The 86,268-nt window shown below is 69.7% G+C and carries 76 protein-coding genes, 1 tRNA gene and 1 pseudogene (1 of these 78 running past the window's edge); 33 read left to right on the forward strand and 45 right to left on the reverse strand.

Features of this window, described 5'->3' with window-relative positions; all coding sequences use genetic code 11:
• Nucleotides 1-464: the 3' portion of a sensor histidine kinase gene (locus tag O5O46_RS12855; protein WP_269855486.1), read on the forward strand. Its footprint begins 877 nt before the window's first position; the window shows 464 of its 1,341 coding nt (coding positions 878-1,341); its start codon lies beyond the left edge, outside the window; its stop codon occupies nucleotides 462-464.
• Between the two features lie 38 nt (nucleotides 465-502).
• Here the strand turns inward: O5O46_RS12855 and O5O46_RS12860 are convergent, their stop codons facing one another.
• Entirely contained in the window at nucleotides 503-1,195 is a 693-nt protein-coding gene (locus tag O5O46_RS12860) for a response regulator transcription factor (RefSeq protein WP_269855487.1), read from the reverse strand.
• A gap of 224 nt (nucleotides 1,196-1,419) precedes the next feature.
• On the opposite strand from O5O46_RS12860, the gene O5O46_RS12865 reads away from it, so the two are divergent.
• Complete coding sequence (locus O5O46_RS12865) at nucleotides 1,420-2,253, forward strand: isocitrate lyase/PEP mutase family protein (RefSeq protein WP_269855488.1); 834 nt, start codon at nucleotides 1,420-1,422, stop codon at nucleotides 2,251-2,253.
• Between the two features lie 49 nt (nucleotides 2,254-2,302).
• On the opposite strand, the gene O5O46_RS12870 is transcribed toward O5O46_RS12865, so the two are convergent.
• Entirely contained in the window at nucleotides 2,303-3,712 is a 1,410-nt protein-coding gene (locus tag O5O46_RS12870) for an MFS transporter (RefSeq protein ID WP_269855489.1), read from the reverse strand.
• 162 nt (nucleotides 3,713-3,874) lie between these two features.
• Between O5O46_RS12870 and O5O46_RS12875 the strand changes: the two genes are divergently transcribed.
• The gene (locus tag O5O46_RS12875) at nucleotides 3,875-4,750 is read left to right on the forward strand and encodes a helix-turn-helix transcriptional regulator (protein ID WP_269855490.1); all 876 of its coding nucleotides are present in this window, start codon (nucleotides 3,875-3,877) and stop codon (nucleotides 4,748-4,750) included.
• On the opposite strand, the gene O5O46_RS12880 is transcribed toward O5O46_RS12875, so the two are convergent.
• Nucleotides 4,747-5,298, reverse strand: a complete 552-nt coding sequence (locus O5O46_RS12880; protein ID WP_269855491.1) for a sugar O-acetyltransferase — start codon at nucleotides 5,296-5,298, stop codon at nucleotides 4,747-4,749. The genes O5O46_RS12875 and O5O46_RS12880 overlap by 4 nt on opposite strands.
• Nucleotides 5,299-5,750: 452 nt before the next feature.
• Between O5O46_RS12880 and O5O46_RS12885 the strand changes: the two genes are divergently transcribed.
• A complete protein-coding gene (locus O5O46_RS12885) occupies nucleotides 5,751-6,341 on the forward strand; it encodes a hypothetical protein (protein ID WP_269855492.1) in 591 nt (196 codons plus the stop codon).
• 115 nt (nucleotides 6,342-6,456) lie between these two features.
• On the opposite strand, the gene O5O46_RS12890 is transcribed toward O5O46_RS12885, so the two are convergent.
• Nucleotides 6,457-7,125 (reverse strand): transglycosylase SLT domain-containing protein, encoded by a 669-nt coding sequence (locus tag O5O46_RS12890; RefSeq protein WP_269855493.1) that lies wholly within the window; start codon nucleotides 7,123-7,125, stop codon nucleotides 6,457-6,459.
• 72 nt (nucleotides 7,126-7,197) lie between these two features.
• Nucleotides 7,198-8,061: an SDR family NAD(P)-dependent oxidoreductase gene (locus O5O46_RS12895; protein WP_269855494.1), complete on the reverse strand. Its 864-nt coding sequence runs from the start codon at nucleotides 8,059-8,061 to the stop codon at nucleotides 7,198-7,200.
• A 92-nt stretch (nucleotides 8,062-8,153) separates the two neighbouring features.
• Between O5O46_RS12895 and O5O46_RS12900 the strand changes: the two genes are divergently transcribed.
• The 4 genes from O5O46_RS12900 to O5O46_RS12915 all read left to right on the forward strand — a co-directional run bounded on the left by O5O46_RS12900 (nucleotide 8,154) and on the right by O5O46_RS12915 (nucleotide 12,287).
• Nucleotides 8,154-8,615, forward strand: a complete 462-nt coding sequence (locus O5O46_RS12900) for a MarR family winged helix-turn-helix transcriptional regulator (protein ID WP_269855495.1) — start codon at nucleotides 8,154-8,156, stop codon at nucleotides 8,613-8,615.
• 104 nt (nucleotides 8,616-8,719) lie between these two features.
• Nucleotides 8,720-9,730, forward strand: a complete 1,011-nt coding sequence (locus O5O46_RS12905) for a hypothetical protein (protein WP_269855496.1) — start codon at nucleotides 8,720-8,722, stop codon at nucleotides 9,728-9,730.
• A 197-nt stretch (nucleotides 9,731-9,927) separates the two neighbouring features.
• The gene (locus O5O46_RS12910; RefSeq protein ID WP_269855497.1) at nucleotides 9,928-10,782 is read left to right on the forward strand and encodes a hypothetical protein; all 855 of its coding nucleotides are present in this window, start codon (nucleotides 9,928-9,930) and stop codon (nucleotides 10,780-10,782) included.
• Nucleotides 10,779-12,287: an NADH-quinone oxidoreductase subunit NuoF family protein gene (locus O5O46_RS12915; RefSeq protein ID WP_269855498.1), complete on the forward strand. Its 1,509-nt coding sequence runs from the start codon at nucleotides 10,779-10,781 to the stop codon at nucleotides 12,285-12,287. The genes O5O46_RS12910 and O5O46_RS12915 overlap by 4 nt, the downstream gene beginning before the upstream one ends.
• 94 nt (nucleotides 12,288-12,381) lie before the next feature.
• Here the strand turns inward: O5O46_RS12915 and O5O46_RS12920 are convergent, their stop codons facing one another.
• From O5O46_RS12920 to O5O46_RS12940, 5 genes are all read right to left on the reverse strand, one after another.
• Nucleotides 12,382-12,954, reverse strand: a complete 573-nt coding sequence (locus O5O46_RS12920; RefSeq protein ID WP_269855499.1) for a YbhB/YbcL family Raf kinase inhibitor-like protein — start codon at nucleotides 12,952-12,954, stop codon at nucleotides 12,382-12,384.
• Between the two features lie 30 nt (nucleotides 12,955-12,984).
• Nucleotides 12,985-13,407 (reverse strand): DUF7144 family membrane protein, encoded by a 423-nt coding sequence (locus O5O46_RS12925; RefSeq protein WP_269855500.1) that lies wholly within the window; start codon nucleotides 13,405-13,407, stop codon nucleotides 12,985-12,987.
• Between the two features lie 238 nt (nucleotides 13,408-13,645).
• Nucleotides 13,646-14,161, reverse strand: coding sequence for a hypothetical protein (locus tag O5O46_RS12930; protein ID WP_269855501.1), 516 nt, complete (start codon nucleotides 14,159-14,161; stop codon nucleotides 13,646-13,648).
• Nucleotides 14,162-14,232: 71 nt separating this feature from the next.
• Nucleotides 14,233-15,216, reverse strand: a complete 984-nt coding sequence (locus O5O46_RS12935; protein WP_269855502.1) for a L,D-transpeptidase — start codon at nucleotides 15,214-15,216, stop codon at nucleotides 14,233-14,235.
• 192 nt (nucleotides 15,217-15,408) lie between these two features.
• Nucleotides 15,409-16,410 carry a L,D-transpeptidase gene (locus tag O5O46_RS12940; RefSeq protein WP_269855503.1) on the reverse strand — a complete coding sequence of 334 codons (1,002 nt, stop codon included), beginning with the start codon at nucleotides 16,408-16,410 and terminating at the stop codon, nucleotides 15,409-15,411.
• Between the two features lie 174 nt (nucleotides 16,411-16,584).
• Here O5O46_RS12940 and O5O46_RS12945 point away from each other — a divergent pair, with 174 nt between their 5' ends.
• Both O5O46_RS12945 and O5O46_RS12950 read left to right on the forward strand, forming a co-directional pair.
• Nucleotides 16,585-17,004 carry a hypothetical protein gene (locus O5O46_RS12945; RefSeq protein WP_269855504.1) on the forward strand — a complete coding sequence of 140 codons (420 nt, stop codon included), beginning with the start codon at nucleotides 16,585-16,587 and terminating at the stop codon, nucleotides 17,002-17,004.
• Nucleotides 17,001-17,327, forward strand: a complete 327-nt coding sequence (locus O5O46_RS12950) for a transcriptional regulator (RefSeq protein ID WP_269855505.1) — start codon at nucleotides 17,001-17,003, stop codon at nucleotides 17,325-17,327. Before O5O46_RS12945 ends, O5O46_RS12950 begins: the two co-directional genes overlap by 4 nt.
• 103 nt (nucleotides 17,328-17,430) lie before the next feature.
• On the opposite strand, the gene O5O46_RS12955 is transcribed toward O5O46_RS12950, so the two are convergent.
• Nucleotides 17,431-18,183 carry a CAP domain-containing protein gene (locus tag O5O46_RS12955; RefSeq protein ID WP_269855506.1) on the reverse strand — a complete coding sequence of 251 codons (753 nt, stop codon included), beginning with the start codon at nucleotides 18,181-18,183 and terminating at the stop codon, nucleotides 17,431-17,433.
• Between the two features lie 402 nt (nucleotides 18,184-18,585).
• On the opposite strand from O5O46_RS12955, the gene O5O46_RS12960 reads away from it, so the two are divergent.
• Nucleotides 18,586-21,216, forward strand: coding sequence for a SpoIIE family protein phosphatase (locus O5O46_RS12960; protein WP_269855507.1), 2,631 nt, complete (start codon nucleotides 18,586-18,588; stop codon nucleotides 21,214-21,216).
• A gap of 31 nt (nucleotides 21,217-21,247) precedes the next feature.
• On the opposite strand, the gene O5O46_RS12965 is transcribed toward O5O46_RS12960, so the two are convergent.
• From O5O46_RS12965 to O5O46_RS12980, 4 genes are all read right to left on the reverse strand, one after another.
• Nucleotides 21,248-21,844: an NADPH-dependent F420 reductase gene (locus O5O46_RS12965; protein WP_269855508.1), complete on the reverse strand. Its 597-nt coding sequence runs from the start codon at nucleotides 21,842-21,844 to the stop codon at nucleotides 21,248-21,250.
• A 14-nt stretch (nucleotides 21,845-21,858) separates the two neighbouring features.
• Nucleotides 21,859-22,674: an inositol monophosphatase family protein gene (locus O5O46_RS12970; RefSeq protein ID WP_269855509.1), complete on the reverse strand. Its 816-nt coding sequence runs from the start codon at nucleotides 22,672-22,674 to the stop codon at nucleotides 21,859-21,861.
• Between the two features lie 141 nt (nucleotides 22,675-22,815).
• Nucleotides 22,816-23,829, reverse strand: a complete 1,014-nt coding sequence (locus O5O46_RS12975) for a zinc-dependent alcohol dehydrogenase family protein (protein ID WP_269855510.1) — start codon at nucleotides 23,827-23,829, stop codon at nucleotides 22,816-22,818.
• 7 nt (nucleotides 23,830-23,836) lie between these two features.
• Nucleotides 23,837-24,688 (reverse strand): PhzF family phenazine biosynthesis isomerase, encoded by an 852-nt coding sequence (locus O5O46_RS12980; RefSeq protein ID WP_269855511.1) that lies wholly within the window; start codon nucleotides 24,686-24,688, stop codon nucleotides 23,837-23,839.
• 85 nt (nucleotides 24,689-24,773) lie between these two features.
• Between O5O46_RS12980 and O5O46_RS12985 the strand changes: the two genes are divergently transcribed.
• The gene (locus tag O5O46_RS12985) at nucleotides 24,774-25,664 is read left to right on the forward strand and encodes a LysR family transcriptional regulator (RefSeq protein WP_269855512.1); all 891 of its coding nucleotides are present in this window, start codon (nucleotides 24,774-24,776) and stop codon (nucleotides 25,662-25,664) included.
• Nucleotides 25,665-25,769: 105 nt separating this feature from the next.
• On the opposite strand, the gene O5O46_RS12990 is transcribed toward O5O46_RS12985, so the two are convergent.
• Entirely contained in the window at nucleotides 25,770-27,020 is a 1,251-nt protein-coding gene (locus O5O46_RS12990) for a DUF3089 domain-containing protein (protein ID WP_269855513.1), read from the reverse strand.
• A 273-nt stretch (nucleotides 27,021-27,293) separates the two neighbouring features.
• Nucleotides 27,294-27,851: a DinB family protein gene (locus O5O46_RS12995; protein WP_269855514.1), complete on the reverse strand. Its 558-nt coding sequence runs from the start codon at nucleotides 27,849-27,851 to the stop codon at nucleotides 27,294-27,296.
• Nucleotides 27,852-27,946: 95 nt separating this feature from the next.
• Between O5O46_RS12995 and O5O46_RS13000 the strand changes: the two genes are divergently transcribed.
• Both O5O46_RS13000 and O5O46_RS13005 read left to right on the forward strand, forming a co-directional pair.
• Nucleotides 27,947-28,927, forward strand: a complete 981-nt coding sequence (locus tag O5O46_RS13000; protein WP_269855515.1) for a helix-turn-helix transcriptional regulator — start codon at nucleotides 27,947-27,949, stop codon at nucleotides 28,925-28,927.
• Nucleotides 28,928-29,143: 216 nt separating this feature from the next.
• Entirely contained in the window at nucleotides 29,144-30,361 is a 1,218-nt protein-coding gene (locus tag O5O46_RS13005) for an acyl-CoA dehydrogenase family protein (RefSeq protein ID WP_269855516.1), read from the forward strand.
• Between the two features lie 59 nt (nucleotides 30,362-30,420).
• Here O5O46_RS13005 and O5O46_RS13010 read toward each other — a convergent pair whose 3' ends face one another.
• Entirely contained in the window at nucleotides 30,421-32,082 is a 1,662-nt protein-coding gene (locus tag O5O46_RS13010; protein ID WP_269855517.1) for a sigma-70 family RNA polymerase sigma factor, read from the reverse strand.
• Between the two features lie 540 nt (nucleotides 32,083-32,622).
• Here O5O46_RS13010 and O5O46_RS13015 point away from each other — a divergent pair.
• Both O5O46_RS13015 and O5O46_RS13020 read left to right on the forward strand, forming a co-directional pair.
• Nucleotides 32,623-33,606, forward strand: coding sequence for a C1 family peptidase (locus tag O5O46_RS13015; RefSeq protein ID WP_269855518.1), 984 nt, complete (start codon nucleotides 32,623-32,625; stop codon nucleotides 33,604-33,606).
• Between the two features lie 735 nt (nucleotides 33,607-34,341).
• Nucleotides 34,342-36,249 (forward strand): hypothetical protein, encoded by a 1,908-nt coding sequence (locus O5O46_RS13020; protein WP_443072498.1) that lies wholly within the window; start codon nucleotides 34,342-34,344, stop codon nucleotides 36,247-36,249.
• 327 nt (nucleotides 36,250-36,576) lie between these two features.
• Here the strand turns inward: O5O46_RS13020 and O5O46_RS13025 are convergent, their stop codons facing one another.
• The 3 genes from O5O46_RS13025 to O5O46_RS13035 form a co-directional block, all read right to left on the reverse strand.
• Nucleotides 36,577-36,879 (reverse strand): hypothetical protein, encoded by a 303-nt coding sequence (locus O5O46_RS13025; protein WP_269855519.1) that lies wholly within the window; start codon nucleotides 36,877-36,879, stop codon nucleotides 36,577-36,579.
• 127 nt (nucleotides 36,880-37,006) lie between these two features.
• The gene (locus O5O46_RS13030) at nucleotides 37,007-37,537 is read right to left on the reverse strand and encodes a DUF6083 domain-containing protein (protein WP_269855520.1); all 531 of its coding nucleotides are present in this window, start codon (nucleotides 37,535-37,537) and stop codon (nucleotides 37,007-37,009) included.
• A 275-nt stretch (nucleotides 37,538-37,812) separates the two neighbouring features.
• The gene (locus O5O46_RS13035; RefSeq protein ID WP_269855581.1) at nucleotides 37,813-38,256 is read right to left on the reverse strand and encodes a MarR family winged helix-turn-helix transcriptional regulator; all 444 of its coding nucleotides are present in this window, start codon (nucleotides 38,254-38,256) and stop codon (nucleotides 37,813-37,815) included.
• 238 nt (nucleotides 38,257-38,494) lie between these two features.
• On the opposite strand from O5O46_RS13035, the gene O5O46_RS13040 reads away from it, so the two are divergent.
• Nucleotides 38,495-40,504: an MFS transporter gene (locus O5O46_RS13040; RefSeq protein ID WP_269855521.1), complete on the forward strand. Its 2,010-nt coding sequence runs from the start codon at nucleotides 38,495-38,497 to the stop codon at nucleotides 40,502-40,504.
• A gap of 129 nt (nucleotides 40,505-40,633) precedes the next feature.
• The gene (locus tag O5O46_RS13045; RefSeq protein ID WP_269855522.1) at nucleotides 40,634-41,761 is read left to right on the forward strand and encodes an NADH:flavin oxidoreductase; all 1,128 of its coding nucleotides are present in this window, start codon (nucleotides 40,634-40,636) and stop codon (nucleotides 41,759-41,761) included.
• Between the two features lie 234 nt (nucleotides 41,762-41,995).
• Here the strand turns inward: O5O46_RS13045 and O5O46_RS13050 are convergent, their stop codons facing one another.
• The 5 genes from O5O46_RS13050 to O5O46_RS13070 form a co-directional block, all read right to left on the reverse strand.
• Nucleotides 41,996-42,697, reverse strand: coding sequence for a DUF5134 domain-containing protein (locus O5O46_RS13050; RefSeq protein WP_269855523.1), 702 nt, complete (start codon nucleotides 42,695-42,697; stop codon nucleotides 41,996-41,998).
• Complete coding sequence (locus tag O5O46_RS13055) at nucleotides 42,694-44,151, reverse strand: PepSY-associated TM helix domain-containing protein (protein ID WP_269855524.1); 1,458 nt, start codon at nucleotides 44,149-44,151, stop codon at nucleotides 42,694-42,696. The genes O5O46_RS13050 and O5O46_RS13055 overlap by 4 nt, the downstream gene beginning before the upstream one ends.
• Before the next feature lie 510 nt (nucleotides 44,152-44,661).
• Complete coding sequence (locus tag O5O46_RS13060; protein ID WP_269855525.1) at nucleotides 44,662-44,877, reverse strand: hypothetical protein; 216 nt, start codon at nucleotides 44,875-44,877, stop codon at nucleotides 44,662-44,664.
• A 270-nt stretch (nucleotides 44,878-45,147) separates the two neighbouring features.
• Nucleotides 45,148-45,819: a sigma-70 family RNA polymerase sigma factor gene (locus O5O46_RS13065; RefSeq protein ID WP_269855526.1), complete on the reverse strand. Its 672-nt coding sequence runs from the start codon at nucleotides 45,817-45,819 to the stop codon at nucleotides 45,148-45,150.
• Nucleotides 45,820-46,012: 193 nt separating this feature from the next.
• The gene (locus tag O5O46_RS13070; RefSeq protein WP_269855527.1) at nucleotides 46,013-46,816 is read right to left on the reverse strand and encodes a hypothetical protein; all 804 of its coding nucleotides are present in this window, start codon (nucleotides 46,814-46,816) and stop codon (nucleotides 46,013-46,015) included.
• Nucleotides 46,817-47,236: 420 nt separating this feature from the next.
• Between O5O46_RS13070 and O5O46_RS13075 the strand changes: the two genes are divergently transcribed.
• The 6 genes and pseudogenes from O5O46_RS13075 (at nucleotide 47,237) to O5O46_RS13095 (ending at nucleotide 60,122) form a co-directional block, all read left to right on the forward strand.
• Nucleotides 47,237-48,901, forward strand: coding sequence for an NAD-dependent malic enzyme (locus O5O46_RS13075; protein WP_269855528.1), 1,665 nt, complete (start codon nucleotides 47,237-47,239; stop codon nucleotides 48,899-48,901).
• A gap of 98 nt (nucleotides 48,902-48,999) precedes the next feature.
• Nucleotides 49,000-49,704: pseudogene (locus O5O46_RS35315) on the forward strand (lyase family protein); the annotation flags it as partial.
• An 85-nt stretch (nucleotides 49,705-49,789) separates the two neighbouring features.
• Nucleotides 49,790-50,365, forward strand: a complete 576-nt coding sequence (locus O5O46_RS35320; protein ID WP_333482365.1) for a lyase family protein — start codon at nucleotides 49,790-49,792, stop codon at nucleotides 50,363-50,365.
• Nucleotides 50,366-52,981: 2,616 nt separating this feature from the next.
• Nucleotides 52,982-53,233 carry a hypothetical protein gene (locus tag O5O46_RS13085; RefSeq protein ID WP_269855529.1) on the forward strand — a complete coding sequence of 84 codons (252 nt, stop codon included), beginning with the start codon at nucleotides 52,982-52,984 and terminating at the stop codon, nucleotides 53,231-53,233.
• Between the two features lie 182 nt (nucleotides 53,234-53,415).
• Entirely contained in the window at nucleotides 53,416-56,325 is a 2,910-nt protein-coding gene (locus O5O46_RS13090; protein ID WP_269855530.1) for a hypothetical protein, read from the forward strand.
• A gap of 1,181 nt (nucleotides 56,326-57,506) precedes the next feature.
• Nucleotides 57,507-60,122: an ATP-binding protein gene (locus O5O46_RS13095; RefSeq protein WP_269855582.1), complete on the forward strand. Its 2,616-nt coding sequence runs from the start codon at nucleotides 57,507-57,509 to the stop codon at nucleotides 60,120-60,122.
• Between the two features lie 133 nt (nucleotides 60,123-60,255).
• Here the strand turns inward: O5O46_RS13095 and O5O46_RS13100 are convergent, their stop codons facing one another.
• The 14 genes from O5O46_RS13100 to O5O46_RS13165 all read right to left on the reverse strand — a co-directional run bounded on the left by O5O46_RS13100 (nucleotide 60,256) and on the right by O5O46_RS13165 (nucleotide 73,545).
• Entirely contained in the window at nucleotides 60,256-60,687 is a 432-nt protein-coding gene (locus O5O46_RS13100) for an NUDIX domain-containing protein (RefSeq protein ID WP_269855531.1), read from the reverse strand.
• 113 nt (nucleotides 60,688-60,800) lie between these two features.
• Nucleotides 60,801-61,127, reverse strand: a complete 327-nt coding sequence (locus O5O46_RS13105; RefSeq protein WP_269855532.1) for a MazG-like family protein — start codon at nucleotides 61,125-61,127, stop codon at nucleotides 60,801-60,803.
• 24 nt (nucleotides 61,128-61,151) lie between these two features.
• On the reverse strand, nucleotides 61,152-62,474 hold the full coding sequence (locus tag O5O46_RS13110; protein ID WP_269855533.1) for a UDP-glucose dehydrogenase family protein: 1,323 nt from the start codon (nucleotides 62,472-62,474) through the stop codon (nucleotides 61,152-61,154).
• Nucleotides 62,475-62,580: 106 nt separating this feature from the next.
• Complete coding sequence (locus O5O46_RS13115; protein ID WP_269855534.1) at nucleotides 62,581-63,810, reverse strand: hypothetical protein; 1,230 nt, start codon at nucleotides 63,808-63,810, stop codon at nucleotides 62,581-62,583.
• A gap of 245 nt (nucleotides 63,811-64,055) precedes the next feature.
• Nucleotides 64,056-64,262, reverse strand: a complete 207-nt coding sequence (locus tag O5O46_RS13120; protein ID WP_269855535.1) for a hypothetical protein — start codon at nucleotides 64,260-64,262, stop codon at nucleotides 64,056-64,058.
• On the reverse strand, nucleotides 64,259-64,699 hold the full coding sequence (locus O5O46_RS13125; protein WP_269855536.1) for a hypothetical protein: 441 nt from the start codon (nucleotides 64,697-64,699) through the stop codon (nucleotides 64,259-64,261). The genes O5O46_RS13120 and O5O46_RS13125 overlap by 4 nt, the downstream gene beginning before the upstream one ends.
• A 56-nt stretch (nucleotides 64,700-64,755) precedes the next feature.
• Nucleotides 64,756-65,985: a helix-turn-helix domain-containing protein gene (locus tag O5O46_RS13130; protein WP_269855537.1), complete on the reverse strand. Its 1,230-nt coding sequence runs from the start codon at nucleotides 65,983-65,985 to the stop codon at nucleotides 64,756-64,758.
• Between the two features lie 321 nt (nucleotides 65,986-66,306).
• A complete protein-coding gene (locus O5O46_RS13135; protein ID WP_269855538.1) occupies nucleotides 66,307-67,110 on the reverse strand; it encodes a hypothetical protein in 804 nt (267 codons plus the stop codon).
• The gene (locus O5O46_RS13140; protein ID WP_269855539.1) at nucleotides 67,107-67,652 is read right to left on the reverse strand and encodes a hypothetical protein; all 546 of its coding nucleotides are present in this window, start codon (nucleotides 67,650-67,652) and stop codon (nucleotides 67,107-67,109) included. The genes O5O46_RS13135 and O5O46_RS13140 overlap by 4 nt, the downstream gene beginning before the upstream one ends.
• A 30-nt stretch (nucleotides 67,653-67,682) precedes the next feature.
• Nucleotides 67,683-67,892, reverse strand: a complete 210-nt coding sequence (locus O5O46_RS13145; RefSeq protein WP_269855540.1) for a hypothetical protein — start codon at nucleotides 67,890-67,892, stop codon at nucleotides 67,683-67,685.
• Nucleotides 67,893-68,340: 448 nt separating this feature from the next.
• Complete coding sequence (locus O5O46_RS13150) at nucleotides 68,341-70,050, reverse strand: relaxase/mobilization nuclease domain-containing protein (RefSeq protein ID WP_269855541.1); 1,710 nt, start codon at nucleotides 70,048-70,050, stop codon at nucleotides 68,341-68,343.
• Nucleotides 70,051-70,572 (reverse strand): MobC family plasmid mobilization relaxosome protein, encoded by a 522-nt coding sequence (locus O5O46_RS13155; RefSeq protein WP_333482366.1) that lies wholly within the window; start codon nucleotides 70,570-70,572, stop codon nucleotides 70,051-70,053.
• Between the two features lie 313 nt (nucleotides 70,573-70,885).
• Nucleotides 70,886-71,746: a DUF2637 domain-containing protein gene (locus O5O46_RS13160; RefSeq protein WP_269855543.1), complete on the reverse strand. Its 861-nt coding sequence runs from the start codon at nucleotides 71,744-71,746 to the stop codon at nucleotides 70,886-70,888.
• Nucleotides 71,747-72,009: 263 nt separating this feature from the next.
• A complete protein-coding gene (locus O5O46_RS13165) occupies nucleotides 72,010-73,545 on the reverse strand; it encodes a DnaB-like helicase N-terminal domain-containing protein (protein ID WP_269855544.1) in 1,536 nt (511 codons plus the stop codon).
• Nucleotides 73,546-73,879: 334 nt separating this feature from the next.
• Here O5O46_RS13165 and O5O46_RS13170 point away from each other — a divergent pair, with 334 nt between their 5' ends.
• The 3 genes from O5O46_RS13170 to O5O46_RS13180 all read left to right on the forward strand — a co-directional run bounded on the left by O5O46_RS13170 (nucleotide 73,880) and on the right by O5O46_RS13180 (nucleotide 76,014).
• Nucleotides 73,880-74,404: a helix-turn-helix domain-containing protein gene (locus O5O46_RS13170; RefSeq protein WP_269855545.1), complete on the forward strand. Its 525-nt coding sequence runs from the start codon at nucleotides 73,880-73,882 to the stop codon at nucleotides 74,402-74,404.
• Between the two features lie 183 nt (nucleotides 74,405-74,587).
• Nucleotides 74,588-74,806, forward strand: coding sequence for a helix-turn-helix domain-containing protein (locus tag O5O46_RS13175; protein ID WP_269855546.1), 219 nt, complete (start codon nucleotides 74,588-74,590; stop codon nucleotides 74,804-74,806).
• Entirely contained in the window at nucleotides 74,806-76,014 is a 1,209-nt protein-coding gene (locus tag O5O46_RS13180; RefSeq protein WP_269855547.1) for a tyrosine-type recombinase/integrase, read from the forward strand. The genes O5O46_RS13175 and O5O46_RS13180 overlap by 1 nt, the downstream gene beginning before the upstream one ends.
• A 115-nt stretch (nucleotides 76,015-76,129) precedes the next feature.
• Here the strand turns inward: O5O46_RS13180 and O5O46_RS13185 are convergent, their stop codons facing one another.
• Together O5O46_RS13185 and arsM are read right to left on the reverse strand one after the other, a co-directional pair.
• Nucleotides 76,130-77,407 (reverse strand): hypothetical protein, encoded by a 1,278-nt coding sequence (locus tag O5O46_RS13185; RefSeq protein ID WP_269855548.1) that lies wholly within the window; start codon nucleotides 77,405-77,407, stop codon nucleotides 76,130-76,132.
• A gap of 63 nt (nucleotides 77,408-77,470) precedes the next feature.
• On the reverse strand, nucleotides 77,471-78,373 hold the full coding sequence (gene arsM, locus O5O46_RS13190; RefSeq protein ID WP_269855549.1) for an arsenite methyltransferase: 903 nt from the start codon (nucleotides 78,371-78,373) through the stop codon (nucleotides 77,471-77,473).
• Between the two features lie 94 nt (nucleotides 78,374-78,467).
• Here arsM and O5O46_RS13195 point away from each other — a divergent pair, with 94 nt between their 5' ends.
• The 3 genes from O5O46_RS13195 to O5O46_RS13205 are packed head-to-tail and all read left to right on the forward strand — an operon-like array spanning nucleotide 78,468 to nucleotide 80,018.
• Complete coding sequence (locus O5O46_RS13195) at nucleotides 78,468-78,839, forward strand: ArsR/SmtB family transcription factor (RefSeq protein WP_269855550.1); 372 nt, start codon at nucleotides 78,468-78,470, stop codon at nucleotides 78,837-78,839.
• Nucleotides 78,836-79,582: an aquaporin gene (locus O5O46_RS13200; protein ID WP_269855551.1), complete on the forward strand. Its 747-nt coding sequence runs from the start codon at nucleotides 78,836-78,838 to the stop codon at nucleotides 79,580-79,582. Before O5O46_RS13195 ends, O5O46_RS13200 begins: the two co-directional genes overlap by 4 nt.
• Before the next feature lie 25 nt (nucleotides 79,583-79,607).
• Nucleotides 79,608-80,018, forward strand: coding sequence for an arsenate reductase ArsC (locus O5O46_RS13205; RefSeq protein ID WP_269855552.1), 411 nt, complete (start codon nucleotides 79,608-79,610; stop codon nucleotides 80,016-80,018).
• Between the two features lie 241 nt (nucleotides 80,019-80,259).
• Here O5O46_RS13205 and O5O46_RS13210 read toward each other — a convergent pair.
• Nucleotides 80,260-80,333: transfer RNA gene (locus O5O46_RS13210), tRNA-Gly, on the reverse strand.
• A 464-nt stretch (nucleotides 80,334-80,797) separates the two neighbouring features.
• Between O5O46_RS13210 and dcd the strand changes: the two genes are divergently transcribed.
• Nucleotides 80,798-81,373 carry a dCTP deaminase gene (dcd, locus tag O5O46_RS13215; protein WP_269855553.1) on the forward strand — a complete coding sequence of 192 codons (576 nt, stop codon included), beginning with the start codon at nucleotides 80,798-80,800 and terminating at the stop codon, nucleotides 81,371-81,373.
• Between the two features lie 5 nt (nucleotides 81,374-81,378).
• Nucleotides 81,379-81,876, forward strand: coding sequence for a phosphoribosyltransferase (locus O5O46_RS13220; protein WP_269855583.1), 498 nt, complete (start codon nucleotides 81,379-81,381; stop codon nucleotides 81,874-81,876).
• Between the two features lie 66 nt (nucleotides 81,877-81,942).
• Here O5O46_RS13220 and O5O46_RS13225 read toward each other — a convergent pair whose 3' ends face one another.
• Together O5O46_RS13225 and O5O46_RS13230 are read right to left on the reverse strand one after the other, a co-directional pair.
• Nucleotides 81,943-82,851: a Yip1 family protein gene (locus O5O46_RS13225; protein ID WP_333482367.1), complete on the reverse strand. Its 909-nt coding sequence runs from the start codon at nucleotides 82,849-82,851 to the stop codon at nucleotides 81,943-81,945.
• A gap of 166 nt (nucleotides 82,852-83,017) precedes the next feature.
• Complete coding sequence (locus O5O46_RS13230; RefSeq protein ID WP_269855555.1) at nucleotides 83,018-85,288, reverse strand: (Fe-S)-binding protein; 2,271 nt, start codon at nucleotides 85,286-85,288, stop codon at nucleotides 83,018-83,020.
• Nucleotides 85,289-85,555: 267 nt separating this feature from the next.
• Here O5O46_RS13230 and O5O46_RS13235 point away from each other — a divergent pair.
• Nucleotides 85,556-86,268: Hsp70 family protein (locus O5O46_RS13235; protein ID WP_269855556.1), on the forward strand; the 713-nt coding region annotated here is incomplete at its 3' end.

Consider the following 86,268-nt stretch of genomic DNA (forward strand, 5'->3'; position numbering starts at 1 on the left):
TGCTCCACCTGTCCCGGGACACCCACCGCTCCGCCGGGTCGGTCGACGTCGCCCAGACCCTGGAGCAGGCGGCCGCACGCCACCGGGAGGCGATCAACGACGCCGGGCGCTCGCTGGTCACACGGTGCGAACCCGACCTGCCGCCGGTACAAGCGTCCGCCGTGGCCATCCTGCAGATCGTGGACGTGTTGCTGGACAACGCGCTGGCGCACGGCCGCGGCGAGATCAGCCTGGTGGCGGCGGACGTCGGGGCCGGGGTGGCGCTGGAGGTCGGCGACGAGGGGCCGGGACCGGCGGGCGGCGGCGACGCGGCCTTCGCGGTGCCGCGGCAGCGCGGCCACGGCATCGGCCTGGCGCTGGCCCGCTCCCTCGCGGAGGCGGAGGGCGGGCGCCTGGTCCTCAGACGGCCGGGGCCAGGTCCGGTGTTCACCTTGCTGCTGCCCGCACACGAGGACCGGGGCTAGGCGCGGGGACCGCTCGTGGCTCGCCCCAGGAAAGGCACCTACAGCTCCTGCTCCAGCCGGTAACCCGTGCCGCGCAGCGTCGTGATGCGTTCCGGCGCCTCCCCGGCGTCGATCAGCTTGCGCCGCAGGGCGGAGATGTGCACGTCCAACGTCTTGGTGGAACCGAACCAGTTGTCGTCCCACACCTCCGCCATCAGGTGTTCGCGCCGCACCACGGTGCCCGCCGACGCGGCCAGCGTCGCCAGGAGGTCGAACTCCTTTGGCCGCAGCGGCACCTCACGCGGCCCCACGTAAACCCGCCGGGCGTGCCGGTCGATGCGGGTGGCACCGACCTGCAGCACCTGCGGCCCGGCGCCGACCGCACGCCGCCGTAGATGAGCGCGCAACCGGGCCAGCAACTCGGTGATGCGGAACGGCTTTGTGAGGTAGTCGTCCGCACCGGCGTCCAGCGTGACGATGACCTCGAACTCCTGGGTACGGGCGGTGAGCACGACGATGACCGTCTCCACCGGCAGACACGAGCGCAGCCGGCGGCACAGCGTCACCCCGTCGATGTCCGGCAGCCCGAGGTCGAGCAGTACCAGGTCCCAGCTGCCGCGCAGCGCCGCCTCCGCGGCCTGCGCGCCACTGTGTGCGTGCTGCACGTTGTAGCCGTGCCCGGTGAGCGCCTGGCCTAGTTCGGACGCGATCTCGGGGTCGTCCTCCACCACCAGGAGTTCCGCGAGCGCCATGCCGCCCATTAGATCAGCGGGAAGTTTCCGGAACCGTCTCGATCGCGAGTTCCGGCCACCTTCGTGTGTTAACCGCTGGCGCATTATCGGCTTAACGTAAGCAGGTTGGTAAACGGATTGTTTGCACTCCTCGGAGGAGGATCTCACCCCCAGGCGCATACGTTCGTCGAGCGCGGTTCCGAAACCGTACGGGACCGGCTATCCGAGCGTGAGGAGAATCCGGCATGACGCAGTACGGAACTCTTTTGCGGCAGGCAGTGAACGAGCCAGGAACCACGCCGTTGATCGGTGTGCACGACATGCACTCCGCCGCGGTGGCGACCCAGTTCTACGACGGCCTGTTCCTGTCGGGCTTCGGACTGGCCGCCTCGCACTACGGACTTCCCGACATCGGATACATCGCCTGGCCGGACGTCATCTCCTTCGCCCAGCGCATCAGGGGCGCCTTCCCCGGCGTGCACCTGCTGGTCGACATCGACGACGGCTACGTCGACACCCATGTGGCGACCCACGTGGTACGGCAGTTGGAGGCGGCGGGCACCTCCGGGGTGATCCTGGAGGACCAGGCGCGGCCGCGGCGCTGCGGGCACGTGGACGGCAAGAAGGTGCTGCCGCTTGAGGAGTACCTGGACAAACTCCAGGCGGTGCTGGAGGCCCGGCGCGATCTGGTGGTGGTCGCCAGGACCGACGCCACGGACGAGCAGGAGATCCTGCGCCGCGCCAAGGCGCTGGCCGCCACCGACGCCGATGTGGTGCTCGTCGACGGCGTGCGCAGCGTCGAGGCGATCCGCGCCATCCGGGAGACCATCGGCGACAAGCCGCTGCTGTTCAACCAGATCGGCGGCGGCAAGTCGCCGCGGCTCTCCCTCGGCGAGCTGGGCGAGCTGGGCGTCAACGTGGCGATCTACAGCACCCCGTGCCTGTTCGCGGCGCAGGACGCCATGCAGCGCGCGATGTCCGAGCTGCGGGCGGCCGACGGCAGGCTTCCCGAGCCGAGGCCGGACGCCACCACCGTGGCGAGCTGCCTGGCCCTGCTGGAACGCACCACCGCCGCGTGACCACCCGCGGCCCTGGCCCTTCCCCCCTTGGGCGCCAGGGCCGCGGCTGTCACCGGACCCCCGAGGCTCCCCGGCCCGGTAGGGCCAACGCCCCCGCCGTGGTGGCGAGTAGCAGGAGGGCGGCGATCAACAGGCTGACGTGCATGCCGGAGACGAACCGCTCCCGGTGCGCTACGAGTGCTCCGAAGACCGCCACGGCCAGCGCGCCGCCGGTCTGGCGGCCCGCGTTGAGCACGCCGCCGGCCATTCCCGCCCGGTCAGCCGGGATGTCACTCAGCATCGCGGCGGTGAGCGACGGGACGGCGAACCCCAGCCCGATGCCGACCGGAACCAGCAGCAGCGCGGTCAGCGGCCGATCGGTGTGCGCGTCCACCGTCAGCAGGCCGAACAGGCCAAGTGCGCAGACCAGTTGGTCGACGGCGATCGGCACCCGCGGCCCGAATCGGGCCGCGGCCCTCGCCGAGCCGACGTTCGCCCCGGCGACCAGCGCGGTCATCGGCAGGAACATCAGCCCCGCGGCCACCGCGGACAGTCCGAGGACCTCCTGGAAGAACAGCCCGAGCACGAACACCGTGCCGTAGAACGCCGCGTTGACCGCGAACCCGATCGCCAGGCTGAGCGTCGCCGTGCGGGACCGGAACAGACCCAGCGGCACCATCGGCTCGCCGGCCCGTGCCTCGGCCACCACGAACGCGATCATCGCCACCACGGCGACCAGCAGGCTGACCACAGCCGTCGGCGTACCGAAGCCCGACGCGCCGCCCTCGATCACCCCGAAGGTCAGCGCGCCCAGCGCGATCACCGCGGTCAACTGCCCCAGCGGGTCGAGGGCCGCGGCCCGGCGCGGCGACCGCGGCACCCCGAGCAGTACCGCCAGCGTGAGGAGGCCGACCGGCAGGTTGAGGAAGAAGATCGACCGCCAGCCCAGCGAACTGGTCAGTGCCCCGCCCACCACCGGCCCCGCCGCCGTGGACACCGCGCCGCCGACCGTCCACAGGGCGATCGCCCTGGCCCGCTCGACGGCGCTGGGGAACGCCTGGCGTACCAGCGCCAGCGACGACGGCAGCATGACCGCCGCCGCACTGCCCTGCAGCACCCGCGCACCGATCAGCGCGCCCAGCGCGGGTGCCAGCCCGCACAGCACCGACGCCGCGGTGAACACCGCGAGTCCCGCGCCGAACACCCGGTTCGCCCCGAGCCGGTCCGACAGCGCACCGGCCGAGAGCAGCAGCGCCGCGAACATCAGCGTGTAGGCGTCAACGATCCACTGGAGACCGGCCGTTGTACCGCCCAGCGTACGGCCGATGGCGGGGAGTGCCACGTTCACCGCCGAGGCGTCCAACCCGATGACGAAGAAGCCCAGCAGGGCCGCGCCGAGCACCAGGGTGGGGGACACCCGACGCGGTGCGGTGGCCGGTGGTGCTTCGGTGCGTATGGGTTCCTGCACGGTCGTGTGCATCGGTTCTTCCTCCCCGTGGTGGTGTTCGCCGTCGCGCTCCACACTGGTCCGGTTCTCCGGCGGGTGGCAGACCGCGATGTTCAGGGGAGTTGCCAGCCAGGGAGTGACACGGCCCCCCAACTGCGTTGCGCCGCGGCGATGACGCGCTGGCAGACTGTGGCCATGACCGAGCAGACCGAGCTGGGACGGTTCCTGCGGGCCCGTCGAGGTGGCGTGCGGCCCGCCGACGTGGGGTTGCCGACCGGCGCCGGAGTGCGCCGCACTCCCGGGCTGCGCCGTGAGGAACTGGCCACGCTGGCGGGCGTGAGCATCGACTACTACACCCGCCTTGAGCGCGGCAAGGAGACCCGGCCCAGCCCGGCGGTGGTCGAGTCGCTCGCCAACGCGCTACGGCTGAACGACGAGGAGCGGCAGTACCTGCGCGACCTCGCGGTCCAGGCGGCCCGCCGCGCCCCCGAACCCCGGCCGCGGGCGAGCCGCACGGTGCGGCCCAGTGTGAAGCAGCTGCTGGAGACGGTCCGGCCCAACCCGGCGTACGTCGTCAGCCGGACCAACGACCTGCTGGCCGCCAACCCCGGCGGCGTACGGCTGCTGCACGGCATTGCGGACTGGCCCGCCCGGCAGCGCAACACCATCCGCTACACCTTCCTGCACCCGGCCGCCCGCGACCTGTGGCCGGACTGGGAGCAGAAGGCCAAGGGCTGCGTCGCCCAACTGCGCGCGGTCGCCGGAAGCGATCCCGACGCACCGGACCTGGCCGCACTCGTCGGCGAGCTGATCGTCAAGAGCCCGGAGTTCAACCGGCTTTGGGAGCGCTACGAGATACGGGCGATCGGCGACGGTTCGAAGACCTTCCGGCATCCGCTGGTCGGCACGATGACCCTGGTGCACGAGGTGGTGAACCTCAACCGCACCGACGGCCAGCGGATGGTCGTCTACATGGCCACGTCCGGCACCCCGGACCATGACGCGATGACGCTGCTGGACCTGGGCGTTCCGGAAACCGCCCCGGCTGAGCGTGCGCCGCTGAACCACTAGGCCAGCCGGCGGACCACCCGGGCCGGACCGCCGACCGCCAGCACTCCGGGCGGCAGGTCAGTGGTGACCACCGCCCCCGCGCCGACCACCGTGTTCTCGCCGATGGTCACCCCGGGGCAGACGATGACCCCGCCGCCCAGCCAGACGTTGTCGCCGATCACCACCGGAAGCGCCTTCTCCCACCCGGCCCGCCGACGCTCCGCGTCCAGCTCATGGGTCGGCGTGAGCAACTGCACGTTCGGCCCGATCTGCACATGGGCGCCGATGGTGATGGGCGCCGGGTCGAGGAAGACCGCCCCGAAGTTGACGAACGTACCGGTGCCGATGCGGATGTGGTAGCCGTAGTCGCAGTAGAACGGCGCCCGGATCCGCACCTGCTCGCCCACTGATCCGAGCAGGTCCTCAAGGATCGCCTGCCGCTCCCCGGCATCCCCTGCCGCGTTGTACGCCGAGCACAGCCTGTCCCGGCGCGCCGTGTCCGCGGCCAGCTCGGGGTCGTCGGGCAGGTACCAGTCGCCGTTCAGCATGCGTTGCTTGTTCTCGCCCATGGTGGCCCTTCCTGCCGACCGGTGCCGTCAACGAAGGCTAGCCGCAGTCGAGTTGGGCGGTCGCCCGCCGATCGGGGCTGGGTCGTGTCCGATGGGTCGGGTGCCACGGCCCACGGTCGGGTGGTTTGGACCCGACTTGGTGCCGCGGTGCCGGCGGTCGCTCACGTGGCGGCACGTCAGCGGTCTTCCACGCGGAACGTCCTGGCACCATCACCGTCAGCGCAGGACGAAACTGCCGCCCCGACCGGGGCCGCCTCTGCCCTCCGGTCGTCACCCCCTGGTAGGCCGCAGTGACCGTGAAATGACCTCAAGGCGGGGGCCACCCACCGGACACGTCCTAGTCGCACCAGAAGAGGAAGCACGTCGGTGGCTGGGTCGGCCGTGGCCGCGGGGTCGGCGTCGGTTGCGTCGGCGCGGGCGGGGGCGTGCTGTTCTGAGTCCGGCTCGGTGCCATGGGGGCCGAGACCGGGACCGCCGTATGCGCGGCGGTTCCGCTCGGCACCGCGGGAAGCGAGGGCTGGGCGGAGTGCGAAGGACGGTGCGGCACCGGTTTCCTGATGGATGCCGACGCCCGGGGCGCAGCCGTCGCCGCGCTGGCCGTCGCCGTCGGCTCCGCCATGGTGGAGGACGTAGTCGACTGCGCGTTGTCCACCCGCGACGGTCCGGTCGGCAGCAGCTCCCCGGGCAGTACGGTCGCGGCGACCCCCACCAGGACGAGTCCTCCCGCAACGCCCAAAACCAGCTTGGCCGTTCCACCCCTGCGACGCGCCGCCCTACGGGAGCGGGAGCGGGTGGCGCCGCGGCGACGGCCCGGGGCGGGCGGTTCCTCGTCGGCCTCGGCCGCCTCCTCGTCCGGTGGCTCCAGGACCTCGTACGGCTGCGGCTGCGGCATCGGAGGGATGAGGCTCTGGTACAGGGGGTGCGGACCGGTTCGCGGTGCGCCAACCGACGGCACCTGCCACGTCGGCGGCGCGCTGTGGGGCGTGCCGCACACCGGGCAGGCGTACGCCTCGCCGAGGTGGCTCCCGCACCGTTCGCAGTAGTGCATGCGCTGGTCCGTTCCTTTGGATCAGCCCCCCGGCTCCCCCTTGGCGCGCCACACCATACTGACGTGCCCATGCGAACGCCATGCCGAGGCTCACAGGGTCCGCGGCTTGCTCAACCGGCGCCGTGTAGTGCCCTCGCCGCCACGGACCAGTTGCTGTGGAGCTGGTCCAGGTAGGACTGTGCCGCTGCGCCCGGTTTGGCGCCCCGCGCGAACGCCGCCATGTTGCCGGGGCCGGTGTTGTATCCGAGGGCCAGCAAATCGTCCTCGGTGTAGCGGCTGGAGCGCTCGGCGGGGAGCTGCCGGGCCAGGTCGTGCAGGTACCAGGCGGCGGCCTCGACCGCGAGGGCCGGATCGTCGGGCAGCTGCTGCCAGTCCCGGTCGGCGAAGTCCCGGCCCTGTTTGGTCTCGTCGAACGCGGCCTTGTGCATGTTGGCGATGCCGAACGCGGCATCCGGCTTGATGCGCTGCCAGGCCCTTTCCCAGGCGGGGTCATGCGGCTTGTACGACTCGTTGTACAGGATCGCCATCAGCAACTGCGGGTTGATTTCCGCCTGTTTGGCGTACTTGATGACCTGCGGGGCGTAGCGGGACGGGTCCTGGTTGTTCGGTGTCGGTCGCTCGCCCGGCGTGCTGGTGGCGGTGGGCGCCGCCGACTCCCCGGGCTCGCGGGGCGCGGTCGACTCCGTCCCGTGCCCGCCGCGGGCGGCGGCCCACCCCGCCACGACCAGTACGGCGACCGCGAGGCCGACACCCCACCGAGACCTGCGTGGCTCCGCCACGTCGTGCCCTCCCTGTGCCGCCCGGACCCCCGTGTACCGAAAGATACGCCGCGCGGCGGGGTCCGGTCCGCCTCAGGCGACCCAGCCGTTGGTGACGGCGAGCGTGGCGGAGCCGTCCAGGTCCTTGAGCTTGGTGGCGACGAAGCCGCGCGCCGCCTCGGATGTCTGCATGCGCAGCGCGGGGCGGTCCGCCTCCAGTGCCGCGATGATCGTCGCGGCGGCGTCCGCGGGGCTCTGCGCGGCGGCGAACGCGTTGGCCGTACGGTCGAGGTAGTTGCGCAGCGCCGGGGCGTAGGGGCCCGCCGCCTCCAGTGCGGCCGGGATGTCGACGTTGACGTTGGCCACGAACTCGCTCGCCACGGCGCCCGGTTCGACCAGGGTGACGGTGACGCCGGTGGTCGCCGCGACCGGGGCGAGCGACTCCATGAAGCCCTCGACGGCGAACTTGGCTGCGCAGTAAGCCTCGTTGAACGGCTGGCCGACGACACCGCCGACGCTGGTGACGGTGATCAGACGGCCACGGGAGGCGCGAAGGTGCGGCAGGGCGGCGCGGGCCACCTCCACCACGCCGAAGAAGTTGACCTCCATCACGGCCCGTACGTCGGCCACGGTCTCCTGCTCGATGGTGCCGACGTGGCCCGCGCCCGCGTTGTTGACCACCGCGTCCAGCCGTCCGTGCTCGGCCAGTACGGCATCCACGCAGGCGGCCACCGAGGCCGGGTCGGTGACGTCCAGGCGGCGCACCTCGATCCGGTCGGCGACCCCGGCGTCGGCCGCGGCCTGGCGCAGGGCGTCGGCGCGGGAGGTGTCGCGCATGGTGGCGACGGTGTGCCAGCCGGCCTGTGCGGCGGCGACGGCGGCGGCCAGGCCGATTCCGGACGAGGTGCCGGTGATCAGAGCGGTCTTGGGCTGGGCGTTCGGGCTGGTGGAGGGCATGGGAGGCCTTGTCTTGAAGGGCGCGTGATTTATGTGTGCGCACACACACTAAACAATGCGTGTGTGTACACGCAAGCCGTACGATGGCTGGCATGAGCCGTCGCCCCGAGCTGACCATCGGAACCCTTTCCGAGGAGGACCACGCCTTCTACGGTCTGGTGTGGGCGGGCACCACGCTCGCCGCACGGGTGGACCGCGAGCTGTCCCGGGCCCATGGACTGTCGCTGTCCTGGTTCGAGGTGCTGCTGTGGCTCAACGGTCAGAGCGAGCCGGTGGCCTCCTCCGACCTGGGCGCCAGGACGATGCTCAGCCGCAGCCAGGTCTCCCGCGTTCTGGACGCGATGGTGGCCCGGGGGCTGGTGGCGCGCACACCGTCGCCGACGGACGCCCGGTCGGTGCAGGTCGAACTCACCGCGGAGGGCCGCGCGGCCTTCCGCGAGGCGGATGCCACGCGCCGGGCGGTACTGGGTCCGGTCTTCACCGAACTGCTCGGCCCGGAGGACATCCGGGCGTTGGAAACGGTCTGGCGCAAGCTCAAGGGACAAGCCGCCTGACCCCCCGCATGACAGATGTCATGCGCCAACGTGGACACTCGGCACTGCCGGGCAGCGCTTCGCTGGTGGGACGCTGAAGTCCCTTACACCGCAGGAGCGTTGACATGCGCCGTCACGGAATCAACTACGACACCGGGTTCGACCCGTTCGGAGACGAGAGCAGCCGTCCGCACTTCGACGCCGACGCTGTGCGCCGCGACATGGCGGTCATCGTCAACGAACTCCACTGCGACGCGGTACGCGTCTCCGGCGCCGACCCCGAGCGGCTCTCCGTCGCCGCGCAGGCGGCCGCGGAGGCCGGGCTCGAGGTGTGGTTCGCGCCGTTCCCCTGCAACATGGCCCGCGAGCAGCTGATCGAGTACTTCGCCGAGTGCGCCCGGCGCGCGCAGCGGATACGCGCCACCGGCGCCGAGGTCGTCTACGTCACGGGCTGCGAGGTGAGCCTCTTCAACCCGGGCTTCATCCCCGGCGACGATCTCGACGCCCGGCTGAACGCCATGATGCACTCGCCGAGCCAGTGGTACACCACCGAACTCCCGGCGGTCATTGCCCGGTTGAACACCCTCCTCGCCGATGTCGCGGACGAGGCCCACAAGCACTTCGGCGGGCCGATCAGTTACGCGTCCGGACCGTGGGAGCACATCGACTGGACGCCGTTCGACATCGTCGGCGTGGACGCCTACCGTGCCCACTACAACGAGGCCACGTTCCCTGACGAGGTACGCGGACACCTTCGGCACGGCAAGCCGGTGGTCGCCACCGAGTTCGGCTGCTGTACGTACCGGGGCGCGGCCGCTCGCGGCGGCGCGGGATGGATGGTGCTGGAGAAGGGCGCCGACGGCGAACGCCGCCTCAAGGAGCGGTTGGAGCGCGACGAGCGGGAGCAGTCCCGGTACTTCTCCGAACTCCTCGCCGTGTTCGAGGAGGAGGGCCTGGACGCCGCCTTCTGGTTCACCTACGCCTCCTGGCACCTCATACACCACTCCTCCGACCCCGCCCGCGACACCGACATGGCCGCTTACGGCGTACAGGCCGTCCTCCCGGACGGCACGCTCCGCCCGAAGCACGTCTTCCGCACGATCGCCGCCGCCTACGCCAAGGCGAAGGGCGACTGAGGCCGCGTCAGGCCCCGATGCCCACATACGCGACCCGGAGCAGTGGGGCGCGGGGGTACCGGGACCGCATCCGGCATGCCCTGGTGTGCAGCGTGAACTGACCGACCGGACACGTGAGTTCCCGATTGAACCGCCAACGTCTCGATTCCGTAACCAAGGCCAAACGGATCGGCATCGGCAGGGGAGATCGGAGCGTGATGAGGCGAGCGGTGGATTCGGGGCGCGGCCAAGCACGTGGGCGCTTCAACGATTCGGCGGACGCCTTGGGCGGCCCGCCGACGATCGCCGTCGAACTCAGCCCGTCCACGAGGATGTTGCTGGGCACCGTGCTGGCCGTGGTGGCCAGCGCCGTGGGGCTCGGCCTGGTACTGAGCGCCGGTGCGGGGGTGCGCGGCTTCCTGGACTACTTCGCCGGTGTCATCTCGCTGGTGGCGCTCACCGGCGCGGTGCTGTGGGGGGTCATCAGCACCGACACCGCCTTCCTCGGCCCACGTGGTCGGCTGTGGGCGCAGGGCGTGCACCGGGGGCTTGGCGTCATATCGCTGGGTTTCCTGGTGCTGCACGTCGGCATCAAGGTCTCCGAGCAGCACGCCTCGCTCGTAGCGGCGTTCGTGCCGATCGGGTTCTCCGCCCGCGGCGTGCTGATCGCGGTCGGTGTGGTCGCGGGCTACCTGCTGGTGCTCGCGGTGGGCACCGGGGTGGCCCGCAGGGCGTTCGCCGCCCGGCGGCACCCGGTGCGCTGGCGGATCCTGCACGCGGCCTCGTATGTCTCCTGGCTGGCGGCGCTGGTGCACGGGCTGAAGGCGGGGCGGCCCGCCGCGTGGTGGGTCACCGCGTCGTACATCGCCTGCATGATCGCCGTCACGGCCGTGGTGGCGGTGCGCATGCGCGGACCGGCCCGCCAGGAACGCGCCCCGTCGATACGTCGTCCCCCCATCGCGCCGACCGGCCGCCGCCGGGCGGGCGGTCGGCGCAGACGGACGGACCGCAGGAACCCGCCGTACCCGTACGCCCCGGAGACGACCCGGTCACGGATCGAGGGCCGCCGATGAACAACCTGCCGGTACGCAGCCTGGCCAGCGACCTGCCCGAGGTGCGCCCGTTCGGACTGCCGCGACTGACCGCCGGAATGGACATGGCGGCGCGACTGGACTGGACCACACACCTGTCCGTACACGGCCCGCTGCCCGACCTCACGCTGCCCCAACTCACCGAGCTGGCAACGGACATCGACCTGCGCGGCCGGGGCGGCGCGGGCTTCCCCTTCGCCCGGAAACTGCGCGCCGTGGCCGACTCGGCCCGCAAGCGGCGCACCCGTACCGCCGTGGTGGTCAACGGCTGCGAGGGCGAACCGGCCTGCCGCAAGGACACCGTGCTGCTGGCCCGCGCCCCTCATCTGGTGCTGGACGGCGCGTTGTTGGCCGCCGAGGCGCTGGGCGCTGAGCAACTGGTGGTGGGCGTCACCCAGGGGCCGCTGGAGGAGTCGGTGCGCGCGGCGCTGGCCGAGCGCGGGCTGTCCGACCGGCGCGGACGGCGGCTGCGGGCCCGGGTGTTCCGGATGCCGGAGCGTTTCGTATCCGGCGAGGCAACGGCGTTGCTGAGGGCGGCGGACGGCGGCCCCGCGCTGCCGCCCGGCCGCCGGGTGCGGTCCGCCGAGCGCGGGCTGTCCGGGCTGCCCACGCTGGTGTCCAACACCGAGACGTTCGCGCAGATCGCGGTGGCCGCCCGGATGGGCGCGGAGTACTACGCCGCGACGGGTGCGCCCGAGGAGCCGGGCACGGTGCTGCTCACCCTCGGCGGCTCGGTGCCGCGACGGGTGGTGGTGGAGACCCCGACCGGGGTGCCGCTGGCGCACGTACTGGAGAGCTGCGGCACCGGCATCGGCCAGGGTGTGCTGGTCGGCGGCTACCACGGCGCCTGGCTGGATCCCAGCGCCGCCTCGATGGCCTCGATCTCCCGTACCAGCATGGCCGCGCACCGGGCGACGCTCGGCGCGGGGGCGGTGCTGCCGCTGTCGTACGACGTGTGCCCGCTGGGTGAGACGCTGCTGGTCGCGCGGTGGCTGGCGGCCGAGACCGCGGGCCAGTGCGGGCCGTGCCGCCTGGGCCTGCCCGCGCTCGCCGGTGCGCTGGCCGACGTGCTGGCCGGCGGCGGGCAACCCGCCTTGGAGACGCTACGGCAGTACGCGGGGTCGGTGCGCGGCCGGGGCGCGTGCAAACACCCGGACGGTTCGGCCCGGTTCGTACTGTCGGCGGTGAACACGTTCACCGATGACCTGGCCGCCCATGTGCTGGGCGGCGGCTGCGGGCGACCGGTGGCCGGGCTGCTCCCACTGCCGACGGACGACGGGCCGGGTGTCGGCGAACGGCTCGCCGTGGACTGGACGTTGTGCGTGGGGCACGGGCTGTGCGCCGACCTCCTCCCGGAGGCGATGCGCCTGGACCGTGACGGCTACCCGGTCTTCGACGACGCCCCGCTCCCGGACTACCTGCTGCCGCGCGCCCGCAGGGCGGTGGCCCGCTGCCCGGCGCTGGCGCTGCGCCTGGAAAGGCGGTGAGGCGGCCCGCGGGGCGCGGGCCTGTCCCGTACAAGGTCCGGTCGCTCAAGAGGGGCCGGGGCCCGGCGGTAGGAGGGAACGCGGGACGCCCGGGTCAGCGGCGGGTGTAGGGGGCCACCAGCGTCGCGGAGGCGACCGCCCGGTGCTGCAGTTCGCGCAGGGTCTGGGCGGGCGGGGTCTTGGCGTTCAGGGACGCGGGGGTCCGCTCGCGCAGTGCGTACAGGGTGAGTTGGTAGTGGTGCGTGGTGCCGTGTGGTGGACACGGGCCGTCGTAGGTGGCCTCGCCGAAGTCGTTGAGCGCCTCGCGGGCGCCCGGCGTGAGGTGGTGGGCGGTCAGGCCGTGGGCGTCGGCGGGGATGCCGAGCTGCAGCCAGTGGATCTTGTGTGCGTCCAAGTCGACCATGGACACGGCGAGTTCGGCGGTCCCCGCGGGCACATGCGCGAAGTTCAGGCCCGGTGAGTAGTCCCGTGGGTCGTCACAGGTCATCAGCCGGACGAAGGCACCGGACCGGTCGAAGCCCTGGCCCCGGGTGAGCGTGAGGCCGGTGGCCGTCGTGCCGGTCGGCGGGCCGCCGGGCGCGGTCTTCGGTCCGCCACCGGAGCAGGCGGCGCACACCAGCAGTGCCGCCACGGTCGCCATGAACGCCTGGGCGCGGTGTCCTCGCATGGCGCCTACTGTAGGCACGCGAACATGTTCCTACGGTGACCGAGCCGACTGGACGCGCCCGCCGTAGACGCTCAGCCCGTAGATGGCGGCGACGTCCAAGGCGATGATCAGTACGGACCACACGGGGTAGGCCGGGATGAAGAACATGTGCGCGAACGCGTTCAGGCCCAGCACCACGACGCCGAACCAGCGCGCCCACTCGGCCCCCGTCGACAGTACGCCGACGCAGGCGAACGCCTGGAGGATCGCCAGCGCGAGCAGCAGCCAGCCGAAGGTCCGCAGGTCGCCGAGGACGAAGTGGGCGTTGCCGAGGAAGACGTGCGAGTTGACGATGGCCGCGATGCCGTCGAGTCCGTTGAAGAGTGCCAGCAGTCCCAGCATGACCCCTGCGAACACCGCCAGACCGCGGCCTTCCTGCTCTGCCACGCCGGCCCGGTAGGCATGTGAAGTCATAGAAACCTCCATGTGTGGCCCCTTCTGACCTCTTCCCGTTTTGGGAGAGGACCTACCGGTGCCACCGTCCGGAGCCGTGCCGTCTCCCCCCGTTACCAGCGCCGGCGCTGATGGGGGTGGCCGCCAGGATGATCTTCGGCGCCGTGGATGCCGGGCCGCGCGGGCAGGAGCGCGGCGCCCGGGACCGCGGGGCCGGTGACCGCGAGGGCCGGTGACCGCGAGGGCCGGTGACCGCGGATCAGCCCGCGGTCTCGGTGCCCTCGAAGTAGGACTCCAGTACCGCGTCCAGTTCCGCCGCCCACTGCTTGGGCAGGCTCCGGTTGGGAGCCTCGATGTCGGCGTCGTAGCTGCGGCGGCCGGTGGTGTACACGGTGACGGTGAGGCGGCGGCCGAACCGGGGGGTGTCCATCTCCACCGCGCCGATCTCCGACCAGCCGAACTCGGCCGTCTCGTCGTCCAGCCGGAGGGTGACGCCGGTGCTGTCGACGGTGATCGAACCGCGTCGGTCGGACACCTCGAAGGCCGGGCCGTCGGCCACCGGTCGCGGCTCCTCCTCGGCGGCGGCTGCCTCCGGTTCGGGTTCCGTCTCCGGTTCGGTGCGGGCGTCCTGTGCGGCGTCGGGCAGCACGGCGTCCGGTACCGGCGGCTGCTCCTCCGCCTCGGCAGGGCGCGGCGGGGTCAGGCCGGGGACGTACGCCGGATCGGTTCCGGCGGCGTGCACGGACGGGCTGTTCTGACCTATGCGGTGCTCCACGGCGGGCAGTATGGCCGATGGAGCTGTGCGGGCGGTAGCCGGGCCGGGCCCGCTTACCGCCCGCTTGACGCCTAGGCGCCGGTGGTCTGCTGGCCGGTGGCGCTGTCCGCCAGCCACTGGGTCCAGGAGACGTTGAAGTCCGCGTAGCCGTTGTCCCCGGCGGCGTCGCCGCGCGGCGAGCCGGAGATGGTCACCGGGTCGCCCTGCTCGACGTTGTTGTAGAACCACTTCGCGTCGTCCAGCGACAGGTGGACGCAGCCGTGCGAGCCGTAGCTGTGGCCCGGGTACGGGTCGCCGGTGGAGTAGTGGACGTACGTGCCGGACGTGGTGAGCTGTACGTCCCAGGGCAGCGTCAGGTCGTAGAAGTTCGGGTTGCTCTTGTCGCAGGTGATGCCCACGCTGCACGAGGTCATCCGCACCTTGGCCTGCTTGTCCATCACGGCCATGGTGCCGTCCCAGGACGGGAAGTCCGGGCTGCCCGCGTCGATGGCCATGGTGCGCACCACCGAGCCGTTGCGGGTGACCTTCATGGTGTGTCCGGTCACCGAGACGCTGGCTTCGAAGTCGGCGCCGATGGTGAAGCTGTGCTGGTAGCTACGGGTGCCGTAGCGGCCGTTTCCGTCGCTGACCCCGTTCAGGTCGGCGTTGAGGGTGACCTTGGTGCCGGACGGCCAGTAGTCCTTGGGCCGGAAGTCGACCCGGGTGTCGCTGAACCAGTGCCACGCGCCGGTGACCGGTGTCGAGGTGGTCACCTTCAGGTGCCGCTCGACGGCGGCCCGGGCCGAGTGCGCCACCGGGTTGGAGAACTGGACCGATATCGGCATGGCCACGCCCACGGTGCTGCCGTTCTCCGGTGCGATGGTGTCCAGCAGCATCGGCGGCCCGGCGGGCCGGGTCGGCGACGGGTGCGCGCTCGGCTTGGCCTTCGTGCCGGGCTGCGCGGACGCCTTCGCGTCGGTGGTCGAGGCCATCGCGTGCCCACCGCACGCGGTGGCGCTTGTCAGCACCGCACCAGCCAGTAGTGCCATCCCGATGCTGCGCTTGATCCGCCCCACGCCTTGCTCCACTCACGTCACTTCATCGGATTTCAACATCCCCAGAGACATCGACTGTAAGCAACGGGTTCCAGGGAGGTTGCAAAGCAAAGGCCAAAATTCGGACTCGGCGGCATGTTTCGCAGATACGGTGCCGCGAAAAACGCCCAGGCCCAGGTCGCTGACCTGGGCCTGGGCGGTGCGGTACGGGAGTCAGGCGGTGGTGGCGCCGGTGGCGCTCCCCGCCAGCCACTGCGACCAGCTCAGGTCGTAGTCCGCGTAGCCGTTGTCCCCGGCGGCCTTGCCGCGCGGTGAACCCGTGATGGTGACCGGGTCGCCTTGCTTGGCGTAGTTGTAGAACCACTCGGAGTCGGCCAGCGACAGGTGGACGCAGCCGTGCGAGCCGTTGGCGTGGCCCGGGTGCGGGTCGGCCGTGGAGTAGTGGACGTACGTGCCCGAGAAGGTCAGGTGGACGTCCCAAGGCAGCGTGATGTCGTAGTAGTTGGGGTTGTGCGGGTCGCAGGTGATGCCCACGCTGCACGACGTCATCCGCACCTTGGCCTGCTTGTCGATCACCGCCATGGTGCCGTCCCAGGACGGGAACTGCGGGCTGCCCGCGTCGATCGGCATGGTGCGTACCAGCTTGCCGTTCCGGTACACCCTCATGGTGTGGCCCGGCACGGAGATGGTGGCCTCGACGTCGGCGCCGATTGTGAAGGTGTGCTGGTAGCCGTGGACGCCGTAGCGGCCGTAACCGTCGCCTACTCCGGTCAGGTTGGCGTTGAGCGTGACCCTGGTGCCGGACGGCCAGAACTTCTGCGGGCGGAAGTCGACCCGCCGGTCGCCGAACCAGTGCCACGCGCCGGTGACCGGTACCGAGGTGGTCACCTTCAGGTGCCGCTCGATGTTGGCCCGGGCCGAGGGCGCCACGGGGTTGGAGAACACCACCGATATCGGCATGGCCACGCCCACGGTGCTACCGCTGCTGGGCGTGATCGAGTCCAGCAGCATCGCCGCGCGCGACGAGTGGGCCGCTGCCGGGCGCGCACCCGCCTTGTCCTTGGCGGCCTGCGGCGCGCTCGCCTTCACCGGCGCCTTGGTCGCCGCCTTGCCGTCCGGCGTCGCCGCCATCGCGTTGCCGCCGAACACACCCGTACCGGCCAGTACCGCACCGGCCAGTAGTGCTACCCCAGCGCTGCGCTTTCTCCGCCCCACGCTCCTGCTCCGTTCATGTCAGGTCAGATGTCACCGCCGTCTGAGACACGGGACCCGTGCGAACGGTTGCGGGCGGGGGGCAAAGCATCGGCCAAGAAAGCCGGTTGGGTGCCCGGCCGTTCTGCGCCCCCACCTACTTGACGTTGATTCAAGTACTTTCCTAGCATTCAAGTCATGGATGTGAGCGAAGCACTCGACACGATCGGCCACGCTCGGCAGCTCTCCCGCAAGGACGAGTCGGCCTGGTCCTTCGTCGTTCCCGGGAGCCTCTTCAGCGTCGCGGCGTTCAGTTTCGGCGGATCGCTGCTGCTGCGCGGGACCAGCTGGATGGAACCGCTGATCGCCATCGGGTTCGTGGCGGCCGTCGGCGTACTGGTCGGCACGGTGCTGTTCGTGCGGCGTGGCGGCATCACCCCGCTGCCGGGAGCCGGGCTGACGATGGGGCAGCGTTGGCGGTTCATGTGGCTTGAACTCGCCGTGGTCAGCGTCGAGGTCGTGGTCTGGCTCGCGGACGGGCTCGGCTGGGCCTTGCTGCTCGCGGGGGTGCTCGGCTGGGTCCCCACGGGGATGCGCGAAAGGGCGCGCAGGAAGTGACCGGGGAACGGGCGGAGTTGGTGGAGGGGTTCCTCCAGCCCACCCGGCTGAAGATCGTCGCACTGCTGTCGGGCTGCGCGTCGGCCCAGTTCCGGGTGGTTCGCGATCGGTTGGAGTTGTCCGATTCGCTGCTGTCGAAGCATGTGTCCGGTCTGAAGAAGGAAGGCTTCGTCACGGTGCGCAAGAGCATCGTGGGCAGCATGCCGCAGACCTGGCTGTCGCTGACCTGGCGGGGGCGCAGGGCGTTCGTCGGCCATGTGGCGGCGCTTCAGAAGATGGCGGACGACGTGGTCTGGCCGGCGGAGTCAGACGCCCCCGACTGACCGCGGGGCAAGGGGTGTCAGCCGCCTTCGGCGGGTGGCACCCCTGTTCGCCCTCCGGCCCAACTGGGTTACGGCTCAAGGGAGTTACCGCTGGCGCGCGCCGCTACTGGGAGAAGTCCTGGGTGAGCCAGACCGTGCCCGCTGGGTCGCGGTAGGTGGCGATGCCTATGTGGGCGTAGGTGGAGCTCAGAATGTTCCGGCGGTGGCCGTCGTTCGGTGGCTTCTCGTCCAGCATGCCCTGCGTCAGTTGGATGGCCATCGATGCCACCGCCCGCCGCGTGTCGCTCAACGGGCCGCCCTCGCCTATGTTCTCGCCGCCCGCCGAGGCCGGTACGCCCTGCGCCTGGTCGCGTTCGTAGAACGGCGGCTCGTTGGGGCACTGGTGGGACAGGCCGCAGCCGTCGGCCATCACCTGGTTGTGCGCGGCGGCGGCTCGGGTGAGCCCGTTCAGCAGGGTGTACCCGGGTAGGCCATGGGCGGCCCGCGCCTTGTTGATCACCGCTAGCACCTGCTGGAGCGGGTCATCGGCGTTGGCGGTGCCCTGGGGGGCGGGTGGCCGCGGGCGCCGGGTGCGGTGGGCGGCCGGTATGCGCGGCGCCGGGGTACGGGCGGTGGCTGGGGTCGGGCCGGGGGTCCAGGTGGTGTCGGACGCCGGTTCCTGGCCGGTCGCCCGTTGTGCGGACTGCCGTGCGGCGGCTGTGGTGGGTGGCTGGCCGGGGGCGCCCAGGCAGGCGAAGGCGGTGCCACCGCCCAGGACGGCGATCGCCGCGCCTCCTGCCAGTGCCAGCCGTAGGCGCGGCCTGCGTGAGAGGCGGTGCCTCCGCTTTCCCGCGTCGGTGCGACGGTGCGCGCTCATGTGCCGTTACCTCTGGTTTTCGGGGGTGGGTGGTGCCCGGGCGGCAATGAACTTAGGCGGTTTCGGGGGCGCGGAGTGCGACTTTGGGGTCCGTTAAGGCCGGGATGAGGCGGGGCTTGGGATCACGGAGTGGGCGCACGTGAACTACGCGGTCGCACAAGGGCGTTGAGGTAGCTGACGCTACGTCAGGGAGCCTGCGGATGTGGTCACTGGGGGCGGCGGGTGGGCGGGGACACGCGTGATCGTTGCGGTGCGTGTGGCGGGGTGCGGGGCGCGGTGGGGTGTGCGTCCCGGTTCGTTCGGGACCGGCCATCTGACGGCGCGGCCCCCAGATGGCCGTCCGTGCCGCCCGCCATCCCGGCCCGGCGTTGCGGGCCGGGAAGCGCGGAGTTGGAATCAGGTGTGAAGCTCTTTGGTGGTGCCACCGACGCCGCCCGGCTCGCGCCAGACGCCGGTGCGGGGCGAAAGGGGCTCAAGAGCGGCACCCTGGGGCTGTTCTCCTCGGTCGTCATCGGCCTGGCGTCCACCGCACCGGCGTACAGCCTCGCCGCCGCGCTCGGCCTCATCGTGGCGGGCGTCGGCCTCCAGGCGCCCATCATCACGATGCTGGCCTTCGTCCCGATGCTGCTGATCGCATACGCGTACCGGGAGCTGAACGCGGGCAACGCCGACTGCGGTACCACCTTCACCTGGGCGACCCGGGCCTTCGGCCCGCGCATCGGCTGGATGGGCGGCTGGGGCATCATCGTCGCCGACATCATCGTGATGGCGAACCTCGCCGAGATCGCCGGTATCTACGGCTTCCGGCTGCTGGGCTACGACGCGCTCGCGGGCAACCGGCTGTGGACGACCGTCGCGGGAGTCGGCTGGATCATCGTGATGACCGCGATCTGCTACGTGGGCATCGAGCTGTCTGCCACCGTGCAGCGCTGGCTGCTGTGCATCGAGGTGGCGGTGCTGCTCCTGTTCGCGGTGACCGCCCTGGTCAGGGTGTACACCGGCAACCCGCCGACCGCGATGCGTGTGTCCGCCTCGTGGTTCGACCCCTTCCAGGTGGCCTCCCCCAGGGCGCTCACCGAGGGCATCCTGGCCGCGGTCTTCATCTACTGGGGCTGGGACACCGCCGTCACGGTCAACGAGGAGACCGCCGACAGCACGCACATCCCCGGCCGCGCCGCGGTCGTCTCCACCCTGCTGCTGCTGGGCCTCTACGGCCTGGTCGCCACCTCCGCGCAGGCCTTCGCCGGGATCGGCCGCACCGGGATGGGCCTCGGCAACGCCGCCCACTCGGGTGATGTGCTCTCCGGCCTGGGCAACGCCGTCTTCGGCAGCCACGGCACCGGACTGTTCCTGTCCCGGCTGCTGGTCCTCATGGTGCTGACGTCGGCGGTGTCGTCGGCCCAGACCACCATCCTGCCGATGGCCAGGACCGTCTTCTCCATGGCCGCGCACAAGGCCGTGCCGTCCCGCTTCGCCCGGGTGCACCGCAGGTTCCTCACCCCGACCTGGTCGACGGTCGGCATGGGCCTGGCCTCGATCGGCTTCCTGGTGCTGCTGACCGCGTTCAGCCGTGACGTACTGGCCGACTCGATCCAGTCGGTGGGCCTGGCGATCGCTTTCTACTACGGCCTCACCGGCTTCGCCTGCGTCTGGTACTACCGCGGGGTGCTCACCCGTAGCGTCAGGGACCTGCTGTTCAAGGGCCTGCTGCCGGGGCTCGGCGGGCTGATGATGCTGTTCCTGTTCTGCTACGCCGCCTTCGACGTGTACGCGAACCCGAAGTACGGCGTGACCTCGGTCCACGTACCGCTGGTGGGACAGGTCGGCGGGGTGACCGTGGTGGGCCTGGGCGCGCTGCTGCTCGGCGTCGTGCTGATGCTGGTCATCACCCGTGAGCACACCTCGGCGCTCAGGCTCCAGCGCAACCTGCTGCCGCAGCGGCTGCCGCCGCAGACAGCCGTGGAGCTGGCCAGCCGGTATGTGCCCGCCGACAGCGGGTCCGGGGTGGGCGGCGACTGGTTCGACGTCATCCCGCTGTCCGGTACGCGGGTCGGCTTGGTCGTCGGCGACGTGCTCGGCCACGGTCTGCGCGCCGCCGCCACCATGGGCCGGCTGCGTACCGGGGTACGGGTGCTGGCCCGGCTGGACCTCGCCCCGGACGAGGTGCTGTCCAGGCTGGACGACCTGGTGGCGCTGAAGGACTCCGAAGACGGCGTCGCCGACGCCCGGCAGGGAGACGACGAGGCACGCGGGGTGACCTGCCTGTACGCGGTGTACGACCCGGTGTCCGGGCGGTGCAGCATGGCCCGGGCCGGACACACGCTGCCGGCGGTGGTCACCCCGCACAGCGGCGTCGCCAGCTATCCCGAGCTGCCGCCCGGGCCGCCGCTGGGCGTCGGCGGTCTGCCGTACCAGAGCACGGAACTCCAGCTTCCGCCGGGCAGTCTCATCGCCCTGTTCACCGACGGGCTGGTCCAGGCCGCCGGCCGCACCGACACCGGGCTCGCCCAGTTGGCCGAAACCCTCGCCCAGCACCGGCGCCCACTGGAGGAGCTGTGCGACCGGGCGGTCGCGACCCTGCTGCCCGGGCCGGTGGACGACGACGCGGCGCTGCTCCTGGCACGCACCCGGGTGCTCGGCGAGCATCAGGTGGCGGTGTGGGAACTCCCCGCAGACCCCGAGAAGGTCGGCCGTGTGCGCTCCGCGGTCGCCGCCCAGCTCGCCCAATGGGGCCTGGAGGAGCTGGCGTTCACCACCGAACTCATCGTCAGTGAGCTGACCACCAACGCCATCCGGTACGCCGACGGCCCGATCCACGTCCGGCTGATCCGGGACCGGACCCTGATCTGCGAGGTCTCCGACACCGGCCACACCTCCCCCCACCTGCGCCGTGCCGCCACCGACGACGAGGGCGGCCGCGGGCTGTTCATCATCGCCCAGATGGCCCAGCACTGGGGCACGCGTTACACACCCACCGGCAAGACCATCTGGGCCGAGCAGGGGTTGCCGGTGGGCGAGGCCGACGGCACCTGAAGCAGTACGCGGTGGGGAGCCGCCCCCGAGTTCAGTCCGCCACCGTGATCGCGAACGGCCGCGGCCCCCGATTGCGCAGCAGAGCGGGTACGAGCAGCATCACCGCCTCGGTGCCGCGGGCCGTGGTGATGTCGCCCAGGTCCTCGATCCAGTCGGGAGGCCAGCCCAGGTCGGCGAGGAGTGCGGCGACGGCCGACTTGGCGGCCGGATCGTCGCCCGAGACGAAGGCCCTGGGTGCGGAGTTCAGGGCGTGGGGATCGGCCATGACGGCGAAGTGCATGGTGTTGAGCGTCTTGACCACGCGGGTTCCCGGCAGGGCCAGTTGGAGGGGTTCGGCGACGCCGCGGCCGGGCGCGTTGGAGACGTCGACGAGGATCCTGCTGTGCAGCGCCTCGCGTAGCGCGCTCAGGTGGTCCAGTGAACTGCCGCCCGGGGTGGCGTTGATGACGATCGGGGCGCGGCGTACGGCTTCCTCGGGGAGGGCGAAGGCGACGGGGCGGCCGGTCCAGGTGGCCGGTGCGGTGGTGGGGTTTCGGGTGCCGATGACGATGCGGTGGCCGGCGGCGGACAGCTTGTCCGCCAGCGTGGCCGCGACGCGGCCCGATCCCAGGATGGCGAGGGTGTTCACGGTGCTCCCGGTGGTCAGTTGACGGAGGACAGGACGCGGACGACGGCGGTGTGCAGAGCGGGCGCCGCCGCCAGGAAGTCCTGGCTGGCCGAGGTCCAGGGGTCGCCGTGGGTGTCGGTGACCGTCCCGCCGGACTCGGCCACCAGCAGCGCGCCCGCCAGCAGCCCGGAGCGCACGTCGCTGTACTGCCAGAAGGCGTCCATGCGCCCCGCCGCGACGTGGACGAGTTGCAGCGTGGCGGGCACCGACACCCGCGTGACCAGGGCGGATTCGAGCATCGCGGTCAGCGACCGGCCGATGCGCCGGAACGTCCGCGCGTCCTCGCCGGGCTTGGCCTGGCCGGTGCCCACGTAACCGTCGGCCAGTCGTTCCTTCGCCGAGGCGCGCAGCCGCACCCCGTTGCGGAAGGCACCGCCGCCGCGCACCGCGGTGTAGGTGTCGTCGGTCAGCGGCAGGTGCACCGCGGTGACCACGGGCTGGTTGTCGCGCACCAACGTGGCGGTCACGGACCACTCCGGCATGCCGTGGACGTGGTTGATGTTGCCCTCGGCCGGATCGGTCACCCACCACTCGCCGTCCGGCAGCGCCCCGCCCTCCAGTTCGTCCACCACCCAACCGGCGTTCGGCCGGGCGGCGTGCAGCGGTGCCCGCAACTCGCCCAGTGACGCTTGGTCGTTGGTGAGCAGCGCGGCGATGAGTTCCTCGTGGCCGCCGGGGCGCGCGTCGGGGGTGAAGCGCTCGCGCAGCTTCGCGCCCGCGGCGCGGACCGCGGCGACGGCCTCGGGCAGCAGCGCCCGGTCGGTCGCGAGGGTTACGGCATGCGTGGACATGGGTGTCCCGTCCTTCGGAGTCGGGGAGTCACCGCGGGACGGTTCTCATCGCGGCACGTGCCACGCTGGGAAGGGCGACACATATCGGCAAATGCATGTTCGTAAGCTCTGGTATTACTCGCGTGCAACTGGACCGTCCGGTCATTCGTCCGTGATGACGACCTTGCCGAAGTGGCCTCTGCGTTGGAAGTGGCGGTAGGCGGCGAGGGTGTCCGAGAACGGGAAGGCGCTGTCGATGACCGGGCGGAGCCGGTGCTGCTCGATGGCGCGGTTCATCTGCTCGAACATCTCGCGGCTGCCCACGAACATCCCTTGCAGGGTGAGGCCCTTGCGCAGTACCGGGGCGGGATCGATCCCGCTGCCTTCGGCGAGTACGCCGATGAGGCTGATGCGGCCACCCGTGCGTACCGCCGTGATCGACTGCGGCAACGTGCCGGCGCCGCCGACCTCGACGACGTGGTCGACGCCGCCCCCGGTCAACTCGTTCACCACTGCGCCCCATTGGGGGGTGCGGGAGTAGTTCACCCCGTCCGCGGCGCCGAGTTGGCGCAGCCGCTCCAGCTTGGCGTCGCTGCTGGAGGTGGCGATAACGCGGGCGCCGGCCAGCGCGGCGAACCGCAGCGCGAACAGCGAGACGCCGCCGCTGCCCATGGTCAGGACGGTCTGTCCCGGGGCGGATCGGCCGCGGACCGCCACCGCGTGCCATGCGGTCACCGCGGCGCACGGCAGTGTCGCGGCCTCGGCGAAGTCCAGATGCGAGGGCGCGGCGACGATGGCGTCCTGGTCGAAGACCACGTACTGCGAGAGGACGCCGTCCGTGGTGGCGCCCAGCGCGCCCGAGGTCTTCTCCGCGGTGGGCGGGCCGGAGAGCCAGCCGGGCATGAAGACGCTCACGACCCGGTCTCCCGGCCGCCACCGTGTGGCCTCGGCCCCGGTCTCGACCACTTCCCCCGCGCCGTCGGACAGGGGGACCACTCCGGGCTTCAGAGTGCGTCCGTAGACGTCTTCGGCGATCATCAGGTCGCGGTAGTTCAGCGACCACGCCCGCATCCGGACCAGCACCTCACGCGGCCCGGGAGCCCGCAGGTCGCGTTCGTCCAGCCGTAGTGAGTCGACTCCCGCGAAGTGCGGCAGGTGGTAGTAGCTCGTCCTCATCGTGGTCTCACTCCTGCGGGATCCGGACGGCCTGGCCGGTGACGCGGACGCGGGGGTCGTCAGCGGACACTTCCACCAGGAGGTCGCTGGGACGGCCCATGTCCTCACCCTGACGGATACGGACCCGCGTCGGCCCGGTGACCAGGCCCAGGGACCGCAGGTAACCGCCGAAGGCGGCGGCCGCGGCGCCGGTGGCCGGGTCCTCCACGACACCGCCGACCGGGAACGGGTCACGTGCGTGGAAGTCGAAGGCGCCCTCCCGCCACACAAGATGCACGGTGGTCCAGCCGTGCCGCCGCATGACCGCCTCCAGTGCCGCGAAGTCGTAGTCGAGGGCGGCGAGCCGCTCCCGTGTGCGAGTGGCGAGGACGAGGTGGTCGTTGCCCGCGAAGGCGACGTGCGCGGGGAGGGCCGGATCCAGGTCACCCTCGGCCCAGCGCAGGGCGTCGAGCGTCTGCTCGATCTGCGTGCGGTCCGCCGGGCGGGAGCGGGCGGGGACGCTGGTGAGCGTCGCGCCGCCGCTGCCGGTTGCCACCGGGACGGCGCCTGCCCGGGTGTCGAAGACCAACTCGCCGTCACCGGCGCGTTCGGCGAGGGCGACGGCCGTGGCGACGGTGGCGTGCCCGCAGAAGGCGACTTCGGCGCGGGGACTGAAGTAGCGCAGTCGGTAGCGGCGCGCCGCGTCGTCCCGTGCCGTGACGAACGCGGTCTCGGAGTAGCCGATCCGGGCGGCGATGGACAGCATCTCGTCGTCCCCGAGCGTTTCGGCGTCGAGGACGACACCGGCGGGGTTGCCGCCCGAGGGGTCGGTGGTGAAGGCGGAGTAGCGCAGTACTCCGACGGTGTTCAGTGCGGTCATGGACCAACCGTCGCAGCCGACGCGATATCGCGTCCAACGATTCTTTTCGCTTGGTGCGATCGGATATCCCGATACCATCGGGCGGGTGGACACCCGACTCCTGAGAACGTTCGAGGCCCTGGCGAAGACCGGGAGCTTCACGGCCGCGGCGGCCGAACTGCATCTCGCCCAGTCCACCGTCACCGTGCAGATCCGGTCCCTGGAACGGGAGTTGGGCACCCGGCTGTTCGACAGGCTGCCCACCGGCGCACTGCTGACCAGCACCGGACGGCGGCTGCTCGAAGAGGCCGAGGCGATGCTCGACGCCGAGGCCAGACTGCGCGCCGCGGCGGCGGCCGGGAACGGCGGCGGAACGGTGGAGGGGCAGGTCACCGTCGGCGCGGGCGAGTCGCTGTGTTCGTCACGACTGCCCGGGGTGATCGCCTCGCTGCGGCGCACCCACCCCGGAATCGACGTCCATCTGCGCGCCGTTGGCAGCGCCGCGGCCGTGGAGGGGCTGCGGGAGGGGCGGTTCGACATGGTGCTGCTCCTGGAGCCCGAGGTGAACCTCGCTGACCTGGCCGCTCGGCCCATCGGCCGCGAACCGTTGGTGTACCTGGCGTCCCCCGACCATCCGCTCGCCGGGCGCGAGGCCGGTTGGGACGAACTGGCCGGGGAGAGCTTCTTCGTGCACGAGGAGGGCTGCTCGTACAGCGATCACCTTGTGCGCACCCTGCTGGCGCTGCCCGGGGCCCGGCCCCGGCTCACCCGCTTCGGCAGCATCGAGGCCGCCCGCTCCTGCGTGGCCGCGGGACTCGGGCTCACCCTGCTGCCTCGGACGACGGTCGACCGGCAACTGCGCGACGGGGTCCTGGCGGTGGTCCATGGGCCGCAAGTCCCCCCGGTACCGGTGCAGTTGACCCGGCACCGGCGGCGCTGGGTGGCCCCGGCGGCGCGGGTCGTAGCCGACGAGATCGCGCGGCTGGTCGGCGGTTGAGGCCGCGCCAAGAGCGAGGGGGCGTACCGCGGACGCGGACGGCGGGCCCCGGCGGAAACGTGGAGCCGCCCGGGGCGCGGTACCCCGGGCGGCGGCGGGCGTCGGTCAGTGGTGGTGGGCCGTCCACGTCCGGGACTGCTCGGCCGCCAGCCGTACCAGGTCGCCTTGGGCGACGTTGAAGTCGATCACATGCAGGCCGCTGAGCAAGCTCCTGGTGCCGGGTTCGGTGAACGACGCCGTGTCGCCGGAGACCTGTAGCCAGCTCGTGGTGCCGTGGGCGTTCCTCCGCAGTTCGCACCGGCCGTTCAGCGCGTGCGGGTAGTGGACGTATCCGGCGGCGGCATCCGGGATCCTGAAGCCGGTCAGTACGATGCCGAGGCTGCCCTTGGGGCTCAACGGGTTTCCGTCGAGGCTGCGCCCGGTGGGCATGTAGGCGTCGAGCGGGTGCCGCCGGCCGTTCGGCCTGCCGTCGAGCAGCGCGGCGGGATCGACGCACAGCACATGGTCGTCCGGCGAGCCGGTGTGGCCGAACATGTCCTTGGCGGCGGGAGGTTGGGCGTAGCTGGAGTAGGCCACGACGCAGCCGGTCGGCATCGGTGCGCTGCTGCCCGTCCGCTCGCAGGCGGGGATGTGGCGGAACGTCGTGGTCGTCACGTCGCCGCCCAGCAGGAACGCGGAGACCAGGTGGGCGCGCGCGGTGGGGTTCGGGTCGATCTCGCGGCGCATCATCGCCTTCAGGGCGGTGGCGCCCTGCGAGTGGCCGAGGATGACCACGCCGCGGTGGCGATGGGTGACGGGGTCGATGTTGTCGTGGTTCCAGTAGTCCCGCCAGGCGTTTTCGACGTCCGTCTCGCCCCGGGCGAGCGCGGCCGACTTGCCGGAGGACAGGATCTCGGCGAAGGTCGCCTGCCGGTAGACCGGAGCGAACATGCGGCAGCCCCCGGAGAACCGCGCCACCTGGGCCAGGAGCACGGCCATGACCTGCTCCTCGGGCGCGCGCCACGCGTTCGCCCCGAGCATGTCCACCGTCGGGTACGCGTAGAAGCAGTCCACCGCGGGCCTGTCGGGGTTCCGGAACGCTTCCTCACGGCCTGACGGAGCCTGCCGCGCGTCCAACGGGACGGTCCGGCCGGTCCCGTAGCGCATGGTGAACGAGCCTGCGGCGGACGGCCGTTGCGGGTTTCCCCGGACGTCCTGGTCACACGGGTTGTCGGCCAGCCCGGGCCTGCACAGCCAACTGGTCGATGACGGGGACCGGTTGGGCGCTGCGGCGGGCGCCGCTGCGGCGGTCGCGGACGTACCCGAAAGCAGCGCGAGGGACAGCAGGGTGAGGGACAGCCGGGAGTGCCGCCGCATGGGGCTCCTCTAGTGGTGACTCGTACGACGTACGGATGATGGGGTAACCGTTCGTTACGCCGCCCCCAACGAGAGCCGATGCCGCCAGGTGGCGGTTCGCACCATTCCGTCACCCGTGCCGGTGGCCCGGGTGCCCTCGCGGAGTCGCGTTCGTTGACCCCCGCTCCGTGACACGTGAACGGTTGGACCGCGAGGGCCGGTGGCATCCCCAAGGCCGTCAGGTGTGGGACGCAGTACCACGGCGGGAGTGGCAGCGGTGCGTCGTGCCGGCGGTCAGCCCATGCTCTTGGCGCCGTCCAGGGACTCGCGGATGATGTCGGCGTGGCCTGCGTGCTGGGCGGTCTCGGCGATGATGTGCATCAGCACCCGGCGGGCCGACCACCGCGCGCCCGGCTCGAACCACGGGGCCTTCGGCAGCGGGTGCGACGCGTCCAGGTCGGGCAGGGTGGCGACCAACTCGTCGGTGCGGCGGGCCACTTCGGCGTAGTCGGCCAGCACACCGGCCAGCGTCTCACCGGGCAGCATCCGGAACTGGTCGGCCCGCCGGGCCCAGTCGGCCTCGGTCATGGCGGTGTAGTCGGGCATCGCCGACGCGCCCTCCACGATGAAGTTCGCCCAGTTCCGCTCCGCCGCGGTGACGTGTTTGATCAGGCCGCCCAGGCACAGCTCGCTGGCGGTGGTCCGCTGCCCGGCCTGCTCGTCGGTGAGGTCGCGGGTGGTGAAGCGCAGGAAGTGCCGGTGCTTGGCCAGGACCGCCAGCAGGTCGGCGCGCTCGCCGGTGGCGGCCGGGGCGCCAGCCGGGTCCTGGTTGGTCAGCTCGTTGACGGTCATGTTTCGCCTTCCGTTGTTCCTCTTCCTCGGGCAGGCACCACGCTAGGGGCCATAGCGGCCAGTTTCTGACCTGAATTCGAGGAAGAATCGCAGGTATGGCGAACACCAGTAACCGGACGCTGCGGCTGCTGTCCCTGCTCCAGACCCACCGGTACTGGCCGGGCACCGAACTGGCCGAGCGGCTGGGGGTCTCGGTCCGCACCCTGCGCCGGGACGTCGACCGGCTGCGCGAGCTGGGCTATCCGGTCGAGGCGCAACGAGGTGTGGACGGCGGCTACCAGCTCGCCGCGGGCGCGGCGCTGCCGCCGCTGGTGATCGACGACGAGGAGGCGGTCGCCCTGGCGGTGGGCCTACAGGCCGCCGCCCAGGGCGCGGTGGAGGGCATCGCCGAGTCCTCGGTCCGGGTGCTGGCCAAGGTGGCGCAGGTGATGCCCGCCCGGCTACGGCACCGGGTCGAGGCGCTGCGCGCGATGACCGTGCCCGCCGACTGGGGCGGCCCGCCCAGGGCGGCCATCGACCCGGGGGCGCTCACCGCGGTCGCGCTGGCCTGCCGGGACGGCGAACAACTCCGCTTCTCCTACACCGCGGCCGACGGCCAGTACACCGACCGGCACGTCGAACCCCATCGGTTGGTCTGCCTCGGCCGCCGCTGGTACCTGGTCGCCTACGACCTCACCCGGCACGACTGGCGCAACTTCAGGGTCGACCGGCTCACCGCCCCGCACGGCACCGGGTCCCGGTTCCGCCCCCGCGACCTGCCTGCCGCCGACGCGGCCGAATTCGTCCGCGCCAGCCTGGAGAACCTACCGCGCCCGTACCAGGTGGAGGCCCTGGTGGACGCCCCGGCCGCCACCGTGCGCGAACGGATCGGCCGATGGAGCACGGTCGAGGAGGTCGACGCCGAACACTGCCGGGTACGCATGACCACCGACTCCCTGGACTGGCCGACCATGGCCCTGGGCGTACTCAACGCCGACTTCCGGGTCCTCTCCCCACCCGAACTCCTCGCCCAGGTCCACGACTGGGGCGCCCGCTTCAACAGGGCGCGGGGTGAGGGAGCGATGCCGGGCAGGTAACCGTCGTGTGCGGCTGCCTTTCCCCCACATCTTGCGCTCCTTCGAATCTTCCCCGTGATCGTGGAGGTGGGCTAGTCTCGGCCGTTTCGCATGGGGACGGGTAGCCGTTGGCATCAACGTCGGGCTGCCTGGCCGCTTCGGTGACGGGAACCTGGTTGTAGAAGGCCAGGCGGCCAAATCCGTAGGGCGCGGCTGGGCGTGGAGGAGGGCACCCTCATGACGGTGGGCGAGCAGGGCCGGGCCGCTGAGCCTGGGGCGGGCGAGGCGGCGGTCTCCCTGCCGGAACGGGCCGCCGCGCTGGTCGAGTTGCTTCGGAGCAATGCCGACCGTACCGAGCAGTGCCGACGGGTTGCCGAGGAGAACATCGCGGCACTCGACGAGGCCGGGCTGTTCGCGATCACGGTTCCCCAGCGGTTCGGCGGCCGTCAGGCGAGCATCCGCACCTTGGTCGAGGTGGGTGCGGAGCTCGGCCGCGGCTGTGGATCCACCGCGTGGATCACCAGTTTGACCAACGTCTCCGGCTGGCTCATCGGGCTGTATCCGCAGCGCGCGCAGCGTGAGGTGTACGGGGCGAACCCACGTGCCCGCGCCTGTGCCACCCTTCCTCCCCTCGGGACGAGCAGGGCAGCGGAAGGCGGGCAGGTCATCACCGGACGGTGGGGCTTCGCGTCCGGCTGCCTGCACGCGGACTGGGCGCTGGTCGGTGTGCCGGTCTCCGGCGGGTCCGGCGAGCGGCTGGACCAGGGTCTGGCGCTGGTTCCGATGGGCCAGTTGAGGATCGAGGACACCTGGCATGTGGCCGGGATGCGCGGCACCGGAAGCAACACGCTCATCGCCGACGACGTCTTCGTGCCCTGGCACCGGATCCTGTCGGTGTCCAAGGCGATGCGAGGCGAGTATCCGACGGAGTTCAAGGACGAGGCCCTGTACCGCGCGGCGTTCGTCCCGACGCTCGGGCTCTCGCTCGCCGGTCCACAACTGGGCCTGGCCCGCGGCGGGATGGAACTGGTGCTGGCCTCACTCGCGAAGGGGCGCGGGATTTCGCACACCTTCTACGAGCGGGCACGCCAGGCGCCCGCCACCCAGACGCAACTCGCCGAGGCCGCCCAACTGATCGATACCGCGACCCTGCACCTGATGCGCGCGGCGGACGACGTCGACAACTGGGCGGCGAGCGGCCGGTGCATGCCCGTGCTCAACCGGACCCGGGTACGCATGGACATCGCCACAGTCGCCCGCCGCTCACGAGAGGCGCTCGACATCCTCCTCAGCGTCGAAGGCGCCAGGAGCTTCGCCGACGAGAACCCGCTGCAGCGCATCTGGCGGGATCAGGAGACCGCCAGCCGACACGCAATGATCAACCCGGCCATCGCGACCGAGATGTACGGCCGGGCCCTGCTCGGCATCGAGGACCAGATCACCCCGATGGTCTGAGAGTGCTTTCCCCGGACGCCGCTTCGCCGCGGCGCCCGGCAATCCCCCGAAGTGCGGGGTCAGTTGGAGAAGTCCTGGGTGAGCCAGACGGTGCCGTTGGGGTCGCGGTAGACGGCGATGCCGACGTGGGTGAACGTGCTGCTGAGGATGTTCTGGCGGTGGCCGTCGTTGGGTGGTTGCTCGTCCAGCATGGACTGCGTGAGGCTGACGGCGGCCGTGGCGATCTGCTGGGCGTCCGTTCCCGCGGAGGCCTGCCCGATGTTCTCTCCCGCCGCGCCCCACTGGACGCCCGCGGCCGTCTCCCTGTCTCCCAGTTGGGCTTCGCCCGGGCACTGGTGGGACAGGCCGCATCCGTTGTCCATGGCGGCGTTGTGCCCGGTCGCGCTGTGGGTGAGGCCGGTGGTGATGGTGTACGCCGGCAGCCCGTGGGCGGCCCGTGCCTGGTTGATCAGGGCGAGGACCTGCGCGACGGCCCCGGATTCGGCGGGCGGTCGCGGGGCTGACGTGTTCGAGGGGGTGGGAGTCGGTGTGGTGGGGGAGGGCTCGGCTGTGCGCGGCGCGGGGATCGGGGTCCGGCGCGGGGAGGCCGTGGGCGGGTGGCTGGCCGGGTGCGAAGGGGTGTGTGGTGGCGGGCTGGCTATCGGCACCGTCTTCACCAGCACCGGCTGGGCGACGGTGCTGGAGGAGTCGGCCTGGCGGGTGTCGGCCGGTGAGCCGAGGGCCACGGATATCACCGTGGCCGCCGCGGCCGTCGCCACGGCTCCGCCGGCGAGCAAGTGCGCGCCTCGGGGCCGGATCCGTGGACGCCGGTGGCCGCCGAAGTGCCTGCCGCCCCGGCCGTTCGGACGGTGGGCCGCATGCCGCGCCGCCGTGGGGAGCTTGGTGGTCGAACCGCTCAACTGGACCGCCGGGCCGAAGGACGGCGCGCCGTGGCCCGCCTGGGCCGCGGACCAGGCCAAAGCGGCGGTCGGCGGTACCAGGGCGATGCCGACGAGAAGGCTTTGCGCCGGTATCAGGCCGCTGCGCCGACCTGAGCACGCCCTGCAGTCGCGGACGTGGCGGGATATGCGCTTGCGCCACAGAGCGGAGGGAACACCGTCCCACCGTGCCACGACGGGCTCCAGCCGCGGACAGCGCGATGTCGCCGACAGCGCGCGCACCACCAACCGGGCGGTCTCCAACTGCGCCTTCATCCGCTGCACCCGGACCGCGACGAACCGCGACGGCGACTTCAGGGCGGCGGCCACTTCCGAGCGGGTCAGCTCACCCGCGGCCTCCAGCCACCACAACGACAGCAGTGCCCGATCGTCCGGGTCGAGCCACCGGGTCGCCTCGGCGACCTCCCGGCGCTGGCCGGAAAGCCCCAGGCGGATGATGGTCAGGTCCACGAAGTCCGCGCCGGGATCGGCCAGTTCGACCACCTCGTCGACCCTGGTATCGCCGGCCGACACCTGTTTGCTGTGCCAGTGCCGACGTATCTCGTTCATCGTCACGGCCACCAGCCAGGCCCGGAAGCGGTGGGGTTTGCGCAGGCCGGCCAGTCCGTCCAGTGCGCGCAGCATGGTCTCCTGCACCACGTCGTCGACATCCGCGTGGCCGCGCAGCGCACGGCCGACGATGTTGTAGACCAGCGGCAGGTATTCGGCGACCAACTCGTCCTGCGCCCGCTGGTCCCCTGCCTGCGCGGTCGCGATGACCGTGGCCTCACGCTCTGGTGTCATGTCCGTCCTCGCTCCCTGCCGCAACGTTTCCGCATGCCTTCGATGCCTGGGAGACCCTGCCAGGGCGGCTCGGATAACAGAAACCCAGAAAATTCTTCGTCGGGCTTCTCCAGGACCCGTCGACCGGTCACCTGACAAGGCGGCCAGCAAGCCCTCGTGAGCTGCGGCGTTGCCGGAAGCGTGGTGCGCCCCGTGGGCCGTGTTCCGGCCAACCGCGGTGTGAGGAAGGCCACTTGGGGCTTGATCGCGGCGGCTTACCCGGCTAGCTTCCTCTGCCCATTGGACATGCCTTCGAAAGCGTCCAGTTCACAGAGCTTCGGCAGCCCTGAACTCCTCTGAGTTCGCTGCCGACTTCCCCCCACCCTCCGGGACCGCGTGCGAAGCGTTCGCCGTTGTCGAGCGGGTGGATCGTGCCCCCGAGGGCGCAGCTGTCTTCACCGGCCGACCGGCTCTGGGACAACCGTCCCGGTCGGCTCGCAAGGGCGCTGTGGAGGCGCCCCCAACCAGAACTGTCAGGCTCATGCCATCAGGAGAACGCCAATGTCTCGTGCTGCCCACAAGTGGAAGACCCTCAGTGGTAAGTCACGCGCTGCCGTCGCGCTTGCCTCGGCCGGAGCGATCGCGGCCGTGACCGTCGGGGTCTCCTCGGCGAGCACCGTCGCGCCCGGTCACGACCACGCTCCCGTCCGGGCACCGCAGTCCGCGAGCGGAAAGAGGCACCCGTACGGTCTCGGTGCCGTGCCGTCCAAGTCGTCGTGGCGCCAGTCCATGCTGCGCCAGTCCGTCGAGCCGCGGCTGGAGGCCACCGCTCCGAGTCCGATGGGAGAGGCCGCCAAGCCGAGGAAGAAGAAGCGCCAAGCCCTTCCCGCCAGCGTCGATCTGGCCAAGTACGCCGCAGCACCAGGCGATCAGGGCCAGGTGGGCTCCTGCGTCGCGTGGTCCATCGACTACTCCGCCTACAGCATCCTGGAGCGCGAGCAGGGGATCTCCGGCGGACCCCAGGCCCCCATGTACACCTACTCCCAGATCGTCCAGGGGCAGAACGTGGGCACCTCGCCGGAGCAGCACTTCCAGATCGCCACCACGCAAGGTGTCGACGTCAAGTCCGACTACCAGCAGGGCGACTTCGACTACACCACCCAACCGACCACGAGCGAGATCGCCAACGCGGCGAAGTGGAAGCTTTCCGGATTCACTCCGCTGCACACGGGCAAGCAGATCAGGAACGATGTGGAATCGGCCCTCAGCCAGGGCGAGCCGGTGACCATCGCGATTCCGGTGTACGACAGCTTCTTCTACCTCACCCCGCGGCAGGCCGCCTCCTACACGTACTACCCCGCCTCCGGCGAACAGTACGCGGGCGGCCACGAGATCACCATCGTCGGCTACAACAGCAAGGGCGTGCGGGTCGAGAACTCCTGGGGGAAGGGCTGGGGCGACCGCGGATACGTCAACCTCTCCTGGAACTACCTGGCCAACCAGGTATGGGAAGCCAACGCCGTCGGCAAGCTCGTCAAGCGGTGAGGGCCCGGTAGGACTGACCCGGCTGAACGGGGCCGCCCTCGTCGGGCCTGCCGCATCGCCGCGGGCTGCCCCGACCGGCCGCGGCCCAACCGCGCCAGCCACGGCGAGACCAACGTCTCCGGCCGGGGACTGGCGTTGCGTGCCGGTGCACGGCACGGCGACGGTCCGAAGCGCCGGTGGCCGGCGGGCATCCAGCGACAGTCGATCCCACGCCGTCTGACCTGGGATTCCCCTCTGGGCTGGGGAGGGGACAGCCGTGCCTCCTTCGCATCTTCCGCCGCGGACGGACATGCGTTAACCTCCAGCCCATCGCACGGGGGGTGGGGTGGTCGGGGGCTTCACACTTGACTGACCGGACGGCGGCAACCGTCGTCCCAGCCGTGTCCACGCATGTCTCCATCGCTCCGCACGGGAGGAACCGGGTGCCTCAACGCGCCCTCGGCCGCGGCTGTTTCGCCTTAGCCGCAACGCCTCGTCCTCGTCCGCGAGCCGGAGCGGAACGCCACCGCCTTCGCACCGCGCTCATCACCGAGCGCTGACCGGCAGCACCTTCCCCGTTCATCCCGCACCCACCGCTGCCCTGTCATGGGCAGGGCGAGCATGGGCCGCGTCACCAGCACACAGAAGGGCGGTTCCTTGCGCGCAAGGACTGAACACCGCAAGGCAGGGCCGTACAACAGACACAGACGACGGGCGGGCACCGCCGCGACCGCGGTGCTGTCCACCGCGGCGCTGGTGTCCGGCGGACTGCTCACGGCGGCCCCGTCCGTGGCGTCCGTTCTCCCGGCCGCCGCCTCCACGACACACGTCAAGCACCTGTGTGACCAAGCCAGCGAGCCCGGCCAGATGGCCTGCTTCGCCGAAGCCCGTACCGACATCGTCCAGCACTTGAGCGTCAGCCCGAACGCCACACCGTCCGGCTATGGCCCCTCGGACCTGCAGAGCGCCTACAACCTGCCGTCCACCACCGCCGGTTCCGGCCAGACCGTGGCCATCGTCGACGCCCAGGACGACCCCAGCGCCGAGTCGGACCTCACCACCTACCGCTCGCAGTACGGCCTGCCCGCCTGCACCACGGCGAACGGCTGCTTCCGCAAGGTCGACCAGACCGGAGGCACCAACTACCCGTCCGCTGACGCCGGTTGGGCGGGCGAGATCTCCCTCGACCTCGACATGGTCAGCGCCGTCTGCCCGCAGTGCCGCATTCTGCTGGTCGAGGCTGCTTCGCCGAGCCTGTCCAACCTCGGTACGGCCGAGAACGAGGCCGTCTCGCTCGGCGCGAAGTACGTCTCCAACTCCTTCGGTGGCACGGAGAACCCGGCGGAAGCCACCGTGGACAACCAGTACTTCAACCACCCCGGCGTCGCCATCACCGTCAGCGCGGGTGACGGCGGCTACGGTGCCGCGTACCCGGCCGCCTCCCAGTACGTCACCTCCGTCGGAGGTACCTCGCTCAGCCGCGCGGGCAACACCCGTGGCTGGACGGAGTCGGTGTGGAGCACCAGCAGCACCCACGGCACCGGGTCCGGCTGCTCCGCGGACGAACCCAAGCCCTCCTGGCAGACCACCGACACCGGCTGTTCGCACCGCACCATCGCCGACGTCTCGGCCGTCGCCGACCCGGCCACCGGCGTCGCGGTCTACGACAGCTACGCGGCCTCCGGCTGGAACGTCTTCGGCGGCACCAGCGCCTCGTCCCCGATCGTCGCGGCCACCTACGCCCTGGCGGGCACCCCGGCCGCGGGCACCTACCCGGCCTCGTACCCGTACAGCCGGACATCGGCGCTGAACGACGTCACGACCGGCGCCAACGGCACCTGCTCACCGGGCTATCTGTGCACCGCGGGTACCGGCTACGACGGCCCGACCGGACTGGGCACCCCTGACGGCACCGCCGCCTTCACCAGCGGGCCGACCACCGGCACCACGCTGCGGCCGGGCCAGCGGCTCATACCCGGGCACAGCCTGACCAGCGCCAGCACGACGGTGGTGATGCAGTCCGACGGCAACCTGGTGGCCTACCTCAAGACCGGCGGCAGCGGCACCGGTCCGGCGGTGTGGGCCAGCGGCACCTCCGGGCACTCCGGCGCCTACGCGTACATGCAGAGCGACGGGAACCTGGTGGTCTACGCGAGCGGTGGCGGTCCGGGCAGCGGCGGTGCGCTGTGGGCGAGTGGCACCTCAGGCAACTCCGGTGCCTACACCGTCCTGCAGGACGACGGGAACCTGGTGGTCTACAAGAGCACCGGCGGCACCGGCAAGGGCGGTGGGCTGTGGGCCGACGGCACCTACGCGCGGTCCCGGACCATCGGCTCAGGCCAGAAGCTGCCGGGCGGTTGGTGGACCCAGGCCCAGTACACCCGGCTGGTGATGCAGTTGGACGGCAACCTCGTGATGTACCGCCAGAGCGACGGCAAGGCCATCTGGTCCAGCCGCACTTCGGGCCACTCCCGCGCCTACGCGTACATGCAGAGCGACGGGAACCTGGTGGTCTATCCGACCTCCGGCAGCGCGCTGTGGGCCACCGGTACCTCCGGGCACTCGGGCGCCCACGCGTCCATGCAGGACGACGGCAACCTGGTCGTCCTCACGAGCACCGGCACCGCGCTGTGGTCCAGCAACACGGGGCAGTACGTGCCCTGACCCCGCCGAACCACCGATCCGCCCCGCCCGGACCCGTGCGCCGAGCGGGGCGGGTCGGCAGGCTTCCGGGGCCCGGCCGGCGCGAAGGCCGCGACAGGCCCGTACGACAATCGACCCCAGGCCCACCTGGCCTGGGGTTTCGCGCCTCGCCGAGCTGAACCGCCGCTGGGTGGCCACGCCACGGGTCCGACGGACGCTGACCACCACGACCGTCGTGCCCGGCATCGGCCCGCTGGCCGTCGCTACCGCCTGATCCGGCGAGGCTCCGGCTTGGGCGTTTGGCACGACGGCTCAGCTGGTGACTCCCGGCGCGGGTCGCGGCCTGCGTCAGCGTGCGCCGGTGGTGCTTCCCCCGCCGCTGGTACCACCTCCGCCGGTGGTCCCGTTCGTGCCGGTGGTGCCTCCCGTGCTGCTCGTGCTGGGGGTGCCGGTGGTGCCGGCCGCGCCGCTCGAACCATTGCACTGCATCGCCACCGAGCCGCCCTGCCCGAGGATCCCGGCCGCAAGGCTGATGGGCGCAACCGGACAGTTGGTGTCGCCGTCCGTCGCGGGAGCGGCTACCGCTGGAAGGGCGGGGAGCAGAAGGGCTGTTGCGGCAGTGACGAGGACGCACGCGGTGCGCTTGATCATGGAATCTCCTTTTTGGTGCGGACCGTCGGGTAGTCGCTATCCATAGCGCTCCTCAGGACCTTGACCTGCGCATTAGCCCATTCAGGGGCGGCGTTGCGGCGCACCGGCCGATGCCGGGAGCCAACGGTCAGGGGCCCTCGCACCCAGGGCTGTACTGCTCCCGCATGAGATCGGTCAGTCGTTCCCGCTCGGTCTCCCGCACGGCATCCGGCGTCGGGCACAGGGCCCGGTGCGCGGGAGTGATCAGTTCCGCTGGCATGGGTTCGATCGCGCTGACCTTGACCGCGATGACATCGACAACCGTCCCTGAGTACCTGGTGCGAAGCGGTTGCAGTCGCCAGCGGTAACGGCGTGGGACGTCCTTGGCCGGCCTGTCCACCGGGCTCAGGCACACCCAACGGTCGTAGTTCGTGGGCATGATCCGCACGAGGCCCCCGCACTCAGGGCAGGTGGGCGGTTCGGTCCACCTCACGTCATCCGAGTCCGGCTTCGGCCACGGCGGCGCCGTCGCTCCCTCCAACTCGGCGATCTCGTTCGCGTACTGCTCCCAGCACTCGTCACAGAGCACCGCCAGCTGGATTCGGCCGCGTTCGCGTGCGGGTCGCCAGACGTCCTGGCAGCGCTGACAGGCGACGTGGCGGTTCCCTATGGCCCCCATATGTCCGATAGTGAGCGAGTACATGTGCCGCTCAATAGGGCGAGATTTCGCCTTTATTGCCTGGTGAACAGTTTCACCTTGAGAGTCTTCGTCTTCCTCTCCCGCAGCAACTCGCTTGTTTCGCCGCACCCTTGACGGCCCCATCCGCGCCACTGGCCGATGGCCGGGCAGGGGCGGTGTCCCTGTGCGCGGTGTCGTCCGTCCCGGCTGCGGACCAGCTCGGCGTTCGTTCCGGTCCACCGGCGGAAGTCAGCGGCCCCAGGTCCCGGACCCCGCTACCGGCCCTCGTGCTCGCGTGCGGTGTCCTCCGAGCGCGGCCAGTGCCGCCCCTCCAGCGCTTCGGCGCTGCGGTTGAGCCGGACCAGTACGTCCTCCAGCTCCCGCACCTCGTCCGCCGACCAGTCCGCGACCACCCGGGCCAGGCACGAGCGGTTGACCTCGCGGTCGGCGGCGAGCCTGCGGCCGCCCTCGTCGGTGATCCGCAGCTTGCGGGCCATGCCGCCCTCCGGGTCCGCGACGCGCTCGGCCAGACCGCAGCGCAGCAGCGCCGCCGTCTGCCGGTTCACCGTCGAGGTGTCGAGCCCGAAGGCCTCCGCCAACTGCCCGATGGACATGGGGCCTTGGGTGTCGATCCGGCTGAGGAGCAGGTAGGCCGAACGTTCCAGGCGCTGAGCGTCCCGCTCGCGACGAGCCATCACCTGGTGCCGCGAGAGCAGCATCAGCTCCCGCTCCAGTCTCTCCAGCACCGCGCCTCCCGCTCCTTCCCGGCTGCGTTGTCCGGACCCGACCGCGGCGGTGGGGTCTCCCGCTCCCGCCCAGTGATGTGTACGATACACATCATCGTGCGATGTGCATGATGCACAACTTGTGCATCGTGCACTTCTCTCTGTCGGCCCCAGGCCGTTCTCTCGGCCCCGGCCTGAAGCGAGCCCGAGCCTGAACCTCTAGGCGGTAAGCGTGTCATCCCCCATAACCGAGCCCTCCACCGCGCGCTCGCGCACCGGAGGCCCGATCGTCGCGGTGCTCGCGTTCGCGGGCATCGTCGTCGCCGTGATGCAGACCCTTGTGGTGCCGCTCATCGCCGAGCTGCCGCGGTTGCTGCACACCACGACCTCCAACGCCTCCTGGGTGATCACCGCCACCCTGCTCGCCGGAGCCGTCGCCACCCCTGTCATGGGCCGGCTCGGCGACATGTTCGGCAAGCGGCGGATCCTGTTCTGCAGCCTTGGGCTGCTCGTCGTCGGCTCGCTGGTCTGCGCGTTCACCTCGGACCTGCTGCCGATGGTGGTCGGCCGCGTCCTACAGGGCGGCGCGATGGGCGTGATCCCGCTCGGCATCAGCATCATGCGGGACGAGGTGCCCGCCGAGCGGATGGGCTCGGCCATGGCGCTGATGAGCTCCTCGCTGGGCGTCGGCAGCGCACTCGGCATGCCGGCCGCCGCCTTCGTGGCCGAACACGCCGACTGGCACGTGCTGTTCATGGGGTCGGCCGGGTTGGCCGCGGTCGCGCTGCTGCTCGCCGCACTGTTCGTACCGGAGTCGCCGGTCCGCACTCCCGGGCGCTTCGACGTCATCGGGGCGGTCGGGCTCTCCGCGGGCCTGGTCTGTCTGCTGCTGGGGATCTCCAAGGGCAGTGACTGGGGTTGGGGGAGCGGCACCACACTCGGACTGTTCGCCGCCGCGGTGGTGATCCTGCTCGCCTGGGGCGCCGTAGAACTGCGCGTGCCGCAGCCGCTGGTCGACCTGCGGACCACCGCGCGCCGCCAGGTGCTGCTGACCAACCTGGCCGCGATCGCCGTCGGTTTCGCGATGTACGCCATGTCGCTGGTGCTCCCGCAGTTGCTCCAGCTACCGAAGGCCACCGGGTACGGACTGGGGCAGTCCATGGTCGTCGCGGGGCTGTGCGTCGCCCCCGGCGGAGTGGTGATGATCCTCCTCAGCCCGGTGTCCGCCAAGATCTCGGCGGCCCGCGGACCCAAGGTCTCCCTGATGCTGGGCAGCGTCGTCATCGCCATCGGCTACGCGTCGGCGCTCGGCCTGACGCACGCGGTATGGCAGACGCTGATCGTCTCCGCCATCATCGGCGGCGGCATCGCCCTGGCCTACGCGGCCATGCCCGCCCTGATCATGGGTGCGGTGCCGTCCTCGGAGACGGCCGCGGCCAACGGACTCAACACCCTGATGCGGTCCATCGGCACCTCGACCGCCAGCGCCGTCCTCGGAGTTGTGCTCTCCCACATGACCCAGCCGCTGGGCGGTGTGCCGCTGCCGTCCATGAACGGCTTCCGCACCTCGTTCGTCATCGCGTGCGCGGCGTGTGCGTTGGCGCTGCTGATCGCCGCGTTCCTGCCGGGGCGGGGCACGCGTTCACGCACCCCGTCAACTCCGGTCGGCGAGACGGCCGTTGGTGAGCCGGGCGCGGAGCCCGCCGCCCCGGCCGGGGCCGGTTTCCACGGCCTGGTACGCGACGCCGACGGCGAACCGCTGGGCGGTGCCGCCCTCACCCTTGTCTCGCCCGACGGACGGCAGGTGGGCCGCGCGGTCTCCCGAGCCGACGGCCGCTACGGGCTGGACGCCCCAGCCGGTGGCCCGTACGTCCTGATCGCTGCCGCCGACGGCCACCAGCCGCAGGCCGACACGGTCATGGCGGCGGCCACCCCGGTCACCCACGGCATCAGGTTCCCCCGCGCCACGGAACCGGCGGGCCTGCGGGTGCGGGGCACCGTACGCGCCGCGGAGGGCGGCCGTCCGCTGCCGGATGCCCGGCTGACGCTGGTGGACGCCGCCGGGAACGTGGTGCGCACCACCATCACGGCCGCCGACGGCGCGTACACCTTCACCGACCTGGCCCCGGGCGAGTACTCGCTCATCGCCAGCGGTTACCCGCCCGTGGCGTCGGCGCTGGCCGTCGAGGGCCGCGGTACGGACGGGTTCGACCTGGAGCTGGCTCACCCCGCGGCGCGGTAGGCGACGGTGTCCGGGATCACGGGACGGTTCGCCGTACAGGCGGAATGCCGCGCTCGCCCGGGCGGTTGCCCGCTACGACGAATTCATTGCCGTTTCACATACCGACTGGTACCTACAAGGAGAATCCCCGTGACCGTCACCGATTCCTCCGCCTCCCGCGCGGCCGAGATCCTTTCCCGGCCCGTCGCGCTGAACGGCCTGACCGTCCCGAACCGCATCGTGATGGCGCCGATGACGCGCATGTTCTCCCCGGGCGGCGTCCCCGGCGAGGACGTGCGGTCGTACTACGCCCGTCGCGCCGCCGCGGGTGTGGGCCTGATAGTCACCGAGGGGACCTACGTCGGCCACGAGTCGGCCGGGCAGAGCGACCGAGTGCCACGGTTCCACGGTGAGGAGCAGTTGGCGGGGTGGGCGAAGGTCGCCGAGGACGTACACGCGGCGGGCGGCACGATCGTGCCCCAGTTGTGGCACATCGGCATGGTGCGCAAGCAGGGCGAGCCGCCCTACTCCGACGCCCCCGCCGTCGGCCCCTCCGGCATCCGCGTCGACGGCACCGAGGGCACCGGCAAGGCGATGACCCAGCGCGACCTGGACGACGTCGTCGGCGCCTTCGCCGAGGCCGCCGCGGCCGCCGAGCGCATCGGCTTCGACGGCGTCGAACTGCACGGCGCCCACGGCTACCTCCTCGACCAGTTCCTGTGGTCGAGGACGAACCGCCGTACCGACGCCTACGGCGGCGACCCCGTGGCCCGTACGAAGTTCGCGGCCGAGATCGTGGCCGCGGTCCGCGAGGCCGTCTCGCCGGACTTCCCGGTGATCTTCCGCTACTCGCAGTGGAAGCAGGAGGCCTACGAAGCCAGGCTCGCCGAGACCCCGGAAGAACTGGAGGCGATCCTGGCCCCGCTCACCGCGGCCGGAGTCGACGCCTTCCACGCCTCCACCCGCCGCTACTGGCTCCCGGAGTTCGAGGGTTCGGACCTGAACCTGGCGGGCTGGACCAAGAAGCTCACCGGTCGCCCCACCATCACCGTCGGCTCGGTCGGCCTCGACGGCGACTTCATCCGCGCGTTCGCTGGCGAGGGCGCCGCGGTCGGCAGCCTCGACAACCTCCTCGACCGCCTGGAGCGCGACGAGTTCGACCTGGTCGCCGTCGGCCGCGCACTGCTCCAGGACCCGCAGTGGGCGGCGAAGGTCCTGGGCGACCGGTTCGAGGAGCTCCAGCCGTACGACGCGGCGGCGCTCAAGTCGCTGAGCTAGGCGTACCGTTTCGAATCCGTGTGACGTCCGTCCACCGACCACGCCTCGGCGGCAGACACAGCGGCCCCGCACGACGGAGGGCACCGGTTCTCACCGGTGCCCTCCCGCCGTTCCAGGGCCGCAGCTTGTGCGGGGCCGTACCGCCAGGGGCGAACAGCGCTTGTCCGGGCCGGTGTTGACCGCTGTCGCTGCTCCGAACGGCACCCGGTGGCAGGGGTGCGGGGGCGCGAAGCGTCACGCCATGACGAGGAGCATCACCGCCATCCCCAGCGCCATCGCACCGTGGCACCCCGCGTCCAAGGCGGCGCGCGGTACTTGGGCACCGTCCGGGACAGCGCCCGGTGCGGCGGCGGCCGACTCGGGCGCGCTAGCCGTGTCGAAGGCCCGGGAGAGCCACCACAAGGCCATCACGACGAAGACGACGAGCAGGGCGACGGCGATCGGGCGTGCGACGCCGTGCAGGGACATGGGCATCGCGTTGCCGCCGGAGCCGGGCATGTCCATTCCCGGCATGTCCGCCATGGAGCCCGACGATCCCCCGGAGCCGTGGGAACGATGCGTCGCGCCCGGCATGACGGCCAGCATCCAGGCCATCGCGCCCATCATGACGGCGTGCGGGACACCGTGGAGCCTCGGGTGTCCGTCCCCGTCGGATCCCCACACCCACCGCCCGTGCAGCAGAGCTGACGCCACGAACCAGGCGGATGCCAGGGAGAAGACGACCACCTGCGGGGTCGTCGGCAGCCGCATGCCCCACGGCCACACCATGGCGATCATGGCCAGGCCCATCAGTGCGTGCACGCTGTGCGTCACCCGTTCCGCGACGGTCGAACCGCCGTGGGCGCGGCCTGGGCGCAGCGTCCGTGCCGCGCTGTAAGCGGTCACGGCCGCGAACAGCAGGGTGAGTGTCCAGCGAAGGCCGTGCGCCGCGATCACCGCGCCACCCCGGCCGCCGCCGCGCGCCGCCGGACCACCGCGCCGACGGCGAGGTCGGTGGCGAGGAAGACCAGCAGCGGGATACCCAGCAGCGGCAGGTAGTACCCGAGGACGGCGACGGCCAGGACGGCCGGAGCCAGTACGCGGCCCGGCAGCCGCCGCCAGGCGCCGCGGGCCGGTGCCCTGCCGAAGGCCGCACAGGTGGAACGGGTCGGCCTGCGCAGCCACCACATCCGGTACCCCCACAGGACCATGGCGATGAGAGTGGCGGCGAGCAGCGCCAGCGCGATCTGGTTGGGGAGGCCGAACAGCAGTCCCATGTGGGCGTCGATGCCCCAGCGGGTGAGCTTGGCCAGCAGGGGGTAGTCGGCGAACCGCAGCTTCGCGGTGACCTTGCCGGTCGCCGGGTCGACCGCGACCGAGTCCTGGCGTTCAGGCCAGTGGCGGGTGTTCTCCTTGACGACCCACGCCCTGCCGGGGGCAGCCGGCGGGGTGACGACCAGCACTCCGCTCAGCCCGGCCCGGTGCGCCGAGCGCACCACGGCGTCGATGCCGACGTCCGAGCCCCGGGTGTGCGCGGTGGCTTGGTGCGCGGGTAGCGCTGTTGGGACCGACGGCGTGCCGCCCTTCAACTGGGCGCGGATCTGGCCGACGTTGGCGCCCGCGTGGTCGGACCAGGTCAGGCCGGTCGCCGACAGCCCCAGCAGGCCGAGCGAGACCCACAGGCCCACCACCGCGTGCCAGGACAGCACCCGGCGGTGGCCCGGGCCGCGCAGCCGCGGTAGCAGCGTGCGGCGTATCCGGTCGCGTCGACGGCGTACCCCGAGCCACAGCGCCAGGCCGCCGAGGACCTCGACCCACAGCCAACTGGCCGCCAGCTCACTGTAGTTGCGGCCGAACGCACCGAGGTGGAGCGTTCGGTGCAGGGTGTCGAGCCAGGCGCGTAGCGGCAGCCACTGGCCGTCGGTGGTCAGGACGCCGAGCACCTTGCCGGTGTAGGGGTCGACGAAGGCCGTCCGGCTCCAGCCCTGCGGCACGCCCTTCGCGTCGAACAGGACGCGGGTGGTGTCCGTGGGCCCGGCGGCCGGGCTGACCGACTGGAGGGTGCCGTCGGGCACTGCCGCCCTGCCCGCGGCGACCTGCGCGGCCAACGGCACGGCGTGCGAAGCGCTCTGCGCGGTCACGTGCAACTCGTGCCGGTAGACGAACTGTTCGAGCTGCGGCGAGGTGGTGTAGAGCAGGCCGGTGGTCGCCGCTACCAGCAGGAACGGACCTATGAGCACGCCGACATAGAAGTGGAGACGCATGAGCAGCGGCCGGGTGGCCGCCCACAGGCCCGGTGGTCGTGCCACAGTCCCGCCGGGTACCCGGCCTTCCGGGCGGGGGGCCGCTGCGGACGTGGCGGCCTCGTCCTCGCGCCGTGCCGTCTCCAGGGTGGTGTCACCCAGCGCCATGTCGTTCTCCTGCCGTACGAGCGCGTGGGCGGCGAATCCGTGCCCGCGCCCCTCATTCGTCGGGGCGCCGACGGCTTGGGTTCCCCGAGGAGTTCGTGACGCCCGCCACGATGTGAAGCGGAACGGCGGATCGCCGCGCCGGTGCGGTCGGGACGTGCGGCGGGAAACGACGTCCGCCGGGAACCGGACGCGTCCGCGGCCCGGCACAACGGCGGTTGGACCGTAGCCACGGCGCTCGGGAATCGGATGCCCCCTGCTGGCCGCCCGGCCCGTGCTCCGCGCGTCGGTCGGGCAGCCAGCGGATCGCGCGATGGGCAGGGAAGCTCGCTCCACGCCATCGGACGCGTCGGCATGGGTGGTTGGGACGGTTCGGCACCCGGCCAGGGGGGGCCTCGCGAATCATGTCCACGTCCCGCGGATCGGCAGGCGGAACAGCGCTTCGTCCAGGCTCGCGGCGGTGGCCCTGCCGCCGGAGCGGCAGGGCGCCCGTGACCGCGGCCCGGTACCGCCTCAGGCCGTGATGACGCCGTCCAGCCTTCCGGCCTTGGCGTCCTCGATAAGGGAGGAGAACTGGTCGGCGCTCATCTGGACGCGCTGGCCGAAGTCGTCGGTGAGTACGACCCGGCGGTCGGCCGTGGCCGAGGGGTCGACGAAAAGCTGGGGGCAGCCGCAGTTGCACTTGCCGCAGAACGTCGCGACCTGCTCCAGACCTTCTGTGCCCGACATCTCAACCTCCCGATGGGTATTCGGCCTTGGGCTATGCCGACTGTCCTGGTCATACCCGGCGGGTCGGTCGAGAAGCAAGGTCGCGGGATGCGGGAGCACACCGGCGTTGCGCTGTGCTTCCGGTGCTCCTCCCGATGCTTCGACAGTGCCGCGCCTGCCGGGAACCAGCGGGCCCTGTAACCCGACTACTTGGGGAGGGCCCCCTCCCGTGCGGTCGCCCGCCCGGGGTGGGCCGACACAGGAGCGACGGCCCACCCTCGGAACTGCGGGTCAGACGGCGGCCTTGAGGGTTGCGGTCCCACGCCAGCCGTTCTCCCGTTCGGATGCCTCGATCGCGTCGATCAGGGACGTCCGGGCCCGCGCGACGCGGGAGCGAACGGTGCCGACGGGACAACCGGTCGCCGCGGCGGCTTCCGCGTACGGCAGGCCGAGTAGGCCCGTGAGGACGAACGCCTCCCGGCGCTCGTCGGGCAGCTCGTCGAGTAGTTCGGCCAGCGCTATGCCTTCCTCGAACCCGGGAAGTCCGCGCGGTTGGGCCAGCTCGGCGGCCAGTTGCCAGTCGGCCGTGTCCGAGAGGCGGGGCCTTGCCGCGGCGAAACGGAAGCGGTCTATGACCGTGCGTCGGGCGATCGACAGCAACCAGGTGCGGGCCGAGGAGCGGCCTTCGAAACGGGGCAGGCTGCGCAGCACCCGAAGGTACGTCTCCTGTGTCAGGTCGTCGGCGGCCTGCGGATCGGCGCTCAGGTGCGCGACGTAACGCAGTACGTCCTGGCGGGTGGCGCGGACGAAGCGTTCGACGGCGTCGGGGTCGCCGTCCCGGGCGGCAAGCGCCAGCGCCGTCGTTGACTCGTCGTCACGCGCCGGAGCCGTTCGTTTCGATGCGGGCGTGCCCGTTGGGAGTGATCGCCGATCGGGTAGGACGGGCGTCAGGGCAGGGGTCATCACCTGGGGTCCTTCGCTGAATCCGGGCAGCACTCGGGCAGCCCGGTGACATGGTGGGACGGCCGCGGTGGGCGTACACGTACCTACGGAGTACGCCTCGCGGCGGTCGCGGGGATTGACGCGGGCGCACGACAGCGTCGGCGCGCCCGTGCGGGGGCGCCGCTGCACGGCATGGCGTCAGTGGCTTCGGCTGTCAGGCGACAGCGATCCCGCGAGGTGGACCCCGGGTGGTGATGGCGTGGACGAGAAGCAGTGACCGCAGGCGTGGGGCCGGTTGACGGCGGTCGGTACGGATTCGCGGCCGGTGTGGCGGCTCGGCGATCCGGAGAAGCAGCAGGAGCGGTGTGAACAGCCGGGCGGCCAGGGCGCGGCCGATCCGGAAGGCGGCGCGTTCGCCGTGTGCGAGCCACAGGCCGCACAGCAGCGCGGCCAGCAGGTGGGCCGCCAGCATTCCGTAGGCGCTGCCGTAACCGGCCATGTGTGGCATGCCCATTGAGGTCATATGGCTCATCGAGCCCATTCCCTGCATCGAGCCCATCGAGCCCATCGAGCCCATCGAGCCCATGGAACTCATGGAGTCCACGCCGGGTGGAGGACCGCCCAACTGGTCGCCGAGTCCGGCGGCCCGGACGATACGTTCGGCATCGGCGGATGACAGCTTGGTCGCCGGGTCCATGCCGCACAGCAGCACTCTCGCCCACTGCTGGGCCAGGGACTCGCCGCCGCGCGAGGTCCCCCCAGCCGCGACCTGGCTCACCGCGAAGAGGGAGTGCAGGCCCAACTGGGTCGCCACCGTGACCGCCGTGACGAAGGCGGGGCCGCGCTCCCGGCCCGCGAAGCACCAGCCCACCGCCCCCGCGGCAGTGAACGCGCCGGTCAGGGCCCACCACGGGACGCCGACGCCGGACATCATCACGTGACCGAGGGCGGCGAGCAGCACACAGACGGCTGCGAACATCGCAGCCCGTGCCGCCCGAGAGTCCAGCCCCGCATCCATGACGGCCTCATCGTTGCATCAGTGTCTCGCGCCTCGACACCGGGGCGACGCGAGAACGGCAGGAACTCGTCGCCTGCGGCGTTCGAGTTGCGGTGCGACGCTGAGTCCAGGGAGCACCAGCGCAACCTCGCCGACATCGACATCGACGTACGCCGCCAGCAGGCGAAGCCACAGAAGTACGGTGAGGGCGCGACCCTCCATCCCCTCCTGCCACGTCCACGCGATGCGGAAGCACCGGCAAGGCGGGAGATGCGATCGCGGGAGATGCGGTCTGCCGCCGGTGGCCTGTTGACGGTCGTCTCGGGCCTGATGTCGCAGGTCGGCGGACCAGCGTCCCCCGAGTGGCCTACGTCACCCTTCTGGCCGACAATGGAGGCGGGCCGGCAAACGCATGATGTCGAGAGCGACGGAGAAGTCGTCATGCCCATGCACACGCCCCCCGTCCTCCTGAACCCGCTCACCAATCGCGGCACCGCGTTCACGGCAGAGGAACGCGAGCGTCTCGGGGTGGTGGGCCGCTTGCCCGACGCGGTGCTGACGCTGGACCAGCAGGTTGAGCGCGCCTACGAGCAGTTGCGGGAGGAGCCGACCGACCTGGCGAAGTTCGTCAATCTTGAGCAACTGCACGACCGTAACGAGGTGCTGTACTACCGGGTCCTTCGGGACCATCTGGCGGAGTTGCTCCCGGTTGTCTACGACCCGACGGTGGGCGAGGCGATCAAGCGGTTCAGCCACGAGTACCGGCAACCCCGCGGGGTCTTCCTGTCCATCGACCGACCACAGGATGTGCGTCGCTCGTTCGAGACACTCCAGCTCCACCCCGACGAGGTCGACTTGGTCGTGGTCACCGACGCCGAGGAGATCCTGGGCATCGGCGACTGGGGAGTGCAGGGCATCCAGATCTCGGTGGGCAAGCTCGCCGTCTACACCGCCGCAGCCGGCCTGCACCCCGGCCGCTGCGTACCAGTGGTCATGGACGTCGGAACCGACAACGAGATCCTCCTCAACGACCCCCTCTACCTGGGCATACGCCACAGCAGGGCACGCGGTAAGCAGTACGACGCGTTCATCGAGACCTATCTGGAGACGGTATCCGAGCTGTACCCCAACGCACTGCTGCACTTCGAGGACTTCGGGCCGGGGAACGCCCGCCGAATCCTGGAGGCGTACCGCGACCGCTACCGGATCTTCAACGATGACATGCAGGGCACCGGCGCCATCACCCTGGCCGCCGCGGTGTCGGCGCTGAAGGTCACCGGCGTGCCGTTCCGCGAGCAGCGCGTCATCGTCTTCGGTGCGGGCACCGCCGGGGTGGGCATCGCCGACCAGTTGCGCGACGCCATGGTCCGTGACGGTCTTGACGCGCAGGAGGCCACGCGGCGGGTGTGGCTGATCGACAAGCAGGGGCTGCTGCTGGAGGGCATGCCGGACCTGCGCGATTACCAGGTCCCCTACGCGCGGCCCGCCGCCGAGGTCCGAGGCTGGGCGGAGGGCGGGATCGACCTGCTCACCACCGTCCAGCATGTCCACCCGACCATCCTGATCGGTACTTCGACATCGCCGGGCGCCTTCGACCGGCAGGTGGTCACCGCCATGGCCAAGGGCGTCGAACGGCCGATCATCTTCCCGCTGTCCAACCCCACGGAGAAGATCGAGGCCATGCCGGCAGACCTGCTGGCCTGGACCGACGGCAAGGCCCTGACCGCGACCGGCATCCCTGTGGACCCCGTCGAGTACGGCGGCGTGCGCCACTCCATCGGCCAGGCCAACAACGCGCTGCTCTACCCGGGCCTCGGCCTGGGCACCGTCGTCGCGGGCGCCGACCGGCTCACCGCCGGAATGCTGCTGGCCGCCGCCGAGGCGGTGGCCGGGCAGGTCGACGCCCGGGCCCCCGGCGCGCCCCTGCTGCCCCCGGTGAAGAACCTGCGCGCCTCCTCGGCCGTCGTCGCGAAGGCGGTCGTGCGTGCCGCGGTTGCGGACAAGGTCGCCAACCGCCAGCCGGACGACCTTGTCCAGGCCGTGCACGACGCCATGTGGCAGCCGGCCTACGGATCACTGCCCGATGGGCAGGAGGCATCGACATGACCACCGGGCACCGGCGCGCCGAAACCGAGCAACCGCCGAAGGTGCGGGACGCCCCGATCGGCATCGACGCCACAGGGACCCGGCGGGAAACGGACTCGATGGGCGCCATCGAGGTACCCGCCGACCGGTACTGGGGCGCCCAAACCCAGCGGTCCCTGATCCACTTCTCCATCGGCGACGACCGCATGCCCAAGGCCGTCTATCACGCCTACGGCTACGTCAAGAAGGCCGCCGCACTCGTCAACGGCCGCGAGGGCCGCCTCCCCCAGTGGAAGGCCGACCTCATCGCCCGCGTCGCCGACGAGGTGATCTCCGGCGCGCTGGACGACCACTTCCCGCTGTACGTGTGGCAGACCGGCTCCGGCACCCAGAGCAACATGAACGTCAACGAGGTCATCAGCAACCGCGCCGTCCAACTCGTCGGCGGCACCCTGGGATCCAAGACGCCGATCCACCCCAACGACCACGTCAACATGGGCCAGTCCTCCAACGACACCTTTCCCACCGCGATGCACATCGCCGCGGTCCGCCAACTCCACGAGCACCTGCTCCCTCAAGTGCGGGAACTACAGCGGGCCGTGGAAGCCAAGTCCCACGCGTGGTGGGACATCGTCAAGATCGGCCGCACCCACCTGGAAGACGCCGTCCCACTGTCCGTGGGCCAGGAGTGGTCCGGCTACGCCGCCCAGCTCACCGACGCCATCGACCGCATCGAGGCCACCCTGCCGGGCCTCCACCAACTCGCCGTCGGCGGCACCGCCGTGGGCACCGGCCTCAACACCCCCGAATCCTTCGGCGCCCAGGTAGCACGGGAGATCGCAACACTGACCGGCCACCCCTTCCGCAGGGCGGCCAACTCCTTCGCCCGCCCAAGGCGGTTTGGACGCCATGGTGGCTGCCTCCGCGGGGCTGCGCGCCCTCGCCGTCCCCCTGATGAAGATCGCCAACGACATCCGCTGGCTCGCCTCCGGCCCCCGCTGCGGCATCGGCGAACTCGCCCTGCCCGCCAACGAACCAGGCAGCTCCATCATGCCCGGCAAGGTCAACCCGACCCAGTGCGAAGCGATGGTGATGGTCTGCATCCAGGCCCTGGCCGAGGACAGCGCCATCGCCTTCGCGGGAAGTCAGGGCAACTTCGAACTCAACGCCATGCGACCCGTCATCATCAACAACTTCCTGCACTCCGCCCGCATCCTCGGAGACGCCAGCGAGAAGCTGCGCACGTACTGTGTTGAAGGCGCCGAACTGCACCGCGACCAGATCAACGAGTACCTCTCGCGCTCCTTGATGCTCGTCACCGCGCTGTCCCCCGAGATCGGCTACGACAAGGCCAGCCGCATCGCCCACAAGGCGGACGACGAGGGAACCACCCTCCGCGAGGCCGCCCTCGCCAGCGGCTACATCAGCCCCGAGGACTTCGACCGCATCGTCGACCCCCAGCACATGGCCCACCTCAGCCACTGACAGAACCACCCCGGCCCGCAGCCCGCCTACTGGTCCAATAACACTGCGCCACCTGCGGAAGACCGCGGTGAACGGCAGGGATGGGTCCGCCGCGATAGTCCGTGGCACCCGCCCCGTGGCTCGGGGAGCATTGGCTCGGACCCACCCGCCATCTGCTGCAGCTCAGTGAGGACGGGCTTGCCGGTCTTCGGGTTCACGCCCATCAGGCGGTTCAGGCGAAAGAAGGCGGGCACGTCCACGCCTTCAGGAACGTCCAACAGCGCTGTGCGGTAAATGAGCGCAGCCAATTTCCTCTGCGCGCGTGTCTGGGTCAGCAGGCCGTCTGTGGCCAGGATCCAGTCGACGAAGTAACTCCGCAGGATGCGGCGGGCAGTTGCCTCATCTACGTCTGGGGCTTACTGGAGAGCAAGGCATGCTCCGACCCTGGAGAGGCGCGGGCATCTCCAGCCCGCCTGTTGGCATCGATCGGTTCTCTTGCCGGGCCAAAGTCAGCCGACGTGGTGGGCGCTCGCGTCCGGGCGCCGGAAGAAGGGCGATGGCGGCCCTTCTGGTGCGTATCTAGTGCGAGAGGCTTGGCGCGGTCTAGATAACAACCAAGCACCGGGTCGCTGACCTGGGGCTTTCGCGTGGAGCGGGTGACGGGAATCGAACCCCCGCTCTGGGCTTCGAAGCTGCGACCATTCGCGCGCGGTTTGGGTGCTGACCTTGGTAAGCGGTTGGGCCGAGGGCTCGACGGCTGCGGCTGCTCTCACCGTGATACCCCGCTGTGTCCCGCTAGATCTGGTGCGCTTGTGGTGCGGGCCGATCGCCGTGTGAGCTGGCAGACGCCATGGGACCAGAAAGGCACCTGCCTAGCGGCCTCTGTGCAACTCCGCCCGTACCCGCTCGACCATCCGCTAAGCTTCCCACATTCGGCTCGCGGAGAGTCGAAGGGCGGCAATGTATCCACAGGCCCGGCACCTGCGGACGCTGCAGATGGGTGTAGTGCACCCAACTCCGCGTGAACTTTTGGAGTTTCACGAGGTATGTGACCGAGAGCGCCAGCCGGGTGGCACCGAGGTATCAGCATGCCTGAAAGTGTGAAGAAGGACATTGCCCGAACCCGAGCGAGGTTCACTGGTGAGCCTGAAGCGGGAGCGTTCGCAGGGGTTCCACGGGACGGGTCACTCGGTCTCGACACCTGCTTGAGCGAACAGCGCACCTTTCGTGCTCTGTTGGCACTTGGCCTTTTCAACCGATTGGGGCTCGGAGAGGCTCGTCCACCTGCTCGGTGGGGGTTGCACACGCTCGTGGCTTACGACATCACGGTGTCGCCTCGCTACAACCGGCTCGTCCTCATTACGGACGTTCCGCACAACGTGGCACCGTACCTCCTACCCAGCCGCGACGGAGGGGGCTCTCTACCGGGGCTCCGATTCGAAGAGTTCCGTGGTCGGCGCACCTACGTTGCGCGTCATCTGCCCACGGGCGCCCAACTGGTAGTCACAGGAAGCCCGTCCGGCACCTGGGGTGCTTCGCGGCGTTCTTCCCCCCGTTGGGACTTCTACTCAGTTGATAAACCGCTGACCACGGTGGAGCAGACACAACTGGACGAAGTGCCCCGGATGGGCGCAGACGCTGAGTGCCTGCTGGCCGGTCTCGCGAGCAGAATCGCGACTCAGGACCCTCAAGGCAGCTGGGCGATCGGCAACTGGTTCTCTGACCCCCTGCAACGTTCTGGTTGGCTCAACGACGGGAGCGAAGGACGATATGGGAAGCAGCTGTGGGGCTCGGCGGACCGATGGACGTTTCGATGGAATGGCTTTCCCTACGTCGAAGACGTCGCAACATCACTGACAGCTCCCCAGGTTGGTATCCCAGGTGCCACGATGCACGATGCTGGCGACCGCGTGGAAGTGCGGTTGGGGGGCGCGACGCTCAGCCTGCAGGGATGTCGAGCACCGCTCCAGCGGACGCCGGGACAGAACTCATGAGCTGGGACAACGTGACGCTGGTGATTCTTGCTGCTTTTGGCTGCGTCATGCTGCTACTGACGCAGATCGCCGAGGTGCTGTCTAAGCTTCCTGGGATCATCCGCGCTTGGCGTGAGGTGCAGCGCGCTCTTCAAGCGGGGCCAGACGATCCCCCTGAAGCCCGGGGCTCGCGAAAGGCTAACGATCCCGCCCCTGTCTCCGGTGAGGGGAACGCGGGGCCTTTCCTATGCCCGAAAGACCGAGCCGAGGGCGGCACCCAAGGTCCCGGTGTCAGACGCAACGCAGGTGGGTCCGCTAACTCGGCCGAGCGCTGAGACGCAGGGCTCGTGCGTGGCTGCTGTCGGCGGCGCGTGCCCAAGGTGATCCGATGGGCCCTGCCATGCCGGTGCCTCGGGGCTGGCATGTGCGAATGACTTTGAACGGGCACGATGGCGTATCGACCGGGCACCAGGGTCGTCAGGGACACGCGGCGACTGGGCACCAGAGGAGAAACACGATGATTCGGCTGTCGGACGGGCCCATGACCTGGGTGGCGACCGGGGACAGCATCACCCAGGCCGTATTGCACACCCACGGAGCCCGCGGCTGAGTCGAGCACCTGCACGAGCGGGTCCGGTGGCAGCTGGACCGGCTCACCGACGTCGTGGTCAATACCGGCGTCTCCGCGTGGCGCGCGGTCGACGTGCTCGCTGCCCACGACCACCTCATCGGCCGATTCGAGCCCGATGTGCTGTCCGTATCGCTCGGCACCAACGACTGCCTCACCGGGGAGGACGGCCTGCCCGACTTCCACGACGCGATGCGCCGAATCATCGCCGGGGCGTGCCGCGGACGCGTCCTGCACACGCCGGCGCTGGTCAGCGCCTCGGGCCGGGAGCGGCGCGTGGGTTGGTGACCCTGGTTTTCCGCTTGTTCTGACAGGCATCTGGCACGGTGCCACCGGTCGTCCAACTCGCGCGGTGACTGGAGTGGCTGCGACTCCTACGCCAGTAAGACCGTCTGGACCGATCAGCCACTGCCGTATCTTCCGCGGTAGTTGAAAATGCTGTTACTCTGCGGCCACTTGCAGGGGGGCGGTTGCAGTTGCCGGGGGCTTCGCACGGCGGGCCGACCAGGACGGCAAGTGCGCCGTCACTGGTCCTCACCCTCCCCATGCCTTCGTCGCCTTTAGGGGAGGAACGGGTGGCCCAACGCCCCCTCATACGCGGCTGCGTAGCTGTCGCCGCGTCATTTGTCGTGATTTCGGGCCTCGCCTGCGTCGCGGCACCAGTGGCCGTTGCGAACGCCCCCACCGAGACTGTCATTCCGGCCGCCCTTAGCGAGATACCACGCACGGACCTGGTCGATTTCGCGGGTCCCGGCGGATTCCTGCACAAGCAGCAGGGTCAGTCCGGCTTCGTCTGGACGAAGTACTCGGGTGGTCCGGACATGCCGGTATCCGCCGACTTCAGCAATGTGCCCGGCAAGTACGGAGCGGGCGCTGACATTGTGGCCACTGCCTCCGGCTCCACTGTCCAACTGCAGGACATGGATGCGGGAACCACGGCCGTCATCACCCTGCCGAGCGGCCAGACCTATCTCGGAACATTCGGATCACGTGTGCTGACCCTCGCAGGATCTGGCGCCACCTCGGCGTCGCTGCACATCCTGAGCCTGTCGGGTGGACAGCAAACCGACACGCAGGTCACCGGCTGGCCAGCGGGCGCAACTGTCGGGACGACGGTGCTGGCAGGGGACTCTGAATCAGTACTGGTGCGCTATACCGACAACGCCGGCGATCGGCTCGCGGTGCTGGATCTGTCCACCGCCCAGGTGACACCCGTCTTCAGCGCCCTGCCGGCGGCAACGACCATCAGCGGGGTGGCCAGTGCCACGTACGTCGGGTGGTACACCTACACCGCCAACCAGCCGGTCACCCTCCACCTACTGCCGCGCTCCGACCTGACCGCTGCGGAGACCGCAGTGCAAGTTCCGTTGCCGCCAAAGGTGCCACACGGATTCCAGGTAGTGAGCCCGCAGTTGGCCCTCGTCGGGGACACCGTGCTCGTCAACTACCAGGAGGCCCATACCGGTTCCCCGACCCTCGAGGACCTCGCCGGCTACCCGCTCTACTCGATGCCGCTGAGCGGCAGCAGCCTGAGCGCAGTCCTCGCCCACGTGGATTCGCGCTCCCTGCGGTCGACGCCGAACGGCATCGTCGTGCCGGGCGGCCCGTCGGCCACGGACTGGGCCGCCCGCCAAGTGACAGCCGATTCCACCGGCGCTCTGGCCACGGCATCCGAGGACTCCGACCCGGCCCTGCCAGCGCCGATCGATGGACTGGCACTGACGGCGGGGCAGTTGTACACCCTTGAACGCAACGACGGCCCACCCAGCTTTATTGACACCGCCTATCTCCGCTCCGTCCAGCTGGGAGGCACCACACCCACCTACGGCGCGCACATGTACGACGGGCAGCGCATCGCGCCGAGCAACTGCGACACGGCGCCCGGCTGCGAGCCGCCGATGGAAGCCGCCAATGGCACGATCATGCAGCTGTGGCCCAACTACGATTCCTCCGGGGACGCCGTGGCCATAGAGCAGGTGGGGGCAGGCGGCGCCGTGTTCACCCCCCAGGCGACCGGCGGCAGCCTGGTCGACTCGGACGGCCGCTATGTCGTCTACGACGGCGGGTCCACCGGGAAGCAGTACATCATCGACACCAAGATCGAGACGCAAGCCAATCTGCTGTACACCCGCCCGGTCACCGGCGCGGCGCTGTCGGCTGGCGCGCTGTGGGTGACCGGCTCCACCCCCGGTTCGATCAATGCGGTCGATCCGGCGACGGAGCGCAACGAGCAGACGGTGGTCACCGGTGCGTCCTGTGCGCCAACTGAGCTGCAGGCCGCTGCAGGTCGATGGCTGTACTGGTCGTGCGGGGTGTCCGGCCCCGCCGGGGTGGTGGACATCGCAACCGGCGCGCAGATGTCGGTGCCTACGGGGCTGGCGCAACTCGGTGACGGTTTCGTGGTCACGCATGACACGGCTGCGGGGAAGCTGGTGCTGACCGATGTCCACACCGACAGCGCGGTGACCAGTGATCTGGCTGCGTTGCCAGCCGGGCCGGTGCCGGATGACCGAAGGGTGAGGTGGGCGGTCGACAGGGCCAGCAACGGCATCACATATCTCGACGCCCAGCAGAACATCCACCTGATCGACCCGCACATCCCCACTTCACCCGCCATCCCCGCCGAGAGCACGTCCCTGCTGCCAGGGGAGCGGCTGGTTGCTGGAGACAGCCTGAGCAGCGCGAACATGACACTGCTGATGCAGAGCGACGGCAATCTGGTGGCGTATCTGAACACTGGCGCGCTGCAGCACGGTCCGGCGATCTGGGCGAGCGGGACGGGCGGGAACCCGGGTGCATACGCGGAGATGCAGCCAGACGGAAATCTGGTCGTGTACCGGGCGGGCGGCGGGCCCAGCACCGGTGGCGCGCTGTGGTCCAGCGGCACCTACGGCCACTCCGGCGCCTACACCACCTTGCAGGACGACGGGAACCTGGTGGTCTACAAGAGCACCGGCGGCCCCACCACCGGCGGTGCGTTGTGGTCGGACGGCACCTACGCGCGTTCGCAGATCATCGGCTCGGGCCAGAAGCTCAGGCCCGGCTGGTGGACGCAGGCGCAGTACACCCGGCTGGTGATGCAGCTAGACGGCAATCTGGTCATGTACCGCAAGCATGACGGCGCGGCCATTTGGTCCAGCCGCACCTCCGGCCACTCCGGCGCGTATCTGTACATGCAGACCGACGGGAACCTGGTGGTCTACAGCAGTGGTGGCAGCCCCAACGCCGGCGGTGCGCTGTGGTCCAGCGGCACCTACGGCCACTCCGGCGCCTACGCCATCATGCAGGACGACGGGAACCTGGTGGTCTACAAGAGCGGCGGCGGCCCCAACGCCGGAGGTTCGCTGTGGGACAGCAACACCTACCACTACGTGCCCTGACCCTGCTGAGCCACCAACTGCCCTGCCCGGCTCAATGTGCCGGGCAGGGCAGTCGCCGTTCCGGCACGCGGTCGTATGCATCGACTCCGAAGGCGCCGGGCACGACGAAGCCGCCGGAGGAACGGCTGCCTCCGTTTGAATCGGGTACGGACGGGCGCGCAGAGCCTGAACAGGTCTAGGCAACAAGTAAGGCCCAGGTATCCGACCTGGGCCTTTTGCCGTGGAGCGGGTGACGGGAATCGAACCCGCGCTCTGAGCTTGGGAATCAACGGCGCCGGAGTGATCCATTTGCCCCCTGATCAGGCAAGACGCGAGCGAAGAAGGGTCAGTGAGGACGCACGACGGGGCTCTTGATGACCGTGGTTCACCGCACTGGAGGGCACGTATGGGGCACGCCGAGGTGGACGGGCCCCATTCGGCGGCTCACGACGCAGCAGAGGGCCGTCGTTGCTGAGTGACGCACGGCCCCGTTGCATCTGCAAACCGTGCGGTCGTCCCTGGGAGCGGCAGCACCAGCTTCACCTCGGGCGGGCCTCAGCGGGGTAAGAGCGTGCTGAGCATTCCGGTGCGGCGCCAATTTCGGCAGGGTCGCCACACCGACCACCGACGAGCCGACCACCACCCGCCGCAACGGCCCAGCTCGCGCTATCCCGCGGATAAAGGGTGGAGCCCACGCTCAACTCAGACGTGGCAGCTGTAGCTCTTGATTACGGCTTCTCCGTCGTGGCGTCGCGGCGGCGGTGATGTTGTTCCAGCGGCGGTGGGCTTTGGCGGCCTGATGCTGGTGGTGGCGCCAGGCGGACCAGTGCAGTAGGCGGCGGAGGTCGCGACGGGGTTGCAGTAGAACGGTGGGTCGCAGAAGCCGGAGGAACTCTGAGCTGGCATCGGTGGTGTTCATGGGGCACCAGACGGTTCTCCAGCCCGTTGCCGATGAAGCCTCATCGGCACGCGGTGTTGCGGTGATTTTGAAGCAGGCAACTCGGGAAGTGGTCGCGGTTCAGGGAGCGTTTGCGCTCCAGAGAGCGATTACGGCACCCCCGACTACCGTGATCAGTGTCAACGTCCCGCCGAATGCGACTGCGGCTCGGTGCAAAGCGGTGGGGTAGGCGGCACCATTCGCCCTAGCTAGTACGGCGGCGACGCAGCCTACCAGGGTGGCGATAAGCCCCGCGAGCGCAGCCATGCTGAGGCACAGGGCGGCGACGGCAGTTACATGCACGTGGTTCTCCTCGTCCGAGATCATTCGATCTCTTTCGACTTTGCCCGTTGCTGCGTTCGTCGAGGTTCGGACGGACCAGGATGAACATCGAGAGCAGGACCGGAAGGACGGAGCCGCTGTGGGAGTCGATCGAGAGCCAGCGCAGGCGCTGGCCGCGCTACGGGAACGCCTGCGGCGGGCACAGGCTGAGGCCGGGATTTCCTGGAAGCAGGTGGCCGCGCGGACCGGGCTAGGCCGCACGACGGTGAGCCAGGCGGTCAACGACGGGAACCCTCCCCCCTCGGCTCGCACGGTCGCCACGTTGGCGCGGGCACTGAGAATTGATAACGCGCCGTTGCTGGACCTTCTGGACACCGCTGTGCCTGCGTCCCGCCGCTCGGAGGGAATGGCACGCCCCGCCGTCACGGACCGCATTTACCAACTGCCAGCGCCTCCTGCGGCCCTGATCGGCCGAGAAGAACAGCACGCCATGCTCCTTGAGGTGTTGCGCCCTGATAGTGCATCGCCCACCGTGGTCGCGGTCGGCGGGATGGCCGGTGTGGGCAAGACAGCCCTGGCCCTCAGCGCCGCGCACGAGGCATTGGTGCGCGGATGGTTCACGGACGTACTCTTCTTGGATCTCCGCAGCTACGATCAGCAGCCCACCACCTCCGACCAGGCGCTGGAGTCCCTCCTCGCTGCATTCGACTCCGTCGGTGGCGAACTTTCCGCGCTGCCGGACGCACGCGCAGGGCAATATCGATCGCAGCTGACGCGCTTGGCCTTAGAGGGGCGGCGGGTACTGATCGTCGCCGATAACGCTTCTGCCTCCGAACAAGTCCGACCGCTGCTACCCGCGCCTGGCCCGCACCGGCTCATGGTGACCTCACGTGAGGTCCTTGCCGCGCTCGACGCCCGTCTGGTGGCCCTGCGCGCCTTGGCCCCGGAGGCCGCCGCCGACCTGCTACGCAATGTTCTTCTGGTGGCCAATCCGGGCGACTCGCGAGCCGAGGAAGACGATTCTGTCTTCATGGAACTCGCGCAGCTGTGCGGCTGTCTGCCCCTTGCGCTGCGTATCGCCGCCGCGGTGCTGATAACGGATTGCAGCTCGGTAGCCGAGTTGGTAATTGCTCTGACACAGGGACGCTCCGTCCTACCCTATCTTCACGACGGAGCACGTGGTGTGAGGGCCTCGTTCGACCTGTCGTATCGGCTTCTGGAACGTGACCAGGCAGCCTTGTTCTGTCTGCTGTCCCTCAGCCCAGGACCGGATTTCTCCCTCGAGGCCGCTGCGGCCCTCACGAACACCTCGCCAGCAGACGTTCGCTTGACGCTGCGTTCACTGGCCCGGTCGCACTTCCTCGACCAGGGGGGCGGGCGCTGGTCCATGCACGACCTGGTGCGCGATTACGCCAGGGAACGCGCGCGGGAGGAGGCAGTGGACGACCCGTGCACTGCGGCCGCACACCGTGCGGCGTTCGCACGACTGCTCCAGTTCTACTCGGACACCGCCGCGGCTGCTGCCGAGCATCTCGGCTCCACGGCTGTCACCTCGGCCTCAGGCCGATTCTCCGATCGGTCAGAAGCACTGATATGGCTGGAAGCCGAGCGGGCGAACATCACGGCCACGATCGTCACGGCATGTGAGCATGGGGAGTCATCAAAAGCTGCGCGCCTGTTCGCTGTTCTCGGGGAGTATTTCGACCGGAAGCGCTACTTCGATGAATGGCTCATGCTCGCAACAACCTTGCGGGATGAGGCGACAGAGCCGTCGGCGCAAGCCATCGCGTGGAGCGGTCTGGGTGTGGTCCTGCGTCGACTGCGTCGGTTTGACGAGGCCGCTGCCGCGCATGTCCGCGCCCGCGACATCTACCGAGCCGCCAGCACGACCCAAGGTGAAGCACTCGCCTGCAGCAACCTGGGTCTGGCCTTAGCCGACGCAGAACGTCCCGACGAGGCTGTACGGGCCCTTCAGAAGGCGCTGACGATCTATCAAGAGCTAGGCGAGCCAGTAGGCCAGGCTCACGCCTGGTCCCATCTGGGTACCCTCTTTCGTGAGCTGGGACGCCCTGCTGATGCAGCCGCCGCCTGTCGGCGCGCCTGTGACATCTTCCGCCGCTTCGCTGATCTCCATGGAGAAGCCAATGCCTCGGTAGGGCTCGCAATGGTCCTCTTTCAAGAGGGGCAGCTCGAGGAGTCCTGTGGTGCCTATGCCCGCGCCCGCGACCTCTATCAGCAGCTTGGAGACCAGCATTGCGAGGCTGGTGCCTGGGAGGGATTGGCCGGCGTACTTCACACCATGGGTCGTGGCGAGGCCACCGCAGCGTACAGCGCTGCTTGCCGTCTCTACGCGGAGACCGGTGATCACGGGGCCGAGGCCCAAGCGTGCTTCACCCTTGCATATGTCCTGGCGCAGGCCCGCGAACCAGAGATGGTCACTGCCCTCATGCAGGCGGCATCCGCACATCAGAACGCCGGAAACTACCTGGAGGCGATCAACATCTGGGATTGCCTGGCCGAGATGCATGCACGCCGAGGAAGCCTAAAGGAAGCACAGGCAGCGCAGACGGCTGCTGCCGCGGCCCGCCGCCTTGCGTGAAGCTCGGCGGGGACAGGCCGGTGTCGGAAGCGCTACCCGCCGCCCGTGCATTGAGGGACGGCGGTGGCAACCTCACTGGCTACAGGTCAGCCATGGGTCCCCTGAGCTATGGGAGCGACGTATCACTCCGTGATCACACCGAATGGTGGAGCCGGATGGCTTCTTGGCACCACGGGGGCACACGGAGCCGGGCGAGCATAGTGGCTGGGAACCAGTGGAGCATGATGCCTTCGGTGAGGGGGAGGGCGTAGGCGTCGCCGTCCCACTGACCTTGGTAGATGGCAATGGGGCCTTTGCCGAGGTGCTCGGGGTTGTTCTGCTGGACGGTGGTGAACGCTTGTAGGGGGACGGTGAGCCCGGTTTCTTCCTTCAGTTCTCGGGCGATGGCGTCGGCCAGCGGTTCGTCGGGTTCTGGGCTTCCGCCGATCAGGGACCAGTAGCCGGGCCAGCAGATGCCTTCGATGTTGTCGCGCAGGTGCAGTAGGTACTCGCTTTGGCTGTTGGTGATCAGTACGGCCACGCCCGTGGCCTGGGTGCTCTGCGGCTGGAGCTGGGTGTCGGTCATCGCTCCCCTTTCCGCCAGCCATCGTCCTCTCGTCGACTCACTGTGTCTGGCGTTTGCCATGCCGCGGCGGTCGCGTCCGCAGGACGCGACCGCCGCTCGTCGGGGGAGCGGTGTCAGGCTGCGGCGGCTTCGCGGCCCCTGCGGGTGCGGCGGTGGAAGATCTCGGCGAAGGTGGTGCGGGCGCCGTCGGGGTCGATGTAGTGCATGGCCAGTAGTGCGGCGATCACGGCGCCGACGAGGTCGTTTTGCACCTCGTCCCATCCGTGGGCGTCGCCGCAGGTGGTCAGGCCCTTCAACCCATGGAGGGAGTGCATGGCTTCGCCTGCCTCTTCGGCGACCTTGCCGATCTGGAGGCTCTTGAGTTCTTCGTCGGGGAGGTGTTCACCGGCCTTGCGGCAGACGGTGGACAGCTTCTCGATGTTGTCCCACAGGTCGTCCATGACGGTCTCCGATTGTTGTGTCGGCTATTCCTGTGCGGGGCGGCCGAGTTGGCGTACGGTCCATCCGGCCGCGCGCCAGACATCGGCGTCGAGGAGATTGCGGAGGTCCACCAGGGTCGGGTTTGCGACCACCGTGGCCAGGGCCTTGGGGTCGGCGTCGCGGAACTGGGGCCACTCGGTGGCCAGCACGATCAGTTCCCTGCTCTTGGCGGACTCCTCCAGGTCTTCTGCGTAGTCGAGTTCGGGGTGGCGTAGGAGGGCGGTGGGGACGGCGTGGGGGTCGTGGACGGTGACCTTCGCGCCGCGCTGGTGCATGAGGGTCGCGATGGCCAGGGCGGGTGATTCGCGTACGTCGTCGGTGCCCGCCTTGAAGGACGCGCCCCACACGGTGACCTTCACGCCGTCCACGGCTCGGCCGAGGGTCTGCTCGATCAGGGTGAGTGCCGCTGCCGGGCGGGACTCGTTGACCTGTTCGGCGGCCCGCAGCAACGTGGCGGCGGCCGTGGCGCCGAGGGCGCGGGCGGAGGCGGTGAAGGCGCGTACGTCCTTGGGCAGGCAGCCGCCGCCGTATCCCGGGCCGGCGTTCAGCCCGCCCTTGCCGATGCGGGGGTCGACACCGATGGCTTCGGTGAGTTGTTGGATGTCGGCTCCTGCGGCGGCGCACATGTCGGCGACACCGTTGATGAAGGAAATCTTCATGCCGAGGTAGGCGTTGGCGGCGCCCTTGATCAGTTCCGCGGTGGCCGGGTCGGTGACGAACAGCGGGATCTGGTCGCGCAGCAGCGGCGCATAGACCTCGCGCACGACGTCTTCGGCGTGCTGGGAGGGCACCCCAGCGACGATCCGGTCGGGGCGCAGGGTGTCCTCGATCGCGTGGCCCTCGCGCAGGAACTCCGGGTTCCACACGACCTCGACGCCGTCCCCGGCGGGAGCGAGCCGGGCCAGGAGAGCGGCCAGGTCGCGGGTGGTGCCCACGGTGACGGTGGACTTGCCGATGATTACGCACGGGCGGATCAGGTTCGGGGCGAGTGCGCGGGCCACGCCGAAGACCTGGCCGGTGTCGTAGCTGCGTCCGTCGGCGTCGATCGGGGTTCCCACGGCGAGGAAGTGCACGTCGGCGAAGGCTGCGGCCTCTGCGAGGTCGGTAGTGAACCGCAAGCGCCCGGACGCCGTGTGGGCGGCCAGTAGTTCGGGCAGGCCCTCTTCGTAGATGGGGCACTCGCCAGCGTTCAGCCGGTCGATCTTCGCCTGGTCCAGGTCGACACCGATGACCTCGTGGCCGATCTCGGCCATCGCCGCAGCGTGCGGGATGCCCAGGTGGCCGCAGCCGATGACGGATACGCGCATGGGGCCAACGCTCCTTTCCCTTCTCGCCCGCCCGGTTGGGTCCGGGCCGGTCAAGGGCGCCACGCTAGCGCCAGCCACCGGCCCGACCCTCATCGCGCAGGTAGGGTCAACGCCCGCTCTTTGAGAGGAGGTTGACGAATTCGGGTAGGGCTTTCTCCGCTGTGGCGCGACACACCAGGTCGTCGTCCTGTGGGCCTTCCAGGGGGTAGGGCATGAACTGGCCGTCGTGCCAAAAGCCCTCGGGGTCGAGGTAGACGACCTTCATGCCGCGCTGACGGGCGCGTGCCTGGACCTTGCGGCGATCGGCGTGCAGACCGACCACGAGCAGGGCCTTCGCGCCCTCGACGAACTCCACGTCCGGCACGACTTGGTCGTAGCGGCGCATGAAGCACTCGTCCAAGCCGACGCGGGCCGCTAGGACGTCGAAGTTGTTCGTGATGACCGGTCCCACCAGGTACCCGGCGTCGTGGAGTTCCTTCAGCGCCCACATGGCCGAGGTGGGCTCGGCCAGGAAGCATGCCTTGAACATCTCGACGAACTCCGCGGCCTTCTCCTCCGGTTCGGTGAGCACCTCCTGCAGCAGCGGGTCGGAGGCTGGCGACAGAATGAAGCGGTGCTCGCGCGGTTCGTCGCCTTGGCGGTCGGTGACGCGGTAGATCTCGTGGAGCCGGTGGAGGGGCGGGATGCCAGCCTCAACGGAGGTGCCGCAGCCGATCTCGACCTGGAAGGGCAGGAAGTCGGCCAGGACGGACAGGTCGGGGATCATGGTCGGGTTGCCGCGCTGGTCCTTGACGCGGATACCGGAGGCCAACACATCCCAGGGCAGTTGACGTAACGCGGGCGGTGGTGCGTACGTGGCCGAGGTGATCTGCACGTCCAGACTGCGGTAATCCGACCGCAGCCCACGTCGGGCCTTAGCGTCCTGTGGGTGCAGCGCATACGGGGTGACCTTGCACCGCAGGTCACGGCGCGTCCACGGGGCCCCGCCTGTCTGCTTCCATCCTCCGGCCACGAGGGCGGCCCTGACGGCGTCCTCGTGGGCGGCTATCTCGTCGGCCGGTGCCGTTGCACAGTGGTACAGGTACAGGTCGGTCAGGCCGATCGCCGGGGCCGCGGTGGTGGGGACGAGGCCGTACCGGTAGCGGTAGTGGATGATGCGGCGGCGGGCGTCGCCGTCCCCGCTCCAGCCGGACTGGCTGGCGGTGGCCTCCTCCTGGGTGCGGCGCCAGATGCCTTCTTCGATGTAGCGGGGCCGGTCGGCATCGCCGAAGTAGGTCTTCCAGGTGCGAAGTTGGTCGGGGCTGAGCTGGTCGATGACGGTGTACGGGATGTCCACGGTTCCCCTCCCTGGTGGTCAGGCCCGCCCATCGACGCGACGGGCAGGCCGCTCGGGTGCCATCTGGCACAGACCGCGGTGAGTCCCGTTCCGCCCGGCAGGCCGAGCCGCTGGCTTGCCGGGCAGAACGGTTTCCTGTGGGCAGCCTGACGTGGGCATTTGGGCTGCCCTGCCGCCCGCAACGGGGGCGGGCGGCGCTGGGTGCTCCGGCACCCGGGGGCTCCCAGGCCGGATGCCGGAGCGGCTTAAATGCCGGGGCCGGAGGTGTCCGGTGCTGATACGGGGGCGGGTTGCCCGGCGGCGAAGAGTTCGACCACCTGCGGGATCTCGTGGCGCAGGATCCAGGCCGGTGCGAGCCCGATCACGGCCAGAAAGATCAGGTCCAACCCGCCTGGCAGCCGGTGCCCGGTCTCGGCGCGTCGTGTGGGGCGATGGCGGCCCCGCGCGCTCACGACAAGCTCCCTGGTGCCTGTGCTCGTTCAGTGAGGATGCGGCCAACCTGGGCGTGCAGGCTTTCCAAGGCGTTCGGAGTCAGGATCAGCGTGGCTTCGTTGGTGCCGCCGTCCTCGTAGTGCACCAGGATCGGCAGCGCGCCCTGCTCGGCGCGGTGGTCCCAGATTGCGTCATGGTCGGTCAGTGTGGCGTGGGTGGCCTTAGCGGGTACTGGCCGCAAGGTGGTGCCGTCGGCGGGGGCGGACCATTCGACGCCGCCGCCAAGTGGGCGCAGGTGGTAGGTCGCGGCTTCTGCGCCGGGGACGGCGACGACGACGCCGACACGGCCGCCCTGGGCGGTGTCGGCGGCGAGGTCGCCGAGCTGGGGGATGAACGGGGCCACTGTGCCTAACTCGGCCCCCTGCGACGGCAGATGGGGAGTTGGTCGTCCGGTCATGCCCCTGAAGGTAGGGACGGCTCAGGGGCCGAATATGAATCGGAGGAATACGACCCTCATCCGTCCAGGTGGAAGCGGTCGGACATGCGCCGCAACTTCTCCCGAGTGGCTGCGCGTTCGGCATAGACGATGCTGCGCAGGGTGGAGCGGGCGATGGGATGGTTGCGGACGAGCTGGGGAGCGACCTGCTCTGCCTGTTCCAGCTCGGAGAGGGCCTTGTCGCGGTTGCCGTCCCACAGCCAGGCTCGTGCGAGGTCCATGTGGTGGTGTCCTTGGCGGGAGTTGGGCAGGGCGGCGACCAGCTCCGGGCTGGTGCGCCGGTTGATGGCCAGTGCCTTGCGTTGTTCGCCCAACTCCAGAGCCACGCTGATGGCGTGGATCTGGACGTTGCCGGGGGAGAACGTCAGCGAGTGCCGGTCGTACACCGGGGCTCCGGTGTGCGAGGTCATGCGCTCAGCGGCTGCCTTTGCGTGCGCGATGCGGTCCTCGGTTTCCGAGGCCCGGCCAGCCCGCGCCGCTGAGACGGCCGCCCGGAGTTGGAGCGAACCCCACGCCCGCACGGCCAGCGGATCGCCTCGCTCGTAATCTTGCTGAACCGTACGAAGAGCCTTGTCAGACAAGGACAGAGAGTCGTCCCAATCAGCGCTGGCCCACATGTCCCACACACGCATCCAGTCGGCGACGGCCGTCATCACTGGGTCTCCGGACAGCGAGGCGGACCAGGCGGCCCGTTCACAGGCCATGGCGATCAGCTCGGGATGGCCGAGAGAGTGAGCGGCGGTGTGGGCGAACTTGCAGCACACCGCGTAGATCGCGAACGCCTCCTCCCGCTCATGGCCAGTGGCGACCTCGGCCAGAGCACGGGCCTCGCGGAGCAGGTCCGGCAGGATCCGCAGGATCGCCACGTTGGCCGCCGTGTCCCGCAGCCGGTGCAGGCGGGTCATCTCCCGCCACAGCTTGTTCGCCGAACGCGGCGTGCCGTCGAACACCGGCGTCAGGTCGTAGCGGCGAAGCTCCCGCAGGATCGACGACGCGGCGATTTGCCACTGGTTCTGGTCCGGGCTGCTGTTGTACGGGCGGCCGATCAGGTCGTTGGGATGGACGTGCAGTTCGGACGCGAGCAGGTTCAGTATCCCGACGCGGTCCAACTCGATCAGGCCGCGCTCCATCTTCGACACCCAGCCCTGCGTCTTCCCCAAAGCTGCGGCGAGGTCGGCCTGCGGCATCCCCAGCCGGAGGCGGGCACGACGAGCCCGACGGCCGATCTCCTCGGCTTCCTCCAACATCAGGCCACCTCCTGCGAGTTAGTGGGCCTGCTGTGCTCAAGCGTTCGGCAGGGCATCGTGCCTCCGTCCGGTCAGGCTTCGTCACCAGAACGGTACCCATGCCGAGGCGGCACAGGGCCAGCCTCTACGGCGACGAACTGTCTCGACAGGGGCTGGCCCAGGCGCATTCGGTGTGCCACGTGCGGGAGTGCCGGTTGCTTGTGGTTCGCAGGGGGTAGGTGCGCCAGGTGACGAGCCGCTCAGGCTTGGACTTCGTCCGCTCCAGTTCGAAGGCCCAGGGCGACGGCTTGGTGTGTGTTCGTTGTCTGCGGAGTTCGTTCATCAGCCACTGAGGACGACGTAGGCGACTGCCGGATAAAGGGCGGTGAACGCCCAGACGAAGCAGTTGAGGCCCGTGATCGCGGCGCAGCCGAGGTGGAAGAGGAGGCCAGCGCCGAGGAAGACGGGGAGCCAGGATGCCGGGGCGATCAGTACCAGGGGGAAGGCCGTTTCCAGCAGGCTGACCCCGAGGGACGCTGTTCGTGCCAGGGCTGGGTGTGCGGTGAGGGTGGCGCCCAGCCGCCAGTGGCCGTAGCGGCGGGTGCGTAGTACGCAGGCCAGGCCGGTGCCGTCTCGCCACACGGGCGAGGTGAGCTTGTAGATGCCGGAGACGAGGTAGGCGAGGCATGCCTGAAGGGCCAGGAACCACAGGGCCAGCCGAATGGTCGCCGTGGTCGGGTGCACGGCGGTCAGGAGCAGCACGCAGAAGGTGATCCTCATAACCTGGTCGGCGCCCTCGCCTCCGCTGAGGCCCCGAAGGTTCAAGGCGGCGGTCGACACCACGATGGTGGCCAGCAAGGCGGTGTGCACCGCGCCGTGGAGTTCGGTGGGGATCAGGCTGGCGGCTGCCGCCGCGCGGACCGCGAGGACTGCCAGAACTCGGGGGTAAGACACGGTCCGGCTCAGGGCAGCGCCCAGGGCACCCGTCGCAAAGCGCGGACGGCGCAGCCGAAGGACCGGCCAGCTGGAAAGAGAGGTGTCGGCGAGCATCTGGGGGCGGGCGAGGTACTCCAGGGAGCAGAGCAACACACCGGCGGCGGCCAGCACTTCGGTCAGACGCAGGGCAGCGGCGGGGGCAAGGCTCATCGGCCGATCCGGTGCCACTTGGAGAGGAACACGGCCTCGGGCGAACTTGCCGCGCCTTCCCCCGCCGTCTGCGCGAGGACGAATTGGACGCACACTTCCCCGTCACCGGCTCTCTCACTGACCGCGGCCCGCGCCTGCTCGGTGGCGTAGCGCAGCAGCAGGAGGTAGCTGGTCGACTGCGGAGTGGTCGGGTCCGAGCAGGTGAGGTCGGCCTCGGCCAGCGTGGTGGCCAGGTCGAAGAGTTGCTTGTGGTGACGCCGGTCGGGGTTCCACAGGACGTTCCACCAGCGCCGCCGCCACACGGGCGTCACCTCACGCCACGCTCCGCGCTGGCCGCCGGGCGAGACCGTGCGGACCAGCAGGTGGTAGTCGTGGGTGCCCGGCTTGGGTGCGAAGAAGTGGTATCTCGGCACGAGGCCGAACAGGTCCAAGCGGCGCTGCCACACCTCCACCTGGGGGCAGACCGGCCCGAGTTGGGCGGCTGCCGTCAGCAGGAGCCATGCCCCGAGGACTCCGGCCAGCGCGTACTCGTATGGCCCCATCCGGCGTCTCCGGCTCCGCGCGGCGTACGATCAGGCCGCTCGCAGCGCCTCGCACCGTGCCGCCATCAGCTCCTCCACGCTCGCACCCTCCGGAGCGGCCTCCATGATCATCGGAAGGCCAGTGGCGAGGTCGCCGAGGCCCGCGGTGTCCAGCTCCAGGAGGAGGACGAGCTGGCCCGTGTGTTCGACGACCTCCGGGTCGTCGCTCATCGCCCTTGCCACATCGGTGAATTCGCCCATGCCATGCCTCCCGAGTGCGAATGCGCGCCATGCGTCTGCGTCTCCATTGGTAGCGGAACCGACGGTTCCAGAGGAGAGGCGTGCGGGAGCACACACCGGCGGGCGTCGCACTGCGCACCACCAGTTGCAGTAATCCGCCCGGCAGTAAGCCGCCGACCCCAAGTGGCTTGCCGACTACCGCCGCTGGCGCCCCGCCTTTGAACGGACCATCGCCTGGCTCGTCCACTGAGGCAACGGCCGCCTGCCCTGCCACGGCACCATCAAAGGCGAACGCTGCATCCACCACCGGGCCACCGCCCTCAACCTCCGCTGCCTGATCAACCTCGGGCTCACCCACCGCCACGGAATCTGGACCCTGATTGCGACTACCCTCTGGCCATGGGAAAAGGGCCACCCTGCCCACGGGGGAACGGCCCGTTTCCAACATCTTCATTGGCCTTCTAGACCGTCAGCGCCGCCGCCCATGCGGTCCCTCAGAGCCGAGCTGGCGCGGGGGAACCGACTCGACCTGGGCATAGCGTGCCACTCGCGGGGCTACCGTACTGCTGGCCTGGGCAGCCCGACCGCTGGGGGCTGGTCGTTGTGTGAGGCGGTGGACGCGCCAGGTCAGGACTTCGGCCAGGGAGCGGGCGTCGTCCAGTGTGCGCTGGTCGGCGGCGTGTTGGAGGAGCGTGGTTGGCGCGTGCCCGGCGGCTTCCGCGTTGGCGAGGGCCGCGGCCAAGGCGTCCCAGGCGGGGTCGCCGAGGACTTGTTCCGCGTAGTCCGGAAGGGTCTGACGTATCTGATCGACGTAGTGCCTCACGAGCTGCGCTGGCGGCCTGCGCTGGGCCAGGGCTGCGAGCGGTGCGGCGGCGGCTTGGTGGTAGGCGGCTTGAAGGTGGAGCAGGGTCTGGCGGGCGGCGGCCACCTGCTGGTCGTGCCGACGCAGCTCGTGCCAGCGGGCTGCCGCGATCACCACCAGCACGGCGGCGTCGAGGAACATTGCCAGGCCGGTTCCGTCGCCGGTCACTGGTTGGCTGCGCATGGCTCGAACAGCGCCGCGTAGGGCGCGGGCGTGCTCGTGGTCGGCGCGTTGGCGGGAGCGGGTAGCGCGCTCGAAGGCCGTGGCGGCCTGGCTGAGTTGGGGACGGATGGACTTCGGTGCGAGGAGGGGCAGGGCGTCGAGGGCTTCGCCGAACGCGGCGAGGTGGGCCTGGGCTGCCGCGTCGTTGTCGCCGTGGTCGAGGATGTCGGGGATGCGGCTGGCTGCCGCTGTTGCCTGGTGCCACGGGTTGGGCGTGCGCCCGGTGCTCGGTTGCTGGTTGGCGGGCGGCAGTTCGGTGGCGGCCAGGCGTTCGCTGATCTTGGGGAAGGACAGGTCGGGGGCGAGTTCGGAGCCGGAGAACCAGATTGGCTCGCCTTCGGCGTTGGTGTCGCCCTTGAGGGCGACCTTGTAGCCGCGTACGTCCCCGGAGGGGAAGTATCGGATGTCGACGAGCACTCCCTCCATCCCGTCGAGCAGCAGAAGGAACTCCTGCGGGCTGGTGGCGACGGCGACCGCGGCGCGGGCAGTGCTGCGTAGGCGCTCGCGGGCGGTGAGCTGATGGCCTTCGCGCTGGGCCTTCTCCTTCTCAGCACGGGTGGGCCGCTTGGCAGCAGTACGGTCACCGCGAACCACCTGGTGGAGCCCGTATTCGGTCTCGATGGCGGCGAGTTCTTTGTCGGCGGTGAGGTAGTCGTTCCAGTGGCGTGCGGGGCGCAGATCGCCTCGGACCTTGGTTGCGGCGATGTGGATGTGGTCGGGTGCGTGACGGACGGCGACCCACCGGCAGCCGTCCGGGTCGCCGTCGGGGGCGATGCCGGTGGCGTGCACGACGCGGCGGGCGATGTCGGCCCACTCCTCGTCGCTGAGGATGCGGTCGGTGGGCGCGGCCCGGATGGAACAGTGCCACACGTGCTGGATGGGGGCTCGGTCGCCGGCTTGCTTCACGCGCAGGTCCAAGGCTTGGACGAGCTGGTCCTTCGCTGTCGTGAAGTCATGGGCGCGGCCGGGGTCGGGGGCGAAGCCGTCCCAGGAGGCGACCATGTGTGGGTCGGTGTGGTCCTTGGCCTTCTTGGTGTCGTAGAGGTAGCCGATCAGTTTGCCGGTGCTCTTACCGTTGGTGATCTTGGCGATCATTCAGGCGGCTGCCTTGCCGGTCGCCGCGCGGTAAGCGGCCCGGTCGATCTGTGTGACTGCGGTGCCTACCGCGTTGAGGGTCCGCTCCGCCTGAGCCAGGACAGCGCCATCCACAGCTTGTGGATGGCCGCCGGAGTTGAGGACCTTGGCGATCTGGTTGACGTTGCGGCCGATGTGGGCGACCTGGGCACGCAGGGCGTTCATCTCGTCGATGTAGTCGTCGATGGCGGTGCGCTGGCTGGGCAGGGTCAGATCGCCGTCGACGAATGCCATGACGGCCGTGCCGACGAGGTTGGCTCCGGCGACGTTCATCGAGCGGGCCTTCGCGAGGGCCTTGGCGTACTCGTCGTCGCTGTAGCGGGCATCGATGCGCTTTACGCGGCGGACTTTGTTGCGCTTGCGGCGGCGGGCAACACGGTGGAAGGCGGCTTCGTCGGCGGCGCGCGGCAGCGACGGCACAGCATCGACGGCGGCGGGCTTGTCCTCCTCGGGCACCCCCTGGTGGCCGAGCGCCTCCGCCACCCCTGGGGCGGAGGCATCCCCGTGGGACCGGCCGTTGGACGGTCCAGCGGGATACCTTGCTGCGCCTGTGGCCGGGGTGGTGTTCATCTGCTCCTGGTGGGTGGGGAGTTCGAGGCGCTGGTCGTACATCGGGTGGGGCTCCTGGGAGTGCTGGCGGCGCTGGGTGCGTGTGCGGCGTGGGTTACTTGCGGGAGGCAGGGGATGTGGCGGAAGAGGTTCCGCTTGGAGCCTGCGGGGGCTGTGGCGGTTGGCGTACTCCGGCGGGCTGGCGGTGCCGCTTAGTTGGCGGAACCAGGTGATGGCGGTGTGGCGTTTATGCGGCGTGGATGGTGGTCATGGCGGAGTCGAGTTCCGCCATGACGGCGTCGGCGGCCTGTTGGGCGAGCTCCCTTCGGATCGTGTAGCCCTTGTCCCGGATCGCGCCCTCCAAGGCGGTGCGCGGGACCCTGCCGGTCCGGGCGCGCAGGGCACGGGCCGTTGCCAGCAGCACGTCATCAGGGACGGTGGTTTTACGCCCGCCCTTGTTCCGCCTGTCCCTCTGGGGTACGGCCTTGGCTATGGGCTCCACGGCGATGGCCGCCTTCACCTCGGGTACGGGCTCGTCGCTCACCTTGGCAGAGGCAACCGCGTCGCCGCTCGCCTCCTCGCTCGCCTTCTCTCGGACAACCGGGTGGATCGGCTCGGGCATGGCGGCTTCGGCAGCCGACGTGGCGTATGGCGCTTTTGCCACCGCGTTGTTGGCGGTGAGGTGCCGGCGGATGACGAGGTAGAGGTGGACGGCTCCGGCGAGGGCGAGTGGGGCGATGGCGGAGAGGGCTCCTACGGTGGGGTTGTCGAGGTGCAGGCCAGTGCGCGGGGCTTGCTGGTTGAGGCGGATGGCGTGCAGGGCGTTGGCCCAGATGCTGGTGGCAGTGGCGATGCCGACGAGCGCCCACACGTACAGGCGGGAGTGCAGTGGTGCGGTACGCAGGATGAGGAGGGCGCCGACGCCGATGGCGATGAACCCGTCGATCACGAGGGGGAACAGATAGGTCAGCAGTCCGCGGATGTGGACCGCGGCGGCCATCTGCCTGAGTGCGTCGTAGGAGAGGGCGAAGCCGATGGCGCCGAGGAGGATGATGCCGGCGCGGATCGCGGCGGTTCCGGGTATGGCGGGCGGGGCGGCGGGGCGCATGTGGGTGGTACTCCGGGGGTGCGGTGCGGGATGGGGGATTCGGGGTTCACGGCGTTCACGAGGGGGGCGTTCACGCGAGCCCCCTCTTTAAAGGGGGGCTCGCGCGTGAACGCTTGGGCGCGTGTACGGCGTGCATGGTCGCGTGATCGTCTGACCTGCGGTTTTGTCGAGTCCGTGCACGGTGTGAGCGCTGCGTGGGGCCGTGTGCGCGAAGGGGGCGCGTGTACGGTCGCGTGAACGGTCCAGCCTCGTGGAGGGCGGGGTCAGGAGACGGCGCTGATGTGGCGGGCGGTGGCGTAGTAGCGGGCCTGTTGGCCGCCTCCGCTGCCGCCTGCGGCGCCCTCGACCTTGGTGGCCTTCGCCTTCGCCACCAGGCGGTCGAGGGCTCGCCTGGCCTTCTCGATGGCGCTGCGGCTGGGCGTGGTCTCGCCGCTGAGGCGGCTGGCCAGGTCGCGGGCGGTCATGCCGCCGGGGTGGGCACGCAGGATCTCCGAAGGGTCGAGCGCGGGGTCGATCCTGGTGGTGCCCCGTGTGTGGTCGTGGATCAACTGCAGGGGGCCGATCTCACCCGTGGGCGTCTTGAGGTGATGAAGGGTCACCGCAAGGTCGCCAGCCTCCCCGGCGACGAACAGGACGCTGCCCGCTCCTGCCGTGATCCAGGTGGAGCCGTAGACACGGTCAAGGGTGGGGCGCTGGCCGCGTGGGGCGTCGGCTGCGGCCTTGCGCTGGTGGTGCAGTTCCATGATCTCGACGCCGTTGCGCAGGGCGCGCATGCGGGCGTTGTGGAAGGCGACGGCGAGGCTGTCGTCGACCATGGTGCTCACCGCGTCCTTGAGGCTGTCGATCACGATGGTGTCGGCCTGGTGGGCGGCGGCGAGGTCGGCGAGGAGGTCGGGCTCCTTGTCGAGCGTGGCGGGCAGTGGGCCCTGCCAGACCACGAGCCGGTCGCGCAGGGCGGCCTCGTCGTATGGGTTGATGCGGCGCCGCATGGCTTTGGCGATCTGTGTGGGGCGGTCCATGGCCAGGTAGAGCACCCGCCTGCTGGGGGTGACGGGCATGTCCAGGACGCTGTCCGTCAGTCCGAGGCGGGCGAGGATGACCTGGTGGGCCAGGGTGGTCTTGCCGACGCCAGGAGCGCCGACGATCATCAGGCTCTCGCCGGATGCCCAGGCGGTCTGCTCGCGGGTGCCCCACAGCGGCTCGGTGTCCGCGCCGGCCCCGGTGATGAACTGCCAGCCGTCGACGGCGTATCGGGACAGGCGGCCGTGGCCGGAGGACAGGGCGCGCTCTCGCTCGGCGCGGACGTCCGCTTCGAGGCGGGCGCGTATCTCGTCGGGGTCGGCGCCTGGCTCCTGGGCGTGCTGCACGGTGCGCACGGCTGTGGCGAGCAGGCGGCGCAGGTCGGCCTTCTTCCGGACGATTTCCGCGTGGTGCTCGGCGCTGCCGATGCCGTACAGCGGGCTGGCGAGCTGGTGGAGGTAGGGGCGCCCGCCGACGCGCTGCAGGTCGCCTTGCTTCTGGAGGCGCTCGCTCAGGACGATCGGGTCGGTGGGCTTGCCCTCGCCGCGCTGGGCGAGCAGGGCCCGCCAGATCGTCTCGTGGGCGGGCCGGTAGAACGCGGCGTCACCAAGCACGGGCCGGACTGCGTCGATCGCGTCGGCGCTGTGCATACAGGCGCCGAGGACCGCGCACTCAGCCTCGATGTCGAACTGGATGTGCGACATGGCCACTGGCGGCGGCACGCGGTCCAGTTCGGTGGAGGATGGCGCGTTTGAGGGCAGGGGGCTACCCTGGTGCATCGAGCTCCTCTCCTGCAGGCCATATGGGACGGCAATCCCGGCCAGGCAGGTTGATCGCTAGGGATGGCGGTTAGAGGTTTGCGCTTTGAACCCCTCGGTGCGGTGCGCCGAGGGGTTTTCTGCGTGGTCCACCCGTCACCGGCTGGTGGTGGGGGGCTACCAGTATGCCACGCGCTATGCGAAATGCAATGTGCCTATGCTATGTGCAGAGCGCTTCCGGTCGACCACTCTCCGTGCGGATTGCATTAGACCTCTGCGAATCGCAGAAGCTGTGCTACGGTTTTAGCTCCGCTGCGATCGGCAGCGGCGTCCTGCGATGCGAAGGGAGGAGTGGATGATGACTGACGACGAGAGCCCGGAAGGGGTCCTGCTCAGCGGCGAGGAGAACGCAGCTGTACGGATCAAGCTCGAACGCGACAAGCGCGGATGGAGCACCAGCACCCTGTCCGAGCACCTCAACGAGGCCGGGTACGACATGAACCCATCCGCGGTATGGCGCATCGAGAACCGCAAACGCCGCATCAACCTCGATGAGGCCATCGGATTCGCCGAGGTCTTCGGCCTTGACCTCAGAAACTTCATTGGGCCTCCGCAGCTCGCTGCCAAGGCCCGCGCCATGGAGCTGATCGACGATGTCGTCGAGGCGTTCAGAGGGACCCAGCGCGCCAACGCCGCCTTCACACAGGCACGCGACGCCTTCGACGACTACATGGCAGGGCACCCCGACATCCGCGAGGAAGCCGAGGTCATGGTCTCCAACGCCATCGCCAAGGCGGCCAACGAGCAAATGCTGCGGATGCACGGGTCTCCGCCCGTCGAGGCCACCGGCACCGCAGACGACGCCCCCTCCGACACGTAGCTCCGCTCAACAACCGACCTGGGCTCGCAAACCCCCAGGGATCGGACAGCGCTCACCGCATTCATCCCACAAGATCAACCGGCCAGGCCGGGGTTGCCGCCCCACGCCAGCCAGAAGAGGACCCCCGTGCGCCAACCGGCAATACCCCCTGCCTCCACGCAGACCCAGCGTTCCAGGAAGGAGGTGACTACCGCTGACCGCCTGCTCACCGTGAACGAGGCAGCCGAACGCCTCGGTACCGGCGTGCGCTTCATCCGCCGCCTCGTCCACGAGCGCCGCATCCGCTACGTCAAGCTCGGCAAGCATGTCCGCATCGCCGAGGGCGTTCTGGCCGCGTATGTAGAGGAGCGCACGGTCGAGCCCGTTCGCAGCATCCGCTCGCGATACGGGAGGGCTGCCTGATGGCCCGTCCGAAGAAGAGGGCACCGCGCCGCAGCTTCGGCGCGATCCGCAAGCTGCCCTCCGGCAGGTATCAAGCCCGCTATCCCGGCACGGACGGCGCGCTGCGCGCGGCCCCGGATACGTACGAGACGAAGCGCGACGCCGAGGTTTTCCTTGCGCAGATCCAAGCCGACCAGACGCGGGGCGATTGGATCGATCCGACCGCTGGCGAGGTGCTGTTCAGCGAGTACGCCACGCGCTGGGTCGACGAACGGGGTGTCGCGCCGACCACGGGCGAGCTCTACCGCAGGCTGCTGCGGCTGCACTTGGAGCCGACGTTCGGCTCGCTGTACGTGAATGCCATCAGCCCGTCTCGGGTGAGGACTTGGCGCGCTGAGCGCCTGCAAGCCACGGGGGCGACCACGGTCGCCAAGTCCTACCGGCTGCTGAAGGCCATCTTGGAGACCGCGGTCGAGGACGACATGATCCGCAAGAACCCCTGCCGGATCCGAGGCGCGGGCCGGGAGGACGCGGGCGAGCGCCCCGTCGCCTCGGTCGCTCAGGTCTTCGCCCTGGCCGATGTGATCGGATTGCGCTGGCGACTGATGGTCCTGCTCGGCGCGTTCGCCTCGATGCGCCCGGAGGAACTGGCCGAGCTACGCCGAGGGGATGTCGACCTCGATGCCGGATCGGTGTGGGTGCGCCGGGCCGCGCCCGAGCTGAACACAGGTCGCCGGGTGGTCGGCGACCCCAAGTCCCGTGCGGGCAAGCGGGAGATCGTGCTCCCGGCCTTCATCCACGTCGACGTACGGCGGCACCTGGAGTGGTTCGCCCAGCCGGGGCCCGACGGGCTGGTGTTCGTCGGAGAGAAGGGGGCGGCACTGCGCGGCACCACCTTCGGCCGCAAGTGGCGCAAGGCCCGCGAAAAGGTCGGGCTGCCCAAGCACTTTCGCTTCTACGACCTACGGCACACCGGCAACACCCTCGCTGCCGACACCGGCGCCAAGTTGAAGGACCTCATGGTCCGCGCTGGCCAGTCGTCTGAGAAGGCGCAGCTGATCTATCAGCACTCCACCAAGGAGCACCAGCGCAAGCTCGCCGCTGACATCGATGCCGACGTACGCCGCCAGCAGGCGAAGGCCGCAGAGAACAACGGCGAGGGTGCGACCGTCCATCCCCTCCTCCCACGCCAACGCGACGCCGAAGGGCTGGTCATCCGGGAGATGTGATCCGCTCCCGAATCCTTCGGCCTGAGAGGTTGATCGAACCGGCGGTCGCGTCGCGTTGGCCCGCGACGCGACCGCCAGGCCGCCCACACCACCAGGTGGGAGTGGGCTCTTGTTGTCACGACACCGAGATGGGATGGGCGGCAGCTGCTGGCCCATCAGCTGCGGCTCGATCAGCTGTAGCCGTCTTCGCGGGCAGGTGGAATGGGAGGAAGGCGAGTTGGATCTCCCGGTTCGGGTCAGCGTTCCCACAGAACACGAAGTCGTGCCGTTCGTCCGTTGCGAACCGCCCGTCCCGCTTGTAGTTCGGATGTTCTCGGATCTTGTTGACAGCCTTGCCGATGATGTCGCTCGGCACCCCTGAGCGGATGAACAGCAACAGGGCGGCTTTCGTGTCGCGCCACACCAGGTAGCCGAGCAGCTGACCGAGCGTGTCCGTGATCGTCTTCGGCCCCCTCCAGATCTTGCATTCACCGATGAAGATGTGGCGGTCACCCTCACGGATGAGGATGTCGGTCTTCCCCTTGCCATTGAAGACCTCCCCGGCAGCCCGACCCTCGAACTGACTGTTCAGCCCGATCAGGAGGATGTCCCGGATCTGTTCCTCGCCAAGCTTGGCGGCCGTCGACGGGGACCTTTCGAGTGCGTTGCGCTGGTTCCTCAGCACTTCAAGAGCTGCCTCGTATTGGGCTTCGTCTAGGGCTGGCTCCGGCCGGAAGGGCTCGAAATTCGGCGTTGGGTGACGGGGAACGATCTCCCTGCGGGTGATCGGAACCGCGTAGGTGGCGGCATCGGGCCGCTTGCGCATCGGGAAGCCGAGTGATGCCTGGAGGTTCCGGTTGGCCAGCACTCGTGCTTTGCGGCTCCGCACTTCGGCCGCGATCTGCTGTGCTGCGGCCGAGTTGTAGCCCATGACCTGGACAGTGCTCCAGTCCAGCCACTGCTGGATGGTGTCGAGTTGACTATTCAGGCTCTGCTTGACGAGGTCTGGGTCGGGGTTTAGCGGGCCGGTCCAGTGGATCAGTAGCTCGCCTTCTCGCACAGTTGCTCGGGGCGGGTTGAAGGTGAAGGTGCTTGGCTTGAGCGTCAGCAGGATGCGGTCTCCGGTGTATGGGACTGAGACGGTCAGGGCTGTCTGCCGCATCCGGACAGACCTACCGAACTGATCAACGGTCGCGAACCCATCCTCGATCGGCTCGATGATCATTCCGCCTCGCTCGAGAACGATGGGTTCCATGCGGAACTGCTGTTCAATCTGTCGGCAGGTATCGCTTTCCGGTGAGGACAGCAGATCGTCCTCGTTCACCCCGGCGACCGCATTCGCGATCTTGCCGAGCTGGTGGTTTAGGGTGTGGGCAAGATCGCCGTTACTGAATAGGGCTCCGCCTGGGTTCATGTGAGTAGTGTGACGGGCACCACTGACATTGAAACCCCTGTGACCTCAAGCCCTGTGGGTAGGTCAGTTCTGGCAACCGCAGCCGGATGCGGTCTTGGCATCCGCAATGGTGGTTGTCGGATTGACGGCCTGTTCTGCCGGTGTGCCACAAGCACTGACGCCGCAGCAGACGCTGGCCGAGGGCTCATTGTCTGCTGCCAGGGTCTGTTCGAGGTCTGCGGTGGGCTTGGTGGCTCGGACGATGGCGGAGTGCATGCCGTCCGCCACCTGGTGGCTCGGGGTGATCTCGACGTTGATGAAGCCCGCGGCCTCCAGGCCCTCGCGGTACTCGGTGAAGGACAGGGCACCAGCGATGCAGCCAACGTAGTCGCCGCGCTCGGCCCGCTGTTCGGGGGTGAGGCCGTCGTCGGCGACGACATCGGAGACACCGATCCGGCCGCCGGGGACCAAGATGCGGAAGGTTTCTGCGAATACGGCGGGCTTATCGGTGGACAGGTTGATCACGCAGTTTGAGATCACGACGTCGATGGTGTTCGCGGGCAGCGGGATGGCTTCGATGGTGCCCTTGAGGAACTCGACGTTGGTCGCACCGACTTTCTTGGCGTTGGCTAGGGCGAGGGCGAGCATCTCCTCGGTCATGTCCAGGCCGTACGCCTTGCCGGTGGGGCCGACACGGCGAGCGGAGAGCAGGACGTCGATGCCTCCGCCCGAGCCGAGGTCGACGACGCGTTCGCCTTCGTGGAGGTCGGCGACGGCGGTGGGGTTGCCGCAGCCGAGGGAGGCGGCAACCGCCTCGGCGGGCAGTTCGTCGCGCTCGGTGGCCGCGTAGAGGGTGGAGCCGAAGTTCTCGTCGATCTCGATGGCCTGCGGCCCGCAACACGCGCTGCCGCCCTGGGTGACCTGGATGGCGGTTGCCGCATAGCGCTGGCGGACGGTCTCCCGCAGGTCGGCGGAGTGCTCGGTCATGATCGGGCCTCTCTCGTCACGTCGATGAACCGGCTGTATTGATGTTTATTGATTCAACCTTGCGCCATGGATCGAAGAACGTCAAGATAGAAGCATGTCGAAGCAAGAGCTTGAGGTGGTTGACCAGACCGGTGGCTGCTGCCCTGGGCTGACGTCTGCGCCGCTGGACGCGGAGCAGGCTGTCGACCTGGCGAAGGTGTTCAAGGCCCTGGGAGATCCGGTGCGACTGCGGCTGCTGTCGATGATCGCCTCCCGGGACGGTGGCGAGGTCTGCGTGTGCGAGATGACGCCCGCGTTCGAGCTGTCCCAGCCGACGATCTCCCATCACCTCAAGCTGCTGCGGCAGGCCGGTCTTATCGACTGTGAACGGCGCGGGACCTGGGTCTACTACTGGGCGCTGCCTGCCGCATTGGACCGGCTGGCTTCGGTGCTGCGAGCCCCGCTGTCCGCCGGAGCGACCACGTGACTGCCCCCGCGCTCGGGCGTCGGGCTGCCGCCGAGTTCGTCGGGACGGCGGCGCTGGTCGCCGTGGTGGTCGGCTCCGGTATCCAGGCCACCGAGCTGTCGAGGGACGTCGGGGTGCAGCTGCTGGCCAACTCGATCGCCACCGTCTTCGGCCTGGGCGTGCTGATCGTCCTGCTCGGCCCGGTCTCCGGTGCCCATTTCAACCCCGTCGTCTCCCTCGCGGCCTGGCTGACCGGCCGCCGGAGCGGCGATGGGCTGACCGTGCGTGAGGTAGCCGCGTATGTGCCTGCTCAGATCGCCGGGGCGATCGGCGGGGCTGTCCTGGCGAATGCGATGTTCGCCGAGCCGTTGGTGAAGTGGTCCACCCATGACCGCTTCGCCGGTCACCTGTGGCTCGGCGAGGTCGTCGCGACCGCCGGACTGGTCCTGCTCATCTTCGGCCTGGCTCGCACCGGCCGCGCCCACGCCGCGCCGGTCGCGGTGGCTTCCTTCATCGGGGCCGCGTACTGGTTCACCTCCTCCACTTCGTTCGCGAATCCGGCGGTGACCATCGGCCGTGCGTTCACCGACACCTTCGCCGGGATCGCCCCGGGCTCCGTCGAGCCGTTCATCGCCGCCCAACTCGTTGGTGCCGCAGTCGGCTTGGGCCTTGTCTCCCTGTTGTTCGGCCGCCCGTCTGTGGCCGAGGCCGACATCGTCGCTCCTCACGGCGAGGCTGAACTAGCCGCCCTCACTGCCCGTTGATCCGCCACCTAGGAAGACCTCTGCCGTGAGCACTCTCTCCCCGCGCCCGTCGGTGCTTTTCGTGTGCGTTCACAACGCTGGCCGCTCGCAGATGGCCGCCGCGTTCCTCACCCACCTCGCTGGCGAGAAGGTCGAGGTCCGCTCGGCTGGTTCTGCCCCGGCCGAGAGCGTCAACTCGGCCGTCGTCGAGGCGATGAAGGAGGTCGGCATCGACATCTCCGCCGAGACCCCCAAGATCCTCACTACCGAGGCCGTACAAGCATCCGACGTGGTCATCACCATGGGCTGCGGCGACACCTGCCCGGTCTTCCATGGCAAGCGGTACCTCGACTGGCAGCTCGACGACCCGGCCGGGCAAGGCGTTGGCGCTGTCCGCCCGATCCGCGACGAGATCGAGTCACGGATCCGTGAGCTGATCACGGAGATCGTCGTCTGACTAGCCATCGCATCACGGCGCGAAGCGCCTGCGCGTAACCACTCGCCTGCTCGGCCTGTGATGCAGATCACCGAAAATGAGTCTCACCGTCTGAGACGTCGGGGCGTGCGTCATCGTTGAGAGGGCTTGTGGCGAGCAATTCCGAGTGATAATCGGGCCCTTATGGCACGCGAATGGCACGCAGCCCCAAACTGGTCTAGACAACAAATAAGACCCAGGTCTCTGACCTGGGTCTTCATCATGGAGCGGGTGACGGGAATCGAACCCGCGCTCTGAGCTTGGGAAGCTCATGTTCTACCATTAAACTACACCCGCGTAAGTCGCCCTCATGGGGCGGCTCGTCGTCGCTCACTGTACCCCATCGTTGGCCCCTGGTGCATTTGCCCCGGGGGTTTTGTCGTGTGGGGTAAGGGGGTTGGGGCGGTACGGTGAGGGGCCGGAGTGCCGCGTGAGGTGCGGGGTGTTCATCCCCTAATGTGGCTTTCGTCCGCTGCCGCGGTTGGGCGGCAGGGCGAGTCCGTGGGGAAAAGAAGGGGAGCGATGGAGCGCACCGTCGTTCGTTGTGCCGATGGGCACCAGTTCAGCACCACTACGTTCCCGCTGCAGAACCTGGGCGCCGACCGGCTTGGTCCGGGGCGGTTGATCCGGTGTCCGCGCTGTGCGCGGCTGCGGCACGCGGTACCTGTCGAAACGGTTCGGCAGGCGCGCTGACCAGGCCCGGGGTCCGGCCCTGGACGGGCCGGACCCCGGAGGTCCGGTTCTCCACGTATCCTCGTGGCGTGCTTCTCTCAGACAAGGACATCCGGGCCGAGATCGACGCCGGGCGGGTGCGCATCGACCCGTACGACGAGTCCATGATCCAGCCGTCGAGCATTGACGTGAGGCTCGACCGGTTCTTCCGGGTGTTCGAGAACCACCGCTACCCGCACATCGACCCGGCGGTCGAACAGCCCGACCTGACGCGGCTGGTCGAACCGGAAGGGGATGACGCGTTCATCCTGCACCCGGGGGAGTTCGTGCTGGCCTCGACGTACGAGGTGATCAGCCTGCCCGAGGACGTCGCCTCGCGGCTGGAGGGCAAGAGCTCGCTGGGACGGCTCGGGTTGCTGACCCACTCGACGGCCGGGTTCATCGACCCGGGCTTCTCCGGGCACGTGACGCTGGAGCTGTCCAACGTCGCCACACTGCCGATCAAGCTCTGGCCGGGGATGAAGATCGGGCAGCTGTGCATGTTCCGGCTGACCTCGGCCGCCGAGTTCCCCTACGGTTCCGGCCGGTACGGCTCCCGCTACCAGGGGCAGCGCGGCCCGACGCCGTCCCGGTCGTATCTGAACTTCCACCGGACGCAGGTGTGACCGACGTGACGCAGGAGCGGGAGAACCTGACCTACCCCCTGTTCGGCGAGGCGGTGCGCGAGCTGGCGCAGACCGTCGCGGACGACGGGTTCGAGCCGGACATCATCCTTTCGATCGCGCGCGGCGGGCTGTTCGTCGCGGGCGCGCTGGGCTACGCGCTGGGGGTCAAGAACCTCCATGTGATGAACGTCGAGTTCTACGACGGGGTGGGCAGCACGCTCGACATGCCCGTCATGCTGCCGCCGGTGCCCAACGTGGTCGACCTCAGCCGGAAGAAGGTGCTGGTCGCCGATGACGTGGCCGACACCGGGCGCACCCTGGAGCTGGTGCACGACTTCTGCGCCGGCCACGTCGCGGACGTACGGTGCGCGGTGATCTACGAGAAGCCGCAGTCGCTGGTGAAGTGCGAGTACGTGTGGAAGCGCACCGACCGGTGGATCAACTTCCCGTGGAGCGTGCAGCCGCCTGTCGTGCGCCGTAAGGGCCAGGTGCTCGACGCCTGACCCGTCGTGCGCCGTAAGGGCCAGGTGCTCGACGCCTGACCCGTACCGCGCGTACCGGCGGAGGCGCTACAGCGTCGGCAGCTTGAACAGCACCAACAGTGCGATGAGTTGGATCGACGCGGACCCCAACGCCTTCTGCCAGGGCAGGTCGTGGGACTTGCTCACCATCGAGGTGAGCAGTGCCCCGCAGGCCAGCCAGGTCGCCCAACCCAGCACCTGGACAAGGCCGTTGCCGCCGCCGAGGAAGATGGCGAACAGCAGCCGCGGGGCGTCGGTGAGCGAGGTGATCAGCATGGACAGGCCGATGGTCGGCGCCCAGCCGCCGTCCCCGCCGAACTGCCGGGCCAGCGCATGGGTGACCGCGCCCATCATCAGGCCGCTCAGCACCACCGCGACCGCGGTGCTCAGCACCCACGGGATGCTGTTGGAGAAGGCGGAGTTGAGGACGTCCTTGCGCGCGGTGTCGAAGCCGAAGACGGCCAGCAGGCCGTAGACGAACGTGACGATCAGCGCCGGGCCCCACACCTGGTAGTCGCGCATCTGCCAGAAGGTCTGGCCGGGGCGCAGCGCTATGCCGCTGAGCAGTTCCTTCCAGTGCAGCCGGGGTCCGGCGGGCGGGGTACTCGCCTGGCCCGCGCGGTAGGTGGCGACGTACCCGTCGTCGTACTGGCCGGAACCGTACTGTCCGCCGTCGTACTGCTGGTACGGGCTGCCCTGGCCGTACGCGTCCGGGGCCTCGCCGATGGCGAACGACTGGGTGTGTCCGGGGGCGTCGTCGTACCCGGAGGGCCTGCCGAACGACGTGCGCGTGTCACCGAAGTACTCCGGCTGGCCGGACGGGGGCATGTCAGGCCGGTACGCGGTCTGGGTTGGCTGCTGGTGCGGGGGCGGCGGGTAACCGCCGTTCTGCTGCGTGGGACGGGGCCGCTGGGCCTCGGCCTGGCTACGTCCGCGTCCGATCCTGAATCCTGCCACGCTCCCGAACGTACCCGTTCGCGGCGTCGGGCGTGTCCCGTCCCCCGTTTTCGGCCGGGGTTTACTACCAAGCTGTGACAAGTCAGGGCAGGCGGCCGAGTGCCGCCAAGACAACGGCCGGGACCGCCAGTTAACGCGGTCCCGGCCGTGTCGGCCTCGCGGAGTGCTACTTGGCCGGTTCGGGCTCCGGCTGCTTGGTGGACTGCGGGTCACCGGCGGGCGGGTCCGCCGGGGCCTTCACCGAGTCGAGCAGCAGCTGGGCCACGTCCACCACCTGGACGGACTCCTTGGCCTTGCCGTCGTTCTTCTTGCCGTTGACCGAGTCGGTCAGCATGACCAGGCAGAACGGGCAGGCGGTGGAGACGATGTCGGGGTTGAGCGACAGCGCCTCGTCGACGCGCTCGTTGTTGATGCGCTTGCCGATCCGCTCCTCCATCCACATCCGCGCGCCGCCCGCGCCACAGCAGAAGCCGCGCTCCTTGTGGCGGTGCATCTCCTCGTTGCGCAGGCCCGGCACCTTGGCGATGATCTCGCGCGGCGGCGTGTAGACCTTGTTGTGGCGGCCGAGGTAGCACGGGTCGTGGTACGTGATGATGCCCTCGACCGGGGTGACCGGCACCAACTTGCCCTCGTCCACGAGGTGTTGCAGCAACTGGGTGTGGTGGATGACCTCGTACTCGCCGCCGAGCTGCGGGTACTCGTTGGCGATGGTGTTGAAGCAGTGCGGGCAGGTCGCGACGATCTTCTTCTTGGACTTCGGCTTCTTGGTCGCCGGGTCCTCGTCGTCCTCGCCGAACGCCATGTTCAGCATCGCCACGTTCTCGGCACCGAGCTGCTGGAACAGGAACTCGTTGCCCAGGCGGCGGGCGGAGTCACCGGTGCAGTTCTCCTCGCCGCCCATGATCGCGAACTTGACGCCCGCGATGTTCAGCAGCTCTGCGAAGGCCTTGGTGGTCTTCTTGGCCCGGTCCTCCAGCGCGCCGGCGCAGCCGACCCAGTACAGGTACTCGACCTCGGTGAGGTCCTCCACGTCCTCGCCGACGATCGGCACCTCGAAGTCGACTTCCTTGACCCAGGCGAGCCGCTGCTTCTTCGGCAGGCCCCAGGGGTTGCCCTTCTTCTCCAGGTTCTTGAGCATCGTGCCCGCCTCGGACGGGAACGAGGACTCGATCATCACCTGGTAGCGGCGCATGTCGACGATGTGGTCGACGTGCTCGATGTCCACCGGGCACTGCTCGACGCAGGCGCCGCAGGTGGTGCAGGACCACAGGACGTCCGGGTCGATGACGCCGTTCTCCTCGGCGGTGCCGATCAGCGGGCGTTCGGCCTCGGCGAGGGCGGCGGCGGGCACACCGGCGAGCTGCTCGGCGGTGGCCTTCTCCTCGCCCTCCGCGTTCTTGCCGCCGCCTGCCAGCAGGTAGGGCGCCTTGGCGTGCGAGTGGTCGCGCAGCGACATGATCAGGAGCTTGGGGGAGAGCGGCTTGCCGGTGTTCCACGCCGGGCACTGCGACTGGCAGCGGCCGCACTCGGTGCAGGTGGAGAAGTCGAGGATGCCCTTCCAGGAGAAGTGCTCGACCTGGGAGACGCCGAACTGGTCGTCCTCGCCCGGATCCTCGAAGTCGATCGGCTTGCCGCCGGAGGCCATCGGCTGCAGCGCGCCCAGGGCCACGTCACCGCTGGACTCGCGCTTGAACCAGATGTTGGGGAAGGCGAGGAAGCGGTGCCAGGCCACACCCATGTCGGTCTTGAGGGAGACCGTGATCATCCAGATGAAGGAGGTGGCGATCTTGACCATCGCGACCAGGTAGGTCACGTTCTGCAGCGTGCTCAGGCTCAGGCCCTTGAGGGCGGCGGCCAGCGGGTACGAGACGAAGTACGCGGCCTGGTAGCCGTCCACGTGGTGCAGCGCGCCCTCCAGGGCGCGCAGCGTCATGATGCAGATGCCGATGATGAGGATGACGGCCTCGACGAAGTACGCCTGGCCGAAGTTGGAGCCCGCGAAGCGGGACTTGCGGCCCGGGCGGTTCGGCTTGCTGATCTGCCGGATGATGATCAGGGCCAGGATGCCCAGTGTCGTGGTGGTGCCGATGAACTCGACGAAGATCTCGTACGGCAGCCAGTCACCGATGATCGGCAGCACCCAGTCGGCCTGGAACAGCTGACCGAAGGCGTTGACGATGGTCAGGACCAGCGTGAAGAAGCCGACGGCCACGAACCAGTGCGCGACGCCGACCGCGCCCCAGCGGTTCATACGGGTGTGGCCGAGGAACTCCTTGGCCACCGTGACGGTCCGTTGCTTCGGGTCGTCGGTCCGGGTGCCGGCGGGCACGGGCTGACCGAGCCGTACGAAGCGGATGATCTGCGCGATGGCTCGGGCGAACAGCGCAACGCCGACCGCGGCTAGCACCAGCGAAACGACGATCGCGGCGAGTTGCATGAGGGCTCCTCGGGCCTGCGAGAGCGGGGTCGATAAAGGGTGATTACTAAGCAGTAACTTAAGTGGTCTTCCGAGATTACCCGTTCTGTGCGGGGTCATACAGTCGCTCACTCGGTGATCTGTGTCGCTGGGGACGCCGGGTGGACGATCCTTATGCGCCGCTTATTCGCAGAAGACTTGAGTCCGGCCGACTCATGTCTGTTGACACCCGCCTGGGTGTCCGGCACTCTTGAGTCAGTTCCACTCAAGTAGCTGGAGGATTCCACCATGGCACGTGCGGTCGGCATCGACCTGGGCACGACGAACTCCGTCGTCAGTGTTCTTGAAGGCGGTGAGCCCACCGTCATCACCAACGCCGAGGGCGCCAGGACCACGCCGTCCGTCGTCGCCTTCGCCAAGAACGGCGAGGTGCTCGTCGGTGAGGTCGCCAAGCGGCAGGCGGTGACGAACGTGGAGCGGACCATCCGCTCCGTCAAGCGTCACATGGGTACCGACTGGAAGATCGGTATCGACAGCAAGGACTTCACGCCGCAGCAGATCTCGGCGTTCATCCTGCAGAAGCTGAAGCGGGACGCCGAGTCGTACCTGGGCGAGAAGGTCACCGACGCGGTGATCACCGTCCCGGCGTACTTCAACGACTCCGAGCGCCAGGCCACCAAGGAGGCCGGTGAGATCGCGGGCCTCAACGTCCTGCGCATCGTCAACGAGCCCACCGCGGCCGCGCTCGCCTACGGCCTGGACAAGGACGACCAGACCATCCTGGTCTTCGACCTCGGCGGCGGCACCTTCGACGTCTCGCTGCTGGAGATCGGCGACGGCGTTGTCGAGGTGAAGGCCACCAACGGCGACAACCACCTCGGTGGCGACGACTGGGACCAGCGCATCGTCGACTACCTGGTCAAGCAGTTCCAGTCCGGCCACGGCGTGGACCTGGCCAAGGACAAGATGGCCCTCCAGCGGCTGCGCGAGGCCGCGGAGAA

The organism is Streptomyces sp. RPT161, from assembly GCF_027533845.1.
In the GTDB taxonomy this organism is placed as follows: domain Bacteria; phylum Actinomycetota; class Actinomycetes; order Streptomycetales; family Streptomycetaceae; genus Streptantibioticus_A; species Streptantibioticus_A silvisoli_A.

Excerpts from the sequence above, each read along its gene's own strand:
- O5O46_RS12860 (WP_269855487.1), bottom strand. The coding sequence starts at position 1,195 with ATGGCGCTCGCGGAACTCCTGGTGGTGGAGGACGACCCCGAGATCGCG.
- O5O46_RS12865 (WP_269855488.1), top strand. The coding sequence starts at position 1,420 with ATGACGCAGTACGGAACTCTTTTGCGGCAGGCAGTGAACGAGCCAGGA.
- O5O46_RS12870 (WP_269855489.1), bottom strand. The coding sequence starts at position 3,712 with ATGCACACGACCGTGCAGGAACCCATACGCACCGAAGCACCACCGGCC.
- O5O46_RS12875 (WP_269855490.1), top strand. The coding sequence starts at position 3,875 with ATGACCGAGCAGACCGAGCTGGGACGGTTCCTGCGGGCCCGTCGAGGT.
- O5O46_RS12880 (WP_269855491.1), bottom strand. The coding sequence starts at position 5,298 with ATGGGCGAGAACAAGCAACGCATGCTGAACGGCGACTGGTACCTGCCC.
- O5O46_RS12885 (WP_269855492.1), top strand. The coding sequence starts at position 5,751 with ATGGGGGCCGAGACCGGGACCGCCGTATGCGCGGCGGTTCCGCTCGGC.
- O5O46_RS12895 (WP_269855494.1), bottom strand. The coding sequence starts at position 8,061 with ATGCCCTCCACCAGCCCGAACGCCCAGCCCAAGACCGCTCTGATCACC.
- O5O46_RS12900 (WP_269855495.1), top strand. The coding sequence starts at position 8,154 with ATGAGCCGTCGCCCCGAGCTGACCATCGGAACCCTTTCCGAGGAGGAC.
- O5O46_RS12905 (WP_269855496.1), top strand. The coding sequence starts at position 8,720 with ATGCGCCGTCACGGAATCAACTACGACACCGGGTTCGACCCGTTCGGA.
- O5O46_RS12910 (WP_269855497.1), top strand. The coding sequence starts at position 9,928 with ATGAGGCGAGCGGTGGATTCGGGGCGCGGCCAAGCACGTGGGCGCTTC.
- O5O46_RS12915 (WP_269855498.1), top strand. The coding sequence starts at position 10,779 with ATGAACAACCTGCCGGTACGCAGCCTGGCCAGCGACCTGCCCGAGGTG.
- O5O46_RS12920 (WP_269855499.1), bottom strand. The coding sequence starts at position 12,954 with ATGCGAGGACACCGCGCCCAGGCGTTCATGGCGACCGTGGCGGCACTG.
- O5O46_RS12925 (WP_269855500.1), bottom strand. The coding sequence starts at position 13,407 with ATGACTTCACATGCCTACCGGGCCGGCGTGGCAGAGCAGGAAGGCCGC.
- O5O46_RS12945 (WP_269855504.1), top strand. The coding sequence starts at position 16,585 with ATGGATGTGAGCGAAGCACTCGACACGATCGGCCACGCTCGGCAGCTC.
- O5O46_RS12955 (WP_269855506.1), bottom strand. The coding sequence starts at position 18,183 with ATGAGCGCGCACCGTCGCACCGACGCGGGAAAGCGGAGGCACCGCCTC.
- O5O46_RS12970 (WP_269855509.1), bottom strand. The coding sequence starts at position 22,674 with ATGTCCACGCATGCCGTAACCCTCGCGACCGACCGGGCGCTGCTGCCC.
- O5O46_RS12975 (WP_269855510.1), bottom strand. The coding sequence starts at position 23,829 with ATGAGGACGAGCTACTACCACCTGCCGCACTTCGCGGGAGTCGACTCA.
- O5O46_RS12980 (WP_269855511.1), bottom strand. The coding sequence starts at position 24,688 with ATGACCGCACTGAACACCGTCGGAGTACTGCGCTACTCCGCCTTCACC.
- O5O46_RS12990 (WP_269855513.1), bottom strand. The coding sequence starts at position 27,020 with ATGCGGCGGCACTCCCGGCTGTCCCTCACCCTGCTGTCCCTCGCGCTG.
- O5O46_RS12995 (WP_269855514.1), bottom strand. The coding sequence starts at position 27,851 with ATGACCGTCAACGAGCTGACCAACCAGGACCCGGCTGGCGCCCCGGCC.
- O5O46_RS13000 (WP_269855515.1), top strand. The coding sequence starts at position 27,947 with ATGGCGAACACCAGTAACCGGACGCTGCGGCTGCTGTCCCTGCTCCAG.
- O5O46_RS13005 (WP_269855516.1), top strand. The coding sequence starts at position 29,144 with ATGACGGTGGGCGAGCAGGGCCGGGCCGCTGAGCCTGGGGCGGGCGAG.
- O5O46_RS13010 (WP_269855517.1), bottom strand. The coding sequence starts at position 32,082 with ATGACACCAGAGCGTGAGGCCACGGTCATCGCGACCGCGCAGGCAGGG.
- O5O46_RS13015 (WP_269855518.1), top strand. The coding sequence starts at position 32,623 with ATGTCTCGTGCTGCCCACAAGTGGAAGACCCTCAGTGGTAAGTCACGC.
- O5O46_RS13025 (WP_269855519.1), bottom strand. The coding sequence starts at position 36,879 with ATGATCAAGCGCACCGCGTGCGTCCTCGTCACTGCCGCAACAGCCCTT.
- O5O46_RS13030 (WP_269855520.1), bottom strand. The coding sequence starts at position 37,537 with ATGGGGGCCATAGGGAACCGCCACGTCGCCTGTCAGCGCTGCCAGGAC.
- O5O46_RS13035 (WP_269855581.1), bottom strand. The coding sequence starts at position 38,256 with ATGCTGCTCTCGCGGCACCAGGTGATGGCTCGTCGCGAGCGGGACGCT.
- O5O46_RS13055 (WP_269855524.1), bottom strand. The coding sequence starts at position 44,151 with ATGGCGCTGGGTGACACCACCCTGGAGACGGCACGGCGCGAGGACGAG.
- O5O46_RS13060 (WP_269855525.1), bottom strand. The coding sequence starts at position 44,877 with ATGTCGGGCACAGAAGGTCTGGAGCAGGTCGCGACGTTCTGCGGCAAG.
- O5O46_RS13065 (WP_269855526.1), bottom strand. The coding sequence starts at position 45,819 with ATGACCCCTGCCCTGACGCCCGTCCTACCCGATCGGCGATCACTCCCA.
- O5O46_RS13070 (WP_269855527.1), bottom strand. The coding sequence starts at position 46,816 with ATGGATGCGGGGCTGGACTCTCGGGCGGCACGGGCTGCGATGTTCGCA.
- O5O46_RS13075 (WP_269855528.1), top strand. The coding sequence starts at position 47,237 with ATGCCCATGCACACGCCCCCCGTCCTCCTGAACCCGCTCACCAATCGC.
- O5O46_RS35320 (WP_333482365.1), top strand. The coding sequence starts at position 49,790 with ATGGTGGCTGCCTCCGCGGGGCTGCGCGCCCTCGCCGTCCCCCTGATG.
- O5O46_RS13095 (WP_269855582.1), top strand. The coding sequence starts at position 57,507 with ATGCTGAGGCACAGGGCGGCGACGGCAGTTACATGCACGTGGTTCTCC.
- O5O46_RS13100 (WP_269855531.1), bottom strand. The coding sequence starts at position 60,687 with ATGACCGACACCCAGCTCCAGCCGCAGAGCACCCAGGCCACGGGCGTG.
- O5O46_RS13105 (WP_269855532.1), bottom strand. The coding sequence starts at position 61,127 with ATGGACGACCTGTGGGACAACATCGAGAAGCTGTCCACCGTCTGCCGC.
- O5O46_RS13110 (WP_269855533.1), bottom strand. The coding sequence starts at position 62,474 with ATGCGCGTATCCGTCATCGGCTGCGGCCACCTGGGCATCCCGCACGCT.
- O5O46_RS13125 (WP_269855536.1), bottom strand. The coding sequence starts at position 64,699 with ATGACCGGACGACCAACTCCCCATCTGCCGTCGCAGGGGGCCGAGTTA.
- O5O46_RS13130 (WP_269855537.1), bottom strand. The coding sequence starts at position 65,985 with ATGTTGGAGGAAGCCGAGGAGATCGGCCGTCGGGCTCGTCGTGCCCGC.
- O5O46_RS13135 (WP_269855538.1), bottom strand. The coding sequence starts at position 67,110 with ATGAGCCTTGCCCCCGCCGCTGCCCTGCGTCTGACCGAAGTGCTGGCC.
- O5O46_RS13140 (WP_269855539.1), bottom strand. The coding sequence starts at position 67,652 with ATGGGGCCATACGAGTACGCGCTGGCCGGAGTCCTCGGGGCATGGCTC.
- O5O46_RS13145 (WP_269855540.1), bottom strand. The coding sequence starts at position 67,892 with ATGGGCGAATTCACCGATGTGGCAAGGGCGATGAGCGACGACCCGGAG.
- O5O46_RS13150 (WP_269855541.1), bottom strand. The coding sequence starts at position 70,050 with ATGATCGCCAAGATCACCAACGGTAAGAGCACCGGCAAACTGATCGGC.
- O5O46_RS13160 (WP_269855543.1), bottom strand. The coding sequence starts at position 71,746 with ATGCGCCCCGCCGCCCCGCCCGCCATACCCGGAACCGCCGCGATCCGC.
- O5O46_RS13165 (WP_269855544.1), bottom strand. The coding sequence starts at position 73,545 with ATGCACCAGGGTAGCCCCCTGCCCTCAAACGCGCCATCCTCCACCGAA.
- O5O46_RS13170 (WP_269855545.1), top strand. The coding sequence starts at position 73,880 with ATGATGACTGACGACGAGAGCCCGGAAGGGGTCCTGCTCAGCGGCGAG.
- O5O46_RS13180 (WP_269855547.1), top strand. The coding sequence starts at position 74,806 with ATGGCCCGTCCGAAGAAGAGGGCACCGCGCCGCAGCTTCGGCGCGATC.
- O5O46_RS13185 (WP_269855548.1), bottom strand. The coding sequence starts at position 77,407 with ATGAACCCAGGCGGAGCCCTATTCAGTAACGGCGATCTTGCCCACACC.
- arsM (WP_269855549.1), bottom strand. The coding sequence starts at position 78,373 with ATGACCGAGCACTCCGCCGACCTGCGGGAGACCGTCCGCCAGCGCTAT.
- O5O46_RS13195 (WP_269855550.1), top strand. The coding sequence starts at position 78,468 with ATGTCGAAGCAAGAGCTTGAGGTGGTTGACCAGACCGGTGGCTGCTGC.
- O5O46_RS13230 (WP_269855555.1), bottom strand. The coding sequence starts at position 85,288 with ATGCAACTCGCCGCGATCGTCGTTTCGCTGGTGCTAGCCGCGGTCGGC.